At 66.2% G+C, this 113,463-nt stretch carries 101 protein-coding genes and 1 tRNA gene; 39 read left to right on the forward strand and 63 right to left on the reverse strand.

Features of this window, described 5'->3' with window-relative positions; translation table 11 throughout:
* Window positions 1-14 precede the first annotated feature (14 nt).
* From CT3_RS19075 to CT3_RS19095, 5 genes are all read right to left on the reverse strand, one after another.
* The gene (locus CT3_RS19075) at window positions 15-2,471 is read right to left on the reverse strand and encodes a TonB-dependent siderophore receptor (protein WP_227657836.1); all 2,457 of its coding nucleotides are present in this window, start codon (window positions 2,469-2,471) and stop codon (window positions 15-17) included.
* 225 nt (window positions 2,472-2,696) lie between these two features.
* Complete coding sequence (locus CT3_RS19080; RefSeq protein WP_305954863.1) at window positions 2,697-3,737, reverse strand: FecR domain-containing protein; 1,041 nt, start codon at window positions 3,735-3,737, stop codon at window positions 2,697-2,699.
* Between the two features lie 47 nt (window positions 3,738-3,784).
* On the reverse strand, window positions 3,785-4,294 hold the full coding sequence (locus CT3_RS19085; RefSeq protein ID WP_066541166.1) for a sigma-70 family RNA polymerase sigma factor: 510 nt from the start codon (window positions 4,292-4,294) through the stop codon (window positions 3,785-3,787).
* A gap of 261 nt (window positions 4,295-4,555) precedes the next feature.
* A complete protein-coding gene (locus CT3_RS21505; protein ID WP_083520614.1) occupies window positions 4,556-6,613 on the reverse strand; it encodes a pseudouridine synthase in 2,058 nt (685 codons plus the stop codon).
* A 7-nt stretch (window positions 6,614-6,620) separates the two neighbouring features.
* Complete coding sequence (locus CT3_RS19095) at window positions 6,621-7,415, reverse strand: Crp/Fnr family transcriptional regulator (RefSeq protein ID WP_172591762.1); 795 nt, start codon at window positions 7,413-7,415, stop codon at window positions 6,621-6,623.
* Between the two features lie 343 nt (window positions 7,416-7,758).
* On the opposite strand from CT3_RS19095, the gene CT3_RS19100 reads away from it, so the two are divergent.
* From CT3_RS19100 to CT3_RS19135, 8 genes are all read left to right on the forward strand, one after another.
* Complete coding sequence (locus CT3_RS19100; protein ID WP_066541170.1) at window positions 7,759-9,693, forward strand: AMP-dependent synthetase/ligase; 1,935 nt, start codon at window positions 7,759-7,761, stop codon at window positions 9,691-9,693.
* 21 nt (window positions 9,694-9,714) lie between these two features.
* On the forward strand, window positions 9,715-10,500 hold the full coding sequence (locus tag CT3_RS19105; RefSeq protein WP_066541171.1) for an ABC transporter ATP-binding protein: 786 nt from the start codon (window positions 9,715-9,717) through the stop codon (window positions 10,498-10,500).
* A gap of 25 nt (window positions 10,501-10,525) precedes the next feature.
* Complete coding sequence (locus CT3_RS19110) at window positions 10,526-11,455, forward strand: branched-chain amino acid ABC transporter permease (RefSeq protein WP_066541174.1); 930 nt, start codon at window positions 10,526-10,528, stop codon at window positions 11,453-11,455.
* A gap of 33 nt (window positions 11,456-11,488) precedes the next feature.
* The gene (locus CT3_RS19115) at window positions 11,489-12,565 is read left to right on the forward strand and encodes a branched-chain amino acid ABC transporter permease (protein ID WP_066541176.1); all 1,077 of its coding nucleotides are present in this window, start codon (window positions 11,489-11,491) and stop codon (window positions 12,563-12,565) included.
* Between the two features lie 83 nt (window positions 12,566-12,648).
* Window positions 12,649-13,971, forward strand: a complete 1,323-nt coding sequence (locus CT3_RS19120; protein ID WP_066541178.1) for an ABC transporter substrate-binding protein — start codon at window positions 12,649-12,651, stop codon at window positions 13,969-13,971.
* 164 nt (window positions 13,972-14,135) lie between these two features.
* Window positions 14,136-14,945, forward strand: a complete 810-nt coding sequence (locus tag CT3_RS19125; RefSeq protein WP_066541181.1) for an ABC transporter ATP-binding protein — start codon at window positions 14,136-14,138, stop codon at window positions 14,943-14,945.
* 111 nt (window positions 14,946-15,056) lie between these two features.
* Complete coding sequence (locus CT3_RS19130) at window positions 15,057-16,304, forward strand: phenylacetate--CoA ligase family protein (RefSeq protein ID WP_066541183.1); 1,248 nt, start codon at window positions 15,057-15,059, stop codon at window positions 16,302-16,304.
* A 389-nt stretch (window positions 16,305-16,693) separates the two neighbouring features.
* A complete protein-coding gene (locus CT3_RS19135) occupies window positions 16,694-17,683 on the forward strand; it encodes a tripartite tricarboxylate transporter substrate-binding protein (protein WP_066541185.1) in 990 nt (329 codons plus the stop codon).
* 113 nt (window positions 17,684-17,796) lie between these two features.
* On the opposite strand, the gene CT3_RS19140 is transcribed toward CT3_RS19135, so the two are convergent.
* From CT3_RS19140 to CT3_RS19150, 3 genes are all read right to left on the reverse strand, one after another.
* Window positions 17,797-18,144, reverse strand: a complete 348-nt coding sequence (locus CT3_RS19140) for a DUF1840 domain-containing protein (RefSeq protein WP_066541187.1) — start codon at window positions 18,142-18,144, stop codon at window positions 17,797-17,799.
* A gap of 14 nt (window positions 18,145-18,158) precedes the next feature.
* A complete protein-coding gene (locus CT3_RS19145; protein ID WP_083520615.1) occupies window positions 18,159-19,424 on the reverse strand; it encodes a class I SAM-dependent methyltransferase in 1,266 nt (421 codons plus the stop codon).
* Between the two features lie 135 nt (window positions 19,425-19,559).
* Entirely contained in the window at window positions 19,560-20,174 is a 615-nt protein-coding gene (locus CT3_RS19150) for a hypothetical protein (RefSeq protein ID WP_066541189.1), read from the reverse strand.
* Window positions 20,175-20,241: 67 nt separating this feature from the next.
* Between CT3_RS19150 and CT3_RS19155 the strand changes: the two genes are divergently transcribed.
* Window positions 20,242-21,423, forward strand: coding sequence for an aminopeptidase (locus CT3_RS19155; RefSeq protein ID WP_066541191.1), 1,182 nt, complete (start codon window positions 20,242-20,244; stop codon window positions 21,421-21,423).
* Window positions 21,404-21,697, forward strand: coding sequence for a polyhydroxyalkanoic acid system family protein (locus CT3_RS19160; protein ID WP_066541193.1), 294 nt, complete (start codon window positions 21,404-21,406; stop codon window positions 21,695-21,697). The genes CT3_RS19155 and CT3_RS19160 overlap by 20 nt, the downstream gene beginning before the upstream one ends.
* A 281-nt stretch (window positions 21,698-21,978) precedes the next feature.
* Here the strand turns inward: CT3_RS19160 and CT3_RS19165 are convergent, their stop codons facing one another.
* Together CT3_RS19165 and CT3_RS19170 are read right to left on the reverse strand one after the other, a co-directional pair.
* Window positions 21,979-22,233 (reverse strand): acyl-CoA-binding protein, encoded by a 255-nt coding sequence (locus CT3_RS19165; protein WP_066541566.1) that lies wholly within the window; start codon window positions 22,231-22,233, stop codon window positions 21,979-21,981.
* A 170-nt stretch (window positions 22,234-22,403) separates the two neighbouring features.
* Window positions 22,404-23,612, reverse strand: a complete 1,209-nt coding sequence (locus tag CT3_RS19170) for a M20 aminoacylase family protein (RefSeq protein WP_066541195.1) — start codon at window positions 23,610-23,612, stop codon at window positions 22,404-22,406.
* Between the two features lie 510 nt (window positions 23,613-24,122).
* Here CT3_RS19170 and CT3_RS19175 point away from each other — a divergent pair.
* A complete protein-coding gene (locus CT3_RS19175; protein WP_066541197.1) occupies window positions 24,123-26,189 on the forward strand; it encodes a molybdopterin-containing oxidoreductase family protein in 2,067 nt (688 codons plus the stop codon).
* Window positions 26,190-26,254: 65 nt separating this feature from the next.
* Here the strand turns inward: CT3_RS19175 and CT3_RS19180 are convergent, their stop codons facing one another.
* Window positions 26,255-27,166, reverse strand: coding sequence for a LysR family transcriptional regulator (locus CT3_RS19180; RefSeq protein WP_083520617.1), 912 nt, complete (start codon window positions 27,164-27,166; stop codon window positions 26,255-26,257).
* A gap of 134 nt (window positions 27,167-27,300) precedes the next feature.
* Between CT3_RS19180 and CT3_RS19185 the strand changes: the two genes are divergently transcribed.
* Together CT3_RS19185 and ycaC are read left to right on the forward strand one after the other, a co-directional pair.
* Window positions 27,301-28,203 carry a pirin family protein gene (locus tag CT3_RS19185; RefSeq protein ID WP_066541199.1) on the forward strand — a complete coding sequence of 301 codons (903 nt, stop codon included), beginning with the start codon at window positions 27,301-27,303 and terminating at the stop codon, window positions 28,201-28,203.
* A 65-nt stretch (window positions 28,204-28,268) separates the two neighbouring features.
* Window positions 28,269-28,898 (forward strand): isochorismate family cysteine hydrolase YcaC, encoded by a 630-nt coding sequence (ycaC, locus tag CT3_RS19190; RefSeq protein ID WP_066541200.1) that lies wholly within the window; start codon window positions 28,269-28,271, stop codon window positions 28,896-28,898.
* Window positions 28,899-28,994: 96 nt separating this feature from the next.
* Here ycaC and CT3_RS19195 read toward each other — a convergent pair whose 3' ends face one another.
* Window positions 28,995-29,390 carry a winged helix-turn-helix transcriptional regulator gene (locus CT3_RS19195; protein WP_066541201.1) on the reverse strand — a complete coding sequence of 132 codons (396 nt, stop codon included), beginning with the start codon at window positions 29,388-29,390 and terminating at the stop codon, window positions 28,995-28,997.
* Window positions 29,391-29,566: 176 nt separating this feature from the next.
* Between CT3_RS19195 and CT3_RS19200 the strand changes: the two genes are divergently transcribed.
* Both CT3_RS19200 and CT3_RS19205 read left to right on the forward strand, forming a co-directional pair.
* Window positions 29,567-30,574, forward strand: a complete 1,008-nt coding sequence (locus CT3_RS19200; protein WP_066541203.1) for a zinc-dependent alcohol dehydrogenase family protein — start codon at window positions 29,567-29,569, stop codon at window positions 30,572-30,574.
* A gap of 364 nt (window positions 30,575-30,938) precedes the next feature.
* Window positions 30,939-32,507 carry a sensor domain-containing diguanylate cyclase gene (locus tag CT3_RS19205; RefSeq protein WP_066541205.1) on the forward strand — a complete coding sequence of 523 codons (1,569 nt, stop codon included), beginning with the start codon at window positions 30,939-30,941 and terminating at the stop codon, window positions 32,505-32,507.
* A 212-nt stretch (window positions 32,508-32,719) separates the two neighbouring features.
* On the opposite strand, the gene CT3_RS19210 is transcribed toward CT3_RS19205, so the two are convergent.
* The 3 genes from CT3_RS19210 to CT3_RS19220 form a co-directional block, all read right to left on the reverse strand.
* A complete protein-coding gene (locus CT3_RS19210; RefSeq protein ID WP_066541207.1) occupies window positions 32,720-33,718 on the reverse strand; it encodes a Bug family tripartite tricarboxylate transporter substrate binding protein in 999 nt (332 codons plus the stop codon).
* 82 nt (window positions 33,719-33,800) lie between these two features.
* On the reverse strand, window positions 33,801-34,865 hold the full coding sequence (locus CT3_RS19215; RefSeq protein WP_083520618.1) for a TraB/GumN family protein: 1,065 nt from the start codon (window positions 34,863-34,865) through the stop codon (window positions 33,801-33,803).
* A 22-nt stretch (window positions 34,866-34,887) separates the two neighbouring features.
* Window positions 34,888-35,937 (reverse strand): fumarylacetoacetate hydrolase family protein, encoded by a 1,050-nt coding sequence (locus tag CT3_RS19220; protein ID WP_066541209.1) that lies wholly within the window; start codon window positions 35,935-35,937, stop codon window positions 34,888-34,890.
* A gap of 87 nt (window positions 35,938-36,024) precedes the next feature.
* Between CT3_RS19220 and CT3_RS19225 the strand changes: the two genes are divergently transcribed.
* From CT3_RS19225 to CT3_RS19245, 5 genes are all read left to right on the forward strand, one after another.
* Window positions 36,025-36,840, forward strand: a complete 816-nt coding sequence (locus tag CT3_RS19225; RefSeq protein WP_066541211.1) for an IclR family transcriptional regulator — start codon at window positions 36,025-36,027, stop codon at window positions 36,838-36,840.
* Between the two features lie 11 nt (window positions 36,841-36,851).
* Entirely contained in the window at window positions 36,852-37,994 is a 1,143-nt protein-coding gene (locus CT3_RS19230) for a DUF3108 domain-containing protein (protein WP_066541213.1), read from the forward strand.
* A 154-nt stretch (window positions 37,995-38,148) separates the two neighbouring features.
* On the forward strand, window positions 38,149-38,445 hold the full coding sequence (locus CT3_RS19235; RefSeq protein ID WP_066541219.1) for a BTH_I0359 family protein: 297 nt from the start codon (window positions 38,149-38,151) through the stop codon (window positions 38,443-38,445).
* Between the two features lie 206 nt (window positions 38,446-38,651).
* Window positions 38,652-40,805: a TonB-dependent receptor gene (locus tag CT3_RS19240; RefSeq protein ID WP_066541220.1), complete on the forward strand. Its 2,154-nt coding sequence runs from the start codon at window positions 38,652-38,654 to the stop codon at window positions 40,803-40,805.
* Window positions 40,806-41,328: 523 nt separating this feature from the next.
* Window positions 41,329-43,506, forward strand: a complete 2,178-nt coding sequence (locus tag CT3_RS19245; RefSeq protein ID WP_066541221.1) for a c-type cytochrome — start codon at window positions 41,329-41,331, stop codon at window positions 43,504-43,506.
* 148 nt (window positions 43,507-43,654) lie between these two features.
* Here the strand turns inward: CT3_RS19245 and CT3_RS19250 are convergent, their stop codons facing one another.
* From CT3_RS19250 to CT3_RS19265, 4 genes are all read right to left on the reverse strand, one after another.
* Complete coding sequence (locus CT3_RS19250) at window positions 43,655-44,722, reverse strand: AbrB family transcriptional regulator (protein WP_066541222.1); 1,068 nt, start codon at window positions 44,720-44,722, stop codon at window positions 43,655-43,657.
* A 236-nt stretch (window positions 44,723-44,958) separates the two neighbouring features.
* Complete coding sequence (locus CT3_RS19255; RefSeq protein WP_066541224.1) at window positions 44,959-45,504, reverse strand: hemerythrin domain-containing protein; 546 nt, start codon at window positions 45,502-45,504, stop codon at window positions 44,959-44,961.
* 135 nt (window positions 45,505-45,639) lie between these two features.
* Entirely contained in the window at window positions 45,640-48,120 is a 2,481-nt protein-coding gene (locus CT3_RS19260) for an adenosylcobalamin-dependent ribonucleoside-diphosphate reductase (protein WP_066541226.1), read from the reverse strand.
* Between the two features lie 391 nt (window positions 48,121-48,511).
* Window positions 48,512-51,205 (reverse strand): sensor domain-containing protein, encoded by a 2,694-nt coding sequence (locus CT3_RS19265; protein WP_098065957.1) that lies wholly within the window; start codon window positions 51,203-51,205, stop codon window positions 48,512-48,514.
* A gap of 97 nt (window positions 51,206-51,302) precedes the next feature.
* Here CT3_RS19265 and purU point away from each other — a divergent pair, with 97 nt between their 5' ends.
* From purU to CT3_RS19305, 8 genes are all read left to right on the forward strand, one after another.
* Entirely contained in the window at window positions 51,303-52,151 is an 849-nt protein-coding gene (gene purU / locus CT3_RS19270) for a formyltetrahydrofolate deformylase (RefSeq protein ID WP_066541228.1), read from the forward strand.
* A 10-nt stretch (window positions 52,152-52,161) separates the two neighbouring features.
* On the forward strand, window positions 52,162-53,100 hold the full coding sequence (locus CT3_RS19275; RefSeq protein ID WP_083520620.1) for a LysR substrate-binding domain-containing protein: 939 nt from the start codon (window positions 52,162-52,164) through the stop codon (window positions 53,098-53,100).
* 180 nt (window positions 53,101-53,280) lie between these two features.
* Window positions 53,281-54,783 (forward strand): FAD-linked oxidase C-terminal domain-containing protein, encoded by a 1,503-nt coding sequence (locus tag CT3_RS19280; RefSeq protein ID WP_066541230.1) that lies wholly within the window; start codon window positions 53,281-53,283, stop codon window positions 54,781-54,783.
* Window positions 54,784-55,045: 262 nt separating this feature from the next.
* A complete protein-coding gene (locus CT3_RS19285) occupies window positions 55,046-55,666 on the forward strand; it encodes a TetR/AcrR family transcriptional regulator (RefSeq protein WP_098066292.1) in 621 nt (206 codons plus the stop codon).
* Between the two features lie 186 nt (window positions 55,667-55,852).
* Window positions 55,853-57,298 (forward strand): efflux transporter outer membrane subunit, encoded by a 1,446-nt coding sequence (locus tag CT3_RS19290; protein WP_066541233.1) that lies wholly within the window; start codon window positions 55,853-55,855, stop codon window positions 57,296-57,298.
* Window positions 57,299-57,313: 15 nt separating this feature from the next.
* The gene (locus CT3_RS19295; protein ID WP_066541235.1) at window positions 57,314-58,393 is read left to right on the forward strand and encodes an HlyD family secretion protein; all 1,080 of its coding nucleotides are present in this window, start codon (window positions 57,314-57,316) and stop codon (window positions 58,391-58,393) included.
* A gap of 12 nt (window positions 58,394-58,405) precedes the next feature.
* Window positions 58,406-61,168, forward strand: a complete 2,763-nt coding sequence (rbbA, locus tag CT3_RS19300) for a ribosome-associated ATPase/putative transporter RbbA (protein WP_428042595.1) — start codon at window positions 58,406-58,408, stop codon at window positions 61,166-61,168.
* Window positions 61,169-61,378: 210 nt separating this feature from the next.
* The gene (locus tag CT3_RS19305) at window positions 61,379-62,506 is read left to right on the forward strand and encodes an ABC transporter permease (RefSeq protein ID WP_066541237.1); all 1,128 of its coding nucleotides are present in this window, start codon (window positions 61,379-61,381) and stop codon (window positions 62,504-62,506) included.
* 14 nt (window positions 62,507-62,520) lie between these two features.
* Here the strand turns inward: CT3_RS19305 and CT3_RS19310 are convergent, their stop codons facing one another.
* The 8 genes from CT3_RS19310 to CT3_RS19345 form a co-directional block, all read right to left on the reverse strand.
* A complete protein-coding gene (locus CT3_RS19310) occupies window positions 62,521-63,852 on the reverse strand; it encodes a serine hydrolase domain-containing protein (RefSeq protein ID WP_066541238.1) in 1,332 nt (443 codons plus the stop codon).
* A gap of 132 nt (window positions 63,853-63,984) precedes the next feature.
* Entirely contained in the window at window positions 63,985-64,890 is a 906-nt protein-coding gene (locus CT3_RS19315; RefSeq protein ID WP_066541240.1) for an ABC transporter permease, read from the reverse strand.
* 7 nt (window positions 64,891-64,897) lie between these two features.
* Window positions 64,898-65,890 carry an ABC transporter ATP-binding protein gene (locus tag CT3_RS19320; protein ID WP_083520644.1) on the reverse strand — a complete coding sequence of 331 codons (993 nt, stop codon included), beginning with the start codon at window positions 65,888-65,890 and terminating at the stop codon, window positions 64,898-64,900.
* Between the two features lie 169 nt (window positions 65,891-66,059).
* On the reverse strand, window positions 66,060-67,100 hold the full coding sequence (locus CT3_RS19325) for an ABC transporter substrate-binding protein (protein ID WP_066541571.1): 1,041 nt from the start codon (window positions 67,098-67,100) through the stop codon (window positions 66,060-66,062).
* 182 nt (window positions 67,101-67,282) lie between these two features.
* Window positions 67,283-68,218: a TauD/TfdA dioxygenase family protein gene (locus CT3_RS19330; protein ID WP_066541242.1), complete on the reverse strand. Its 936-nt coding sequence runs from the start codon at window positions 68,216-68,218 to the stop codon at window positions 67,283-67,285.
* Between the two features lie 148 nt (window positions 68,219-68,366).
* Window positions 68,367-68,912, reverse strand: coding sequence for a hypothetical protein (locus tag CT3_RS19335; protein WP_066541244.1), 546 nt, complete (start codon window positions 68,910-68,912; stop codon window positions 68,367-68,369).
* 150 nt (window positions 68,913-69,062) lie between these two features.
* On the reverse strand, window positions 69,063-71,213 hold the full coding sequence (locus tag CT3_RS19340) for a TonB-dependent copper receptor (protein WP_066541246.1): 2,151 nt from the start codon (window positions 71,211-71,213) through the stop codon (window positions 69,063-69,065).
* 124 nt (window positions 71,214-71,337) lie between these two features.
* Window positions 71,338-71,808, reverse strand: a complete 471-nt coding sequence (locus CT3_RS19345) for a hypothetical protein (RefSeq protein ID WP_066541248.1) — start codon at window positions 71,806-71,808, stop codon at window positions 71,338-71,340.
* 158 nt (window positions 71,809-71,966) lie between these two features.
* Between CT3_RS19345 and CT3_RS19350 the strand changes: the two genes are divergently transcribed.
* Complete coding sequence (locus tag CT3_RS19350; protein ID WP_066541250.1) at window positions 71,967-72,428, forward strand: hypothetical protein; 462 nt, start codon at window positions 71,967-71,969, stop codon at window positions 72,426-72,428.
* A 39-nt stretch (window positions 72,429-72,467) separates the two neighbouring features.
* Here CT3_RS19350 and CT3_RS19355 read toward each other — a convergent pair whose 3' ends face one another.
* Window positions 72,468-73,451, reverse strand: a complete 984-nt coding sequence (locus CT3_RS19355) for a siderophore ABC transporter substrate-binding protein (RefSeq protein WP_225608865.1) — start codon at window positions 73,449-73,451, stop codon at window positions 72,468-72,470.
* A 177-nt stretch (window positions 73,452-73,628) separates the two neighbouring features.
* Between CT3_RS19355 and CT3_RS19360 the strand changes: the two genes are divergently transcribed.
* Together CT3_RS19360 and CT3_RS19365 are read left to right on the forward strand one after the other, a co-directional pair.
* The gene (locus CT3_RS19360) at window positions 73,629-75,851 is read left to right on the forward strand and encodes a FepA family TonB-dependent siderophore receptor (RefSeq protein ID WP_066541254.1); all 2,223 of its coding nucleotides are present in this window, start codon (window positions 73,629-73,631) and stop codon (window positions 75,849-75,851) included.
* A gap of 188 nt (window positions 75,852-76,039) precedes the next feature.
* Window positions 76,040-77,425 (forward strand): class I SAM-dependent methyltransferase, encoded by a 1,386-nt coding sequence (locus CT3_RS19365; RefSeq protein WP_066541264.1) that lies wholly within the window; start codon window positions 76,040-76,042, stop codon window positions 77,423-77,425.
* 111 nt (window positions 77,426-77,536) lie between these two features.
* On the opposite strand, the gene CT3_RS19370 is transcribed toward CT3_RS19365, so the two are convergent.
* A complete protein-coding gene (locus tag CT3_RS19370; protein WP_227657837.1) occupies window positions 77,537-79,309 on the reverse strand; it encodes a phosphoethanolamine transferase in 1,773 nt (590 codons plus the stop codon).
* Between the two features lie 141 nt (window positions 79,310-79,450).
* On the opposite strand from CT3_RS19370, the gene CT3_RS19375 reads away from it, so the two are divergent.
* Together CT3_RS19375 and CT3_RS19380 are read left to right on the forward strand one after the other, a co-directional pair.
* Entirely contained in the window at window positions 79,451-80,110 is a 660-nt protein-coding gene (locus CT3_RS19375; protein WP_066541267.1) for a response regulator, read from the forward strand.
* Window positions 80,107-81,516 (forward strand): ATP-binding protein, encoded by a 1,410-nt coding sequence (locus tag CT3_RS19380; RefSeq protein ID WP_066541269.1) that lies wholly within the window; start codon window positions 80,107-80,109, stop codon window positions 81,514-81,516. The genes CT3_RS19375 and CT3_RS19380 overlap by 4 nt, the downstream gene beginning before the upstream one ends.
* 7 nt (window positions 81,517-81,523) lie before the next feature.
* Here the strand turns inward: CT3_RS19380 and CT3_RS19385 are convergent, their stop codons facing one another.
* Window positions 81,524-82,807: a DUF445 domain-containing protein gene (locus CT3_RS19385; protein WP_066541271.1), complete on the reverse strand. Its 1,284-nt coding sequence runs from the start codon at window positions 82,805-82,807 to the stop codon at window positions 81,524-81,526.
* A gap of 184 nt (window positions 82,808-82,991) precedes the next feature.
* On the opposite strand from CT3_RS19385, the gene CT3_RS19390 reads away from it, so the two are divergent.
* On the forward strand, window positions 82,992-83,234 hold the full coding sequence (locus CT3_RS19390; protein WP_066541273.1) for a DUF3297 family protein: 243 nt from the start codon (window positions 82,992-82,994) through the stop codon (window positions 83,232-83,234).
* 193 nt (window positions 83,235-83,427) lie between these two features.
* On the opposite strand, the gene CT3_RS19395 is transcribed toward CT3_RS19390, so the two are convergent.
* From CT3_RS19395 to CT3_RS19405, 3 genes are all read right to left on the reverse strand, one after another.
* Window positions 83,428-83,811: an FKBP-type peptidyl-prolyl cis-trans isomerase gene (locus tag CT3_RS19395; protein WP_225608885.1), complete on the reverse strand. Its 384-nt coding sequence runs from the start codon at window positions 83,809-83,811 to the stop codon at window positions 83,428-83,430.
* Between the two features lie 179 nt (window positions 83,812-83,990).
* Window positions 83,991-85,127 (reverse strand): aminotransferase class V-fold PLP-dependent enzyme, encoded by a 1,137-nt coding sequence (locus CT3_RS19400; protein ID WP_066541276.1) that lies wholly within the window; start codon window positions 85,125-85,127, stop codon window positions 83,991-83,993.
* Between the two features lie 140 nt (window positions 85,128-85,267).
* Complete coding sequence (locus CT3_RS19405; protein ID WP_066541277.1) at window positions 85,268-85,996, reverse strand: YggS family pyridoxal phosphate-dependent enzyme; 729 nt, start codon at window positions 85,994-85,996, stop codon at window positions 85,268-85,270.
* 205 nt (window positions 85,997-86,201) lie between these two features.
* On the opposite strand from CT3_RS19405, the gene CT3_RS19410 reads away from it, so the two are divergent.
* The gene (locus tag CT3_RS19410; RefSeq protein WP_066541279.1) at window positions 86,202-87,104 is read left to right on the forward strand and encodes an NAD(P)-dependent oxidoreductase; all 903 of its coding nucleotides are present in this window, start codon (window positions 86,202-86,204) and stop codon (window positions 87,102-87,104) included.
* A gap of 89 nt (window positions 87,105-87,193) precedes the next feature.
* Here the strand turns inward: CT3_RS19410 and CT3_RS19415 are convergent, their stop codons facing one another.
* The 3 genes from CT3_RS19415 to CT3_RS19425 all read right to left on the reverse strand — a co-directional run bounded on the left by CT3_RS19415 (window position 87,194) and on the right by CT3_RS19425 (window position 88,985).
* Window positions 87,194-87,853, reverse strand: a complete 660-nt coding sequence (locus CT3_RS19415; protein WP_172591761.1) for a BON domain-containing protein — start codon at window positions 87,851-87,853, stop codon at window positions 87,194-87,196.
* On the reverse strand, window positions 87,850-88,446 hold the full coding sequence (locus CT3_RS19420; RefSeq protein ID WP_066541284.1) for an SIS domain-containing protein: 597 nt from the start codon (window positions 88,444-88,446) through the stop codon (window positions 87,850-87,852). The genes CT3_RS19415 and CT3_RS19420 overlap by 4 nt, the downstream gene beginning before the upstream one ends.
* A 125-nt stretch (window positions 88,447-88,571) precedes the next feature.
* Window positions 88,572-88,985, reverse strand: a complete 414-nt coding sequence (locus tag CT3_RS19425; protein ID WP_066541286.1) for a YraN family protein — start codon at window positions 88,983-88,985, stop codon at window positions 88,572-88,574.
* Between CT3_RS19425 and rsmI the strand changes: the two genes are divergently transcribed.
* Window positions 88,985-89,920, forward strand: a complete 936-nt coding sequence (gene rsmI, locus CT3_RS19430) for a 16S rRNA (cytidine(1402)-2'-O)-methyltransferase (protein ID WP_066541292.1) — start codon at window positions 88,985-88,987, stop codon at window positions 89,918-89,920. The genes CT3_RS19425 and rsmI overlap by 1 nt on opposite strands.
* Window positions 89,921-89,944: 24 nt before the next feature.
* Here rsmI and CT3_RS19435 read toward each other — a convergent pair whose 3' ends face one another.
* The 26 genes from CT3_RS19435 to CT3_RS19560 form a co-directional block, all read right to left on the reverse strand.
* On the reverse strand, window positions 89,945-91,195 hold the full coding sequence (locus tag CT3_RS19435) for an Hsp70 family protein (RefSeq protein WP_066541294.1): 1,251 nt from the start codon (window positions 91,193-91,195) through the stop codon (window positions 89,945-89,947).
* Between the two features lie 346 nt (window positions 91,196-91,541).
* Window positions 91,542-91,618 (reverse strand) — tRNA-Met (locus CT3_RS19440).
* A 24-nt stretch (window positions 91,619-91,642) separates the two neighbouring features.
* Window positions 91,643-92,029 carry a 50S ribosomal protein L17 gene (rplQ, locus tag CT3_RS19445; protein WP_066541296.1) on the reverse strand — a complete coding sequence of 129 codons (387 nt, stop codon included), beginning with the start codon at window positions 92,027-92,029 and terminating at the stop codon, window positions 91,643-91,645.
* Window positions 92,030-92,165: 136 nt separating this feature from the next.
* Window positions 92,166-93,164, reverse strand: a complete 999-nt coding sequence (locus CT3_RS19450) for a DNA-directed RNA polymerase subunit alpha (protein WP_066541298.1) — start codon at window positions 93,162-93,164, stop codon at window positions 92,166-92,168.
* 107 nt (window positions 93,165-93,271) lie between these two features.
* Entirely contained in the window at window positions 93,272-93,895 is a 624-nt protein-coding gene (gene rpsD, locus CT3_RS19455; protein ID WP_066541300.1) for a 30S ribosomal protein S4, read from the reverse strand.
* Between the two features lie 90 nt (window positions 93,896-93,985).
* Window positions 93,986-94,390, reverse strand: coding sequence for a 30S ribosomal protein S11 (rpsK, locus tag CT3_RS19460; RefSeq protein ID WP_066541302.1), 405 nt, complete (start codon window positions 94,388-94,390; stop codon window positions 93,986-93,988).
* Window positions 94,391-94,402: 12 nt separating this feature from the next.
* Window positions 94,403-94,768, reverse strand: coding sequence for a 30S ribosomal protein S13 (rpsM, locus tag CT3_RS19465; protein WP_066541304.1), 366 nt, complete (start codon window positions 94,766-94,768; stop codon window positions 94,403-94,405).
* A 25-nt stretch (window positions 94,769-94,793) separates the two neighbouring features.
* The gene (rpmJ, locus tag CT3_RS19470) at window positions 94,794-94,907 is read right to left on the reverse strand and encodes a 50S ribosomal protein L36 (RefSeq protein WP_003050535.1); all 114 of its coding nucleotides are present in this window, start codon (window positions 94,905-94,907) and stop codon (window positions 94,794-94,796) included.
* A 134-nt stretch (window positions 94,908-95,041) separates the two neighbouring features.
* The gene (gene secY, locus CT3_RS19475) at window positions 95,042-96,358 is read right to left on the reverse strand and encodes a preprotein translocase subunit SecY (protein ID WP_066541306.1); all 1,317 of its coding nucleotides are present in this window, start codon (window positions 96,356-96,358) and stop codon (window positions 95,042-95,044) included.
* A gap of 19 nt (window positions 96,359-96,377) precedes the next feature.
* A complete protein-coding gene (gene rplO, locus CT3_RS19480; protein ID WP_066541308.1) occupies window positions 96,378-96,812 on the reverse strand; it encodes a 50S ribosomal protein L15 in 435 nt (144 codons plus the stop codon).
* A gap of 11 nt (window positions 96,813-96,823) precedes the next feature.
* Entirely contained in the window at window positions 96,824-97,006 is a 183-nt protein-coding gene (rpmD, locus tag CT3_RS19485) for a 50S ribosomal protein L30 (protein WP_066475638.1), read from the reverse strand.
* A 14-nt stretch (window positions 97,007-97,020) separates the two neighbouring features.
* Window positions 97,021-97,542, reverse strand: a complete 522-nt coding sequence (gene rpsE / locus CT3_RS19490; protein WP_066541309.1) for a 30S ribosomal protein S5 — start codon at window positions 97,540-97,542, stop codon at window positions 97,021-97,023.
* 16 nt (window positions 97,543-97,558) lie between these two features.
* Window positions 97,559-97,924 carry a 50S ribosomal protein L18 gene (gene rplR / locus CT3_RS19495; protein WP_066541313.1) on the reverse strand — a complete coding sequence of 122 codons (366 nt, stop codon included), beginning with the start codon at window positions 97,922-97,924 and terminating at the stop codon, window positions 97,559-97,561.
* An 11-nt stretch (window positions 97,925-97,935) separates the two neighbouring features.
* The gene (gene rplF, locus CT3_RS19500; RefSeq protein WP_066541315.1) at window positions 97,936-98,469 is read right to left on the reverse strand and encodes a 50S ribosomal protein L6; all 534 of its coding nucleotides are present in this window, start codon (window positions 98,467-98,469) and stop codon (window positions 97,936-97,938) included.
* A 24-nt stretch (window positions 98,470-98,493) separates the two neighbouring features.
* Entirely contained in the window at window positions 98,494-98,889 is a 396-nt protein-coding gene (rpsH, locus tag CT3_RS19505) for a 30S ribosomal protein S8 (protein WP_066541317.1), read from the reverse strand.
* A 20-nt stretch (window positions 98,890-98,909) separates the two neighbouring features.
* Window positions 98,910-99,215 (reverse strand): 30S ribosomal protein S14, encoded by a 306-nt coding sequence (rpsN, locus tag CT3_RS19510; protein ID WP_066541319.1) that lies wholly within the window; start codon window positions 99,213-99,215, stop codon window positions 98,910-98,912.
* Between the two features lie 8 nt (window positions 99,216-99,223).
* Entirely contained in the window at window positions 99,224-99,763 is a 540-nt protein-coding gene (gene rplE / locus CT3_RS19515; RefSeq protein WP_066541321.1) for a 50S ribosomal protein L5, read from the reverse strand.
* Window positions 99,764-99,773: 10 nt separating this feature from the next.
* Window positions 99,774-100,094: a 50S ribosomal protein L24 gene (rplX, locus tag CT3_RS19520; RefSeq protein ID WP_066541323.1), complete on the reverse strand. Its 321-nt coding sequence runs from the start codon at window positions 100,092-100,094 to the stop codon at window positions 99,774-99,776.
* Between the two features lie 12 nt (window positions 100,095-100,106).
* Window positions 100,107-100,475: a 50S ribosomal protein L14 gene (gene rplN / locus CT3_RS19525; RefSeq protein ID WP_016449173.1), complete on the reverse strand. Its 369-nt coding sequence runs from the start codon at window positions 100,473-100,475 to the stop codon at window positions 100,107-100,109.
* A gap of 448 nt (window positions 100,476-100,923) precedes the next feature.
* Complete coding sequence (locus CT3_RS19530; protein WP_066541325.1) at window positions 100,924-102,516, reverse strand: glycerol-3-phosphate dehydrogenase/oxidase; 1,593 nt, start codon at window positions 102,514-102,516, stop codon at window positions 100,924-100,926.
* A gap of 268 nt (window positions 102,517-102,784) precedes the next feature.
* Entirely contained in the window at window positions 102,785-104,518 is a 1,734-nt protein-coding gene (locus CT3_RS19535) for an ABC transporter substrate-binding protein (RefSeq protein WP_066541331.1), read from the reverse strand.
* Window positions 104,519-104,648: 130 nt separating this feature from the next.
* A complete protein-coding gene (locus tag CT3_RS19540; RefSeq protein ID WP_066541332.1) occupies window positions 104,649-104,957 on the reverse strand; it encodes a DUF2160 domain-containing protein in 309 nt (102 codons plus the stop codon).
* A gap of 17 nt (window positions 104,958-104,974) precedes the next feature.
* Entirely contained in the window at window positions 104,975-105,787 is an 813-nt protein-coding gene (locus CT3_RS19545) for a carbohydrate ABC transporter permease (protein WP_066541333.1), read from the reverse strand.
* The gene (locus tag CT3_RS19550) at window positions 105,780-106,673 is read right to left on the reverse strand and encodes a carbohydrate ABC transporter permease (RefSeq protein ID WP_066541334.1); all 894 of its coding nucleotides are present in this window, start codon (window positions 106,671-106,673) and stop codon (window positions 105,780-105,782) included. Before CT3_RS19550 ends, CT3_RS19545 begins: the two co-directional genes overlap by 8 nt.
* Window positions 106,670-107,755 (reverse strand): ABC transporter ATP-binding protein, encoded by a 1,086-nt coding sequence (locus CT3_RS19555; RefSeq protein WP_066541336.1) that lies wholly within the window; start codon window positions 107,753-107,755, stop codon window positions 106,670-106,672. The genes CT3_RS19550 and CT3_RS19555 overlap by 4 nt, the downstream gene beginning before the upstream one ends.
* A gap of 3 nt (window positions 107,756-107,758) precedes the next feature.
* Complete coding sequence (locus CT3_RS19560; protein WP_066541338.1) at window positions 107,759-108,859, reverse strand: ABC transporter ATP-binding protein; 1,101 nt, start codon at window positions 108,857-108,859, stop codon at window positions 107,759-107,761.
* 234 nt (window positions 108,860-109,093) lie between these two features.
* Here CT3_RS19560 and CT3_RS19565 point away from each other — a divergent pair, with 234 nt between their 5' ends.
* From CT3_RS19565 to proC, 3 genes are all read left to right on the forward strand, one after another.
* Window positions 109,094-109,864, forward strand: a complete 771-nt coding sequence (locus tag CT3_RS19565; RefSeq protein ID WP_066541339.1) for a DeoR/GlpR family DNA-binding transcription regulator — start codon at window positions 109,094-109,096, stop codon at window positions 109,862-109,864.
* Window positions 109,865-109,965: 101 nt separating this feature from the next.
* Window positions 109,966-111,471 carry a glycerol kinase GlpK gene (glpK, locus tag CT3_RS19570; protein ID WP_066541340.1) on the forward strand — a complete coding sequence of 502 codons (1,506 nt, stop codon included), beginning with the start codon at window positions 109,966-109,968 and terminating at the stop codon, window positions 111,469-111,471.
* Between the two features lie 180 nt (window positions 111,472-111,651).
* Entirely contained in the window at window positions 111,652-112,482 is an 831-nt protein-coding gene (gene proC, locus CT3_RS19575) for a pyrroline-5-carboxylate reductase (RefSeq protein WP_066541341.1), read from the forward strand.
* Window positions 112,483-112,544: 62 nt separating this feature from the next.
* On the opposite strand, the gene ygiD is transcribed toward proC, so the two are convergent.
* Window positions 112,545-113,417 (reverse strand): 4,5-DOPA-extradiol-dioxygenase, encoded by an 873-nt coding sequence (gene ygiD, locus CT3_RS19580; protein WP_066541342.1) that lies wholly within the window; start codon window positions 113,415-113,417, stop codon window positions 112,545-112,547.
* Window positions 113,418-113,463 lie beyond the last annotated feature (46 nt).

Genomic DNA, 113,463 nt, shown 5'->3' on the forward strand with positions numbered 1-113,463 from the left:
CAGTGCTGGTGCACTCAGAAGTTATAGCGTGCCGTCACCAGCACATTGCGGGGATCGCCATACACCCCCGTGCCATAGGATCCCAGGCCCGGCATATAGGTCTTGTCGAACAGGTTGTTGACGTTGACCGACATCGACCAGTGCTTGTCCAGCTCATAGCGCGCCATCAGGCCCACCACCGCATACGAAGGCTGGATGGCACGCCAGTACGGTGCGGCGGGCTGCTGGTAATAGGTTTCGCTCTGCCAGGTGACATTGCCGCCCACGGTCCAGCGCGACCAGTCGCCGCGCAGGCGGTAGGTGGTGCCCAGCTTCAGCAGGTGGCGCGGCTGGTTGGTGTTCACCGCCGGCGTCACCACATCCGGCTGTGTCGGCGCCTTGGAAGTGCGGTAGGTATAGCCCCCGAACACATTCCAGCCCGGCACGATGCTGCCGGACAGCTCGGCCTCCAGGCCCCGGCTGGTGATGCCGTCGATGGCGGTGTAGATCTCCTCGCCGGTGCTGCCGTTCAAGCCCTCGTACTGCGCCGCATTCTTTTGCTTTATGTGGAACAGTGCCAGGCTGGTGTTGAGCCTGCCGTCCAGCAGCTCGCCCTTCACACCCACCTCTTTGCTCAGCCCCGTCAGCGGCGACAGCGGATTGCCGCCCGCATCCTTGTAGTAGGTCTGCGGGTTGAAGATGTTGGTCACGCTGCCATAGACCGACCAGGTCGGGTTCAGGTCGTACACCAGGCCGGCATAGGGCGTGATCTTGCGGTTCACACGCAGGTCGTTGCCCACGGTGCGATTGCCGGTGGCCAGGACGGTGGTGGTGTCCAGCATGTCGTACCAGCTGGCGCGGGCGCCCAGAATGACCGACAGATCGTCCGTGGGCCGCAGCCGGGTGGCCGCCGACAGGCCTTTTTCCACCACCACGATCTCGCGGTCCGAGGTGCGGGTGAACGCGGGCTGGGCAATATTGCCATCCCAGGCAAAGTAGTTGGGGATGGTGGTCCAGACCGTGTTCGACAGCTGGGCGTCCCGGTGCTGGCGCGAAGTGCCCGCGCCCAGCATCACATCGTGCGTGCGGCCCAGCAGCTGGAACTTGCCGCTCAGCGCGGCATTGAAGGTGTTGGCATCGGTCTGCGTGGGAATGGTGCCTGCGATCATGCGCACGCCCGCGCCCGTAACCGGGTTCACGGTGCCGTTGTAGGCCGCGCCATAGACCACATCGCGCGACTGCGTGAGGTGGCTGGCCGAGGCATCCAGCACCCAGCCGCCACCGAAGTCATGCTTCAGGCTGGCAAACAGGTTGCGGCTGGTGTTGTCCCAGTAGGACCAGCGTGCCGCCGGGTTGCGCGAGCGGCTGAAATCGGTGCGCGAGCCATCGCTGTAGAACAGCGGCAAGTGACCGAAGGTGGAGCCATCGGCCTTGGACTGCATGTAGTCAAAACCCAGGCTCAGCAGGGTGTTGGGCGTGAGATCCGCCTCGACGATGGCATAGAAGTTGCGCGTATCCCGGCTGTAGTAGTCCACGTTGGACTCGGCATTCTGGCCAGCCACCACGACACGTCCGCGCACCGTCCCGGCCGCGTTGAGCGAGCCTGACACATCGGCGGTTGAACGGTAGCGGTTCCACGAACCGGCTCCCACCTCCACCGACGCGGCGAAATTCTTGGTGGGCTTTTTGCGCACCAGGTTGACCACGGCCGAGGGGTTGCCCGCCCCGGTCAGCAGGCCGGTGGCACCTTTGACGATCTCCACCCGCTCATAGATGGCGCTGTCGGCCAGCGAGGTGGTGTACTGGTTGGCCGAGTCCATGGTGTTGGGCACACCGTCGAACTGGAAGTTCTCGATGGTGAAGCCGCGCGAGTAGAAGGTGTAGCGCTCGCTGTCGTTGCGGCCCACGGTGATGCCCGGCGTTTTCTCCAGCACATCAGGCATGGCGGTCAACGCCATGTCGTCCATCAGCTGGCGTGTCACCACGCTCACCGACTGCGGCGTCTCGCGCAGCGTCAGGCCCATGCGCGTGGCGGTGGATACCGCCCCGGTAGGGGTATAGGCCTGTTCGGCCACCGGGCCGTTCAGCGCAGCCGCGGTGACGGTCACCGGGGCCAGTGCCTCGGCACCGGCGGCCGGACGGGCTTGTTCCACCCGGCGCAAGGCCCAGCCCCCGTTGCTCTGGCGCACCGCCTGCCAGTCGGTGCCTGCCAGCAGGGCACCCAGGGCGCCGTCCACCGTGTAGCGGCCACGCAGGCCGGGGCTGTTACGGCCTGCGGTCTGCTCAGGGGTGAAGGTGAGCGCCACACCCGCCTGGGCAGCGGCACTGCGCAAGGCCGTATCGAGCGGGCCGGCAGGAATGTCGTAGCTGCGCTGGTCCGCCACCTGGGCATGGACGGCCGTGGCGGCCAGCGGCAGCGCGGCAACGAAGCCTGCGCACAAGGCCCAGTGCACGGCACGGGCGATCACGGTCGGCGCGAGAGAATGGCGCACGGGGCGCGGGAAGGAATGAGGGTGCATGGCGTGAAACAGTCTGTGGAATCCGATGGCAATCAATGAAAGCTCTCAGAAACCAGGACGCCTGGAACGCGCAATCGGGTCACCCTGTGCCGCATTTTTTTCAAAAAAAGTCCACAGGGGTTGGTGATGGCGGCGACAGCGGCGAAAGTCCGCCCCCGGGATGCACCGGGAACAGTGACGCGCCCTCCGCAGGCCGCATCACCGCCCGGTCGCGGCCTCCACCACGACCCACCAGCGCGTACGCCAGCGCACCTGCACCGGCAGCGAATTGGGCAGCATGGACAAAATGGCGTCGGCATCGGCCTGCCCATCGACCGCGCCCACAGGGAACACCCCTGAAAAGCGCAGCCCCGCCACTGCGGGGTCAACGCGCAGCCAGCCGCTGCGGTAACGCCCCAGCTCGGCCAGAAAATCGTCCAGCCGCTGGTTGTCCACCCACAACTGTCCCCGGCTCCAGGCGACCTCGCGTTCCCCGGCTGCCGAAGGGGGCAAGGCCCGCATGCGTTCGAAAGACGTGGCCTGACCGGCATCCAGCCGCAGCGGGAGCGTGCCCGGGGGCGCATCGGCAGCATGGACTTCCACCGCCCCCTCCAGCACCGCCACCTGGGTCAAGCCGTCGTGCTGGTGCACGGTAAAGCGGGTGCCCAGCGCCCGGACATGGCCTTCAGCGGTCTCGACCACAAACGGCAGAGCGCCCAGCGCCCCTTGCGGATGCCCGGTGGTGAACAGGGCTTGGCCCTGCAGCAGCCGCACACGGCGCTCGGTGGCCGTGAAATGCAGGGCCACGGCGCTGCGGGTGCCCAGCAACAGGACCGTGCCATCGGGCAGCTGGAACTGCCGGCGCTCGCCCGGGCCGCTGCGGTAGTCGGCCGCGATCTGCTGCCACTGCGGCGTGCGCGCCGCCATCCAGCCGGCGCCGACCGCCGCCCCCACACCGGCAGCCACGCCCAGCAGGCGACGGCGGGCGGCCGACGCAGGCGCGCCGTGCAGCACCCGGTAGCCCAGCCCGCCGGCATTCAAGCCCGGCAGCGCACCGGTAATGGACTGCAGGTGCTGCCAGGCCCGAGCATGGTCAGCATGCGCATCGTGCCACCGGCGCCAGCGTGCCTGTTCGGCAGTGGTGAACCCGCCGGCATGCCAGCGCGTGAACCAGTCCGCAGCCGCTTCGGCCACGGCGGCATCGATGGCCACGCCGCCTGCACGCGGCAGTGCCTCGGTACCAGGCGCGGAGGTGCTCAAAGGAGCTGGTGTGCGGGATCGCATGGCAAGCGGGTGTGTGCAGCCGGTCAGGCCAGCGCCAGCAGAAAGCACTGGCGGTGCGCCTGCATCAGATAGCGCTTGACCGAAGTCATCGACACCCCCAGCCGTTCGGCGATGGCGGCGTAGCTCAGCCCCTCCAGGTGCGCCAGCAGAAAGGCCTCGCGGGCCTTGGGGGCCAGGGCGTCCAGCACCTGGTCCACCGCCTGCAGGGATTCGATGGCGATCACGCGTTCCTCCGGGGAAGGCGCCAGGTCTTCGGGCAGCAAGGCCAGCGCATCCAGGTAGGCGCGCTCCAGCACACGGCGGCGGTAATGACCGATGACCAGACGTTTGGCCACCGTGGCCAGGAAAGGCCGCGGCTGTTCGATGCGTGCGGCCATGCCCGAGCTGATGACATTGACAAAGGTGTCGTGCGCAATGTCCGCCGCTTCAAAGGTATTTCCCAGCTTGCCGCGCAGCCATGTCTGCAACCAGCTGTGGTGTTCAACGTACAGGGTGCGGACCGGATCGGCAGGGGGAGAGGGAGAAGCAGTCACGGACGAGAGACCGCAGCCAGGCGGTGGACATGTTGTATTTGAGAATAATTCGCATTCTATACACGACGACCTTCCCCTGCCAGCCACACCCCACACCGGCACACAGGGCATCCCTGCCGTCGGCCCCTGCGCACCGGTCAAGCCCGGTGCGCAGCAGACACGGCCATGAAAAAGGAGCGCACAAGGCGCTCCTTTTGGATATCGGGCCGGGGACTTCCCCAACCGGCTCTGCAAGCGCCCAGGGCGCTCATTTTTTATGGGTCAGAACTGCTCGTTGGCACCCAAGTAGCGCCACTGGCCCACCGGCAGATTGCCCAGCACCACCTTGCCGATGCGGATGCGCTTCAGGCCCACCACATGCAGGCCCACCTGTTCGCACATGCGGCGAATCTGTCGCTTCTTGCCTTCGGTCAGCACAAAACGCAGCTGTTCGGGGTTCTGCCAGTCCACTTGCGCAGGCTGCAGCGGCTCGCCGTCCAGTTCCAGTCCGTGGCGCAGACGCGCCAGCTGGTCGAGCGGGAAGACAGACTGGATGTCCACTTCCCGGTCGCCATAGGTCACGCGCACCAGGTACTCCTTGTCCATGGTCGAGTCCTCGCCAATGATCTGGCGGGCCACGCGGCCATCCTGGGTCAGCACCAGCAGGCCCACGGAATCGATGTCCAGACGGCCGCAAGGCGCCAGGCCCTTGAGCTGGCTGAAATTGAAGTGGGTCTTGCTGGTGTCGTGGTTCCAGCGTGTCTGGGGATTGATCAGCACCACGGCAGGCTCATGGCCGTCTTCGGCCTGGCCGCTGACATAGCCCATGGGCTTGTGCAGCAGGATGGTGACCTGCTGCTCCTGGCGGTCCTGGGCGGCACGGTCGATCTCGATGCGATCGCTGGGCACCACCAACTGGCCCATCACGGCCACCACGCCGTTGACCTTGACCCAGCCGTTTTCCACCCACTCATCGGCCTCGCGGCGCGAGCACATGCCCATCTCGGCCATGCGCTTGTTGATGCGGGCGTCGCCGGGACGCGCATCTTCGCGCGGCGCGACGGGCTCGGGACGGATGATCTTCACCGGAGCGGCCTTGCCACCCAGCGCTTCGGGTGCGCGGTAGGTGCGGATGCCACCGTAGGAACGCTCTTCGCCCGGCTGGGGGCCGGCACGGCGTTCGGCACGGAAATCGTCGCGGGTGCGATGGTCGGGGCGGGCAGCGCGGTCGTCACGCTGGGGGCGGCGCTCGCGGTCACCGCGCTCCGGGCGATCGCCGCGGGGGGCAAAGCCTTCACGGCCACCGCCCTGCCCGTCGCGCGGGGCGTAGGGACGGCTGGGGCGGTCCGAACGCTCGAAACGCTCGCCGCCACGCTCACCACGCGGGCCTTCGCCGCGGGGCTGGTAGGGACGGTCCGGACGGCCAAAGCCGCCTTCGCCACGGCTGTCACGGCCACCGCCTTGCCCGTCGCGCGGGGCGTAGGGGCGGCTGGGGCGGTCCGAACGCTCGAAACGCTCACCACCACGATCACCGCGGGGGGCATGGCCCTCGCGGTCGCCACGGAAACCTTCGCTGCGCTCGCCACGCGGCTGGTAGGGGCGGTCCGGGCGGCCAAAGCCGCCTTCGCCACGGCTGTCGCGGCCACCACCTTGCCCGTCACGCAGGGCATAAGGGCGGTTGGGACGGTCGTTGTGCTCGAAACGATCGCCACGGTCGGCGCGGGGCGCATGGCCCTCACGGTCGCCACGGAAGCCTTCGCTGCGCTCGCCGCGCGGCTGGTAGGGACGGTCCGGGCGGCCAAAACCGCCTTCACCACGGCTGTCGCGGCCACCACCCTGCCCGTCACGCGGGGCGTAGGGACGGCTGGGTCGGTCTGAACGTTCGAAACGGTCGCCACGCTCACCGCCGCGATCTCCCCGGTCAGCGCGGGGTGCGTAGCCCTCGCGGTCGCCACGGAAGCCTTCGCTGCGCTCGCCGCGCGGCTGGTAGGGACGGTCCGGGCGGCCAAAGCCGCCTTCGCCACGGCTGTCGCGGCCGCCGCCTTGGCCGTCACGCGGGGCGTAGGGACGGCTGGGACGGTCGTTGCGTTCAAAACGGTCGCCACGGTCTGCGCGGGGCGCATAGCCCTCGCGGTCGCCGCGGCTGTCATCCCGGCGGGGACGGTCGTCACGGCGGCCGGCACCGCCACGGGGCGCGCCGGAGTCTTTGCCGCCGGCACGGGGGCCGGGCTTGCGGGCAGCGGGCGCCGCGGCAGGCGCGGCGGCAGGGGCTTTCACGCGCAGCGTGGCCCGGGATGCGGAATTATCCGCATCGTTGGATTTGGGTGGTGTCGAGGACATGGGGGCGCTATTGTCGCGCCACTGCCGATTCCCCGCCGTTCGACTGGCTCTTGTGCACCTCGGCAGCACGGGGCTTTGCCGCGCTGCCGCCGGGCTCGAACACCCGCCCGCGCAGGCCCGCCAGGTCCAGCACCCGCAGCCCGCCGTACTCCACCTGGATCACGCCTTCGGCCTCCAGCGCCGCCAGGGCCTCGTTGACGCGCTGGCGCGACAGACCCACCAGATAGGCCAGCTCCTGCTGGGTGATGCGCAGCACCACCCCCACGCCCGGGTACAGCACGGGGTTGAACAGCGCGGCCAGACTGCGAGCCACCCGCACCTCGGGGTTGTTCAGGCGGTCGATCTCCCGCGCCGCGATGAACTGGCCCAGCCGCTCGTTGAGCTGGTTCATCACAAAGCGGTTGAAGCCAATGGAGTGGTCCAGCAGCCAATGGAAGGTGTCCACGGGCAGGCCCGCCACCACGCTTTTGCGCAGGGCCTGGATGTTGTAACGGTAGGGTTCGCGCTTGAGGGCCGTGCCTTCGCCGAACCAGCCACCGGGGGGCACGCCGGTGAAGGTCATGGTCATGCCCTGTGCGTTGTCGGCACTCATCTTCAGCAGGCCTTCGACCAGGCCGAACCAGTAGGTGACCGGGCGACCGACGGCACAGATCAGCTCGCCGGCCTCGGCCTCGCCCACCTGCAGATCGGCAATGGCCCGCTCGCGCTCGGGCGACTGGAGCAGGCGCAGCCAGGGGATCTCGTCCAGTTCATGGGGCAAAGGGGAGCGGCGGCGTTGGTGGAGGGACGGTGGCGAACTCATGGCTGCAAGCATCTCCCGATCTGGGGTTACAAAAATATTGGGTTTTCCCCAGGCTTGTAAGCAGGCTTTGCGCCATGGCAGACAAATGTGTAAAAGCGGCCTCCCGGGCGACAAATTTACGCCCCTGGCCCAGCGTCCGTGACGTGCCGCAAGGCGATATGCCTGCACTTCAGCGATCGTCCGACAGACGGCGCGTGTTTTCCCGATAAGGAGTTTCCCCCGGAAAGTCATCGCAAAGACAACCCGGCGTCAAACCGCTTCCTACCATCGCTGCAACACCACCACTCCATGGGGCTTGCGCCCGGTGGAACGGCCTGAAACCAGCATCCTGTGAGGACCCGGAATGAGCAACACATTCCCGCATCTGCTCCTGAAGCACGCCGCCGAGCGCCCCGACGCGCCCGCCCTGCGTGAGAAAGAGTACGGCATCTGGCAAACCTGGACCTGGGGCGAAGTCGCTCGCGATGTGCGCGCCCTGGCCTGCGGTCTGGCCGACCTGGGCCTGGCCAAGGGCCAGAACCTGGCGTTCATCAGCGACAACCGGCCCCACCTGTACATGGGCTTTGTGGCGGTGCAAAGCATAGGCGGCGTCCCCATTCCGCTCTACCAGGACGCCGTGGCCCAGGAAATGTCCTTCGTCATGCAGGATGCAGAGGTGGCCTTCGCCTTTGCCGAAAACCAGGAACAGGTGGACAAGCTGCTGGAAGTGCGCGAGACCGTGCCCGGCATCCGCCACATCATCTATGACGACCCCCGCGGTCTGCGCAAGTACGACCAGCCCGGCCTCATCAGCACCGCCCAGCTGATGGAACGGGGCCGCGCCTGGGACCAGGCCCATCCCGGGGTCTGGGACAGCATGGTGCAGCAGGTGAAGGCCTCCGACGTCTCGGTGATCCTCTACACCTCGGGCACAACCGGCAAACCCAAAGGCGTGTGCCAGACGCACAGCAGCTTCATCGGCTCGGCCCGCGGCGCGGTGGAGGTCGACGGCCTGAACCCTGCGGACAATGTGATGTCCTACCTGCCTCCGGCCTGGGTGGGCGACCACCTGTTCTCGCTGGCGCAGTGGATGGTGGCGGGCTTCACCATCAACTGCCCGGAATCCGGCAGCACGGTCACCATCGACCTGCGCGAGGTGGGCCCCACCTATTACTTCGCCCCGCCCCGGGTGTTTGAGGGCATGCTGACCTCGGTCTCCATCCGCATGGAAGATGCGGCCAAGGGCAAGCAGTGGCTGTATGAAAAATGCATGCAGCTGGCCAAGCGCGTGGGCGCCGACATCCTGGACGGCAAGCCCGTGAGCGCACTGGACCGCATCAAGTACAAGCTGGGCGATCTGCTGATCTACGGGCCGCTGCGCAATGTGATGGGCCTGTCGCGCATCCGCGTGGCCTACACGGCCGGCGCAGCCATCGGCCCGGACCTGTTCCGCTTCTTCCGCTCCATCGGCATCAACCTCAAGCAACTGTATGGCCAGACCGAAACCTGCGCCTATGTCTGCATCCAGAAGAACGGCCATGTCAAGCTGAACACCGTGGGCCAGGCCGCTCCCGGCATCGAGCTGAAGATCGCCGACAACGGCGAGGTGCTGGTCAAGGGCGTGTCGGTGCTCAAGGAGTACTACAAGCGCCCCGACGCCACCGCCGAGGTGATCGATGACAACGGCTACTTCCACACCGGCGACGCCGGCGTGCTGGATGCCGACGGCCACCTGCGCATCATCGACCGCGCCAAGGATGTGGGCAAGATGAACAGCGGTGCCATGTTTGCGCCCAACTACATCGAGAACAAGCTCAAGTTCTTCTCGCACATCAAGGAAGCCGTGTGCTTCGGCAATGCCCGCGACGAAGTCTGTGCCTTCATCAACATCGACTACGAAGCCGTGGGCAACTGGGCCGAGCGCCAGAACATCCCCTACGGCGGCTATGTGGACCTGGCCTCCAAGCCCAAGGTGCTGGAGCTGGTGGCCGAATGCCTGGGCCAGGTCAATGCCGACCTGGCCACCGAACCCGGCATGGCCGACACCCAGATCGCGCGCTTCCTGGTGCTGCACAAGGAGCTGGACCCGGACGATGACGAGCTGACCCGCACCCGCAAGGTCCGCCGCAACTTCATCGCCGACAAATACGGCGTGCTGGTGGATGCGCTGTATGGCGGCAAGAAGGAGCAGTTCATCGAGACCCTGGTCAAGTTCGAGGACGGACGCACCGGCAGCGTCAGCGCCACGCTCCAGATCCTGGATGTCAAGACCTACCCGGCCGCACGCGCCGCCGCCTGACCCGCAACGAGGCAAGCAGCCATGACAGACAAAAAAATCGGCGATGTCATCCTGGACATCCAAAACATCAGCCTGCGCTTCGGTGGCGTGAAGGCCCTGACGGACATCTCGTTCAATGTGCGCGAGCACGAGATCCGTTCCATCATCGGCCCCAACGGCGCAGGCAAGAGCTCCATGCTCAACTGCATCAACGGGGTCTACACCCCGTCGGAAGGCTCCATCACCTTCCGGGGCCACAAGTTCGACCACATGAACAGCCGCCAGGTCGCCGAAATGGGCGTGGCCCGCACCTTCCAGAACCTGGCGCTGTTCAAGGGCATGAGCGTGATCGACAACATCATGACCGGCCGCAACCTGAAGATCAAAAGCAATCTGCTGATGCAGGCGCTGCGCATCGGCCCGGCCGAGAAGGAAGAAATCGCCCACCGCGAATTCGTCGAACACATCATCGACTTCCTGGAAATCCAGGCCTACCGCAAGACGCCGGTGGGCCAGCTGCCCTATGGCCTGCAAAAGCGCGTGGACCTGGGCCGCGCCCTGGCCATGGAGCCTCAGGTGCTGCTGCTGGACGAGCCCATGGCCGGCATGAACGTGGAAGAGAAGCAGGACATGTGCCGCTTCATCCTGGACGTGAACGACGAGTTCGGCACCACCATCGTGCTGATCGAGCACGACATGGGCGTGGTGATGGACATTTCCGACCGCGTGGTGGTGCTGGACTACGGCAAGAAGATCGGTGACGGCGCCCCCGAAGAAGTGCGCAGCAACGAAGACGTGATCCGTGCCTATCTGGGCACCAGCCACTGACACCACGGAACACGGGAGACCCGCAATGGCATTCTTTCTGGAAACCCTGTTTGGCGGCCTGATGGCCGGCATGCTCTACGCCCTGGTGGCACTCGGCTTCGTGCTGATCTTCAAGGCCTCGGGCGTCTTCAACTTCGCCCAGGGCGCGATGGTGCTGTTCGCCGCGCTGGCGATGGCGCGCTTTGCGGAATGGATTCCGCAGTGGACCGGCATCGAGAACAAGATCGTCTCCAACGTCGCTGCCTTCATCATCGCCGCCGCGATCATGTTCGTCTGCGCCTGGGTGATCGAGCGCCTGGTGCTGCGCCACCTGGTGAACCAGGACGCCGCCACCCTGCTGATGGCGACGCTGGGCATCACCTACTTCATGGAAGGGGTGGGCCAGACGCTGTTCGGCAGCGAGATCTACAAGATCGACATCGGCATGCCCAAGGACCCGGTGTTCCTGCTGGACTCGGTGTTTGACGGCGGCGTGATGGTCAACCAGGAAGACGTGATCGCTGCGGTGATCGCCGCCTGCCTGGTGGCCGCCCTGTCCGTGTTCTTCCAGAAGACCAGCACCGGCCGGGCCCTGCGCGCCGTGGCCGACGACCACCAGGCCGCCCAGTCCATCGGCATTCCGCTGAACCGCATCTGGGTGATCGTGTGGTGCGTGGCCGGCATCGTGGCCCTGGTGGCCGGGATGATCTGGGGCTCCAAGCTGGGGGTGCAGTTCACGCTGACCACCGTGGCGCTGCGTGCGCTGCCGGTGGTCATCCTGGGCGGTCTGACCTCGGTCCCCGGCGCCATCATCGGCGGCCTGATCATCGGCGTCGGCGAAAAGCTGTCCGAGGTCTACCTGGGCCCCTATGTGGGCGGCGGTATCGAAATCTGGTTTGCCTATGTGCTGGCCCTGGTGTTCCTGCTGTTCCGTCCGCAGGGATTGTTCGGCGAGAAGATCATCGACCGCGTCTGACCGGTCCACCCCAAGAACAATTAGGAGACACACATGTTCTATCGTGAGAACGGCCAGTTCAAGACCAGCTACCGGGCGGACCAGCAGATCTTCACCATCCGCCAGGACAAGGTGGCGATCCTGCTGCTGATCGCCGCGGCCTTCCTGGTCGTGCCGATGTTTGCATCGGACTACTTCTACCGCGCCATCCTGATTCCGCTGGTCATCATGTCGCTGGCCGCACTGGGCGTGAACATCCTGGTGGGCTACTGCGGCCAGATCTCGCTGGGCTCGGGCGCCTTCATGGCCGTGGGTGCCTACGGGGCCTACAACTTCATCGTGCGCATCCCCGGCATGCCGCTGATTCCGGCGCTGATCCTGGGCGGCCTGTGCGCAACCTTCTTCGGCATCCTGTTCGGCCTGCCCAGCCTGCGGGTCAAGGGCCTGTACCTGGCCGTGGCCACGCTGGCGGCCCAGTTCTTCAGCGACTGGATGTTCCTGCGCATCAAGTGGTTCACCAACGATTCGCCTTCGGGCTCGGTGTCGGTGAGCAATCTGCAGGTGTTCGGCATGCCCATCGAATCGGCCACCTCCAAGTACATCTTCTGCCTGGCGGTGCTGGTGGTGATCGCGCTGCTGGCCAAGAACCTGGTGCGCGGCGCCATCGGCCGCGAATGGATGGCCATCCGCGACATGGACGTGGCCGCCAGCGTGATCGGCATCCGCCCCATGTACGCCAAGCTCAGCGCCTTTGCCGTCAGCTCCTTCATCATCGGCGTGGCCGGTGCGCTGTGGGCCTTTGTGCACCTGGGGGCCTGGGAGCCCGCCGCCTTCTCGGTGGACGTGTCCTTCAAGCTGCTGTTCATGGTGATCATCGGCGGCCTGGGCTCCATCATGGGCAGCTTCTTTGGTGCGGCCTTCATCGTGGTGCTGCCCATCTTCCTGAGCCTGCTGCTGCCTGCCGTGGCCGGTCTGTTCGGTTTCGAGATCTCCACGGCAGGTGTGTCGCACGCGGAATTCATCATCTTCGGCGGGCTGATCGTGTGGTTCCTGATCGTGGAGCCCCATGGTCTGGCCAAGCTGTGGTCGATTGGCAAGCAAAAGATGCGTGTCTGGCCTTTCCCGCATTGATGCGGATTGAGTTTGCAAGGTGTGTGTGCGCGCACAGCGCGCTTTCGGTGACGTTAGATCGATTCCATTCAAGGAGACAAACCATGAAGTTCACCCGTCTGGCCCTGGCGGCCACCCTGGTTGCAGCAGGCGCCGGTTTTGCCGGCAGCGCATCGGCCCAGGCCAATGAGCAGTTCATCCCCCTGCTGTCCTACCGCACCGGCGCCTACGCCCCCAACGGCATTCCATGGGCCAACGGCAAGCAGGACTACCTGAAGCTGATCAACGAGCGCGATGGCGGCATCAATGGCGTGAAGATCACCTACGAAGAATGCGAAACCGGCTACGCCACCGACCGCGGCGTGGAATGTTACGAACGCCTGAAGAGCAAGCCCAATGTGGCGGCCTTTGACCCCCAGGCCACCGGCATCACCTTTGCGCTGACCGAAAAAGCACCCGTGGACAAGATCCCGCTGATCACGCTGGGCTACGGTCTGTCCATCGCCAAGGACGGCAATGCCTTCCAGTGGAACTTCCCCTTCATGGGCAGCTACTGGACCGGCGCCGACATCCTGATCCAGCACATCGGCAAGAAGGCCGGCGGCCTGGACAAGCTCAAGGGCAAGAAGATCGCGCTGATCTACCACGACAGCCCCTTCGGCAAGGAACCCATCCCAGTGCTGCAGCAGCGCGCCAAGATGCATGGCTTCGAGCTGCAGCTGCTGCCCGTGACCGCCCCGGGCGTGGAGCAGAAGGCCACCTGGCTGCAACTGCGCCAGAGCCGTCCCGACTATGCCCTGCTGTGGGGCTGGGGCGTGATGAACTCCACCGCGCTGAAGGAAGCCCAGGCCACCGGCTTCCCGCGTGACAAGCTGTATGGCGTGTGGTGGGCCGGCGCCGAACCCGATGTCCGTGACGTGGGCGAAGGCGCCAAGGGCTACCAGACCCTGGCACTGAACGGTTACGGCCAGAGCACCAAGGTGGCCCAGGACGTGCTCAAGCACGTGCACGACAAGAAGGCCGGCACCGGCCCGCGCGACGAAGTCGGCTCCGTGCTCTACACCCGCGGCATGATCATCTCCATGCTGACGGTGGAAGCCATCCGCACGGCACAGGAGAAGTTCGGCAAGGGCAAGCCCATGACCGGCGAGCAGGTCCGCTGGGGTTATGAAAACCTGAACCTGACCGAAGCCCGCCTGAAGGAACTGGGTTTTGACCAGGTGATGCGCCCGCTGAAGACCAGCTGCGCCGACCACATGGGTTCCACCTCGGCCCGCATCCACACCTGGGACGGCAAGAAGTGGAACATGGGCACCGACTGGTACCAGTCCGACGACAAGGTGATCGAGCCGCTGATCAAGGAACAGGGCGACAAGTACCTGGCCGAGAAGAAGCACACCCGCCGCGTCGCGGCTGACTGCAAGTAAGGGCCTCCGGCCCGGCATGCGGCCCTCTGTGCTGCATGCCGCGGCCGCCCGCGCTTGCGCACCGGCACTGCCCGCCCCCGTGCGGCAGTGCCCAGCCGACAGTCCTGCTCGCTCCCCGCATTCCGGCGGCATGCAGGCCTGCCGATTGGTTGAAAGGCACGCACATGGAACCCAAGAACATCGTCCTCAATGTCAACGGCATTGAAGTCATCTACAACCACGTCATCCTGGTGCTCAAAGGCGTCTCGCTGCAACTGCCGGAAAAGGGCATCGTCGCCCTGCTCGGCGGCAACGGCGCAGGCAAGACCACCACGCTGCGGGCGATCTCCAACCTGCTCAAGGGGGAGCGTGGCGAGGTCACCAAGGGCTCCATCGAGCTGCGCGGCGAGCAGATCCAGAACCTGTCGCCCGCCGAGCTGGTCCAGCGCGGCGTGGTGCAGGTGATGGAAGGCCGCCACTGCTTTGCCCACCTGACCATCGAAGAAAACCTGATGACGGGCAGCTACACCCGCACCGACAAGGGCGAGATCGCGGCCAACCTGGAGAAGGTCTACAACTACTTCCCCCGCCTCAAGACGCGCCGCACCAGCCAGGCGGCCTACACCTCGGGGGGAGAGCAGCAAATGTGCGCCATTGGCCGCGCCATCATGAGCAACCCCAACATCGTGCTGCTGGACGAGCCCTCCATGGGCCTGGCGCCGCAGATCGTGGAAGAGGTGTTCAACATCGTCAAAGACCTGAACACCAAGGAAGGCACAACCTTCCTGCTGGCCGAGCAGAACACCAACATGGCGCTGAAGTACGCCGACTACGGCTACATCATGGAAAGCGGCCGCATCGTGATGGACGGCTCGGCCAGCGACCTGGCCAGCAACGAAGACGTCAAGGAGTTCTACCTGGGCGTGGGCGGCGACCAGCGCAAGAGCTTCAAGGACGCCAAGAGCTACAAGCGCCGCAAGCGCTGGCTGGCCTGATCCGCAGCGGTGCCGGGCACCGCGGCTGCATCCACCGCTGCTACCGCACCTGCTTTCGGCGGTAGAGCCTGTTTTTTCTGAAAACTTCTTCCCGCATGCAGGAGCCCTGAGATGAGTTCGTTCTACGACGCCCTGGAAACCCGCAGCCCCGCCGAGCGCGAGGCCGATCTGCTGGCCCGTCTGCCCACGCAGATTGCCCAGGCCCAGCAGCATTCCCCGGCCTTTGCGCAGATCCTGGCCGGCGTGGATGCCAGCCGCATCACCAGCCGCGCAGCGCTGGCCCAGCTGCCCGTGACCCGCAAGTACGAGCTGCTGCAGCGGCAACGCGACCACCTGGCCCACAGCCCTTTCGGCGGCTTTGCCACGCACGGCTTCGGTCGGCAGATGCCCCGCGTGTTCAGCAGCCCCGGCCCCATCTATGAGCCCGAAGGCACGCGTGGCGATTACTGGCGCATGGCCCGTGCGATCTACGCGGCGGGCTTTCGCCCCGGCGAGCTGATCCACAACTGCTTCTCCTACCACTTCGTGCCCGCCGGCTCGATGATGGAGACCGGTGCCCATGCCCTGGGCTGCACCGTCTTCCCCGGCGGCACCGGCCAGACCGAGCAGCAGGTGCAGGCCATGGCCGAGCTGCGTCCGGCCGGCTACATCGGCACGCCCAGCTTTCTGAAGATCATTCTGGAAAAAGCCGCCGAACAGGGGGTGCAACTGCCCACGCTGACCAAGGCCCTGGTCAGCGGCGAGGCCTTCCCGCCCTCGCTGCGCGACTGGCTGGCCGAGCGTGGCGTGGCCGCCTACCAGGCCTATGCCACAGCCGATCTGGGGCTGATCGCCTATGAAACCAGCGCCCGCGAAGGGCTGGTGCTGGACGAAGGGGTGATCGTGGAAATCGTGCGCCCCGGCACCGGCGACCCGGTGGCCGAAGGCGAAGTGGGCGAGCTGGTGATCACCACGCTGAACACCGATTACCCGCTGATCCGTTTCGGCACCGGCGACCTGTCGGCCGTGCTGCCCGGCCACTGCCCCACAGGCCGCACCGCCACCCGCATCAAGGGCTGGCTGGGCCGCGCCGACCAGACCACCAAGGTGCGTGGCATGTTTGTGCACCCCGCCCAGGTGGCCGAGGTGGCCAAGCGCTTCCCGCAGATTCTGAAAGCACGCCTGGTGGTCAGCGGCGAGATGGCCAACGACCAGATGGCGCTGCAGGTGGAGACCACCGAAACCGCCGAAGGCCTGGCCCGGCTGATTGGCGACGCCATCCGTGACGTAACCAAGCTGCGCGGCGATGTGCAGCTGCTGCCGCCCGGCAGCCTGCCCAATGACGGCAAAGTGATCGAGGACGCGCGCAGCTACCGCTGAGCCTCAGTCCGCCCGGCAGCATGGAAACCGCCCGCAGGCGGGCTCCATGCTGTTTTTTTTGCCTATCCCTGGCCCCCAAGGCCATACAGGCCGTGTTCTGCCCCCAATCCGTGCGCCGCGACGGCCACCGCGCAATGCCCCAGATCAACACCCGGCCACCGCTGACGCAAATGCGACAGTTGTTGACAACTTGCTGACGCACGGTGGTGCTCCCCCCTGGTTTCTTCCAATTTCTTGACTTCAAAAAAAGGAGCACTTGAGGCTTGCAGCGCAATGCGTAACGGCTTGTAGCTCTTAAAACCGTGCCCTCAACCGCTCGGGTTAGTACTAGGCCGATTACGGCAGATGTTAGACACCATGGCGCCCTTGTTTTCGTAGGAGTTGAGTCAATGAAAAGCACCATCCGTCTGGCCACTTTGGCCGTTGCCGCCGCTGCCGCTTGCGGTGCCCACGCCCAAGCCTTCCCTGCCGCTGGCAAGAACATCACCATCGTGGTGCCCTTCGCGGCCGGTGGCCCGACCGACCGTGTCGCCCGCGATCTGGCCGAAGCCCTGCGCAAGCCCCTGGGCGGTGCCACGGTGGTGATCGAAAACGCTGCCGGCGCCGGCAGCACCATCGGCGCCGCCAAAGTGGCCCGCGCCCAGCCCGATGGCTACACCCTGCTGCTGAACCACATCGGCATGGCCACCATCCCCTCGCTGTACCGCAAGCTGTCGTTCAACGTGCTCAATGACTTCGAGTTCCTGGGCATCATCAACGACGTGCCCATGACCGTGGTGGGCCGTCCAACGCTGGAAGCCTCCAACTACGCCGAGCTGAGCAAGTGGATCAATGCCAACAAGGAAAAGGTCAACCTGGGCCACTCCGGTCTGGGTTCGGCCGGCCACCTGTGCGGTCTGATGTTCCAGAGCGCCGTGAACGTGCAGATGACGACCGTGGCCTACAAGGGCGCCGCGCCGGCCATCACCGACCTGATGGGCGGCACCATCGACCTGATGTGCGACCAGACGACCAACACCAGCTCTCAGATCGAAGCCAAGAAGGTCAAGGGCTACGCCGTCACCACCAAGGAACGCCTGAAGACCCCGGCCCTGAAGCACCTGCCCACCCTGAACGAATCGGGTGTGAAGGGCTTCAACGTCACCGTCTGGCACGGCCTGTACGCCCCCAAGGGCACACCGGAAGCGGTTCTGGCCCAGATCAACACGGCGCTCAAGACCGCCCTGAAGGACCCTACCTTCATCCAGAAGCAAGAAGGCCTGGGCGCCATCGTGGCCACCGACAACCGCGTGGAACGTGCCGCACACAAGGAATTCGTGAAGTCGGAAATCGACGCCTGGGGCAAGGTCATCAAGGCCGCCGGCCAGTTCGCCGACTAAGCCAGGCATGGCAGCTCTGCTCTCGCAGAGCCTGCCACCATCAAAAAACGGTGCCTCTGGCACCGTTTTTTGATGGCCTGTGCTTCCGGGTGCACAGGCGGAGCAGACCCGGGTCAACGCTCCCAGGTCACGTCCTTGCCCTCCTGGGCACTGGCGCGGAACATGTCCACCAGCGGCTTGACGCGCTGGCGCAGGCTGACGGCCCCCAGCTCGTCACTGAGCTTGGCCAGGGCTTCACCGGCCTTGGGGTTGCCGTTCTTGACCTCTTCCTCCAGGGCCTTGCGGCGCTTTTCGTCCTCCACCACCGCAGTTTCCAGGGCGCTGATGGCGCCGGGGATCTGTTCCACGGTCACGATGCCGGGTTCGCCCGGGGTCTTGCCCAGGACCAGCAGAATCTGCTTGCCAGGGGCATCCAGCATGGTGAGGTCGGCGGTTGCGCGAGATTTGAATTTATAGGCCATGGTGCTTGCTCCTTTTATCGGTACATATAGTCACGCTGGAAAGGGTAAGCCGATTGTGCTCCACGCAGCTTGCCTTGACGCAAATCACCGTCCGGATGGATGACCAACATCTGGTACAGCGCCATCCAGCCGCGCTCGAATCCCATGGCGCAGCCTGCCAGATACAGGCGGTAGGCACGCAGGGCCTTGTCCGCACGCTCGGGCGCCACCTGCTGCTGCAGGATCTGGGCCGCCTGCGTCAGCTGCGCCTCGAGCGCGTCCGACCAGGACCACAGCGTGCGCGCATAGTGCGGCCGCAGGTTTTCGGTGTCCACCATCTCCAGGCCGCTGCCGGCCATGTCGTGCAGCACGGTGCTCACATGCAGCAGCTCCCCGCCGGGAAAGATGTAGCGGCCAATGAACTCGCCCATGCCGGCGCCCAGCTCGTGGTTGTCCACCCCGCCGGCCGTGATCCCGTGGATCAGGGCCATGCCACCGGGCCGCAGCAGTTTCTTGACGGTCTGGAAGTACTCCGGCATGTTGGCCCGACCCACATGCTCGAACATGCCCACCGACGCCACCTTGTCGAACGGGTCCGCAGCGGACTTCTGGCGGTAATCGCACAGCTCCACGTGCACCCGGCCCTGCAGGCCTTTCTGCGCAATCAGCTGCTGCACATGGTGGTACTGGTTGTGCGACAGCGTGATGCCATGCGCCTCCACCCCGTAATGCTCGGCCGCCCACAGCAGCAGCCCGCCCCAGCCCGCCCCGATGTCCAGAAAGCGCTCGCCCGGCTGCAGCTGCAGCTTGCGGCAGATATGGTCCAGCTTGGCCTCCTGGGCCCGGGCCAGGGTCATTCCGGGGTCACGGTAGTAGGCGCAGGAATAGACCCGGCGCGGATCCAGCCACAGCGCGTAGAAGTCATCCGACAGGTCGTAGTGGAACTCGATCTGCTGCGCATCCCGCACCAGCGTGTGCATGGCCATGGAGCGCATCTTGCCCACCGCACTGGTCCAGCGCCCGGGCTGCGGCTTGAGGGGGTCCTCCCCGTCCAGCAGGCCGGCGGCGGCATCCATCACGTCGCGCATGGTGCCCTCCACGTCGACCTGGCCTTCCACGATCGCCGTGCCCAGCGAACCGATCTGCCCATCGGTCAGGAACGGCAGGGCCAGGGCCGAACGCACCCGCAGGCGCACGGGGGCATCTTCCGGTCCGATCCACTGCCCGGCAGGCAGCTGTACAAGGACAGGGGTGGAGAGTGAGGCCAGACGCGCCTCCAGCTGGGAGAGCATGACTTTCATGGCGCTCCATTCTTCGCACGCCTTGCAGTGCGTCAATGGCAAATGTCCGACCCGGCCGTGCTGCGCAGGCGCACATTTCCGGGTGCGCAGCCTTGGCGGGTGCGGGTGCAGCACAGGCCGCACCCATTCTGCAGTTTATGCAGTTTTAAGCAACTTTTTGTAAGCGTACAAGGTTTGGGGTGCCACAGACTGCAACACCTGTTCGTAGCTGCTCTTGTGGCGGGCCATCAGCCGCACCGACGCCACGGTGCGCGACTTGCAGAACCAGTGGCAGGTGTGCTGCATCAGCATCAGCTCGGCCGTCATGGTGAAGGCGCGTTCCTTGCGCTGCTGCGGCGTCATGCTCTCGTCGCCACAGGCGGCGCGGATGGCCTGGGCGTGCAGCTGCAGCGCCTCGCGCATGTCAAAGGACGCCGCCGGCACAATCCGGTCGAAATAGGGCAAGGCCAGCGGCAGGGTGCTGACCCGGGCCCGGTTGTCCGGCACCTGGGCAAAATCGTCGGCAAAGCGCTGGAACTGGCCCACCAGCTTCTCTTCGTTCTGCGCCAGCACGGCCCAGACCTGGGCCTGGCGCTGCGGATCCTGCTCTCCGGCGGCACGCAGATAGCCGTCCATCAAGGTGCCCAGCAGCTTTTCAATCTGCGTGCCGCCCAGAAACGAGGCCAGCAGCAAAACCCGCTGCCTTTGCTCCTGCACCTTGAGCAGGTACAAAGCTACCGAAACCACCAAAAACAGCGTGAACCAATCCATCAGAGTGCGCCATACGCAAAGCAACAAAGCTGAGAGTGTAGTCAGCCCGGACCGACCCTGCCGCACGATGCCCTGGCGGCGCAGTGGCGCCAGCCTGGCTGCGGCATTGCTGCTGGCGGGCTGTGCCGCCCAGAGCCCGCTGGGCTACTACTGGCAGGCAGCGGCCGGCCAGGTACGGATGCTGGCTGCGGCCCGCCCGGTGGCCGAGGCCGCGCAAGACCCGCAGCGGCCCGACGCCCTGCGCCAGCGCCTGCTGCGCGCACAGCAGATCCGCAGCTTTGCCAGCCAGCAACTGGCCCTGCCCGACAACGCCAGCTACCGCCGCTACGCCGATCTGGGCCGCAGCAGCGCGGTGTGGAACGTGGTGGCCGCCCCCGACGATGCGCTGGAACTGCACCGCTGGTGCTACCCGGTGCTGGGCTGCGTGGGCTACCGCGGCTACTTTGCCGAAGCCGATGCCCAGCAACACGCCGCCAGGCTGCGCCAGCAGGGACTGGAAGTGCACGTCTATGGCGTGCCCGCCTATTCCACGCTGGGCTGGTTCAACTGGCTGGGCGGGGATCCGCTGCTGAACACCTTCATCCGCTGGAGCGAGCCCGAACTGGCCGGACTGGTCTTCCACGAGCTGGCCCACCAGCTGCTGTATGTGCAGGACGACACGGCCTTCAACGAATCCTTCGCCACCGCTGTGCAGCGCCTGGGCACGCAGCAGTGGCTGACCACGCAGGCCTCCCCCGCGCTGCAGGCCGCCTTTGCGGCGGCCGAACTGCGCCGCCAGGAGTGGCGCGAACTGACACGCAGCACCCGCGCCACCCTGGCGGAGCTCTATGCCGAACACGCCCGCTCTCCGTGGACGACCGAATCCCTGGCGGCACGCAAGCGGACGGTGCTGGCGGACTTTCACCAGCGCTACGCCCGGCTGCGGGCCGGCTGGCAACAGGAATGGCAGGCCGTGCTGGCCCAGCGCGCCGCTGCGGCACCAGCCGTGGCCACGCCCACCGATCCCTGGGCACTGACCGATGCCTGGGTGGCCCAGGCCAACAATGCCAGCTTTGCCGCACTGGGCGCCTACGAGGACTGGGTGCCGGCCTTCGTATCCATGCACCAGCAGGCCGGCGGGGATTGGCCGCGCTTTTATGATGCCGTGCGCGCGCTGGCCCGGCTGCCGGCGGCGCAACGCCAGGCGGCGCTGTGCGCCGCGCTTCCCCCCACTTCACCGCATCCCGACTGTGTCCGACATCCAGATTGACCGCCCCCACACCCTGGGCCTGCCCACCGCCCGCCAGCACGCCCGTCTGTGGGCCGACAAGGCCCAGGCCAAGTTCGGCGTGGAATGCCGCTACGAGGAAGGGGGCGAGCACGATGTGCTGCACTTCAGCGGTAATGGCATCGACGGCCAGCTGCAGGTGAGCGCCGACGCGCTGCAGTTGCGCGCCTCGCTGGGCTTGCTGGCCGCCATGTTCAAGGACCAGATCGAAGCCAAGCTCCGCGCCCAGTTCGACGACATGGCCGCGGCGGCCTGAGCGATGCCGGGGCCAGGGCCGCTGCCGCCGTGCCACGCAGTGGCTGGCCGGATGCCCACGCCATGGCAAGCACCGCAGGCCCTTTCAACGCCGCAGGGGCTCTGGGGTCATCCAGGCTTGCCGGTCCTCGCTGCCCGCATGCGGTGAGGCCTGGGTCACCGATGCCGGTGCAGCCACCCGCACACCAACCCGCCGCCGCTCCCTTGCGGCAGCCATAAAAAAAGCGGCCCGGGCGGGCCGCCTACCTTGAAGCTGTGTGTGCGATGCAGAAACGCAGAGGCTCAGCGCAGCGATTCGATCAGATCGATGTACTGCTGCTTGGCATCGTCCAGCGAAGTGTCCTTGAGCTTTTCCCAGGCATCCCACTTGGCGCGGCCCACCATGTCGGAGAAGCTGGGCTTCTTGGCCTCGTTGTCGCCTTCGGTGGCCTGCTTGTACAGCGCGTAGATCTTCAGCAGCGTGGCGTTGTCGGGACGCTCGCTCAGGGTCTTGGAATTGGCAACGGCGGCTTCGAACGTGGCGTTCAGATCGGACATGGAAGGCATCTCCTCGCGGGTCATGGAATACCTGCAGTGTAGCGACAAACCGGCTTAAAAAGCACGATCGTTCGCATTCGCCATATCCGGCTTTACCCTAGGGTGCCCCGGCCACCTCCGCCCCGCAAGACCGCCCACCGCCAGGGCAGATGGTCAGCCTGCGCCAGCGCTCAGCGTGTGGGCTGCTCCAGCCACTGCTGGGCCAGCAGCACCCAGAACGCCGCACCGCGCGGGATCAGCGCATCGTTGAAGTCGTAGCTGGGGTTGTGCAAGGTGCACGGGCCGCCGCCGTGGCCCATGGCGCGGTGGTCGCCGTCGCCATTGGCAATGAAGCAGTAGGCACCGGGCTTTTCCAGCAGCATGAAGGCAAAGTCCTCCGCGCCCATCGAAGGTTCCTGGGGCAGTGCATTGGCCTCGCCCACCACCTGGGCCATCACGCGGCGGGCAAAGTCCGCCTCGGGCGCGGTGTTGATGGTCGGCGGGTAGTTGCGCACAAACTCGAACGTGCACTGCACGCCATGGGCGGCGCAGGTGCCGCGCACCACCTCTTCCATGCGGCGCTCGATCAGGTCCAGCACCTCCAGCGTGAAGGTGCGCACAGTGCCCTGCAGCTCCACGCTGTCGGGCACCACATTGGTGGCCTCGCCGGCGTGCACCATGGTGACCGACACCACGCCCGCCTCGATGGGCTTGACGTTGCGGCTGACGATGGTCTGCAGCGCGGTGATGATCTGTGCCGCCACCGGCACCGGGTCCAGCACCATGTGCGGCATGGCGGCATGCCCGCCCTTGCCGCGCACCACGATCTTGAATTCATTGCTGGACGCCATGGCCGGGCCGGGGCCCACCGCCATCGTGCCTTCGCGCATGCCGGGCCAGTTGTGCATGCCGAACACGGCCTGCATCGGGAACTGGGTGAACAGCCCGTCCTTGACCATCTCGCGCGCGCCGCCACCGCCCTCTTCGGCCGGCTGGAAGATCAGGTACACCGTGCCGTCCAGGCTGTCGCGGTGGGCTGCCAGGTACTGGGCCGCCGCCAGCAGCATGGCGGTGTGGCCGTCATGGCCGCAGGCGTGCATCTTGCCGGCATGCTGGCTGGCGTGGGAAAAGGTGTTGAACTCCTGCATGGGCAGGGCATCCATGTCGGCGCGCAGGCCAATCGCCTTGCCGTTGGTGCCACCGTCCCGGCCGTGCAGAATGCCGACCACCCCGGTCGTGCCCAGGCCACGGTGCACGGGAATGCCCCACCCGGTCAGCGTGGCCGCCACCAGGTCGGCGGTACGCACTTCTTCGAAGCACAGCTCGGGGTGGGCGTGGAGGTCACGGCGGATGGCGGTGATCTGGGGGGCCTGGTCGGCCAGGAATGCGGTCAGGGACATACAGCGGTCTTTCCAAAAATCCAGGGCGGGCAGCGCTGGCACACAGCCAGGGCCTGCCACCCTCACAGCGGGCAGGCCCTGCGACAAAAAGCATAGCAGCACCCATTCACCCTGCGCGCGCTGCGTGCATATTTCATGCCATCGTGCACCGTGCAACCGTCAGCGCACGCCGTAGCGGTACGCGAAATAGGCCGCCGCCAGCACGCCCAGCAGCGCCAGAATACGCATGGCTTTGCCCATCTCTCCACTCCCCTGCGGAGGAACCGCCTCCGTTGCCGCACAGTATCGCCCCTTCCGCCGCCGCCCGGGCCGCAGCCCAAGCCCGGGAGCTGCGCGGCAGGCGGCCGGCCACGGCGGGAACGGCTGCGCACCGCGCCAGCCTGCTGCACTGCAGCAGATATGCATATGCACGGCGCACGGCACAGGACGTGGTGAAATGCGCAAAAAACCTGTGCAGGGCCAAACCGCCCCGGTCTGCCCCGCCTCCTCCCCACGACCGCCCCCACCGCCATGTCTGCTCTCCCCGACTCCGCTGTCACCACCGTCACCGGCGCCTGCCCCCACGACTGTCCGGACACCTGCTCGCTGCGCACCACCGTGATCAACGGCGTGGCCACGCGCGTGCAGGGCAACGCGGACCATCCGCACACCGGCGGCGTGCTCTGCGCCAAGGTCAGCAAGTACACGGAGCGCACCTACCACGCGGACCGGGTGCTCCAGCCGCTCAAGCGCAGCGGCCCCAAAGGCAGCGGCCAGTTCACCCCGGTCAGTTGGGACGAGGCCCTGGGCGACATCGCCCGGCGCCTGCACACGATTGCCCAGCGCAACCCCGAAGCCATCCTGCCGTACAGCTACGCCGGTACCATGGGCCAGGTACAGGGCGAAAGCATGGACCGGCGCTTTTTCCACCAGCTGGGCGCCAGTCTGCTGGACCGCACCATCTGCGCCAGTGCCGGCAGCGAGGCCCTGACCGCCACCTACGGCGGCAAGCTGGGCATGCGGGTGGAGTTCTTTGCCGAGAGCCAGCTGATCCTGATCTGGGGCAGCAACGCCATCACCAGCAGCCTGCATTTCTGGCGCTATGCCCAGGAGGCCAAGCGCAACGGCGCCCGGCTGGTCTGCATCGACCCGCGCAAGAGCGAGACCGCCGACAAATGCCATGAGCACCTCCAGCTGCTGCCCGGCACCGATGCCGCGCTGGCCCTGGCGCTGATGCACGAGCTGATCCGCAACGACTGGCTGGACCACGACTACATCGCCCGGCACACCCTGGGCTGGGATGCGCTGAAGGCCCGGGCGCTGGAATGGCCGCCTGCACGTGCCGCCGCCGTCTGCGGGCTGCAGGAAGCACAGATCACGGCGCTGGCCCGCGCCTACGGCACCACCCGGCCCGCCGCCATCCGCCTGAACTACGGCATGCAGCGTGCGCGCGGGGGCGGCAATGCCGTGCGCGCCATCGCCTGCCTGCCGGCCCTGGTCGGTGCCTGGCGCCACCGTGCCGGCGGCCTGCTGCTGTCCAGCTCGGGCGTGTCCCCCTTCAACAAGGCGGCGCTGCAGCTGCCGCAGCTGCTGGGTGACCGCCGTCCGCGCACGCTGAACATGAGCACCATCGGCGATGTGCTGCTGCATCCCGGGGACGCACACTGGGGCCCCCAGGTCGAGGCCGTGGTGGTCTACAACAGCAACCCCGTGGCCGTGGCCCCGGAGTCGGCCAAGGTGGCCGCCGGTTTTGCCCGCGAAGACCTGTTCACCGTGGTGCTGGAGCATTTCCTGACCGACACCGCCGACCATGCCGACTATGTGCTGCCCGCCACCACCCAGCTGGAACACTGGGACATCCACGGCAGCTACGGCCACACCGATGTGCTGCTGAACCGCCCGGCCATTGCCCCCGAAGGCCAGGCGCGCAGCAATGCGCAGATCTTCAGCGCCCTTGCCGCGCACATGGCCCGGCTCGACCCGGCCTTTGCCGCCCCGCACTTTCAGGCCTCCGACGAGGCGCTGTGCCGCACGGCCGTCGCACAGACGGCGGTGGATTTCGACGCCCTGCTGCAGCACGGCTTTGCCCGCATTCCGGTGGCCGATGCGCCGTTTGCCGAAGGCGGCTTTGCCACGCCATCTGGCAAGTGCGAATTCGACAACCCGCTGCTCGCCCAGCGGGGCATCAACACCCTGCCGGACTACCTGCCCAACTACGAGACCCCGACCGCCGCCTACCCGCTGGCCATGATCTCGCCACCGGCGCGCAACTTCCTGAACAGCAGCTTTGCGAATGTGGCCAGCCTGCAGCGCATGGAAGAGCGCCCGCTGCTGGAGCTGCACCCTGACGATGCCGCCACGCGCGGCATTGCCGACGGTGATGCCCTGCGCGTCTTCAATGCCCGGGGCGAGCATGTCTGCCACGCCAGCCTGAACGGCCGCGCCCGTGCCGGCGTGGTGGTGGGGCTGGGCCTGTGGTGGCGCAAGCACGGCGCCAACGGCACGAATGTGAACGAGCTGACGCACCAGCAGCTGACCGACATCGGCCGTGCGCCCTGCTTCTACGACTGTGCTGTGCAGGTCGAACGGCTGGCGTAACGCACCACGCCCGGCTCCGGCGCTTCGGCCTTGGCCCTCGCGCCACTGGGCGTGCGCCGCCGGCCTCAGTCCTCTTCCAGCGCCTGGAACTGCTGCACCAGAAAGTCCAGCAGCGCCCGCACCGCCGGCAGCTGGCCCCGGCGCGAGGCATAGACAGCGTGGATGATTTCCACACGCGGTGCCCACCCCGGCAGCACCTGCACCAGGGCGCCGCTGTCCAGCTCGGCCTGGATGAACATGCGGGGCAGCTGCACCACGCCCGCCCCCTGCAGGGCGGCATCGCGCAACGCCAGCATGGATTGGGTCACCAGCCGGGGCTGGTGGCGCACCTCGGCGCGCTCTCCCCCCGGCCCCAGCAGCACCCAGCGGTGGGTCTCCTGGGGCAGCCCCATCTCCAGGCTGGGCCAGTGCGATAAATCCATGGGGCCCGCCGCCTGACCGCACTGCGCCAGCAGCGCCGGACTGGCCACCAGGCACTGGCCCCGCTCGGCCAGGGTGCGCAGCACCAGATCGCTGTCCTGCAGCGGGGGCGGGCGCACGCGGATGGCCAGGTCCAGCCCTTCGGCCACCACATCCACGCGGCGGTTGGTTTCATCCACCTGCAACTGCACGCGTGGATGCAGCACCATGAACGCGCCCAGCATCTTGCCCACCTGGGCCGCCAGCAGGGCCACCGGGCAGCTCATGCGCACCACACCGCAGGGCTCGGCATGGGTGATGGCCACGGATTCCTCGGCCGCCTCGGCCTCGGTCAGCATGGCGCGGCAGTGCTCGTGGTAGCGCTTGCCCACCTCGGTCACGGCAAAGCTGCGTGTGGAACGCAGCAGCAACTGGGCCCCCAGGCGCTCTTCCAGCTGGGCAATGCGGCGGCTGAGCTTGGATTTGGGGATGCCCAGGGCGCGGCTGGCAGGCGCAAAGCCGCCGTGCTCCACCACCAGGGCGAAGTAGTACAGGTCGTTGAGGTCGGGCAGTTTCATTGTTTCAAAAATAGAACGCTGCGGTGATTTTTTGCAGTCTACCGCGAACATCGTTCTGATTCCATACTTCATCCATGTTCAACGCACCACTGACAGCCCCACACTGCAGCGGTACCGACCAAGGAGAGAGCGCCATGCTGAAGAAGATTCTGGGTGTATACGACGGCCCCCGTCCCCACTGGGTGGGCAATGGCTTCCCGGTGCGCTCGCTGTTCAGCTACGGCGACCATGGCCGCGCCCTCAGCCCGTTTCTGCTGCTGGACCATGCCGGCCCGCACCAGTTCGCGCCCACCACCGGCCGCCGCGGCGTCGGCACCCACCCGCACCGGGGCTTCGAGACCGTGACCATCGTCTACGACGGTGAAGTCGCCCACCGCGACTCCACCGGCGCAGGCGGCACCATCGGCCCCGGGGATGTGCAGTGGATGACAGCGGCCTCGGGCATCCTGCACGAGGAGTACCACTCCGAAGCCTATGCCGCACAGGGCGGCGCCTTCGAGATGGTGCAGCTGTGGGTCAATCTGCCGGCCAAGGACAAGCTGTCCGCCCCCGGCTACCAGACCCTGCTGAACGCCGACATTCCCCGCGTGGCGCTGCCCGACGGCACCGGCTCGGTGCGTGTGATTGCCGGTGACTTTGCCGCCGCCCATGGCCCGGCCCGTACGTTCACTCCCATCAATGTGTGGGATGTGCGCCTGAATGCCGGTGCCAGCACGCAGCTGCATGCCAAGCCCGGCCACACGCTGGCTCTGGTGGTACTGCACGGCACGGTGATGGTCAACGGCCAGGACGTGGTGCGTGCCGGCCAGCTGGTTCACATGGACCGTGCCGGTGATGTGGTGGAGCTGGAGGCCAACAACGAAGTCACGCTGCTGTGGCTGTCGGGCGAGCCCATTGACGAGCCCGTGGTTGGCCATGGCCCGTTCGTGATGAACACCGAGGCCGAGATTGACCAGGCCCTGGACGACTTCCGCAGCGGCCGCTTCGGGCGCATGCCGGCAGCCGCACGCAGCCCCGGCGCCACCCTGGCCCATTGACCATCCATTTTTCCTCCGGCGGGCCCGCCCGCCGGATTCTTCCCCCCGTTCCCAAGGAGACTCCCATGAGCAAGAAGCCTTACGTTCGCCTCGACAAAGACAATGCCGCCGTGCTGCTGGTGGACCACCAGACCGGCCTGCTGTCCCTGGTGCGCGACATCGACCCGGACAAGTTCAAGAACAATGTCTTGGCCCTGGCCGACATGGCGGAATACTTCAAGCTGCCCACCATCCTGACCACCAGCTTTGAAACCGGCCCCAACGGCCCGCTGGTGCCCGAGCTGAAGGAAAAATTCCCCACCGCCCCCTACATTGCCCGCCCTGGCCAGATCAACGCCTGGGACAACGAAGACTTCGTCAAGGCAGTCAAGGCCACCGGCAAGAAGCAGCTGATCATCGCCGGCGTGGTGACCGAAGTCTGTGTGGCCTTCCCGGTGCTGTCGGCCCTGGAAGAAGGTTTCGAGGTGTTCGTCATCGCCGATGCTTCGGGCACGTTCAACAGCATGACCCAGCAGGCCGCCTGGAGCCGCATGGAGCAGGCCGGAGCCCAGCTGATGACCTGGTTCGGCGCGGCCTGCGAACTGCACCGCGACTGGCGCAATGACATCGAGGGTCTGGGCCAGCTGTTCAGCAACCACATCCCCGACTACCGCAACCTGATCCACAGCTACACCACGCTGACCGCGGGCAAGTAAGCCATGCCGCCGCCCCGGTGGCGGCCCAGCCAGCGCGCAGGAGCCAGCATTCCTGCGCGCTGGGCCCTGTTCCGCTGGCCGCTGGCCCTCTGGTGCCTATGCCGCGCGCTGCAGCGGCACGGCGGCCTCAGTGTCCATGGTGCAGTGCGCAGGGGCGGCATCTTCCTGCAGGTGCTCGCGCGCATAGGTCTCTCCCCAGTGGCGCATGGCCAGCAGCACCGGTTGCAGCGTCTGGCCCAGCGCGGTCAGCGCGTAGTCCACGCGGGGCGGCACTTCGGCGTGCACCGTGCGCTCCACAATCCCGGCCTCTTCCAGCTCGCGCAGCTGCAGCGTCAGCATGCGCTGGGTGATGCCGCCGATCTGGCGGTCCAGCTCGCTGAAACGCTTTTTGCCATGCAGCAGATGGAACAGGATGATGGGCTTCCAGGTGCCGCCCATCACGGACAGCGTCACCTCCACGGCGCAGCCGCTCTTGCGATTCAAACGTTTCATCACGGTCCTCCTGGGTGGTGCGGGGCAGGCATGCCGCAGCCCGGCAGCGTAGCGCAAAGCCTTTGCTGGCGCATTACTTACATTTTTAATACTACCCCACAAATATGTCGGTTCTGGCGCTGCCAGCCGCTGCATTGCACCATACACCCCATCGTATTTCTCACCCAAGGATTGCCATGAAAGCCATGCACATTGCCGCCCCCGGCGGCCTCGACCACCTGGTCCCCGTGGAACTGCCCGCCGCCGCTGCACCAGCCGCCGGCGAGATCCAGGTGCGCGTGCACGCCAGCTCGCTCAACTACCACGACCTGCTGGTCGCCAGCCGCCCCGGCGCCACGGCCGAAGGTCGCATCCCCATGGCCGACGGCGCGGGCATGGTCACCGCCGTGGGCACGGGCGTGACGGAGTTCGCCGTGGGCGATGCCGTGGTCTCCACCTTCTTCCCCCAATGGCTGGCCGGCCGCCATGTCCCGTCCGACTTCAAGCTGGTGCCCGGCGACGGCGTGGATGGCTTTGCACGCGAATCCGTCACCCTGCCGGCCACCGCCTTCACCCATGCCCCCCGCGGCTGGAGCCATGAAGAAGCGGCCACGCTGACCACGGCCGGCCTGACGGCCTGGCGCGCCCTGGTGGTGGACGGCGGCCTGCAAGCCGGTCAGACCGTGCTGGTGCTGGGCACCGGCGGTGTCTCCATTTTTGCGCTGCAAATGGCCAAGAGCATGGGGGCGCGCGTGATTGCCACCACTTCCAGCCACGCCAAGGCCGAACAGCTCACGGCCCTGGGCGCCGACGTGGTCATCAACTACAAGGACCAGCCCGAATGGGGCAATGCCGTGCTGGCCGCCACCGGCGGGCGCGGTGCGGACATCGTGGTGGAAGTGGGCGGCCCCGGCACGCTGCCGCAGTCCATCCGCGCCTGTGCGCCCGGCGGCCACATCGCACTGATCGGTGTGCTCACCGGCTTTGCCGGCGCCGTGCCCACGGCGGAGATGATGGGCAAGCAGCAAACGCTCAAAGGCCTGATCGTGGGCAGCCGCGAACACCAGCAGGACATGGTGCGTGCGCTGGAGCAGTTTGCCTGGAAGCCGGTCATCGACAGCCGCTACCCGCTGGAGCAACTGCCCGCCGCCTTTGCCCACCAGCAGACCGGCCAACACTTCGGCAAGATCGTGGTGCACTACTGATCGGCAGCCCCTCCGGCATCTGCGGCGCGGGCGGCGGGTGCCGGGGTTCAGCCTGCGCTTTCTTTCACGACCTCAGACAGGGGTGCCCCTCGGCGGCAGGGCACATCCTGGCACGCTGGCCTGCGTGCGTACCTGCACGCATCGGCGCAGCACACCCGGCCGCGGCGCAATTCCGCACCGCCGTGGCGGCCAGCCTACAACGCTGGTCGCCGGTCCCACGCATAATCCGTTCATCGGCGGGGACTGCGTTCCGCAGACACGGCCCAGGTCGCTCCGCCCCCGCACACGCTGCATGCCGCAGCCTCCGTCTGGCTACCGGTTAGCCGCTTTTTGACGGGCAGGACCTCCGCCCTGTCCCTGCGCCATGGACTTACGCCGCCTCATCCTGGGCCTGACACTGTGCAGCGCCCTCCTGCCGTTTGCCAACACCTTCTACGCGGGCTACACGGTGCAGCGCCAGCAGCTGATCGACACCACCCAGGACAGCAACGCCGCCTACGCCCGCAAGCTGGCCAAAAGCACCGACGATTTCCTGCAGTCGGCACTGCAGCAGCTGGCGTACACCGCCAAGCTGCTGGCCGAGCACATGGAGGATGAGCACCAGTTGATGGAGGAAGCCACGCGCCTGCGCCTGCAGACCCAAAGCTTCAATTCCGTCACCATCTACAACCCGCTGGGCACGGTGCTGGCCACCTCGCCGGAGACCCTGCAGATCAAGGGCAGGACATTGACCAGCACCGCTGTGCAGGATTCGCTGCGCACGCAGGGCCCGGTGATCAGCCAGGCTTTTATGTCCACGGCAGGCAATCTGATCATCTTTCTGTCCCAGCCCATTTTTTCCGCCCAGGGCGATTACCTGGGTGCCGTGGGTGGCAGCATCTACCTGAAGCAGGAAAGCATGCTGGACAAGCTGCTGGGCGAACATTTCTACGAGGACGGCTCCTACTTGTACGTGGTGGACAAGGCCAAGCGCATCATCTACCACCCACAGAGCCAGCGCGTGGGGGATACGGTCACCGGCAACCAAGCCATCGACCAGGCGGTCAGCGGCCACTCGGGGCGCATCGCCATCACCAACAGCCAGGGCGTGCCCATGCTGGCCGGTTACGCCTTCGTGCCATCCGCGGGCTGGGGCATCGTGGCCCAGCGCCCGCAGAGCGCCACCCTGGCACCGCTGGATGCGCTGATGCGCACCATGCTCTACAAGACGCTGCCGCTGACCGTGCTGCTGCTGCTGCTGATCTGGTGGGGCGCACGCCGCATCGCCCAGCCGCTGCGCCAGCTGGCCAATGGCGCCCACACCATGGACCGCCCGGAGACGGCGCAGACCATCCAGTCCGTCCAGTCCTGGTACTACGAAGCGCAGGAGCTGAAGAAGGCCATGCTGGTCGGCCTGGGCCTGCTGCACAAGAACATCACCAAGCTGCGCCAGGATGTGCACACCGACCCGCTGACCGGCCTGGGCAACCGCCGCCACCTGGATACCGCCCTGGCCAGCTTTGCCGCCAACCGCACGCCGTTTGCGGTGCTGGCCATCGACATTGACCACTTCAAGCGGGTGAACGACAGCTTCGGCCACGACGTGGGCGACACCGTGCTCAAGCACCTGGCCCTGCAGATGCGCGATGTCTCCCGCATCGACGATCTGCCCTGCCGCGTGGGCGGTGAAGAGTTCGTGATCCTGCTGCCCGGTGCGCCCCGCCACATTGCCGCCCAGGTGGCCGAACGCCTGCGCCTGCTGGTGGAGAGCACCGAGCTGCCCAACGTGGGCCACATCACCATCTCGCAGGGCGTCTCCAGCTGGCCCGATGGCAGCAGCGACATGCCCACGGTCTTCAAGCAGGCCGACAACATGCTCTACGCCGCCAAGCGCGCCGGCCGCAACCGGGTGAAAGTCTTCACGCCGGGCAGGAAAGTGGCGGAGACCGTTTAGCTCGCGCGTCCAGGGTGCTGCGGGCTCCCGTACGCAGCGCCTGCGCCCTGCGGCGGTGTACCTATTGAAAAACGCTTTGCAGCCCTGCCAGATCGGAGCATGCCCTCCCTGGCGCCACCGCCCATCTCTGGCCCGTGGCTGCAAAGAATTTTTCAACCATGGCCCAGCGCACGGCTGCACACTCCAGTGCCCATGGCGGCAGGCCTTACCCCTCAATCCAGCTGCACACCCGCCCGCTGGATGATCTCGCCCCAGCGCCGCGCCTCTTCGCGCGCCTGGGTGTAGAACTGGGTGGGGCTGCCGGCCAGCGCATCCATGCCCAGTTCCTTGAGGCGCAGCGCCACGGCGGGGCTGGCCAGGGCGCGGTTCAGCTCGGCATTGAGCCGCTCGACCACCGCCGTGGGAATGCCGGCCGGGCCCAGCACGCCCTGAAAGGCATAGACCTCGGCACCGCTTACTCCCGCTTCGGCCAGCGTGGGCACCTGGGGCAGCGCGGCCAGGCGCTGGGCCGAGCCGCTGGCCAGCGGCCGCACCTTGCCGGTCTGCATCAGCGGCAGGCCGGCGGCCAGGTCCAGAAACATGCATGGCACCTGCCCGCCCATCACATCGGCCACGGCCGGTGCCGCGCCCTTGTAGGGCACATGGGTCAGCTGTGCCCCGGTGCGCTGCTTGAACAGCTCCATGGCCAGGTGGTGGGGAGACCCATTGCCCGGTGAGGCGTAATGGATGCCGCCCGGCTGGGCCTGGGCCCGCTCCAGCAACTGGGCCACCGTCTGCACCGGAAAGGCCGGGTTCACCACCAACACCAGCGGAAAGCGGCTGATGCCGCCGATGTAGCTGAAGTCCCGGGCCGGCTCAAACGGCAGCTTGCGAAACAGGTGTTCGTTGAAGGCCAGCACGGCGTTGTCGGCGGACATCAGGGTGTAGCCGTCCGCCCGCGCCGTGGCCACCTGGTGGGCCGCGATATTGGTGGAGGCGCCAGGCTTGTTCTCGATCACGATGGGCTGGCCCAGTGCTGGGCGCATGGCCTCGGCCACGGTGCGGGCCAGCACATCGGTGCCACCGCCCGGCGGATAGGGCACCAGCCACCGGATGCTCTGGCGCGGCCAGCCGGCGAGGCCGGGGGCAGCGGTCTGCGCCAGCGCCCGTGTCCCCCAAAGTCCGCCGGCCGCCACCGCTGCGGTGCCGGCCAGCCACTGTCTGCGATCCATGCTCTGCCTCCTGTGGGCGGCGGAAGCCGCTCTGGCCTCCATGCTGCCGCAATCCGCGCGGGTCCGTCGCCCGCGCTTGCCGCTATTGCGCGGGCGCCTTTTTTACGCCAGAAGTGCCCGCAGCGCCGCCCGGCGTCCTGCTGCCCCATGCCACCGGCTGCACGTCAAAGCCCTGCGCCGCCAGCAGCGCAGGCAGGCCTTGGGGACCGACCAGGTGCATGGCGCCCACGGCCACAAACAGGGTGTGGCCGGCACGCAGCTGCTCGGCAACGGCGCGGGCCATGCCCGGGTTGCGGCCGTCGATCAGGCGGGCGTAATCGGCGCGCTCCTCCGCCGTGTTCAGGCAGTTGCACCACTGCGGATAGCGTTCGAGCTGGCGCACATCGCCATCGGCCCAGGCCTGTACCAGGCGCGCCAGTTGCTGTGGCGCATCCGCGCGCTCCAGCTGGCGCAAGCCGCTGTCCACGCTGCGCTGCACCTCGGCCGGGTCGTCGGACACCAGCTCACGCAGCTGTGTTTCCGGGGTTTCCAGCCCGATCACCGGCTTGCCCTGGGCATGGGCCGCACCGGCCAGCACCAGGTCCACCCCCAGCTGCGGATCCAGCCCCTGATGGCGCCCCACCATGGTCAGCAGCGTCACCAGCTGGGCCTCAGGCCGCAGCGGGGCCAGGGCCTCGGGCATGCAGGCGGCCTGCAACTGGCGGTCCAGGCGTTGCTGCAGCGCCGGCGGCAGCGGCGGTGCCCCCTTGCGAGCGCGCAGGCCTTCGGTCAAGGCCTGGAGCACGGCCGGGTCCAGCAGATTCAGTTCCAGCGCCAGGCGGTCCACGCCCATCAGCGCCCGGATGGTGCGGGGTCCGGGCATCATCCATTCGAGCTTGTTGACGTGGATGGTGCCGTACAGCCAGCTGGTGCGGCCGCCATGCTCCAGCTTCCAGAGCATGCCGCGGTCGCGCGCATGGCGCTGCAACAGCACCAGCTCCTGCTGGCTGGGCGCCACCAGCGTGGGCGGGCAGCCCTGCGCCGCAGGGGCCGGTTTGCCGGACGGGGGCGCTGCAGCCTGTGCCAGCCCCCAGCCTGCGCCCCATGCCAGCAGCGCGGCCGCCATGCGGCGCTTCCAGGGAGACCGCATCGGGTTGCCGTGCTGCATGCGCTGTTGGTTCCTTTCTGGCTTATTCGTCATCGGCACCATCACCCCGATCGGCACCGGGCGGCACCACGTTCTGGTCGATGGCACCAAACAGGCTGGCCCCGTCCTTGCCCTTCATCTCGATGCGGATGGTGTCGCCAAACTTCATGAATTCGGTCTGCGGCGCCCCGTCCTGGATGGTTTCGATGCAGCGCTTCTCGGCAATGCAGCTATAGCCCTTGGGCCATTCCATGCGCTTGGCCTTGCCCTTGCCGGTTTCCACCCCGGGGTTGCTGACCGTGCCGCTGCCGATGATGGAGCCGGCCCGCACATTGCGCGTCTTGCAGATGTGGGCAATCAGCTGGCCGAAGTGGAAGGTCATGTCCTCACCGGCATCGCACATGCCCACCTTGCGGCCGTTCCAGGTGGATTGCAGCGTCAGGTGCAGGCGGCCGTTCTTCCAGCTGTCGCCCAGCTCGTCCAGCGTCACCGCCACCGGGCTGAAGGCCGTGGCCGGCTTGGCCTGGAAGAAACCGAAACCCTTGGCCAGCTCGTTGGGAATGAGGTTGCGCAAGCTGACATCGTTGGCCAGCATCACCAGGCGGATACCGTCCAGCGCCTGGGCCGGCGTGCTGCCCATGGGCACATCGGTGGTGACCACGGCGATTTCGGCTTCGAAGTCGATGCCCATGGCCTCGCTGGGCACCACGATGTCGTCGCACGGGCCGATGAAATCATCGCTGCCGCCCTGGTACATCAGCGGGTCGGTGTAGAAGTTGGCCGGCACCTCCGCATTGCGCGCCTTGCGCACCAGCTCCACATGGTTGATGTAGGCCGAGCCGTCGGCCCACTGGTAGGCGCGCGGCAGCGGCGCCATGCACTGCTGCGGGTCGAAAGGGAAGGCATGCGGGGCCTTGCCGTGGTTGAGCTGGTGGTAGAGGTCCTGCAGCTGCGGGGCCAGAAAAGCCCAGTCATCGAGCACCTGCTGCATCCGGCTGGCGATGCCAGTCGCATAATGGGCCAGCCGCAGATCGCGCGAGACGACGACCAGTTGGCCGTCACGGGAACCATCTTTGTAGGTGGCGAGTTTCATTGGCCTGTGCCTCCATGCCGCAGACCGCTGCGGTCTGCCAGAATTACATTCAGTGAAATGGATTTAACTAAACAAAATTCTAGTGCAATGGACAAGGAACGCGCGGGCATCCAATCGGTGGAAGTGGGCTTCACCCTGCTGCAGGCACTGGCCGGCGCAGGGCGCGCGCTGATGCTCAAGGACCTGGCAGGCACCGCTGGCATGAGTGCCGCCAAGGCCCACCGCTACCTGGTGAGCTTTTTGCGCCTGGACCTGGTGGTGCAGGACGCACGCGGCCGCTACGACCTGGGCCCGGCCGCCCTGCACCTGGGCCTGGCTACGCTGCAGCGCCAGGACCCGGTGCGCCTGGCCCGCGAACGCCTGCCGGCACTGCAGGCGCAGATTCCGCACACGCTGGCCCTGGCCGTCTGGGGCAACCGCGGCCCCACCCTGGTGCACTGGGAACCCAGCCCCCAGGCTGTGGTGGCCCATCTGCGCCTGGGCGATGTGATGCCCTTGCTCAGCTCTGCCACCGGCCGCTGCTTTGCCGCCTGGATGCCGCCGGCACTCACCGCGCCGCTGCTGGCCGCTGAACTGCTGCAGGCCGGCAGCAGCGCACGCAGCGACCTCCCCCGCACCGATGCCGCACTGCAGCAGTTGCTGGCTGGCATACGCCAGCAGGGCTGCGCCCGCGTGATCGACACCCTGCTGCCGGGCACTGCGGCGTTCTGCGCCCCGGTGTTCAACGCCAGCGGCCACCTGGCACTGGGCATTCTCAGCCTGGGAGCGACGGCCGGTTTCGACACCGCCTGGGGCGGCAGCGTGCACACCCCGCTGCAGTCCATGGCGCAGCAGCTGTCGCACGACCTCGGCCACCGCGCCATGGTGTCGCCCGTGCAGCCCACGCCCACGGCGGCCGGTTGAAAGGTCCGAGCATGCGCCGCCGCATCCTGGTGATTCTGCTGCTGACCGTGGTGGTGGGCGCCGCCCACTGGTGGCTGCTAAACGATCTGCCCTGGGGACAGACCACCGCCAAAGCCCCTACAACCGACACTGCGCCGGTGTTTGACACCCGCAGCATTGCGCCGCCCCCGCCTCCACCACCTCCGCCGCCCCCCAAGCCCGCCCCGGCACCCAAGCCACGCCCTCCGGCGCCAGCCCCCCAGCCCGCTCCACCGCCTGCGCCGGAACCCGTACCGGAGCCTGTGGCAGCGCCCGAACCGACGCCGGACGCCATGCCGGAGCCTGCGGGGAACAATGCCGCCGCCGGAGCCGCGCCGGTGCCTGCCGAAGCCGCACCGTCCACCACGCCCGCGCCAGCGGACGACGAAGACGACGAGGACAGCGCAAGCTCCCCGCCGGGCAATGCCAATGCCCCGCCCCAGGGCATCAGCCTGCGCGCCGCCCCCGGCCAGCCACGGCAGACCGATCTGGCCTACCAGGCGCCACCGGCCCAACAGCTGGTGTTCCAGGTACAGGGCCAGGTCAAGGGCTTCAGCTACAGCGCCAGCGCCAGGCTGCGGTGGCAGCCCCAAGGCCCGTCCTACCAGGCCAGCCAGGAGATCAGTGCCTTCCTGCTGGGCACACGCTCCCAGGCCAGCCGCGGGCAGATCACCGCCAGCGGCCTGCAACCCGACCGCTTCGAAGACCGGGCGCGCAAAAAGCTGCGTGCAGCCAGCATGGACTGGGTCGCCGGCCTGGCACGTTTCGAGCCCGAGGCCCCGCTGGCCCGCATCGCCCCCGGCACGCAGGACCGGCTCAGCGTGTTCCTGCAGCTGGCCGGCCTGCTGGCCGCCGCACCACAGCGCTACCCCGCCGGCGCTGAAATCACCCTGCCCACGGCCAGTACCAAGGCCGTGGAGCCCTGGACCTTCCAGATGCACGGCGCCGAGCCACTGGAGCTGCCGGGCGGCGCGCTGGACACGCTGCGCCTTGAACGCCTGCCGCGCAACGGCCGCGACCAGAAAGCCGAGCTCTGGTTGGCCCCGGCACTGGGCTATCTGCCGGTGCGCATCCGGTTGAGCGAAAGCAACGGCGACTACGCGGACCTGCGGCTGCAATCCCACAGCAGCCCTTGAATACCGCCCACAAGGGTGTTGTGCAAGCATCCTGCGCACCAGGGCATTTCCATGGAATACTGGGACTGTGACGACCGGACCAAGGGACTCCCCCTTGAAACCGCCGCCACGGCGGCCATCTAGAGCCTGCAACAGGCAACAGGAGGTGCTATTTATGCAAATGCTTTACGACTCGGATTCCTTTGTGGTCCTGCACATGCAGCCCGAGCTGGAGACACCCTCCGCCATCACCCTCGCCGACGGCAAGACCCCGGCACCTCCCATGCCCCGCCACGGCTTCGAGATCGTGGACAAACGCTCGGGCAAAGAGGTCTACCTGGACGGCTCCTGGGCCGAGATGTTTCAGAAAGTCATCCTGGAGTGGCAGCGTGAATCGCCCACCCAGGAAGAAGTCGAGGACACGCTGGAGCTGTATTCCGGCCTGGCCCAGAACCCGGTGCTGGTGCACTGACCCCTGATTCCACCTCCCCCAAGGCCGCACCAGCGGCCTTTTTTATGCCCGGCACCCGGCCTGCTGCCAAGGCACCGACCCTGTCCGCAACGCGTTTATCGCGGGCAACGTCTGCACACAAGACCAAGGGTTACTACCATGAAGGGAGCGGCAAGCGGCCCGCCTGGGGTTCGCAGGCATGGCGCGGTGCCCACCCTGACTCCCCCATGCATCTCACCACGTCCCCCTCCCTGATTGCGGCAGCCTGCGCCCTGTGCTGTGCCGCTGCCTCCGCACAGACCCCGACCGCAGACGCGGTCATGGCCACCACCGAAGTGCGCTCTGCGGCCGGCAGCCCCAGCCTGCAGGCCCTGCCAACCTCCGCCACCGTGCTCGACGGCGAAGCCCTGCGCGACCGCCAGCTGCAGGTCAACCTGTCCGAAAGCCTGGCCAGTGTGCCCGGCCTGCAGATCAAGAACCGCCAGAACTACGCCCAGGATCTGCAGCTGTCCGTGCGCGGCTACGGTGCGCGCTCCACCTTCGGCCTGCGCGGCGTGCGCCTGTATGTGGACGGCATTCCCGCCACCATGCCAGACGGCCAGGGTTCGCTCTCGCACATCGACATTGCCAGCCTGGAGCGCGTGGAAGTGCTGCGCGGCCCGTACTCGGCGCTGTATGGCAACTCGGCCGGCGGCGTGGTCAGCATGTACACCGAAACCCCGACCGGCGCCCCCAGCGTGGAAGGCGGCTTCGCCGTGGGCAGCAACGGCCAGAAGCGCCTGTCGGCCAAGGCCAGCGGCCAGACGGCCCAGGGCCTGAGCTATGTGCTCAGCGCCAGCCGCTTTCTCACCGACGGCTACCGCGACCACAGCGCTGCCGACCGCAACATCGCCAATGCCAAGCTGAGCACCGCCATCGGTGACGATGCACAGCTGACCATCGTCGCCAACACCATGGAATCTGATGCGCAGGACCCGCAGGGCCTGACCTGGAAGCAATATCAAGCCAACCCGCGCCGGGCCTCTATGGACTCAGACAACGGCAATGCCCCTGTCGCCGAGAGCTTCGACACCCGCAAGTCGCTCAAGCAGACCCAAATGGGCGCCACTTATGAGCGCAAATTCAATGGCACCCACAGTGTGGCCTTGACTGCATACGCCGGGCACCGGTCTATGGAGCAGTACCAATCTATACCCTTGAAAAATAGCTCTGGCTATGCCATTCAAGAGAATGCAAAGCACGCGGGTGGTGTGATCGATATGTCCCGTGACTACGCCGGTGTCGATGCGCGTTGGACAGGAAAATTTAGCGATGCACCTATCCCCGTCACAGTGACAGCGGGCTTGGCCATGGACTACGTGCAAGAAGATCGCAAGGGCTATAAGAATTACACGGGCAATGTCAATGCGCCAACAGCCATTGGCGTAAAAGGCAATCTGAGCCGCGACGAAAAAAATACCATCACCAACATCGACCCCTATGTGCAAGCCACCTGGCAACTGGCTCCACGCTGGAGCTTGGACACCGGATTGCGCTACAGCCGAGTCAAGTTTGAGATTGATGACCGCTTCATCCGCCCCGGCAACCCCGATGACTCCGACAGCACCAGCCAGCACAAAGCCCTGCCGGTGGTGTCGCTGGCCCACCAACTGAGCACCAACCAGACGCTGTACGCCAGCGCGGGCCGAGGCTTTGAGACGCCAACCCTCGCCGAGATGTCCTACCGCAACGACGGCAGCGGCATGAATACCGCACTGCAGCCCAGCGTGAGCTCCCAGTACGAAGTGGGCTACCGCCAGCGCCTGACCGGAGACGTGCGAGGCAGTTGGAGCGCCGCCATCTTTCGCTCCAATACCAGCGACGAGATTGTGAGCGACCTGAGCGCGGGAGGCCGCACCACCTACCGCAATGCCGGCGATACCCGCCGCCAGGGCGTGGAACTGCAGGGCGACCTGCGCCTGACGCCACAGCTGCAGCTGCAGGCCGCCTACACTTACCTGGACGCCACGTTCCGCCAGGCATCGGGCACTGCCGCGGCCGGCAATTTCCTGCCCGGCCTGGCCAAGCAGCACCTGTGGCTGGGGCTGGATTACCGCATTACCCCCGAGTGGACGGTGGGCGTGTCCGCCGAGCACATGGGCAAGGTGTTCGTGAACGACGCCAACAGCGAAGCCGCCCCCAGCTACACCGTGGCCGCCGCCAGCGTGGGCTACCGCAAGGTCATGGGCCCCTGGACCCTGCGTGCCTTTGCCCGCGTGGACAACCTGTTTGACCGCCAGTACGTGGGCTCGGTTATCGTCAACGACGGCAACAGCCGCTACTACGAAGGCGCCCCCGGCCGCAACTGGAGCACCGGCATGAACCTGGCCTACAGCTTCTGAGCCTGGGCCACCGCCCAACCACAGCACATGGCCACAGTCCCGATCCCGGGGCTGTGGCTTTTTTCATGGCGCCCGTATTTACCGAGATGCCGGTCGGCACACCCGTTCCCAATAATCATTGGGATATTCAAGCAGGCATTATTTATTTTCTTAAACCAGAATAATTAACCACCCATTAAGCATGCAATTTTTCTGAGAATATCGCTGTGCCAATCGATTTATTCTCGCGCCGACTGCCGATAATCGGGTGCAATACACCTTCACTCTTCATAGCACGCCAAGCACAACCCTGTTGCATCCGCACTGAATCCGGCGCCTCCAGCGCGCCCTCCGCAGCCACCCACAGCACACCCTGCCACTAGCACGGCGAGGTGTTCATGCCCTGGGTGGCTGATTTTCATGGCACGTGGAAAATGCATTATTTGGCTGATGCACATCAACGCAGCAGCGCATGATTTTATTTTTATGACATGCAGTGAAGGCAATATCACCCCACCACCTTATCCCGTGTGGAGAAAATGGCATGAAAATCATCTACAAATATGGCCTTGTCCCCCTGGCCGCCGTGCTGGGCGTGTGCTGGCACCTGGCCACCGCCGCCGTGCAGGAGCACGCCCCGGCCCCTGCACCCCAGGTCATTGACGACCTGCCCGCCGATTACGCCGCCGACCTGACGGCCGAGCAGCGCACCCTGGTGGAGCGTGGCCGCTATGTGGCCCGTCTGGGCGACTGCGTGGCCTGCCACACCGGCAGCAAGACCGCCCCCATGGCCGGCGGCCTGGCGCTGGAGACGCCTTTCGGCAAGCTCTACTCCACCAACATCACGCCCGACAAGGCCACCGGCATGGGCGGCTACAGCTTTGCGCAGTTCGATCGTGCCATGCGCAAGGGCGTGGCGGCCGACGGCCGCAACCTCTACCCGGCCATGCCCTACCCCTCCTACGCCAAGATGACGGAGGACGACATGCAGGCCCTGTATGCCTACCTGATGCAGGGCGTGACGCCGGTGCAGGCGGTCAACCAGCCATCGGAGATGGGCTTCCCCTTCAACCAGCGCTGGGGCCTGTCACTGTGGAACTGGCTGTTCCTGGACGACACCCCCTTCCAGCCCCAGGCCGGCCAGAGCGCCGAATGGAACCGCGGCGCCTACCTGGTGCAGGGCCTGGGCCACTGCGGCGCCTGCCACACCCCGCGCGGCATCGCCTTCCAGGAAAAGACCATGACAAGCGAAGGCCCGAACGGCCCGCTGTTCCTGGCCGGTGAAACCGTGGAAGGCTGGCGCGCACTGAGCCTGCGCGACCTGTGGACGCCCCAGGAAACGGCCGAGCTGCTGAAGACCGGGCGCAACCGCCATGGCTCGGTCTCCGGCAACATGGTGGACGTGGTGCAGCACAGCACCCAGTACATGAGCGACGGCGATCTGCTGGCCATCGGCACCTACCTCAAGGCCCTGCCGGCCGGCAAGAACGACCTGCCCATGCAGGTGACCCAGGGCCCGGCGCCGGTGATCGCCATTCCCGCACGCAGCGTGGGCAGCACCGAGGCGCTGGCCACCACGGCCGCCGCGCACTACAACGTGCCGGCCGACCTGTACCGCACCCGCGGTGGCCTGGGCTATCTGCAGTTCTGCGCGGACTGCCACCGCTCGGACGGAGCAGGTGTGGACGGCATCTTCCCGCCGCTGGCCGGCAACCGCTCGCTGCAGTCAGACAACGCCAGCACGCTGATCCACATCATGCTGACCGGCTGGACCACCCCCGTGACCCAGGCCCACAGCCGCCCGCTGACCATGCCGGCCTTCGCCCAGCTGGGCAACCAGGAGATTGCCGACATCCTGAACTTCACCCGCCGCAACTGGGGCCGCAAGGATGCGCCCGAGGTCCAGGCCCGGGATGTGCAATCGCTGCGCAAGACGCTGGACGCCAAGGGCGAAAACAGCCGCCCCTTCGAAACCCCGCGCCTGGCCCGCATGCTGGACGAGAAGAATGCCGACCAGCTGGTCTATGGCGCGCGCCTGAACATCGAAACGCGGGACCTGCTGCCCAAGAACGTGGGCAATGCGCTGAACTGCGCCAGCTGCCACCTGAACGCAGGCACCGTGGCCGACGGCTCGCCCTACATCGGCATCTCGGCCTTCTTCCCCAGCTACGCGCCGCGCGCCGGCCGGGTGATCACGCTGGAAGACCGCATCAACGGCTGTTTCCTGCGTTCCATGAACGGCAAGCCGCTGCCGCTGGATTCGGACGAGATGAAGGCCATGGTCGCGCTGTTCGACTGGATGCGCAACGAGACCAAGCCCGAAGACAAGGTCGAAGGCCGGGGCGTGGGCAAGATCAGCCAGCAGATCATTCCGAATGCGGAAAACGGCAAGCAGATCTACACCCAGCAGTGCGCGCTGTGCCATGGCGCTGACGGCGAAGGCATCAAGAACGCCAAGGGCCAGTGGGTCTATCCGCCGCTGTGGGGCGATGAGTCCTTCAACATCGGCGCCGGTCTGGCCCGCACCTATACCGCCGCCGCCTTTGTGAAGCGCAACATGCCTATCGCCTTCCACGGTAACTTCCCGCTGGGCCAGGGCGGCCTCTCCGACCAGGACGCCGTGGACGTGGCCGAGTACTTCAGCCACCAGCCGCGCCCGGACTTTGCACCCAAGCTCAAGGACTGGCCCAACGGCAAGAAACCTGCCGATGCACGGTACTGATTAGCACATCGGACCCATCCGGTACCGCCCATGTCCGCATGGGCTTCCCGCCGCACAGCCTTCGGGCTGCTGCGGCTTTTTTGCGCCGCGGGCGACGCCATGTCTCACCGTGCAGCGTGGTATTCAGCCCCGCGGAGCTGACAACGCCTCAATGCTGCGGATACAGACGCCGGTACATCGGCGCCACCAGCAGCAGCACGGCAATCAGGCGGCACACCTGGAAGGCGGTCACCACCGGCACCCCCAGCTGCAGCACCTTGGCGGTGATGGCCATCTCGGCAATGCCGCCGGGGGAGGTGCCCAGCACCAGCGTGACCCAGGGCAGGCCCGTGGCCCAGTGCAGCAGCCAGGCAAAGCCGGCACACACCACCATCAGGCCCACCGTGCCCACGGCCACCGACCCCAGCCACTGTGGTGCCGCACGCAGGAATTCCCGCCGAAAGCGCACGCCCAGACTGACCCCGATCACCAACTGCGCCGCATTCACCCAACTGACCGGCAGCGCCGACAGCTGCACATCGGCCACCGTCAGCCCCACGGATACGCCCAGCGCCCCCAGGAACCAGGGGTTGGGCCGGCCGGTGCGCTGCATCAGCGCCACCCCGCACAGCGTCAATCCCGCCAGCAGCGCCAGTCCCAGGGGTTGCACGGTGCGGATGGCGGCCGGCATCAAGTCGGGCAGTGGCTGCGCCCCCAGCCACTGCAAGGCAAACGGAATGCTGACCGTGACGATCACCAGCCGCAGACTGTGGCTGGCGGCCACCAGGTCGGTGCGGGCATGTTCGCGTTCGGCCAGCAAGGTCATCTCGGACGCCGCGCCAATGGCCCCGGCAAAGTAGGCCGTGGCGCGCAGCTGCGGCGCCGGCACCTGGGGCATGCGGGCGGCATTGTGCCGGTACAGCCAGGCGCTGAAAGCCCAGCCCAGCAGCAGCGCCCAGACAATGCCCAGGCCGATGGCCCACCACAGGCTGCCCACCATGCGCGCCACCTGGGGCGTGAAGTACAGACCCAGCGCCGTGCCCATGGTCCACTGGCCCAGGTTGCGCAGCACGTTCCAGCTGACCGTGGGGGCGCCGGTCATGGAGCACAGGGCCGTGGCCAGCAGCGGCCCGATCATCCAGGGCAACGGGGTGTGCAGCGCCGTACACAGCAGTGCGGCGGCCCAGGCCAGGGCCAGGGTCAGCGCCGCGCGGGTCGCAAAATTCAGTCGGGGCATGGAAGGTAGGCGGGGCGAAAAGCAGCCCCGGCGCAGGGCGTGCATGCCCAGGCATGCAGCGCGCGGGGTGGCGAAAGCAACAAAGCGCCCAGTATCACCGGCTTGTGCGCTGCAGCAAATTTTCCGCCGGATTGCTCTCTAGCGCCTGCACCCTGGTTACAAACCGCTCTCAAAACCAAAGTACGCGGTCCCTGCCCTGTCGCATGTGCATCAGGGCGGACCCTGCATGGCGGGGCTCAGCCCCCGCGCCGCGCCGCCATTTCACGGCCCATGGCCTGCTGGCCCGCCGCGTCCACCAGCTGCCGGGCCGCGGGGTAGACCTGCCCTTCCTCGTGCCGGATGTGGTCGGCATACAGACCCGCAAAGCGCTGCAGCAGCGCCTGGTCCGCCGCCGAAAAAGCCTGTTGCCCCCCACCGGCCAGGGCCTGCAGCGGCACGCGGGCCTGGGCCCAGCAGGCGGCCATGGCCACATGGTCGCGCTGCAGCTGGCGCACCACGGCCTGGGTGCCGGCGTCGGTACCGGGCTGCAGCAAGGGCGGGAAGATGTGCAGCTCCTCGTCCTCATGGTGCAGGGGCGCGGCCACATCGAAATAGCGCAGTACGTCGCGCGCGGCCTGGCGGGCGCTGTCGTCCACGCCCTGTTCGGCCAGGTAGGTCTGCAGGCGCTGCAGCAGATCCAGGGTGCGCTGCACCCGCTCATGGCAGGCGCCCAGCATCTCGAACGGCTGGTCAAAGCCCGCACCGGGGGAGCGCAGGCCGGGCAGGGCCACACGGCTGGTCATGGTTTCATCCTTCGGGGCGGTTGCAATCCGCCGCTGTCCGCCATGGTGCACAAAAAAACGGCGGCTGCATTGATGCAAGCCGCCGTTCGTGTCGACAAGCCCACTGCATGCAGGGGCTTCACCGCGGGTCTGGGCTTAGCCGCAGCTGCCCAGGTGACCGCAGGAGGTGCAGTACTCGCAGCCATCCTTGCGGATCATGGCATGGGCACCGCATTCGGGGCACTTCTTGCCGGCCATCAGCTGGGCGCCGGCCTTGTCACTGTGCTGCTCGTGCACGCTGGGGGTCACGGCTTCCTGCGCATCGGTCAGCGCCAGTTGCAGCTGCTCGGGCGAGCGGGCGCGCTCGGCCAGGATCTGCTGGATGGCGTAGGCGATGGCCGCCACTTCCGAGTCGTGCCACATGGGCACGCGGGCACCGTCGGGGCGCTCGAACGTGCCCAGACGCACCGGGCCGCGATCCCAGACCACCTTGCGCATGTCTTCCAGCGCACGCTCCAGGAAACCGCCGCGTGCAGCCAGCGACAGCAGGCGCATGCTGGAGGTGATCCACTGCTGCGATTCGCCGTTCTGGCCCACGGGCATGAAGAACTCGATGGCACGGTCCACAGTACCGCCTTCGGGGCGTTCCACGGGCAGGAAAGAGACGATCAGGTACAGGCGCTTCTGGCCTTCCTGGGTCCAGTACTCGATCTTGTCAGTCACGGCCGACAGCGAACCCTTGGGACGGCTTTCGATCACCGTGCGCATGGGGTCGACCACGGCCTGCACTTCTTCCTTGGCGGGAGCGGCAGCCGGCTTGGCTTCCTCCTTGGGCTTGGTGGTTTCCAGCACCGCACCCAGGATGGAGTTGGGACGGTAGGTGGCACAGCCCTTGAGGCCGGCTTTCCAGGCGCCCAGGTACAGGTTCTTGAAGTCCTCGAAGGGGTAGTCTTCGGGGATGTTCACGGTCTTGGAGATCGAGGTGTCGATGAAGGGCTGCACCACCTGCATCATGGCGATGTGGTCGGCCGCGCTCATCTCCAGGGCCGAGACGAAGTACTCGGGCAGCTGGTTCACGTCACCGCCCATGGCCTTGTACAGGCGCCAGGCGTGGTCTTCCACCGTGTACTCGCTGGTGGAGCCGTCGGCCTCGCGCTTGCGGCGGGTGTAGGTCCAGGAGAACGGCGGCTCGATACCGTTGGAGGCATTGTCGGCAAAGGCCAGCGACACCGTGCCCGTGGGCGCGATGGACAGCAGGTGGCTGTTGCGGATGCCGTGCTTCTTGATGGCATCCTGCAGGGCCTTGGGCAGGCGGCTGGCGAACGTGCCGGCCTTCAGATAGCCCTTGGCGTCGAACTTGGGGAACGCGCCCTTTTCCTTGGCCAGCTCCACCGAAGCGGCGTAGGCGGCGTTGCGCATCACTTCGGTGATGCGGGCGCCCATGTCGCGGCCTTCGGGGCTGTCATAGCGCAGCTTCAGCATGCACAGGGTGTTGCCCATGCCGGTGAAGCCCACGCCGATGCGGCGCTTGGCCATGGCTTCGTCGCGCTGCTGGGGCAGCGGCCAGAAGGTGGCATCCAGCACGTTGTCCAGCATGCGCACTTCCGTCGCCACCACTTCTTCAAAGGCGGCGAAGTCGAACTCGGCCGTGCCGTGGATGCCGAAGGGGTTCTTGACGAAGCGCGTCAGGATGATGGGGCCCAGATCGCAGCAGCCGTAGGACGGCAGGGGCTGCTCGCCACAGGGATTGGTGGCATTGATGGTTTCGCAATACGACAGGTTGTTGTCGGTATTGATGTTGTCGATGAACAGGATGCCGGGTTCGGCGAAGTCGTAGGCCGACTTCATGATGCTGTCCCACATGGCGCGGGCCTTGACGGTCTTGTAGACCCACTGGCCGTCGGCACGCTGGTGGGCGCCCTTGGCGATCAGGCCGGCACCGGGCTTGGCGCCATGCACCAGTTCCCAGTCGGCGTCCTGTTCGACGGCCTGCATGAAGCCGCCGGTCACGCCCACGGACACGTTGAAGTTGTTCCAGCGGCCCGGGGTGCGCTTGGCCGTGATGAATTCCTGCACATCGGGGTGGTCGATGCGCAGCACGCCCATCTGGGCTCCACGGCGGGCACCGGCCGACTCCACGGTGGAGCAGGACTGGTCGAACACATTGATGTAGCTGCAGGGGCCGGAAGCCATGGAGGCCGTGCCCTTCACCTCGGCACCACGGGGGCGGATGCGCGAGAAGTCATAGCCCACACCACCGCCGCGGCGCATGGTTTCGGCCGCTTCGCGCAGCGCTTCGTAGATGCCGGGGAAGCCTTCGTCGTCCACACCCTGGATGCAATCGCCCACGGGCTGCACGAAGCAGTTGATCAGCGTGGCCTGGATGTTGGTGCCCGCGGCACTCATGATGCGGCCGGCGCCGATGCCGCCGGCACGCAGGTTCTGCAGGAAACGGGCTTCCTGCGCGGCGCGCTGGTCTTCGTTCTCGACCGAGGCCAGCGAACGGGCCACACGGCGGAACAGGTCTTCCATGCCGGATTCACCGGCCTTGAGGTACTTTTCCTTCAGCACGTCCAGGCTGATGGGTTGTTCCGTCAAACCGTTTTGTGCAGCCACGTTCATGTCTTCGCGCTTCATTGTTTTCCACACCCTTTAGGGGATCTGCAAGCCGGGGGGCCGCAGCCATTGCCAATCCAAAATAACCGTCAAATTCTGTCCATCATGCCCCAAGTTTTGGGCTCCTACATCTGCGAATCCATACAGGGCGCAGGGGCCGTTTCCGGTCGCCACGTACCATTTTTGCAACGCAGCGGCGCAGCCTGCTCACAGCGGAGCACGCGGGGCAAACAAGGGGGAATGAACGAGAAAAAGCCCTGCATCCGGCCTGCTGAAGGCAGCAGGGGGCAAGGCTTGAAATGAAGACGCTATTGTGCCGCTGTTTGACCTGCCGCGGGCCAGTGCCCCGGCATGTCCCGTGGAATGCGCGCGCATGTCGGCCGTCACATACGCGCGCCTCTTTTTCTGGTATTTACAGGCTGTCGGTGCCGGGATCATCGGCCGTCAGCGCCACCGGCTGGACGGCATGGCCGACCATCCGCGCCGTGCCCCCGCTGCCCGCCAGCAGCGCCGCAAACTCGGCCGCAGGCAAGGGTTTGCTGCACAGATAGCCCTGGAAGGCATCGCAGCCGTTGCTGCGCAGAAAGTCCAGCTGCTGCACGGTTTCCACCCCTTCGGCCAGCACCTGCAGGTCCAGGCTGCGGCCCATGGCGATGATGGCCCGGCTGATGGCCATGTCGTCGCCGTTGTGCGGGATGTCACGGATGAAACCCTGGTCGATCTTGAGCACATCGATGGGAAAGCGCTTGAGGTGGGCCAGCGACGAGTAACCGGTGCCGAAGTCATCGATCGCCAGGCGCACGCCCAGCTCGCGCAGCTTGCGCAGCACGGCCAGGGCTTCGTCCGGCCGCTCGGCCAGCGCGCTTTCGGTGATCTCCAGCTCCAGCGCCTGGGCGCTGTAGCCCGAGCTTTGCAGGGCCCGGGCGGTGCAGCCGGCCACATCGGTCAGCAGGAACTGGTGCGGCGACACGTTCACCGCCACCGACACCTCCGGCAGGCCCTGCATGCGCCAGGCCTGCGCCTGGCGGCAGGCTTCGTGGATCACCCACTCGCCCAGCGGACCGATCAGGCCCGAGCTTTCCGCCACCGGAATGAAGCGCGCCGGGGAGATGAAGCCTTCCTGCGGATCGTTCCAGCGCAGCAGGGCTTCGGCGCCCACGATGCGGCCGCTGGCAATGTCCACCTGCGGCTGGTAGTACAGCTGCATCTGCCCCAGGCCCATGGCAAGGCGCAGCTTGGCTTCCAGCGCAATACGCTCGCGCGCGGAAGCGGTCATGCCTTCGTCGTAGAAGCACCAGGCACTGCTTTCGCCCCGCCCTTCCTTGGCGCCGTACACGGCGGCATGCGCCCCCTGAAGCAGGGAGGCCGTGGTGTCGGCATGTTCGGGGAACATGCAGATGCCGGCGCTGACGCTGACCACCACCGCAAAGCCGTCCGGGGAATGCCAGGGCTGAGCGGCGGCCCGGATCAGGCGCTCGGCAATTTCCTCCGCGTCGCCATGGCCATGCAGCTCGCGGGCCAGCACGATGATTTCATCGCCCGCCATGCGGCCGATCATGTCGCCGGGGCGCAGTGCGCCCTGCACCTGGCGGGCAATGTGCTTGAGCACTTCGTCCCCCACCAGATGGCCGTAGCTGTCATTCACATCCTTGAAACGATCCAGGTTCAGCAGCAGCACCGCCATCTGCTCGCTGCCCTGGCGGGCCTGCTGCACTGCACGCTCCAGTTCCTGGCCGAACCAGGAGCGGTTGGACAGGCCGGTCAGCGGGTCCTTGTGGGCCAGGAACTCCAGCCGCTGCTGCTGTGCCTTCTCCTCGGAGATGTCGGTGAACATGCAGACATAGTGGGTGACGGCGCCCTGGGCATCGTATACGGCGCTCAGCGACATGCGCTCCGGGAAGATGTCGCCGTTCTTGCGGCGGTTCCAGATCTCGCCCCGCCAGTGGCCCGTCTGGTTGAGCGCCTGCCACATGCCCTGGTAGAACGCCTGGCCGTGGCGCCCGGACTTGAACGCGCGCGGCGTCCGTCCCAGCAGCTCTTGCTCCGTATAGCCCAGCAGGCGGGTGAACGCGGGGTTCACCGACAGGATGAGGCTTTGCGAGTCCGTCACCACCACGCCTTCCATGGTGTTGTCCACCACGGTGGCGGCCAGGCGCAGCCGATCCTGCTCCCGGCGGTGTTCGGTCTGGTCGGTGAAGATGCCGGAGAACCGCAGCACCCGGCCCTGGGCATCCAGGTGGCGTGTGCCGCGCGCCTGGAACCAGCGGTATTCGCCATCGAAGCAGCGCACCCGCGCCGTCACTTCGAACAGGGCGCCGGTCTGCAGCGCCTGGGCCACGGCACGGTGCACCTGTTCGCGGTCCTCCGGGTGCAGCAGTTCCTTGAAGCGCACGTCATGCGCCAGGTCCTTGCCGGTGTAGCGCAGCATGGCCGCGACCCCGTCGGAGAAGGTGTAGCGGCGGCGTTCCATGTCCCAGTCCCACATGCCGCTGCCGCTGCCGTCCAGCGCCAGCCGCAACTGCTGGGTGCTGTAGTCCATGGCCTGGCGGGCGGCCTCGATCTCGCTCAGGTCCTGCAGCACATGCACCAGCATGGGCGTACCGTGGTTGTTGCGCACCACGGCCACCGTGCACAGCACCGTGGCACTGCGGCCGTTTTCGGCGTTGCGCACCGTGCGCTGGTTCTGGTAGTGGTCGATCTCGCCGTTCAGCAGGCGGCGCATCTGTTCCTGCGCTTCACCTTCATCGCGGGACGGCGCCAGCGCACGGAAGTCCCGCAGTGCCAGCTCCTGCAGTGTCAGGCCCAGCATGCGGCACAGCCGGCCGTTGGCCCACTGCACATGGCCGGTTCCAGGCTCCACGCGGGCAATGCCGACCGGCGCATGGCGCACGATGTGGAAAAACTCCTGCATGGTGGCCACGCGAGCGGCTTCGGCGCGCATCATGCGCCGCACCTGCCAGGCGGCCAGCAAACCGGTGATGAAGACAAAGATATAGGTCTTCCAGCGCAGCAGCCCCGGCAAAGCCACCGGGTCGTCCACCCAATGCGGAGCCAGCACCTCGGCAGCCCCAAACCAGAGCAGGCCGAATGCCACATAAAAAGCCATGGCCCGCCACGGGGCCAATTGCGGGACAGAGCCCTCTTGCTGCATGTATTACCTCAATCCCTGGCTTGCCCCAGCTTGCTGCGACAATTGCAGGGCTATGACCCAAGCCTATATTCTTACTCTCTCGTGCCCTGACCGCCGCGGCCTGGTGCATGCTGTCTCCGGCTTTCTGCTGGAACAGGGCGCCAACATCGAAGAGGCTGCCCAGTACAACGACAACGCCACCGGGCTGTTTTTCATGCGCGTGCAATTCGCATGCGACAGCCAGGACATGCAGACGCTGAAGGCCGCCACCGCCGAAATGGCCGAGCCCTTCCAGATGCAATGGAGCCTGCACGCCCGCTCTGAAGCCATGAAAACCGTGATCATGGTCAGCAAGGAAGGCCACTGCCTGAACGACCTGCTGTTCCGCTGGAAGTCCGGCCTGCTGCCCGTGGACATCCGCGCCATCATCAGCAACCACCGCGAGTTCTACCAACTTGCAGCCAGTTACAACATTCCCTTCCACTACATCCCCGTGACCGCGGCCACCAAAGCCCAGGCCGAAGCACGCCAGATGGAAATTATCGAGGCGGAAGGCGCAGAACTGGTGGTGCTGGCACGATACATGCAAGTCCTGTCGGATAATTTGTGTCAAAAGTTGTCTGGCCGTGCTATCAACATCCACCACAGCTTCCTGCCCAGCTTCAAGGGAGCCAAGCCCTACTACCAGGCCCATGACCGGGGCGTGAAGCTGATCGGAGCCACCGCTCACTACGTGACGGCGCACCTGGATGAAGGCCCCATCATCGAGCAGGACGTGGCCCGTGCCGACCACACCGACACCGTGGAAGACCTGACCGCCCGCGGCCGCGACACCGAAAGCCAGGTGCTGGCCCGTGCCGTGAAGTGGCACAGCGAACACCGCGTGATCCTCAACGGCACCAAGACCGTCGTTTTCCGCTGACACCCGGCCCATGGTCTCGCCCGCCTCGAAACCGCCGCAGCTGCCGGTGACCACGCCGCCGCAGGCCTTCTTCAACAGCAGTGCGGCGCGGCGGATTCCGCCCATCCAGTGCCTGCTGACCTTCGAGGCCCTGGCGCGCCTGCGCAGCGTGACCCAGACGGCCGAGGAGCTGTGCGTCACGCCCAGTGCCGTCAGCCACCGCGTCAAGCAGCTGGAGCAGACCCTGGGCACCCGCCTGTTCGGGCGGGCCGACTTTTCCCTGACCACCGATGGCAGCGCCTACCTGGCCCAGGTGCGCGAAGGCCTGGGCGCGCTGCAGCGCTTTCCCGGCGCCAGCATGCCCACGGGGCGGCGGCGGCTCAAGCTGGCTGTCACGCCCACGTTTGCACGCTGCATCCTGATTCCCCGGCTGAGCCAGTTCACCGCGGCCTACCCCGAGATCGACCTGACCTTGCAGGTGGCCATCCCGCTGCTGGACGTGGTGGCCGAAGACGCCGATCTGATGGTGCGCTACGGTCCCGGCCACTACGCTGACGTGGAGCACATGGAAATCGCCCGCGATGTGCTGACCCCGCTGGCCTCGCCCGCCTTCGTGCGCGATTACGGCCCCTTCGACACCCCGGCCGACCTGGAAAACGTGCCCCTGCTCCGCAGCCCGCTGGAGCCCTGGCGCACCTGGCTGGACGCCGCTGGCCTGGCCTGGCCCGAACCCTCCGAAGGCTCTCAGTTCAACGACATCGGCCTGCTGTGCGACGCTGCGGCGGCCGGCATGGGCGTGGCACCGGTACGGCTCAAGCTGGGCGCCCCCTGGCTGGACAACGGCGCGCTGGTGCGCCTCTTCGATCTGGAAGTGCCCAGTCCCCATGCCCACTACCTGTGCTGGCGCACCGGCACCATGGACCGCTGGGAATGTGCGGCCTTTGCCGAATGGGTCAGCAAGGCCATCTGAAAAGCTGCGCCACGCGGTGAAGCCGGCCTGCGGCCAGGCAGGCGCGGGGCACCGCCCTAGCGTGCTGCCGGCACGGACGCCCCCGCAAAAACAGTCGTCCTTGCCGCTCCGCACCATTTCACACGGGGCTGCAAGAAAACTCACGCACGGGCGGGCCGCCTTCCTCTACAGTGGCAGGCTATGAGCTTAGCCAGCCCCACCCACACCCCGAGCGCGTCCGAGCGCGCCGCCCGCCAGGCCGAAGTGGTCGCCGCCCTGCGCGCCCATGTGCCCGAGCATGCCCTGCTCTACCAGAGCGAAGACACCACTCCCTACGAGTGCGACGGCCTGACCGCCTACCGCCAGCGTCCGCTGGTGGTCTGCCTGCCCGAGACCTATGCCCAGGTCCAGGCCGTGCTCAAGGCCTGCCACGCCGTGCAGGTGCCCGTGGTGGCACGCGGTGCGGGCACGGGACTGTCCGGCGGCGCCATGCCTCATGCCATGGGCGTGACCCTGTCGCTGGCCAAGTTCAACAAGATTCTGAAGGTGGACGCTTTCAGCCGTACGGCCCTGGTGCAGTGCGGCGTGCGCAACCTGGCCATCAGCGAGGCGGCCGCGCCCTTCAACCTGTACTACGCCCCCGATCCCAGCAGCCAGATCGCCTGCACCATCGGCGGCAATGTGGCCGAGAACTCCGGCGGCGTGCACTGCCTGAAATACGGACTGACCGTGCACAACGTGCTGAAGGTCAAGGGCTTCACCATCGAAGGCGAGCCGGTCGAGTTCGGCTCCGACGCGCTGGACGCCCCCGGCTACGACCTGCTGGCCGCCATGATCGGCAGCGAAGGCATGCTGGCCGTGGTGACGGAAGTGACCGTCAAGCTGGTGCCCAAGCCACAGCTGGCGCGCTGCATCATGGCCAGCTTCGACGATGTGCGCAAAGCCGGCGACGCCGTGGCCGCCGTGATTGCGGCGGGCATCATCCCGGCCGGTCTGGAGATGATGGACAAGCCCATGACGGCCGCCGTGGAAGACTTCGTCAAGGCCGGCTACGACCTGACGGCCGAAGCCATTCTGCTGTGCGAATCCGACGGCACGCCCGAAGAGGTGGAAGAGGAAATCGGCCGCATGAGCGCCGTGCTGCGCAATGCCGGCGCCACCGCCATCACCGTGAGCAACAGCGAAGAGGAGCGCATGCGCTTCTGGAGCGGCCGCAAGAACGCCTTCCCGGCATCGGGCCGCATCAGCCCCGACTACATGTGCATGGACTCCACCATTCCGCGCAAGCGCCTGGCCGACATCCTGCTGTCGATCCAGGAGATGGAGAAGAAGTACCAGCTGCGTTGCGCCAACGTGTTCCACGCCGGCGACGGCAATCTGCACCCGCTGATTCTGTTCGATGCGAACGATCCGGACGAGCTGCACCGCTGCGAGCTGTTTGGTGCCGACATTCTGGAAACCAGCGTGGCCATGGGCGGCACGGTGACGGGCGAGCATGGCGTGGGCCTGGAAAAGCTCAACAGCATGTGCACCCAGTTCACCACCGAGGAGAACCTGCAGATGTTTGCGCTGAAAGCCGCGTTCGATCCGGCCGGTCTGCTGAATCCCGGCAAGGTGATTCCCACCCACAACCGCTGCGCCGAATACGGCAAGATGCTGGTGCGTGGCGGGCAGATCAGCCACCCCGATCTGCCCCGATTCTGACGGCTGCCAGCCGCCTTGGGGCGCCCATGGCCTCATGGCCGCAGCGGGGGCCTTGGCGCAGCAGCCAGCCGCCCGCCCGGCCTGACATCCGGGTACAAAGCGTGGCCCGCGCCCCTGCGCCGAAGGCATCACCGCCAGGCACACCTGGCATAGGTTGCGCCAGCGCAGGCAAACTCTTTCGGGCCTGGTGCAAGATGGCGCTCAACCGCCTGCCGCCACCGGTGTGATCACCGGCTGCGGCGATTCCACCTGCGCACGCACCATGCCCACCGCACCACGCCGCCAACGCCTGCCGACCGCTGTCCGCATTCAGCAGATCCTGGACGCCGCCCTTGCCGAGTTCTCGCGCCAGGGCTACACCGCGGCCCGCATGGAGGACATCGCCCAGGCGGCCCAGCTGTCCAAGGGCGGGCTGTACGCCCATTTCCCCAGCAAGGAGGCCCTGCTGCAGACCCTGCTGGAACGGCTGCTGGAACGCCCCCTGGTGGAACAGCAGGACTGGTGGCCCGATCATGTGCAGACCCTGGAGCAGCTGGTGAATGCCTTCGTGGACCACACGCTGCAACGCCTGGCCGAGCCCACCACCCTGCCCGTGCTGCGCCTGCTGCTGGCCGAAAGCCCGCGCCTGCCACCTGCCATGCGGGACTGGCACCAGCGCATGCTGCAGCTGCATGCCCAGACCCACACACGCCTGATGCAGCGCGCCATCGACCAGGGCCTGCTGCCCGCCCACCCGGCACCGCTGGACTGCAGCCTGCTGCTGGTACCGTTGCTGCACAGCGTGTTCATGATTTTGGCCAGCGGCCAGCCGCTGACGCCCTCCCAGCTGGACGCGCTGCGCCCCCAGCACCAGGCCCTGCTGCTGCGCCTGCTGCGTCCCTGACCGCACTGCACACGAACCCTCCATGCAGCACGCGATCGATGTGTCGCTAAAAACCGACCAGTCGGTAGCGCGCTTGACTTAACTCAAGGCAGGCCCGAGGCTTGGCAATGACACTGTCAAGTAACAAGGGCCATGGTCCCGTGGCCCATGTGCCGGTCTTGAACTGGCCATACCGAGTGCCTTGCCATGCAACCACCTGTATTTACGCCCCTCTTGGGTCGCCCCACCTGGGTCGCTGCCGTGCTGTGCACCGCCTTGCTCAGTGGCTGTGCCCCGGGTGCCCGGCCACTGGCCCAGCCCGACACGGCCCTGCCCGGCCAGTGGCCCACAGACAGTCCTGTCGGCAGCACCGCCGCTGCAGATGCCGTCCTGCCGGACTGGCGCGCCATGGTGCAGGATCCCACGCTGGCCCAGCTGCTGGAACAGAGCCTGGCCCACAACCACGATCTGCGTCTGGCCTTGCTGCGCGTGGAAGAGGCCCGTGCCGCCCATGGCATCCAGCGGGCCGACCGTTTTCCCACGCTGGCGGTGGGCAGCAGCCACGCCCGCGCCCGCGTGCCGGGTGACCTGAATGTCAGCGGCCGCCCGGTCACCGGCAGCGACCACGAGGTGTTCGTGGGCCTCAACAGTTGGGAGCTGGACCTGTGGGGCCGCGTGCGCAGCCTGGACGAAGCCGCCCTGCAGCAGTACCTGGCCACTGCCGCAGGCGCCCGGGCCACCCAGCTCAGCCTGCTGGGCCAGGTGGCGCGCAGCTACCTGGCGCTGCGCGAGCTGGACGAACGCCTGCGCCTGGCGCGCAGCACCGTCGAGAGCCGGGCAGAAACGCTGCGCATCTTCACCCGCCGCTATGAAGTGGGCAGCATCTCCAAGTACGCGCTGACCCAGGTGCAAAGCCTGCACAACCAGGCGCTGTCGCTGGCCGTCTCGCTGGAACAGGAACGTGCCCAGATCGCCCACAGCCTCGCGCAGCTGACGGGCCAGCCCACGGCCCAGCTGGCCGAACTGCCGGCCTTGCCTGCAGGGGCCTCCGTGTTCCGCGCCGTGCCGGTGGGCCTGCCCTCGGCCCTGCTGCAGGCCCGGCCGGACATCGTCGCGGCCGAGTACCAGCTGCAAGCAGCCCACGCCCAGGTGGCCGCCGCACGCGCCGCGTTCTTTCCGCGCATTGCACTGACCGGCAGCTTTGGTACGGCCAGCGCCCAGCTCGACGGGCTGTTCGGCTCCGGCAGCCAGGCCTGGACCTTTGCCCCCAGCATCTCGCTGCCGATCTTCGATGGCGGCCGCCGCAGCGCCAACCTGGACCTGGCGGCCGTGCGCCAGCACAGTGCCGTGGCCAGCTACGAGCGCAGCGTGCAGACCGCTTTCCGCGAAGTCTCCGATGCACTGTCCGCCCGCCACCACCTGGCCCGCCAGACCCAGGTGCAGCGCGACAACCTGCAGGTGCTGCAGGAACGCGCCCGCCTGGCCCAGCTGCGCTACGACAACGGCGCCTCGCCCTATCTGGATGTGCTGGATGCCCAGCGCGACCTGCTCACCGCCGCCCAGCAGGCGGTGCAGGCCCATTACGCGCTGCAGACCGCCCAGGTCAGCCTGTACACGGCCCTGGGTGGCGCACCGGCCCCCGTGAACCCCTAACCAAAGTCCACCGCCATGTCCCTGTCCCCCCGTACCCAGAAATCCCTGACCCTGGTGGCCGTGGCCGCCGCACTGGTGCTGGCCGGCGGCTACGCCTGGAAGCAATGGCAGGCCAGCCATGCCGATGCCGGCCTGGCCAGCGGTAACGGCCGCATCGAGGCCACCGAGATCGACGTGGCCACCAAGCTCGGCGGCCGGGTCGAAGAGATCCTGGTCACCGAAGGTGCGTTCGTGAAGGCCGGCGAACTGCTGGCACGCATGCAGATCCACACCCTGCAGGCCCAGCGCGCCGAAGCCGTGGCCGGCAAGGACCGTGCCGTGCACACCGTGGCCGCCGCCAAGGCCCAGGTGGCGCTGCGCGAAAGCGACCACGCCGCTGCACTGGCCATGGTGAGCCAGCGTGAAGCCGAGCTGGACGCGGCCCGCCGCCGCCTGGCCCGGTCCGAAACCCTGGCCACGGAAGGCGCCAGCGCCGTGCAGGAGCTGGACGATGACCGTGCCCGCGTGCGCGGCGCCGAAGCCGCACTCAAGGCCACCCAGGCCCAGGCCGCCGCCGCCAAGGCCGCCATCGAGGCGGCCCGTGCCGACGTCACCGGCTCGGACTCTGCCGTCAAGGCCGCGGCCGCCACCGTGCAGCGCGTCGATGCCGAACTGGACGACAGCCAGCTCACCGCACCGCGCGATGCACGCGTGCAGTTCCGTCTGGCCCAGCCCGGCGAGGTGCTGGGTGCCGGCGGCAAGGTGCTGAACCTGGTGGACCTGTCGGACGTCTACATGGGCTTTTTCCTGCCCGAAACCGTGGCCGGCCGCGTGGCGCTGGGCTCGGAGGTGCGCATCGTGCTGGACGCCGCGCCGCAATGGGTAATTCCTGCCACCGTGAGCTTTGTGGCCAGCACGGCCCAGTTCACCCCCAAGACCGTGGAAACCGCCAGCGAGCGCCAGAAACTGATGTTCCGCGTCAGGGCCCAGATCGACCCCGAGCTGCTGCAGAAACACCTCAAGCAGGTCAAGACCGGCCTGCCCGGCCAGGCCTGGGTGCTGGCTGAACCCGGCGCCCAGTGGCCCGCCCACCTGCAGGTGAAGCTGCCGGAGTAAGCGCGCATGGCCATCTCCCTCTCCGCCCCGCCTGCGGCCCGGCTGCAGGATGTGCACCTGCGCTATGGCGCCACCGAGGCGCTGCGCGGCATCACGCTGGACATTCCCGCGGGCGGCATGGTGGGCCTGATCGGCCCGGACGGCGTGGGCAAGTCCAGTCTGCTGTCGTTGCTGTCCGGCGCCCGCGCGGTGCAGCAGGGCGAAGTCTGGGCGCTGGGCGGCGACATGCGCAGCAAGGCGCACCGCGACCGCGTCTGCCCCCGCATCGCCTACATGCCCCAGGGCCTGGGCAAGAACCTGTACCCCACGCTGTCGGTGGAAGAGAACCTGCAGTTCTTCGGTCGCCTGTTCGGCCACGATGCGGCCGAGCGCCGCGCCCGCATCGACGATCTGACGCAGAGCACCGGCCTGAAGAAATTCCTGCAGCGTCCGGCCGGCAAGCTCTCGGGCGGCATGAAGCAGAAGCTGGGGCTGTGCTGTGCACTGATCCACGATCCGGACCTGCTGATCCTGGACGAGCCCACCACCGGCGTCGACCCGCTGGCCCGCGCCCAGTTCTGGGATCTGATCCAGCGCATCCGCACCACCCGCCCGCAGATGAGCGTGCTGGTGGCCACGGCCTATATGGACGAGGCCCAGCGCTTTGACTGGCTGGTGGCCATGGACGACGGCCTGGTGCTGGACACCGGCACACCGGCCGAGCTGCTGGCACGCACCGCCACGCAGTCGCTGGAGGCGGCATTCATTGCCCTGCTGCCCGAAGCCAAGAAGCGCGGCCACGCCGAAGTGGTGATTCCCCCGCTGCCCGCCGGCACCGGCGGCGCGGAAGACATCGCCATCGAGGCCCAGGACCTGACCATGCGCTTCGGCGATTTTGTCGCCGTGGACCATGTGAACTTCCGCATCCGCCGGGGCGAGATCTTTGGTTTTCTCGGCTCCAACGGCTGCGGCAAGTCCACCACCATGAAGATGCTGACCGGCCTGATGCCGGCCAGCGAAGGCCAGGCCTGGCTGTTCGGCAAGGCCGTGAATCCCAACGACATCGCCACGCGCAAGCGCGTGGGCTACATGTCGCAGGCGTTTTCGCTCTACGGCGAGCTGACGGTGGAACAGAACCTGGTGCTGCACGCCCGGCTGTTCCACGTACCCGAAGCCGATGTGCCGGCACGCGTGCAGGAGATGCTGGAGCGTTTCGGCCTGACCGGAGAGCGCCAGGACCTGCCCGACAAGCTGCCCCTGGGCCTGCGCCAGCGCCTGTCGCTGGCCGTGGCCATGGTGCACCGGCCCGAACTGCTGATCCTGGACGAGCCCACCTCGGGCGTGGACCCGGTGGCGCGCGACCAGTTCTGGCGCCTGCTGGTGGAGCTGTCGCGCCGCGACCGCGTGACCATCTTCATCTCCACCCACTTCATGAACGAGGCCGCACGCTGCGACCGCATGTCGATGATGCACGCCGGCAAGGTGCTGGACAGCGACACGCCCGCCGCGCTCACCGCCAAGCGCGGCGCAGCCACCCTGGAAGAGGCCTTCATCGGCTATCTGGTCGAAGCCTCGGGCGAGGCGGCGCCGCAGCTCGATGCCCCCAAGGACGCCGCCCCCTCGACGGCCGCCCCTGCCGCCACGGCGCCGGATGCCGGCAAGGCCCCTGCCCGCTTCAGCCTGCAGCGCCTGTGGAGCTATCTGTGGCGCGAATCGCTGGAGCTGCAGCGCGACCCGGTGCGCGCCACGCTGGCCCTGGTCGGGTCGCTGGTGCTGATGGTGGTGATCGGCTTTGGCATCAGCATGGATGTGGAGGACCTGAAATTCGCCGTGCTGGACCGCGACCAGAGCACGCTGAGCCAGAGCTACACGCAAAGCCTGTCGGGTTCGCGCTACTTCATCGAACAGCCTCCGCTGACCTCCTACGAGGACCTGGACCAGCGCATGCGCAGCGGGGCGATCGCGCTGGCCATCGAGATCCCGCCGGGCTTTGGCCGCGACGTGCTGCGCGGCAGCCCGGTGGCCGTGGGCGCCTGGTTCGACGGCGCCATGCCCCAGCGTGGCGAGACCGTCAAAGGCTATGTGCAGGGCATGCACCAGCACTGGCTGGTCCAGCAGGTGCGCGAGCGCACGGGGGTCAGCATAGGCAGCCAGGTTTCCATCGAAACGCGCTTTCGCTACAACCCGGACGTGAAGAGCCTGCCGGCCATGGTGCCGGCCGTGATTCCCATGCTGCTGCTGATGTTCCCCGCCATGCTCACGGCCCTGGCCGTGGTGCGTGAAAAAGAGCTGGGCTCCATCGTCAACCTGTACGTGACGCCCGTGACCCGCACGGAATTCCTGCTGGGCAAACAGCTGCCCTATGTGGCCCTGGCGCTGCTGAACTACCTGCTGATGTGCGCCATGGCCGTGTTCGCCTTTGGCGTGCCCATGACCGGCAGCTTTGTGGCGCTGACGCTGGCCGCCGTGCTGTTTGCCATCATCGCCACCGGCATGGGGCTGCTGGCCTCGGCCGTCACGCGCAGCCAGATCGCCGCCCTGTTCTTCGCCATGCTGGGCACCCTGATTCCGGCCACACAGTTTTCGGGCCTGACCGACCCGGTCAGCTCGCTGGAAGGCGCGGGCCGCTGGATTGGCGAGATCTACCCCGCCACCCACATGTTCGCCATCAGCCGGGGCGTGTTCAGCAAGGCCCTGGGCCTGCACGACCTGGGCAGCGCCTATGTGCCGCTGCTGCTGGCCATCCCCGTGATCATGGGCATTGCCATCTGGGCACTGCCCAAGCAGGAAAAATGATGGAACACCGCCCTGCGTCGCTGCCCGCCTTCTCCCCACGCGCTCGCTGCGCGATGGCGGGGCGACGGCCACCTCGCGGCGGAGCGGCGCCGGCGCGCTGCCGTTGGTACAAGGGTGCCGGGCATGCGACCAGGGCCACCATCCCAGGCATCCCGCCTGCGGGCCCGCCGCCCCGCACGAACCACCCAACCATGCAGGGGGAGCCATGCCATGCTGCATAGCCTGAAGAACATCTGGCGCCTGGGCGTCAAGGAACTGTGGAGCCTGTGGCGCGACCCGGTGATGCTGGTGCTCATCGTCTACACCTTCACCGCCTCGGTCTACACCTCCGCCTCGGCCATGCCCGAGACCTTGCACCACGCGCCCATCGCCATCGTGGACCAGGACCAGTCGCCGCTGTCGGCCCGCATCAGTTCGGCCTTCTATCCGCCGCAGTTCATGCCGCCGCAGATGCTGGAATGGCAGCAGGTCGACCCCGGCATGGATGCCGGCCGCTTCACCTTTGCCCTGACCATTCCCCCCGGGTTCCAGCGCGACGTGCTGGCCGGCAAGAAGGCCGAGCTGCAGCTGAATGTGGACGCCACCCGCATGAGCCAGGCGTTTTCGGGCAGCGGCTACATCCAGCAGATCGTCACAGCCGAAATCACTGAATTCACCCAGCGCCACCGCTCGGCCAGCGCGCTGCCGGTGGACCTGGAGCTGCGTGCGCGCTTCAACCCATCGCTGAACAAGGTCTGGTTCGGCGGGCTGATGCAGATCATCAACAACGTGACCATGCTGTCCATCATCCTGACCGGCGCGGCCCTGATCCGCGAGCGCGAGCACGGCACCATCGAACACCTGCTGGTGATGCCCGTCACCCCCACCGAGATCATGCTGGCCAAGGTCTGGTCCATGGGGGCGGTGGTGCTGGTGGCGGCCGGGGTGTCGCTCAATCTGGTGGTGCGCGGCTTTTTGCAGGTGCCGATCGAAGGCAGCATTCCGCTGTTCATGGCCGGCGCGGCGCTGTGCCTGTTTGCCACCACGGCCATGGGCATCTTCATGGCCACGGTGGCGCGTTCCATGCCCCAGTTCGGCCTGCTGATGGTGCTGACCCTGCTGCCGCTGCAGCTGCTGTCCGGCGGCATGACCCCACGTGAATCCATGCCCCAGCTGGTGCAGGACATCATGCTGCTGGCGCCCACCACGCACTTTGTGGAGCTGGGCCAGGCCATCCTCTACCGCGGCGCGGGCCTGGACGTGGTGTGGAAGCCGTTTGCCGCACTGGCCGTGATCGGCGCTGCCCTGTTCGCCCTGTCCCTCGCGCGTTTTCGAAAGACCATCAGCCAGATGGCCTGACCCGCTAGGCCGCCTTAGGGCGCCTTGCCGGAGCGCATCAGGTGCAGCGCCAGCGCATGGTAGGCCGGCAGCGAGGTGGCGTCGTTGGCCGCATTGCCGGCCACCGGGTGTGATGCAAACCGCGCAATCACCATCTCGGCCTGGGGATCGATGTAGAGGGTCTGGCCGTGCACGCCGCGCGCGGCAAAGGCACCGTGGGCGTTGTGCGTCACCCACCACATGTTCCGGTACGACCAGCCGGGCAGCTGGCGGTAGCCGGCCTGCGCAAAATCGGCCGGATTGCCGCCGCGGCGGATGTCGGCCACCGCAGCGGCCGGCAGAATGCGCCGGCCCTGGAACACCCCGCCATTGCGCAGCATCTCTCCGAACCGTGCCATGTCGCGCAGGCCCAGGTTCAGGCCGCCGCCGGCAAAAGGCGTACCGGTGGCATCCACCGTCATATAGGCATCCTGCTCGGTGCCCAGCCGGCTCCATATGCGGTCGGACAGCAGCTCGGCCACCGACTGCCCGGACACCCGCGCCAGCACCCAGCCCAGGGCATCGGTATTGGCCGTGCGGTAGCCAAAGGCCGCGCCATGCGTGCCCAGCGGCTGCACCGTCTGCAGAAACTCGTAATAGCTGCGCGGGCCGTTGTAGTCCGCCGGCTTGGGCAGCGGGTTGCCTGCGGCCGCATGGGCCCAGACTTCGGCCTTGGGATCGGCATAGTCTTCGCTGAAGCGGATGCCGGTGGTCATGTCCATCACCTGGCGCACGGTGGCGCTGCCGAAGGCGGAAGCCGCCAGCTCCGGCACATAGTCGGCCACGCGGCGTGCCGGGTCCAGCCGGCCTTCGGCCACCAGCATGGCGGCCAGCGTGCCCACGAACGACTTGGTCACCGACATGGCCGCATGCTGGCCCTGGGGCTGCAGCGCGCCGAAGTAGCGCTCGTACACCACGCGGCCGCGGTGCAGCACCACGATCCCGTCGGTGTAATTGGCGGCCAGCGACTGCTCCCAGCTCATGGGCTGGTCGGACCTCAGGGGCAGGAACTGCAGCGCATCAATATCACGGCGCAACGCACGCGGCAGCGCCACAGGGGCTCCCAGCCCGCGCGACACACTCACCGTGGGCATCAGCTGGCGAAAATGGGCCACGCTCCAGCGCAGTGCCGGAAAGCGGAAGTACGAACCATCGTCAAAACGCAGCACGCGGTCGGCAGGCGGCGGCGACCCCACCATCCACCCCATGCGGACCGGGTCACTGGCCGCGGCATCGGGGTAGGCGGTCTGGACCTGGGCCTGCACCCCGGCCGATGCCAGAAGCAGCCATGCACAGGCGACGGAGGAAACACGGTGTGGCAATGTCATGGCAGCAGGCTTTCAGAATACGGTGCCCCACAGCACCTCCCTGCATGCTGCCAGAACCTGCCGTCTACCGCCCCGGCAACACCCTTCGGCTCCGCACCCAGGCGAACCGCGAGACCGGCGCCCAGGCAGTGCTCAGCGCTGCACGCCCCATTTGCGCACCGTCAGGCGCTCCAGCGTGTGAAAGCCCAGGGTCTCCACCAGCAGGCCGATGGCGATCACGGTGAGCAGGCCGGCAAACACCTTGTCGGTGTAGAGCTCGTTGCGGTTCTGGAAGATGTACCAGCCCAGCCCGCCTTTGCCGGAGGAGGCACCGAACACCAGCTCGGCAGCAATCAGCGTGCGCCAGGCAAAGGCCCAGGCGATCTTCAGGCCCGACAGAATCGACGGCAGCGCGGCCGGAATCAGGATCTGCAGCACATAGCGCACACCGGACAGACCGTAGTTGCGCCCCGCCATGCGCAGCGTCTCGGGCACGGCCTGGAAGCCGGCATAGGTGTTCAGCGCCAGCGGCCACAGCACCGAATGCACCAGCACGAACAGCAGGCTGCCCTGGCCCAGACCGAACCACAGCAGCGCCAGCGGCAGCAACGCAATCGCAGGCAGCGGGTTGAACATGCTGGTCAGCGTGGTCAGCAGATCGCGCCCCAGCTGGGTGGACACCGCCAGCGTGGTCAGCACCAGCGCACCGACAATGCCCAGGGCATAGCCCTGCACCAGCACCACCAGCGAAGCCACGGCCTTGCCCAGCAGTTCGCCGCTGGCCCAGCCTTCCACCAGAGCGCGCACCGTGGCGGTGAACGTGGGCAGCAGCAGATCGTTGTCCTGCCACAGCGCCAGCGCCTGCCACAGCGCTGCCAGCACGGCCAGGATCAGCCCCCGGCGCACGGCGGCCAGTCCCCACAGCCGGGCAAACCAGGACAGGGGCTGGGTGGGTGCGACCGTGCCCAGAGGCTCCAGCGCGCGTTCGTATTCCGGGCGCACCGGCGGCTGGGTGGCCGCCTGGGGGTTGAGGTCCGGGATGGCGGTGATCGTGCTCATGGCGTGCTCACAGGCTGACGGGCATGGTGGCCCAGGTGGGTTGCAGGCCGTCCGCCAGATCGCGCGCCTCCCGCACGGGCGGGGCCGCCGACGGCGGCTGCGCACCGGGGGCAGCGGGCGAAGCGGCCACGGGCGGCGCCTCGAACAGCAGGCGGTGGATGCGCTGGGCCGTGGCCTGGAAGGCTTCGCTGCCCTGGCTGGCCAGATCGAAGGCATGGCTGTTGACCTCGGCCCGCACCCGACCCGGATGGGGCGAGAGGATGGCAATCCGGTTGCCCACCACCAGCGCCTCTTCGATCGAGTGGGTGACAAACACCAGCGTGAATCGGAACTCCTCCCACAGCGCCAGCAGCTCCTCCTGCATGCGGCGGCGGGTCAGCGCATCCAGCGCGGCAAACGGCTCGTCCATCAGCAGCACGCGCGGCTGCATGGCCAGCGCACGGGCAATGGCCACGCGCTGCTTCATGCCTCCGGACAGCTGGTGCGGGTGCGCGTCGGCAAACTGCGTCAGGCCCACCTTGGCGATCACGGCATCGGCGCGCTCGCGTGCCGCTGCGCGTGGCAGCTGACCGGAGGCCAGCAGCGGGAACATCACGTTCTCGCGCACCGTCTTCCAGGGCGGCAGCTGGTCAAACTCCTGGAACACCACCACCCGGTCCGGGCCAGGTCCGTGCACCGGCTGGCCGTCCAGCAGGATCTGCCCTTCGGCCGGGGTGATGAAGCCGCCCAGCGCCTTGAGCAGGCTGCTCTTGCCGCAGCCCGAAGCGCCCAGCAGCACAAAGCGGTCGCCTTCGAACACGTCCAGGCTGACCCGGTGCGTGGCCCGCACCTGCTGCCGCGCCGTGGCGTAGACCAGGCTCACATCCTGCACCTGCAGCAGCGGCTGGGTGCCGTGCTCTGCGTGCGCCGACGCTTCGCCTGCGGCAGCGGCGGCAGGTGCAGCCGTCTCCTGCCCCACCGCCGTTCTGTGCACCGGCGCCGCGTGGGTCGGCCACGGCATGACGGCGGCGGGTACCGCTGCGGCTTCGGCCAGATCGGTGTGCCAATGGCCCCCGGCCATCAGCCCGGCGGGGCCTTCCCATTCGGCTGCCAGTTGCTGCCAGAAGCGCTGGCGCACCGCTGCAAAGCGTGTCATCGTCATTTCTCCCAAGCGGAAAACCGGCGCCGCGTCAGTTGCCGCCCGCCACGCGGGGATCGTCAAAGAAGTAATCCGACAGCTGTGCCGGCGTGGCCTTGATGGCCCCCACACGCTGCAGGAACTGGCCCAGCGCCAGCGTGCGCTGCGGCTGCACGGTGAACTGCACCTGCGGGCTGCGGATGACGTCCAGCACCAGCTTGCGGTCCTGCTTGCCGCCAGTGACCTTCAGGTAGATGTCGGCCGCCTGCTCCGGGTTCTTCTGCACGAACTGCGCCGCCTCGTGCAGTGCATCCAGGAAGGCACGGTAGGTCTTGGGGCTGTCGTTGCGGAACTTCTCGGTGGCGTAGAGCACGGTGGATGAGGCCGGTCCGCCCTGCACGTCGTACGAGTTCAGCACCACGCGCGCCTGTGGGTTGGCGGCCAGCTCCTGCTCCTGGAACGGCGGGTTGCCGAAGTGGGCGGTGATTTCCGTGCCGCCCTTGATGATGGCCGCGGCTGCCTCGGGGTGGGGAATGGCTACCTGCAACCGGTCCAGCCTGTTGTACTGTGCGTCGCCCCATTGCTTGGCCGATGCCAGTTGCAGAATGCGCGACTGCACCGACACGCCCACCGCCGGCAGCGCAATGCGGTCCTTGTCGCTGAAATCGGCAATGGTCTTGACGGCCGGGTTGTTGCTCACCAGCAGGTAGGGGAAGTTGCCCAGCGAGGCCACGCCCTTGACGTTCTGCTTGCCCTTGGTGCGGTCCCACAGCGTGAACAGCGGGCCCACGCCGGCGCCGGCGATGTCCACATTGCCGGACAGCAGGGCATCGTTGATGGCTGCGCCGCCGGAAAGCTGCAGAAAGTCCACCTTGATGTCCACGCCCCGGCTCTTGCCGTGCTTTTCGATCAGCTTCTGCTCCTGCGCCACGTTCAGCAGCAGGTAGACGATGCCGAACTGCTGGGCAATGCGCAGCTGGCCTTCCTTGGCATGGGCGGCAGGTGCGGCCATGGCGGCGGCCAGCACCGCAGTGGCGGCCAGGGTGCCGGTCACGGAACGGCGCAGCGCGGGGAGGTGAAAGAATTTTTTCATGGTGAAAGTGAAGTCCAGACGGAGGCTGCGGAGCAGTGTTAGCAGCAGCAACACCTGCTCCTGCAGCGTCAAAGCAACCCGTTCACGCCACGCAATGGCGCAGCATGGGCGGTGGAATCAAGAGTGCTCCCCGGCGGTGCGGCATCTGCAGCGTTGCGGGGCAGCACAGGCAGTGCGCGGCATCAGGCCACGGGCGTATCGCCTTCCACCGTGGTGCGGTAGAGCTTGCGGCGCAGGTGTTCCGGTGTGCCGCTGGCCAGGTGCAGCACCGAACGGTTGTCCCAGAACACCAGGTCGTGCGGCTGCCACTGGTGGCGGTAGACAAACTGCGGCTGCACGCTGTGGGCAAACAGCTGGTCCAGCAGATCGCGGCTTTCGTCATCCGTCAGGCCCAGCACGCGGCTGGTGAAATGCTCGCTGACGAACAGTGCCTTGCGGCCATTGCCGGGATGGGTGTGGACCACGGGGTGGACGGCCGGCTTGACCTCATCGACCTGCGCCTGCGTCAGCGCCGGGCGCCAGGGGCTCTTGGCGCGCAGCGTTTCGTAGTGCAGCAGGTAGCTGTGTTCGGCCTGCAGCCCCTCCAGGCGCTGCTTGACGGCCTGCGGCAGCGCGTCATAGGCGGCATGCTGGTCCGCAAACAGGGTGTCCCCCCCTTCGCTGGGCAGTTCCTGCGCGTGCAGCAGGCTACCCAGAGAAGGCTTTTCCTTGTACGACAGATCGGAATGCCACAGCTGCCCGGCATCGCCCAGCCCCTCCGGCTGGCCCTGGGCATCACGGATGTTGGAGACCTGCAGGATTTCGGGGTGGCCCGCCAGCTGGAACTGGCGCAGCACATGGATCTGCAGCGGGCCCCAGCGGCGGCTGAAATCCACCTGCTGGGCCGGGGTGATGCGCTGGTCGCGGAACACCAGCACATGGTGCTGCCAGTGCGCCTGCTGCAGGCGTTCGAAGTCGGCATCCGACAGCGGACGGGACAGGTCCAGCCCGACCACTTCCGCCCCCAGATTGCCTGCGGCACCCGGGGCCGGCCGGATCACAAAATCCTGCGGCGGCACAGCCGCCTCCTGCAGGCGGGAGGGACGGGAGAAATCGTAGGTGGCGAGGACGGCAGACATGGCGGGCTTCCTTTTTCTGGCGGTCGGATGACGTTGGAAGCCAGTCTAGAAAGCCGCCTTCATTCTGAAAACGAATAAATTTCGACTTACTTATGAACAAATCATCTTTATATGCCACAGCGCCCGCCGCCCGCAGACCCGGGCGGCCTCAGCCCAGCGCGACCTGGGTCGCCCCGGCATCGGACAGCCGCCACAGCAGCTCTTCCAGCGCCTCGGCCGGGGCAGAGCCCAGGTCGACCGCACTGCGCCAGCCTTCGCCGGCCGGCTGCAGGTCCGACAGAAAGTGCAGCACGCCATACAGGCCATCGGCCGCCAGGGCGTTCTGGTCTTCGGCGTCGAACCCCTGCCAGAACCAGTCCTGGAGCGTATGCGCCACCCGGTCCCGGCCCAGGCCCTGCACCTCCAACTGCAGCCAGTCCCAGGTGAACGGCACCATGGTCACGGCTGTGCCAGCCAGTTGCAGCTGCACCGGATCGAACTGCAGACGGCTGCGCGCATCCACGGTCAGGCTGTTGCCGTCCTGCTGCACGATGGCATCCAAGCGGCAAGGCAGGCCCAGTTCCCCTTCGGTGGCCAGCGCACCGTCCGCCGTGCGCAAGGCCGGCTCCACATGGCAGGCCTGCTGCTGCACGGCCTGGGACAGGGTGTCGGTATAGGCGCCGCGCACGGCCTCCAGAAGTTCGCTGAATGTCATGGTGAAGTTTGCACACAGCCCCGCCCCATGGGCGGGAGCTGTCAGAGAGAAGGACGGCCGATCGTAACCCCGTGCAGCACGGCCACCGTGGGTCACCGCGGGCCACCGCGCGCACGCGGGGACCGCCTGGTGCCGTCCCTGCAGGCTGCGTCAGAACTTCATGTCGGCGCGCAACCACCAGGTGCGACCGGTCTCGTTGATGCGCGTGTTGCCGGGCAGACCGAAGCCGGCATTGCCCGCCAGGTTCAGGTGCTCGGCATAGGCCTTGTCGAACAGGTTGTCCACGCCCAGCAGCAGCTTGAGCTGGGGGTTCACGCGGTAGCTGGTGTTGAGCGACAGCACGCCGAAGCCGGCACTGGCCCCCAGATCCTGCCCCACCACATTACCCTGCCCCTGTGCCACGCGGTGCTGGGCCGCCACCAGGCGCCACAGCGCCCCGGCGGTCCAGGGACCCTGGGCATAGTCCAGCCCCAGGCGCAGCTCCACCGGCGGCGTCTGCGGCAGTGGCCGGCCATCGCTGCGGTTCTGCGCCCAGGTGCCGGCCAGCGTGGCCTGCGCCGCCCAGGCGGTGCTCAGCTGGCGGCTGCCCCCCAGCTCCAGACCGGCACGGCGTGCGTCGACGTTGCGCACATTGGAGGCCATGCCCACATAGTCGAACAGGATGTAGTCCTGCACCACGGCGGCATAGCCCGATGCCCAGGCCTGCCAGCCCTCGCCCTTCCACTGCCCGCCCACATCCAGCTGGGTGGTTCTTTCCGGCTTCAGGCTGGCAAAGGCATTGCCTGCCGTGGCGGCGCTGTTGCTGGGCGAGATCAGTTCCCAGTAATCCGGAAAGCGCTGCACATGGCCCAGGCCGGCATAGACCGTGGCGCCGGACGCCAGTTGCTGCTCCCAGCGCACAAACCCGCTGGGCATGGCGCTGCGGTCGCGGTCGTTGTCGGCCGTGGCAGCGGCCATACCGCCCATGCCCCCCATTCCACCCATGCCGCTGCTGCTGGTGGGATAGCGCCAGGCCTCGGACTGGTCCAGGCGCAGCCCGCCCACCCAGCGCGTGCGCTCGCTGGCCTGCCAGCCCAGCTCGGCAAACCAGCCCCAGTTGGCGAACTTGGCATCCCGCGTCCATGCCTGGGTGTCGTAGGACAGGCTGGGCGTGCCGCTGCGCTTGTCGTGCGGGCTGCGCTGGGCGTCAAAACCGGTGACCAGCTGCCAACCGTCAGCCGGCAGCAGCGTCGCCGCCACCCGGCCTCCGGTGGTGGTGCGGCGCACATTGCTGGCCATGCCGCCCGCCATCATGCCGGTGGTGGGGGCCGTGCGCAGCGTGTAGTTGTCCATCACGTGGTCGGCCTGGTTGCGGTAGACCTGGGCCTCCAGCTTGGCCAGCCAGGGCGTGAGGTGCTGCTTTTCAAAGCGCAGGCCCCAGCTGTCGCGGCGGAACTGTGTGCCGTCCATGCTGCGGCCGCCGTAGCGTGCTTCACCATCGCCCGCGCCGGCGCTCAGCTCCAGCAGGGTGTGGGCGTCGGGGGTGAAACCCACGGCCACATCGGTATTCCATTTGTCCCAGCCGGAAGGCACGCGGCGGCCGTTGCCGTCCTTGTAATCCTGCCCATGGGAATGGTTGGCGGTGGCACGCAGATAGACCTGGGCGTTGCCGGCCTCCAGGTCCACGGTCTGGTCGTTCCGGCCACCGCTTGCACCCAGCAGGCTGGCAGACAGGCGGGCGCCGGGTTCGGTGAATTCGGGCGGCAGCCGGTCAAAGCGCACCACCCCGGCCGAGGCACCCGGTCCCCACACCACCGTCTGCGGGCCCTTGACCACCGTCAGCTGGTCATAGGTCTCCGGCGAAATATAGGAGCTGGGTGCATCCATGCGCGCCGGGCAGGCACCGATCAGGTTGGTGCCGTTGGTCAGCAGCGGCAGGCGCGATCCGAACTGGCCGCGGAACACCGGGTCGCTGTTCGACCCGCCGCTGCGCACGGCCGAAAAACCGGGAATGGTCTTGAGGTAGTCGGCCGCATCGCTGGCCGGAATCGGCTGGCGCGGCTGCTTGGGGTCGGCCACCACCTGCACGGGGGAATGGTCGTGCACCGCAGTGACCACCACCTCGCCCAGTGCGCGGCCGGGGGCGTCTGGTGTCGCTTGCGCCGTGTCGCTGGCGTTGGCGTTGGCCGCCACGGCGGCACTGGAGATGCCGATGGCTGGCAACCCGGCCAGCACACAGACCAGGGCGCAGGGCGACCAGCGGAAACGGAACTGCGGGGCACGCGCAGCGGCGGCCCGGGGAAAAACGGAATAAGTTGGCATGCGAAATCCACGCCGCCGCCCACCGGCGCAGGCAGGCACAGGCCATGCGGCCTGCACCCTCCGCACGCGGTCGGCGGGGCTTCAAAACGGGGAAGTTCGCGGCATGCGCTACGGCATGCCGCACTCAGGCGTGGAAGGCTGCGGGCGGACCGCGTGCCGGCAGCGGCGCAGCGGCCAGGCGCGAAAGCGGCGGCTGCGCCGGGGCGTGCCATCCCAGTCCCTGGCGTGGCACAGGCGGACGGTAGACGAGCACGGCCACCGCGGCCGGCGGGCTGAGGGCGATGCACAGCACGCAATCCGGACCATGGTGACCGCCGTGCTCATGCGCAGGTTCGGATGCACTGCCTGCGTCCGGCTCCGCCGCACTGTGCCTATCGTGGCTGTCGTGGGTTTGCTGGGCACTATGGGAGCCGTGGGAGCCGCCGGTATGGCCAGTGCCATGGGCTTCGGCAAGGCTGGCAGGCGCCATGGCCGCCACCGGCCCTGGCATGGCGCGCACGCGCACCCCGGCCCACAGCGCCACCAGCCAGAGTGCAACGCACAGCAGGAGCACCGTGGTGCCCAGGCGTCGGTTGCGTCGAATCTGCTCCAGCATGCGGGCGATTATCTGGTTCCCTGCCTGCAGTGGTGAACGTTTGCGTGCACATGCTGCCTATCGGCCACAGCGGGGTGTCGCCTACATGCCAGATATCTGCGCTGCATCAAGTACGAACCAAGTCCCACGGCATGCCAAGGCAGGCGACAATGCCCCCCATGTCTCAAGACAGTTACCGCCCCCATATGGAAGCAGGCAACGCGCTGGTGCGCGAGGCCCAGCACATTGCCACCGCCGATTTCACCCAGGCACGTGCCCTGTGGCAGGCCGCCGGCAAGGAGTTTTACCGCGCCCACCAGGCCGACCCCGAGCAGGCTGAGGCGGCTTTCCGCCTGGCCCAGGCCTGGATGGCCGAGGCCCATGCCCTGCAAAAGGACGAATCGCCCAACGCGCCCGTGATGTGGGCCAATGCCGCCGCCCAGTGCGAAAAGGCCTTCGACCTGGAGCCCAGCAACGGCCGCATCGCCATGACGGCCGCCAGCTGCCACCACTTTGCTGGCCAGCACGACGCCGCCAAGGCCTGGCGCCAGATCGGCGAACACCTGCTGCATGGCGATGAAGCCGATGCCGGCCAGAGCCAGCACGGCAGCGGTGGCCCTGCAGAAGGCCGCGGCGGCTGACACTCCGGGCCGCCCCTTCCCGCCCCAGGTGACCTCCGCTTACCGGACGGCTGCCTGGTAGACCTGCTTGAGCTGGGCCACATTGCCCAGCAAGGCCGTGGGGCCGGTGCTGCCCATCAGATACCAGCCCTTGGGGTCCAGAAACACCACCTGCCCTTTCTGGCCGGCCGCCGTGCCCTTGACCTGGGCGTTGTCGAACACCTGCTGCGACGGAATGATGGCGCCGCCGCCGGCCGCCTGCCCGGTGGCGGTGTTGCGGTCGATCACATACAGCCACTGCGGGTTGAGCCTGGCCACATCGTCAAAGGTATAGGCCGTGCCGCGCGCCGGCAACTGCTGTGCGGTGAGGGCCGACTGTGCGCCCAGCACATCGAACAGAAAGCCGAAACGTGAACCCGGCGCCTGGGGCATGATCTTGTCGTTCACCGCCATCAGCAGCAGCCCGGGCGCCGCCTGGCTGGAGAGCTGGCGCAACCCCGCCACCGCCTGCTGCATCCGGTCGACCAGCGCCTGGCCCTGGGCCTGCTTGCCATACAGGCTGGCGAGGGCCGTCACATTGCGCCCCATGTCCTGCAGCATCTGCTGGCCGTTGACCGAGAAGTCCACCGTGGGCGCGATCTTGCGCAGCAGCTCGTACTTGGCGGCGGAGCGGCCGCCCACAATGATCAGATCCGGCCGGATCCGGCTCAGCGCCTCGTAATCCGGCTCGAACAGGCTGCCTGCCACGGGATAGCGGGCAGCGGCATAGCCTTGCAGATAGTCCGGAAACTGCGCCTTGGGCACCCCGGCCACCGGCAGGCCCAGGGTGTGCATGGTGTCCAGCGCCCCCAGATCAAACACCACCACGCGCTGCGGTGCAGCAGGCACCCGGGTCACGCCCTTGGCATGCGCGATGGCAATGGGCGCCTGGGCCGCAGCGGGGCTGGCCGCCCAGGCTCCGGCAGCCATTCCCCAGCCGCAGGCCCCTGCCAGGGCAGCAGCCAACCAGTGGCGGCGCGACGGAGTCAGAGGGGTTCCAAGCATGGCATTCCTTTCAATGAAGTTGACTATTCACAACTTCTTGCAGCATCCATCGCTATTTAACACGCTTTTTTGAGCAAAAAACAACAATATGCAAACAAGAACAATTCGCAATCGTACAGCATGTAACTACAATGTAATGAGAACGATTCCTGTTAACGAATTCTTTACTGCAGCTTCATGTCCCGCTCACTGAATTTCCGCCTTTTTGCCCTCTCCGCCATTGCGATGGCCGCCCATCTGACCGCTGCCCAGGCCGCCACCGACACCGTGCTGGGTGAAACCACGGTCCGCGCCACCGCCGAAGAAGAACTCAAACAGGCCCTGGGCGTGTCCGTCATCACCCAGGAAGAGCTGACCGAACGCGCTCCCGCCAATGACATTTCCGAGCTGGTGCGCACCATGCCGGGCGTCAACCTGACCGGCAACTCCGCTTCCGGCCAGTACGGCAACAACCGCCAGATCGACCTGCGCGGCATGGGCCCGGAAAACACGCTGATCCTGATCGACGGCAAGCCCGTGCAATCGCGCAATGGCGCCAAGATGGGCCGCAGCGGCGAGCGCGACACCCGTGGCGACTCCAACTGGGTCCCGGTGGAAGCCATCGAGCGCATCGAAGTCATCCGTGGCCCTGCGGCCGCACGCTACGGTTCGGGCGCCGCCGGTGGTGTGGTGAACATCATCACCAAGAAGCCCACCGACAAGCTGCAAGGCTCGGTCACCGTCTACGGCAAGTTCCAGGAAGACTCCAAGGAAGGCGATACCAAGCGCAGCAGCTTCAACCTGTCCGGCCCGCTGGCAGAAAACCTGTCCTTCCGCCTGTTCGGCAACATGGCCCACAGCGATGCCGACAGCCCCGACCTGAACCGCACTGCCGCCACCACCACCGCCATGGCCCCCGCCGGCCGCGAAGGTGTGAAGAACAAGGACATCAACGCCCTGCTGCGTTGGGACCTGACGCCCCAGCAGGTGCTGGAGTTCGAGATGGGCGCCAGCCGCCAGACCAACGAATACGCCGGTGAAACCGCCGTCAGCATCGACGCCAATGCACCCATCCGCGAATCGCTGCTGGGCCAGGAAACCAACCGCACCAACCGCAACACCCTGGGTGTGACCCACCGCGGCAAATGGGACTGGGGCACCTCGCGCCTGATCTTCCAGTACGAAAACACCCGCCGCTGGCAAAACCCCGTGGCGCTGGCCGGTGGCCCCGAAGGCTCCATCAGCAGCACCACGGACAAAATCACTTCCAAGCTGGGCAACTACTTCCTGTCCGGGGAAGTGAACACCCCGCTGAAGCTGGGCGGCACCACGCACATGCTGACCACGGGCTTCGAGTACCGCAACGAGAAGCTGGACGATGCCGCAGCCATGAGCCTGACGACGGGCACGGGCGCCAACAACGTCGGTGGCCTGGTGGGCAGCGCAGGCACCCGCAGCGGCAAGTCCGATGCACAGAACTTCGCGCTGTTCGTGGAAGACAACTTCGAGCCCATCCAGAACCTGATCCTGACCCCGGGTGTGCGCTTTGACCACCACAGCCAGTCGGGCAACAACTGGAGCCCCAGCCTGAATGCCACCTACCAGCTGAACGACAGCTGGCAGGTCAAGGGCGGTATTGCCCGTGCCTTCAAGGCGCCCAATCTGTACCAGACCAACAACAACTACCTGTACTTCACCATGGGCAATGGCTGCCCGGTGAGTTCGCCCAGCCTGGGCGGTGGTTGCTACGTCGTGGGTAACCCCGATCTGCAGGCCGAAACCAGCATCAACAAGGAACTGGGGGTTGCGTACACCAACCACAACGGTCTGGACGCCAGCCTGAGCTACTTCCAGAACGACTACAAGGACAAGATCTATGCCGAAATGAACGACGGCACGCCGGTCGTGGTCGGCACCTCCCAGGTCTACCAGTGGATGAATGCCAGCAAGGCCATCGTCAAGGGCTTCGAAGGCAATCTGACCGTGCCGCTGGATGGCAAGAACGGCAACACGCTGAAGCTGGTGAACAACTTCACCTACATGCTGAAGAACCACAACAAGGACAGCAACCAACCGCTGTCCGTGATTCCCAAGTACACCGTGAACTCCACACTGGACTGGACCATCAACGCCAACTGGTCGACCCAGCTGAACGCCACGTTCTACGGCCGCCAGGAACCCCGCACCATCCAGACCGGCGGTGCGGCCTCCACCGGTGCACAGCTGCAGGAAGTGAGCTCCTACGCCCTGTACGGCATTGGCGCACAGTACAAGATCAACAAGTCTTATGCGCTGAACTTCGGCATCACCAACCTGGCGGACAAGCGCCTGTACCGCGAGTCCAACAACTCCGCCGCAGGCGCCTCCACCTACAACGAACTGGGACGCGCCTACTACGTGTCGCTGACCGGCCGCTTCTAAGCCGCGCGCCCCTGTGCCCGGTGCAGCCCCGGCGCTGTACCCGGCAGGGGCAACTTCCAGCGCTTGTCGCAGACTGCAGCACACGCGGACCTGCCCACCCGGGCAGTCCGCGCACCCGCAGCTGTGACACCATCAAGCCTGCAGCTCTGGCTGCAGGCTTTTGCATTGTTTCTTCCCCCTGCCGCCCCATGACATCCCCTGCCGCGCACCTGGATGGCTACGTCACCGACGTGGCCTACCCCGACTACTTCCACCGCGAGCTCATGCCCGTCTGGCTGTGCAGCACCCTGCAGGCATTGGGGCGCCGCACACCCGATCTGCAGCAGCCCTACACCTGGCTGGAACTGGGCTGCGGCACAGGCATCAGCACGGTCATTGCGGCGGCCACCAACCCACGGGGACATTTCATCGGTCTGGACCTCAATCCGGATGCCATCGCCCAGGCACAGGCCCTGGCACAGGCGGTGGGCGTGGCCAATGTGCGCTTCGTGTGCCAGAGCTTTGAGGCCGCGCTGCACTCGACCGATGCCGCATTGCCCCCCTGTGATTTCATCGTCAGCCACGGGGTGTACTCCTGGATCAGCGCCAGCAACCGCGCCGCCCTGCGCCAGCTGCTGGAACGCCACCTGCAGCCCGGCGGTGTGCTGTACCTGGCCTATATGAGCCAGCCCGGCTCCGCCTCCATGGCCGCCGCGCAAAAACTGGCACACCTGACCACGCAGGGCATGGCCGGCGGCTCCACGGACAAGGCCGATGCCGGCCTGGCCCTGCTGCAGCAGATGACCGAAGCCGGCACCGGCTACTGCAGCGAACATCCGCGCATTGCGGCGGAACTGGGCCAGTTGCGCGGCATGGACCGCCGCTACATCGCCCATGAATTTCTGAACGCGCACTGGGAGTCCCTGCACGTGGCCGATGTCATGGCCGATCTCGCACGGGCCGGCTGTGATTACGCCGGCAGTGCCACGCTGCTGGAAAACATCGACGGTGCGTCGCTGCCCGAACAGTCCCTGCCGCTGCTGAACCGCCTGCGCCAGCAAGGCTGCAGCGTGGCCGCCCAGGAAACCTTCAAGGACATTGCCCGCAACCAGAACCAGCGCCGCGACCTCTACCAGTGCCAGCACCCCCAGGGCAATATGCTGTCCGCCGACGCACACCGCCACGCCTTGCTGTCGCAGCGCATCGCCCTGCTGCCTGCCGCACCCTCGCTGCAGGCGTCCTTGCCGGCCGCCTTCACGCTCGACACCCGCATCGGTCCGGTGCAGATGCCCATGGCCCATGTGGCCCCGCTGCTGGCGGCGCTGCAGAAGGGCCCGCAAAGCTATGCCCAGCTGGTGCAGCTGCCGCTGTATGCCCAGCAGCCCGGCGCGGTCAGCCAGTTGCTGCAGCTGCTGGCCTGGGTGGGCTGGGTGCAATTCGTGCGGCCGGACTGGCAGGCCGACGCATCCCTGGCCCCAGCCACATCAGCCATGCTGGAACGCTTGAATGCGGCGCTGGCCCTGCGCCCCTGCGGCCAGCCGGCCGTGCATTACCAGGCCCATGCGGCCGCGGGCAGCGCCATTCCGATGCCTTAAGCGTGTGCCCCGCACCGCGCACCGCGTCGCGGGCTGGGGGCCGAAAACGGGAACAAAAAAGGGACGATAGTGCCCCTTTTTTTTACGCTGCACTGCAGTGCGGCAGCGGCGTCACGAACGGCACGTGGCCAGCATGTCCAGCTCCGGCTTGTAGAGCGGGCTGCGCACATCCAGCATGCCCAGCACGGTGTGGAAGTAGTTGTCGTGGGTGATGCGCTGGTCCACCCCGGAACGGGCGCAGGCCTCTTTCATGCCGGTGCGCGCCTGCAGGCTGCCCGGCCACAGCACCCAGGGCACATGCTTTTGCGTGTCGGGGGCAATCGCATAGGGCAGGCCATGCAGATACAGGCCGTTCTCGCCCAGGGATTCTCCGTGGTCGGACACGTACATCAGTGCCGTCGCGTACTGGTCCTGCTTCTTCTGCAGCCAGTCGATGGTCCTGGCCAGAAACAGGTCGGTTTCGCGCATGCTGTTGTCATACACATTGACCAGTTCGGCATGGCTGCAGTCCGAGGTCACGTGCGTGGTGCACTCCGGCTTGAACTGCTTGGTCTGCGCACTGGAGCGGCGGTAGTAGGCCGGTCCGTGGCTGCCCATCTGGTGCAGCACCAGCACCGCGCCCTTGCTGCGTGCGGCTTCGGGCAGCGCCTGCAGGCGCTGGTCCAGCAGGCCCACCATCAGCTGGTCCAGGCACTCCCCGTCCTTGCACCATTGCTTGACCTCGGCCGGCGTGGCCACCTGGTCGGCCTGGGCGTGGGGAATGCGGTCGCACACGCCTTTGCAGCCGGCCTGGTTGTCCAGCCAGTCCACACCCAGACCGGCGGCCTGCAGCACGTCCATCAGACTGCCGTATTCGAACTTGCGGCCTTCATAGCCCGACTTACCCAGGTGCGAGAACATGCAGGGCACCGACGCCAGCGTGTTGGTTCCGCAGGACCAGGCCTGGCGCCAGTTGATGACCTGGCGCGCCGCCAGTTCGGGCGTGGTGTCACGCGGGTAGCCGTTCAGGCCGAAGTGGTCGGCGCGCGTGGTCTCTCCCACCACCAGCACCAGCAGCGGCGGCTTGTGCGTGGCGGCAGCAACGGCCGACGCAGCACCATAGCTGCTGCCCAGGGCAGCGCCCTCCGTGATGGCGCGGAACGGCCGGTTCGGCTTGAAAATGGGTTTGAGCGTGACCTGTGCGAACGACACCACCGTGGCCAGGGGGTTGATCAGAAAGCGGATCTCCGTGTGGTTGCGGATCAGCGGCGCCAGCTGGCGGTACATGGCCACGCTGCCCCCCAGCAGGGTGCCCAGCGCCAGCAGCACCGCCAGGGCCGACAGGCCCCAGGCACGCCGCCCCCGGCTTTCCTGCCAGCGCACACCACGGTACAGCCACAGCACCGGCAGTCCGGCAAACACTGCCACATGCACCAGCATGAGCGGACTGAACAGCGCCATGCCCTCGGTGAAGTTGGTCTGCATCACATTGCGCACCATGCTGCTGTCCATCACCATGCCGTAGTGCAGCATGTAGTACTGCACCACCGCGGACAGCACCAGGATGGCACTCCAGGCACCCCGGCGCAGGCGGGGCCAGGACCACAGCATGAACCACAGGTAGGTGGCACAGCCCACCAGCACCGCCATCACCGCCCGGCGCAGCATCCAGGGGTCCGAGAAATCGGCCAGCCCTGCCAGCTTGTGCCACAGGGCCTGGTTCAGCAGCAAGGTACACCACAGCACCAGCACCCCGGCCACGGTGCGGGGCGAGAGCTGCAGCACGGGCCAGCGCCAGCGGCGGCCGGCATGCGGCGGCGCAGCATCGGCGGCAGAAACGGAATCGGACATGGGGAGTGCCACCGCAGCGATGGCATCGCCGCGGCCGGGAAACATATTGTGCATGGGCCCGTACAGTAGGGCCCCAAGCTGAACCTGCAGTGAACCCTCTGTTCAGACTCCATTCAGCTCTCGTGCAAAGCCGCCTTTTTCAACACGGACTGCCAGCGTCTCTACACTGGTGTTTTCCGTTCATGATCCTGCACCATGCGAATACTGTTGGTGGAAGACGATGCAGCCCTGGCCCAGGCGGTGCTGGGCTATCTGCACAGCAAGCAATTCAAGGTGGATCTGGCACCCGACCTGACGACTGCACGCGCCCTGGTGGCCGTGACCCACTACGCCACCATCCTGCTGGACCTGAACCTGCCTGACGGCGATGGACTGGAATTGCTGCAGCACCTGCCCCGGCGGGACGATGCCCCCACCGTGGTGGTGGTGACCGCTCGCGACCAGGTCAGCGACCGCATCCGCGGCCTGGACACCGGCGCGGACGACTACCTGGTCAAACCCTATGACCCCGAGGAGCTGTTGGCCCGGTTGCGCGCCATCGAACGCCGTCGCAGTGCCCAGGCCAGCCCGGTGCTGCAGCGGGGCCCCGTCAGCATCGACCTGGCGCGCGAGGTGGTCAAGGTCGACAGCCTGCCGGTGGTGCTCACGCCCAAGGAATGGGCCCTGCTGCGGGTGCTGGCCAGCCGGCCGGAGCAGACCTTCACCCGCGAGCGGCTGCTGGAGGCGCTCTACCAATGGGACAGCACCTCGGACAGCAACACCCTGGAGGTGTTCATCAGCCGGCTGCGCCGCAAACTGGGCAGCCCCCTGATACAGACCGTGCGCGGCACAGGCTACCGGCTGGCGGTGGCATGAAGTCCGCCCCCGTCAGCCTGGCCCGCCGCCTGACCCGCCCGCTGGTGGTGGCGGTGATCACCGTCTGGGCACTGGGCACGGCCCTGGTCGCCTGGTATGTCGATGCCCAGATCCAGCACAACTTCGACACCGAACTGGTGGAGAGTGCCCACCGCCAGCTCTACCCGGCCCTGCTGGACGTGCGCCAGTCGCGCATCGACGCGGACACCCCGGACCAGGAGATACTGACCATGGGGGAGGTGCCCGGTGACGACCATCCGGAACCCTTGCTGCTGCAAGTGCGCACCCCCGACGGCAAGGTGCTGCTGCGCTCGCGCGGCGCCCCCATCACACCGTTCGACGCCCCCTTGAAGCCGGGGTTTCACAACTCCATCGAACACCGCATCTACACGCTGTACACGCCGCAGGACGACCTGTGGCTGCAGCTGGCCGACCCGCTGGGCGAACGTGCCGAAATCCGCAGCGGCACACTGACTGGCCTGATCACCGTGTTGCTGCTGATGCTGCCGGTGCTGACCGGCCTGATCCGCCACATTGCCCGCAAGGAACTGCGCAGCGTGCAATGGCTGCAGCAGCAAATCACTGAGCGCAGCAGCAGCAATCTGCAGCCCCTGGTACTGCAGGACCTGCCGCTGGAGCTGCGCCAGGTGGGCGAAGGCGTGAACCAGCTGATGGACCGCCTGCACCAGGCCCTGGATGTGGAACGTGCTCTGGCCGCCAATGCCGCGCACGAGCTGCGCACCCCGCTGGCCTCCGTGCGGCTGCGGCTGCACACGGCGGTGGAGCAGGCCCAGCTGCAAGGCAGCACACAGATTGCCGTGGGCGAGGCGCAAACCGCCCTCACCGCCCTGGAAACCCTGAGCCACCGGACCGAGCGGCTGCTGCAGCTGTCACGTGCCGAAGCGGGGAACACCGCGCGCTTTCACACCATCGATCTGCTGCAGCTGGCCACCACCATGGCCCAGGAGTTCTGGCAGCACCCCCGCGCCCAGCGGCGACTGGACTGGGAGCCACCCGAGGATGCGGCACCGGTCTGGGTGCAGGGCGATATGGACACACTGGCCATTGCGCTGCGCAACCTGATCGACAACGCCCTCACCTATTCCGGCGGCGAGGTGGTGCTGACCGTGCTGCGCCAGCCACCGGCCCTGGTCGTACGCGACGACGGTCCTGGCCTGGATGCGACACAGCGCCTGCAGATCCAGGAGCGCCATGTGCGCGGTGACACCCGCCACATCGGCTACGGGCTGGGCATGTCGATTGTGCGCAGCATTGCCGACCGGCACAGCGCCCAGCTGGAGCTGCTGTCGCCTCCGCCCGGCAAGGCACAGGGGCTGGAAGTGCGGCTGGTGTTTGCCACCATCACCGAAGAGGATCTGGCATCAGCCCCCCAGCCGCTGACGTGATGACCGTTCAGCGCGGTACGCTGCGCAGCAGCTCGGGCAGGTGGCTGAAGGCAAACAGCAGCAGACCGATGGCACCGCCCACCAGGGTGCCGTTGATGCGGATGAACTGCAGGTCCTTTCCGATGTGCTGCTCCACCAGGGCCGACAGCTCGCGCGCGTCCCAGCGCTGCACGGTTTCGCGGATGTGGCGGGCAATGAACTCCGACACCTCGGGCGCCAGCGCCTGCGCCCAGCGCTCCAGCCGTTCGTTCATGGAGCGGCGCAGCGCCGCATCCTGCGCCAGCGACAGGCCCAGCCAGCGCCCCAGACCGCCCAGCTTGCGCGCGATATGGGATTTCGGGTTGTCCAGATCCGCCTCCAGGCGCTGGCGCATGCCGCTCCACAGGTCGCGCAGATAGGCGGCCAGCTTCTCGTCGTGCAGCAGATAGTGGCGCGCCTGCTCGGCGCGCGCGGCGTAGTCCGGGTCGTTCTGCAGCCGTACGATCAGCCGCTGCACGGCCGCATCGAAGGCCTCGCGCATGCGGTGCTGGGGGTTGTGGGCAATGTCGTCCAGCAGGCTTTCCAGCGCCTGGGCCACCAATTCGGCGCCCTTGTCGCCCAGCCAGTCGGTGGGCAGCATTTTTTCCTTCAACGGGTGCTCGCGCTTGAGCCACTGCACGATGGCCTCGGCAATGAAATGGTGCGTATCGGCCTGCTGCAGCACGCCGCCGATGCGGCGCAGCACATCGTCCAGCACCGCCTGGTGGCGCCCGCCTTGCGTCAATGCCCCCAGCACCGTGGCCAGCGAGCGTGACAGGTCCACCTGTGCCAGCACGCCACGCAGCGTCTGGGTCAGCAACCGCTCCACCTGGCGGTCCTGCACCATCTCCAGCCCGGCCTGGGCCAGGCGGGCCAGCTGGCGGCCCAGCAGCTGGCTGTTGCCGGGCGCGCCCAGCCAGTCGGCCAGCGACTGGGCGGCATCGTGGCGGCGCAGCAGTGCCACCAGCGAGGGCGCATCCAGGAATTTGTCGCGCACGAACACGGCCAGGTTCTCACCGATACGGTCCTTGTTGCGCGGGATGATCGCCGTGTGCCGCTGCACCCAGGGAATGGGGATGTGGCGAAACAGGGCCGACACCGCAAACCAGTCGGCCAGCGCGCCCACCATGGCGGCTTCGGCCACGGATTGCAGGCAGCGCACCAGCAGCGTCTGGTGCAGAAAATGCGTGGCCACAAACACGGCCGTCACCAGAAGCAGCAAACCCAGCGCCAGGCGCTTGGCGCGTTGCAGTGCGGATGCAGTCGAAGTCATAGGCGTGCGGTTCACTCCGGCGCGCTGCAGCAGCCCATCTGCTCCAGCGGCGGTTTCAGCCTAGCACGCGTTGGTGGCTGCCCGGTGTAGGGCGCTCCCGCAGCCGCAGCACGGCAGCGGGCGCCAGGGCCAAGGCAAATCCCGGACAATCCGGGCATTCACAACTTTCTGACCGACCTGCACCATGAGCGACACCCGCCCCGAACTGCCCGACCACCTGTCCATCGACCCGCGCAGCCCCCACTATGTGGCCGCGATTTTTGAGCACGACATCGGCATCCGCTTCAACGGCAAGGAGCGTTTCGATGTGGAGGAATACTGCATCAGCGAAGGCTGGGTGCGTGTGCCTGCCGGCAAGACCGTGGACCGCAAGGGCTACCCGCTGCTGATCAAGCTCAAGGGCCCGGTCGAGGTGTTCTACAAGTAAGCCCACGGGCGGGGCCTGCCGCAAGGCTGTCCCCGCCCCAGGCAGATGGACCGCGTGGGCGTGGGCGGGCCCGCGCATGCCCACTCCTCGCCAGCCTGTGCCACCGTGCCGCAGGCCATACCCCTGCACCCGATGCGCCCCGCAGCGCGGCATCGGGCGGAAGCGGCCGCCGACCGGCGGCACGCCGCGGCGCTTACTTACCGTTGATGCCCAGCAGCTCGACTTCAAACATCAGCGTGGCATTGGGCGGAATCACCCGGCCCGCACCACGGCTGCCATAGGCAATGCCCGGTGGGCAGGTCAGGCGCGCCTTGCCCCCCACCTTCATCTTCTGCACGCCTTCGGTCCAGCAGGGAATCACGCCGTTGAGCGGGAACTCGATCGGCTCGCCCCGGGTGATGGAGCTGTCGAAATCCGCGCCGGTCTGCGGAAAGTAGCCGCGGTAATGCACCTTCACCTTGTCCGTGGCCTTGGGGCTCGCGCCCGTGCCTTCCTTCAGGCTTTCATAGACCAGGCCGCTGGCCGAGGTCACCGGTTGCGACTGTGCCAGTGCGTGGCCGGCCAGCATCGCGCCCATCAGGCAGGCAGCGCCTGCAATGCGTACAAACATGGGAATTTCCTTTCACTGGGGCCGTGCCCGCGCATGCGCTGCACCGGAACGGCCCTTTCAACCATACAACAGGCCGGTGCACCGCGCTGGGGCTGCCCCTGCGGCGCCGCCGGAGCAGGGAAAGGCACACACCGACTCAGAGGGCATCACACCCCGATGCGGTCCAGCGCATCGCGCAGATGGCCCACGGTGCGGTCCACGTTGTGCCACTTCTCCAGGCCAAACAGGCCGATCCGGAAAGTCTTGAAATCCGGACCTTCGTCGCACATCAGCGGCACACCCGAAGCGGTCTGCAGGCCCACATTCAGGAAGGCCTTGCCGCTCTGGATGTCGGGGTGGGTGGTGTAGCTCACCACCACACCCGGGGCCTTGAATCCGCCGGCCGCCACGCTGGGGAAACCGCGCGACTCCAGCAGCTTGCGCACCTGGTCGCCCAGGGCGATCTGTTCCTCGCGCACCTTCTCGAAGCCGTAGGCACGGGTTTCCAGCATCACGTCGCGCAGGCGCACCAGGGCGTCGGTGGGCATGGTGGTGTGGTAGGCGTGCTGGCCTTTTTCGTAGCCTTCGGCAATCTGCATCCACTTCTTCAGATCGCAGGAGAAGCTGGAGCTTTGCGTGTGTTCGATGGCTTCGCGTGCACGGGCCGAGAGCATCACCATGGCGCAGCAGGGCGAGCTGCTCCAGCCCTTTTGCGGCGCACTGATCAGCACGTCCACGCCCGTCTTTTCCATGTTGATCCACATGGCGCCGGAGGCCACGCAGTCCAGCACCATCAGCGCGCCCACATCATGGGCCGCATCGGCGATGGTGCGGATGTAGTCGTCGGGCAGCATGATGCCGCTGGCCGTTTCGACATGGGGGGCAAACACCACCTTGGGGCGCTCGGCGCGGATGGTGTCGGCCACGTCCTGTGCGGGGCAGGGTGTCCACGGATCCTGGCTGCCTTCGCCCTGCTTGCGCGCCTTGCAGACCACGGCACCGCCGCCCAGGCCAAAGTTGCCGGTGTCGAAGATCTGCGTCCAGCGGTAGCTGAACCAGCCGTTGCGCACGATCAGCACCTTCTCGCCATTGGCGAACTGGCGCGCCACGGCTTCCATGCCAAAGGTGCCGCTGCCAGGCACCAGCACGGCGGTGTGGGCGTGGTAGACCTCTTTGAGCGTCCCCAGAATGTCCTGCATCACGCCGGCAAAGCGCTTGGACATGTGGTTCAGGGCGCGGTCGGTGTAGACCACCGAGAATTCCAGCAGTCCATCGGGATCGATATCGGGCAACAGTCCGGGCATGAAGGGGTATCTCCTTGAGCTATGGATCAGGTCCGGCGGATGGCTCTGTGACCACCGGGTCGGACAGGTATGTCCCCATCTTAATATGCCGTCTGTCCCCCTTCGGCTGATCTGGCGCAGGCCATCACGGTGGCGCGCACTCAGGCGACAGGCGCCGCCGGGTAGCTGCGGCGGCCAAAGATGCCGCTGCCCACGCGCACCAGGGTGCTGCCGGCCTGCACGGCCAGTTCCAGATCGTCGGTCATGCCCAGGCTCAGGGTGTCGAAGGCCTCCAGCCCCGGCAGGCCGCTGCCGCGGATCTGCGCAAACACGGCTGCCACGCGCTGGTGCACGGCCAGCATGGCCTCGGGGGTCGGCTGGGGGTCGGGAATGCTCATCACCCCTCGCAGCTGCAGCTGCGGCAAGGCGGCAATGGCCTGGGCCAGTGCCAGCGCCTCCTCCGGGCTGCAGCCGGATTTGGTCTCGCCTCCGTCCACATTCACCTGCAGACAGATCTGCAGCGGCGGCAGGCCGGCAGGCCGCTGGTCAGACAGTCGCTGGGCAATCTTCAGCCGGTCCACCGTGTGCACCCAGTCAAAGTGTTCGGCCACCAGCCGGGTCTTGTTGCTCTGGATCGGGCCTATGCAGTGCCAGGTGAGCGGGGGCACATCGGCCATGGCACGCACCTGGGCGATCTTGTCCACCGCCTCCTGGATGTAGTTCTCGCCAAAGGCGCGCTGGCCGGCCAGCGCCGCCTCGCGTACGGCATCGGCACCAAAGGTTTTGGACACGGCCAGCAGACCCACGCTGGCGTGGGGGCGCTGTGCCTCATCGCAGGCGCGCGCCATGCGGCTGTGTATGCGCTGAAGGTTCTCGGCTATGGTCGTCATAAGCCGTGGAGCGTACCAAACCCTTGTGCCACCTGGAGACAGCCCGCACAACCCGCCCCCGGGACCGGAGCAGGGCCCCGCCGGCGTCCACTTCACCAGTGTCTGATCTGTCGCAAGAAGGGGCGACAAGCGGGGCCGCCTGTGTCACCATGGGGGCTTCGCCGCAGCGTCTGTGCGCTGCTTTCTGCCTTTCTGATCCACCGACATGTCGAGCATCACCCCCCGCGATTACGCTGCCACTCCTTCCCGCAAAGTTGCCTTCCTGGGCCTGGGCGTCATGGGCTACCCCATGGCCGGACACCTGGCCAAGGCAGGCCACCAGGTCACCGTGTACAACCGCAGTGCCGCCAAGCGCCAGGCCTGGGTGGCCGAATTCGGCGGCGCCGAAGCCGCCACGCCGTGTGCGGCGGCCCAGGGCGCCGACATCGTGTTCTGCTGCGTGGGCAATGACGACGATCTGCGTTCCGTGGTGCTGGGCGCCGACGGCGCCCTGGCCGGCATGCAGGCGGGCGCCATTTTTGTCGACCACACCACCGCTTCGGCCGAAGTGGCCCGCGAGCTGTATGCCGCGGCACAGGCCCAGGGGCAGCATTTCATCGACGCCCCGGTCTCCGGCGGTCAGGCCGGTGCCCAGAATGGTGCGCTGACGGTGATGTGCGGCGGCGACCAGAGCGTGTTCGACACCGTGGCACCGGTGGCCCAGTGCTTCTCGCGCGCCTTCACGCTGATGGGCGCCAGCGGCGCGGGCCAGCTGACCAAGATGGTCAACCAGATCTGCATTGCCGGCGTGGTGCAAGGCCTGTCCGAAGCCATTGCCTTCGGTGAAAAGGCTGGACTGGATGTGAACAAGGTGCTGGACGTGGTCAGCAAGGGCGCCGCCCAGAGCTGGCAGATGGAAAACCGCGGCAAGACCATGGTGGAAGGAAAGTTCGACTTCGGCTTTGCCGTGGACTGGATGCGCAAGGACCTGGGTCTGGTGCTGGACGAGGCCAAGCGCAATGGCGCCCGCCTGCCGCTGACCGCTCTGGTGGACCAGTTCTACGCCGATGTGCAGGCCATGGACGGCGGTCGCAACGACACCTCCAGCCTGATCCGCCGCCTGCGCTGATCCGCGCAGCTTCGGCGGCCCACCAAAACAAACGGCAGCCTCACGGCTGCCGTTCTGCATTTGGCGTTTGGCGTAGCAACGCCTGGCGGTCAATTCTCTGCCGCAGGGTCGCGCGTCACCGGCGCACTGCCGGGCATGTAGTTGGCCAGTGCATCTTCGGTGGTCAGCTCGAACACCCGCACCACCTTGCGCACATCGTTCACACCGCGGGCAATTTCTGCGGCGCGCCGGGACTCACGCTCGGTCACGATGCCCAGCAGGTAGACCACGTTCATCTCGGTCACCACCTTGATGGCCGAGGCCTGCAGATCCCGCGCATTGATCAGGCTGCCCTTGACCTGGCTGGTGATCATGGTGTCCTTGCTGCGCTGGCCCAGCGAAGAGGAAAACGGCGTCACTTCCAGCTCGTTGTGGATGCCGTCCACATTGTTCACATCGCGCACGATGCGAGCCACTTCCTGCTTGTCCTGCTCGTTGCGCACTTCGCCGGTGATCAGCACCTTGCGGTTGAAACTGGTGATGTTGACGCGGCTGCGCTCGTTCAGCGGGGACTGGCGGATGCGGTCCTGCGCCCGCAGCTCGATACCCTGGTCTTCCACCTGCGTACCGGTCGTGCGTCGATCGGCCGCCGACAGTGCGGCGGTGGCCATGCCGCCACCGACCACCAGGGGGACGCAACCCGACAGGCCTGCAGTGATGGCTGCCGCAGCCAAGACTGCGCGTACCAGAGGGGAACCCATTCGCTTCATAACATCTCCTGTTCGCCAAGCAACTGTGTGTCCACGCCGTCGCACAGGCAATGGACCACCAACTCATGGGCTTCGCGCACGCGCGCAGCCCGCTCATGCGGTACGCAGATCAGCACATCGGTCTCGCGCACCCGGGAAGCCAGGGCACCGCCAGTATGGCCGCTGAGCACCACCACCATCATTTCTCGCTCGTGCGCCGCATCCACGGCTTCCAGCAGGCTGTGGTCGTTGCCGCTGACCGAGATCACCAGCAGCAGATCGCCCGCCTGACCCAGCGCACGCACCTGGCGCGCCAGATACTGCGAGCCCGGCGCCGTACCGGCCGAGCCGCCCAGTAGCCCGCCATCACTGCCCAGGGCCATGGCGGCCAGCTCGGGGCGTTCGCGCTCGAAGCCGGTCACGCACAGCGTGGCAAAGGTCTGGGCCTGGCTGGCGGACACGCCGCTGCCGCAGGCCAGCACCTTGCCGCCACTGGTCACGCTGGCCAGAATGGCCTGCACGGCCAAGGCAATGGGTTGGCTCAGCGCCTGGGCGGCCTGGTATTTCAGGTCGGCGCTGTCGATGAAATGCTGTTGGATACGTAGCTCTAGCATGGGCTGCGATGATACCTGTGCTGCGTTATACCTTTGGTAGCAGAAAGTTTGTGCTGGCACTGTGTGCAACGCCCCTGGGGCAACGAAGCCCGGCAGCGGCGGGCCGCAGGCGCTGCCGCCCGGCCTCATTCTGCGTCGAAGGCCGCCTCCAGCCACTGCAGCTGGTCCTGCTGCACCAGGGCCGCATCAAAGCGGCAGGCCGGCACCGACGGCTGGCGCGCCAGCCAGTGGCGGGCGGCCAGCACGATGCGCTGGCGCTTGGCCGCATGGATGCTGCCATCGGCCCCTCCGAACTGGCTGCTGGTGCGGCTGCGCACCTCCACGAACACCACCATGCCATCCGCGGCACGCAAGATAAGGTCTATCTCGCCCCCACCGCGCCCAGGCGTCCGATAATTGCGTTCTATCAGCCGCCAGCCGCGCGCCAGCGCATGGCGCAACGCCCGGTCTTCGGCCTGCTGCCCCGGCGTGCGACCTGTGGCCGCCTCCGGCGGCGGCTTTTCTGCCTCCAGCGGCGGCTTTTTTCCAAGGAAACCCATTGAGCACCTCTTTCGCTCCGGCCCTGCATGCTGCCCGCGAGGCAGCGGCTGCCCAGAATTATCCGCAGGGCACGCTGTATGTGGTGGCCACGCCCATCGGCAACCTGGCCGACATCTCGCTGCGCGCCCTGCATGTGCTGCAGCTGGTCGACGCCGTGGCCTGTGAAGACACGCGCCACACCCAGGGCATGCTGCGCAGCTATGGCCTGGAGCGCCCCGGCAGCCAGTTGCTGGCCGTGCACCAGCACAACGAGGCCGAAGCCGCCGCCGGCGTGATCGCACGCCTGCAGCAGGGCCAGCGCATCGCCTATGTCAGCGATGCCGGCACCCCCGGCGTCAGCGACCCCGGCGCGCGCCTGTGCGCCGCCGTGCAGGCGGCCGGGCTGCGCTGCATGCCGCTGCCGGGTGCCAGCAGCATCACCAGCGCCATCAGCGTGGCCGGCTGCGTGCCGCCGGGCCAGACCGATGGCGGCTTTGTGTTTGCCGGGTTCCTGCCCACCAAGAATGCCGAGCGCCAGACCGCCGTGCAGCGGCTGTCGGCCGAGCCGCGCTGCACCGTGCTGCTGGAAGCCCCGCACCGCATCCACGAGCTGGCCAAGGCCCTGGCCGTGCTGGGTGAGCGCCCGGTGACGCTGGCGCGCGAAATCACCAAGCAGTTTGAGCAGATCAGCACCCATGCCGCCCAGGACCTGCCCGCCTGGCTGAATGGCGACGCCACCCGCGCCAAGGGCGAGTTTGTGGTGGTGCTGCACCCGGTGGCCGTGCACCAGGACGACGGCGACGCCGAACGGGTGCTGCGCCTGCTGCTGGCCGAGCTGCCGACCAAGACCGCCGTCAAGCTGGCGGCCGACATCACCGGCGGCAACCGCAACCAGCTGTATGACCTGGCGCTGCAGCTCAAGCGTGCGGACCAGGACGGCGACGAAGCCGCATAAGCAGGCGCAGCGCCTAGACAGGCCTCAGGCGTAAGCCAGGCCGGTGGCCACCCCGCCAAACAGATCGCCTTCCACCTGAGGCACGGCCGGGAAGGCCTGGGCCAGCGCATCGCGCAGCGTACGCAGTGCAGACGAACCGCCGGTCAGGTAGATGGCATCCACGCCCCCGGCCGGCAAACCCGCCAGCTGCACGCAGTGCTGGGCACACTCCACCACCTGCACCAGCGGTGCCTGCAGCGAGCGGTGCAGCCCGTCCTGGGTGATGCCGGTCTGCAGACCCGTTTCCAGCCAGCCCAGGTCCAGCAGGGCATCGCCGCCGGTGCTGGAAGCCTGGATCTTGCCCTGCTCCACCGCATCGGCCAGGCGGTGGCCCAGGCGTTCTTCCAGCACCGCCATCAGGCGCTGGTGCAGCTGCGGGTCCCGGTAGTCGGTGCGCAGGGCCTGCGCATCGCGCAGCGCCTTGGGGCTGTACTGCCACTGGATCAGGTGCCAGGTGGCCAGGTCGTAGAACACCCGGCTGGGCACTTCGCGGCCGCTGGGCCCGGTGTGGCGCAGGCCCAGCAGCGGCATCGCCGTGTCCACACTCAGGCGGTGGTCAAAATCGGTACCGCCGATGTGCACGCCGCTGGTGGCCAGGATGTCGGCCGTGCGGTCGGGCTTGCCCGCATGCTGCGGCCCCAGGCGCACCACGGTGAAGTCGGAGGTGCCGCCGCCGATGTCCACCACCAGCACCACGGTCTCGCGCTCCAGGCGCTGTTCGTAGTCCAGCGCGGCGGCAATGGGCTCCAGCTGGAACTCCACCTGCGCAAAACCGGCGGCCTGCGCGGCTTGCTCCAGCGCATGCTGCGCCTGGCGATCGCGCTCGGGGTGGGCGTCGACAAAATGCACCGGGCGGCCCAGCACCACGCGCTCGGGCAAGCCGCCCAGCTCCCGCTGGGCTCGCTGGGCGAGTTGCTTCAGGAACAGCGCAATGATGTCCTGGTAGCTGACCATCTGGCCATGCACGGCCGTCTTGTCCTGCAGCAGGCTGCTGCCCAGCAGGCTTTTGAGCGAGCGCATCAGCCGACCGTCTTCCCCCGCCAGGTACTGGCGCATGGCGTCACGGCCAAAGTGCGTGCCCTGGGTTTCCGTATTGAAGAACAGCGCCGTGGGCATGCCGGTGGCGCCGCCTTCCAGCGCAAGCAGCTGTGCCGTACGCGCGCCCTGGCGCCAGGCCATGGCGGAGTTGGATGTGCCAAAGTCGATGCCAAGGGTGGTGCCAGTGAGGGTCTGCATAGCGAATTCCGGGGGCAGCCGCTGCCGAAAGCGGGCTGCATTTCTTCCAAAGAGGCGCGGTCGCTGCCGCAACCGCTTCAGATTCAAGACAAAGGCATGCGCCTGGTAGCAAGGCGCATGCGGCGCATAGGTGCAAAGCCAGCAGATACAGGCCGCTGCGTGGGTCCTGCACTGCCCCGCAGCACCGGTGCACGGCGAATGCCTGGGCGCCCGCTCTCCAGCGCTGCACAGATCGTGCCGGCTGTGCCTCCAGACCCATGCGACGCCGGCGGAGCCGATGCTCCGATGGGGCATGGGAGATGCAAAAACAAAAACGCCTGCTGTTTCCAGCAGGCGTTGATGAATTTGGTTGCGAGGGCTGGATTTGAACCAACGACCTTTGGGTTATGAGCCCAACGAGCTACCAGACTGCTCCACCTCGCGATATGTCCAAATTATAGCACAGAATTATTCTGCAGCTTGGGTTTGAGCCACTTCTTCTTGCTCAACCAGTTCCACATAGGCCATGGGAGCGTTGTCGCCCACGCGGAAGCCCATCTTCAGGATACGGGTGTAGCCGCCAGGACGCTTGGCGTTGCGGGGACCCAGCACGTTGAACAGCTTGGTCACGCTGTCACGGTCGCGCAGACGGTCGAAAGCCAGACGGCGGTTGGCAACGGAGTCAACCTTGGCCAGGGTGATCATGGGCTCGATCACGCGGCGCAGTTCCTTGGCCTTGGGGACGGTGGTCTTGATGGCTTCGTGCTCGATGAGCGAATTCATCATGTTTTGCAGCATCGCCTTGCGGTGAGACGAAGTGCGGTTCAGTTTGCGGAGGCCGTGACCGTGACGCATGGTGCTTTCCTTTGATTTGATGTTTGCGGGCAAGCCGTATCAGGTACTGCCCGGTGCACTGTATAAATGTTGCGGCCCACCACCCTCTCGGGTGGGGAGCCGCAGATTATAGCGTGATGCTGAAAAAAGCGTCTGATTAACGCTTTTCCAGGCCAGCGGGTGGCCAGTTTTCCAGCTTCATGCCCAAGGTCAGGCCACGCGAAGCGAGGACTTCCTTGATTTCGTTGAGCGACTTGCGACCCAGGTTAGGCGTCTTGAGCAGCTCGTTTTCGGTGCGCTGAATCAGATCACCGATGTAGTAGATGTTTTCTGCCTTCAGGCAGTTGGCCGAGCGAACGGTCAGTTCCAGCTCATCCACAGGGCGCAGCAGGATCGGATCGAACGTTGCGTTGGCACGTTGGTTGCCGCCGGCTTGCAGGATGCCGCCTTCACCGAACTCGCCTTCCAGCTGTGCAAACACAGCCAGTTGTTCCACCAGGATCTTGGCGGATGCGCGCACGGCGTCTTCGGCATTGATGGCGCCGTTGGTTTCGATTTCAACGACCAGCTTGTCCAGATCGGTACGCTGTTCCACGCGAGCGGATTCCACGTTGTAGCTCACGCGGCGCACGGGCGAGAACGATGCGTCCAGCACGATACGGCCGATCGACTTGGTCGACTCGTCACCATAGCGGCGCACGTTACCGGGCACATAGCCACGGCCCTTTTCCACCTTGATCTGCATATCCAGCTTGCCGCCTTGCGACAGGGTGGCGATGACGTGATCAGGGTTGATGATTTCCACATCGTGCGGAGTCTGGATGTCACCAGCGGTGACCACACCTTCGCCGTCTTTGCGCAGGCTCAGGGTGACTTCATCACGGTTGTGCAGCTTGAACACCACGCCCTTGAGGTTCAGGAGGATGCTCACCACATCTTCTTGCACACCGTCGATGGACGAGTACTCGTGCAACACGCCAGCAATCGTGACTTCCGTCGCTGCATAACCCACCATGGACGACAGCAACACGCGACGCAGGGCGTTGCCCAGCGTATGGCCGTAGCCGCGCTCGAAAGGCTCCAGGGTCACTTTGGCACGGTTGTGGCCCAGCTGCTCTACATTGATCGTCTTGGGTTTCAGCAGATTTGTTTGCATGCAGACTTCCTCTCAATACCCCCGGCTCGTTACACCGGTAAGGCTGGTGAAGCACCTACGGCGCGATGCCTCGCGCCGTAGGGACGGGTTGCTAAAAACCGGGAAAATTAACGCGAGTACAGTTCAACGATCAGAGATTCGTTGATGTCGGCGCCGAATTCGTCGCGGTCAGGAGCCTTCTTGAAGGTACCTTCAGCCTTGTCCAGGCTCACTTCCACCCAAGCGGGGAAGCCAACTTGCGAAGCCAGTTGCAGGGCTTCGACCACGCGGGCTTGCTTCTTGGACTTTTCGCGCAGAGCGACCACATCGCCTTCCTTGACCATGAAGGAAGGAATGTTCACGGACTTGCCGTTCACGGTGATGGCCTTGTGCGACACCAGTTGGCGTGCTTCAGCGCGGGTGGAGCCGAAGCCCATGCGGTACACCACGTTGTCCAGGCGGCTTTCCAGCAGGGTCAGCAGCATGGCGCCGGTGTTGCCACGGCGGCGGTCGGCTTCAGCGAAGTAGCGGCGGAATTGCTTTTCCAGCACGCCGTACATGCGCTTGACCTTCTGCTTTTCACGCAGTTGCAGACCGAAGTCAGACGTACGCTGACCCGAGGTGCGACCGTGTTGGCCGGGCTTGGAGTCGAACTTGGCCTTGTCCGCGATGGAGCGGCGAGCGCTCTTCAGGAACAGGTCGGTGCCTTCACGGCGGGCGAGTTTGGCCTTGGGGCCGGTATAACGTGCCACTTGATTTCCTTTGTTTCATCTACCGTGCCAATAACGCACGGGAGCCGCCCAGGGTGAAACACCCAGGGCGGCGGTGGTCTTCAGTACAGATTAGATACGACGACGCTTTTGAGGGCGGCAGCCGTTGTGGGGAACCGGGGTCACGTCCGAGATGGAAGTGATGCGGATACCCAGAGCACCCAGGGCGCGAACCGAAGATTCGCGGCCAGGACCGGGGCCCTTGATTTCCACGTCCACGTTCTTGATGCCTTGTTCGATAGCAGCACGGCCGGCCACTTCCGAAGCGACCTGAGCAGCGAAGGGAGTCGACTTGCGCGAACCCTTGAAGCCCTGGCCACCCGACGAGGCCCACGACAGAGCGTTGCCTTGGCGGTCGGTGATGGTGATGATCGTGTTGTTGAACGAAGCGTGAACGTGAGCGATACCGTCAGAAATGTTCTTGCGAACTTTCTTGCGCACGCGTTGAGCTGCGTTGTTAGAAGGAGACTTTGCCATAGTGATCTATCCTTACTTCTTCAGAGCCGCTGCGCCCTTGCGCGGACCCTTGCGGGTGCGAGCGTTGGTGCGGGTACGTTGACCACGCATGGGCAGGCCACGACGATGACGGAAACCACGGTAGCAACCGATGTCCATCAAACGCTTGATGTTCATCGTGGTCTCGCGACGCAGGTCACCTTCCAGGGTCATGGGAGTCAGCTGGTCGCGGATCTTTTCCAGATCAGCGTCAGTCAGGTCCTTGACCTTCTTGGAGTAATCGATGCCGCATGCTTCGCAGATCTTGCGTGCAGTGGTACGACCAATGCCAAAGATGGCGGTCAGGCCGATTTCAGCATGCTTGTGCGGCGGGATGTTAATGCCGGCGATACGTGCCATATTAGTAGTCCTCTAATACTTTCAATCAACCTTGGCGCTGCTTGTGGCGCTGGTCGGTACAGATCACGCGCACCACACCCTTGCGGCGGATGATCTTGCAGTTGCGGCAGATTTTCTTGACCGAAGCCGAAACTCTCATTTCATTCTCCTAAAACTTTTCATCCGAGCTCTTTCTTGTCCTGGACACTGCCTGTGACCGACAAGAATGCGCAGGGCTCTTCACGAGGTTGGGGCACCTTACGGGCGAACCCGCAAGGATAGACCATTTCTTGCTTAATTGCCAGATGTCTTGAAGTTGGCCTTCTTCAGCAGTGACTCGTACTGCTGAGACATCATGTAGTTCTGCACCTGTGCCATGAAGTCCATGGTCACCACCACAATAATCAGCAGCGATGTACCACCGAAGTAGAACGGAACGTTGTACTTCAGGATCAGGAATTCGGGCAGCAAGCACACAAAGGTGATGTAGACAGCACCAGCCAGTGTCAAACGCACCAGGATCTTGTCAATGTAGCGAGCCGTCTGGTCACCAGGACGAATCCCGGGGATGAAGGCGCCGCTCTTCTTCAGGTTGTCCGCAGTTTCCCGGCTGTTGAAAACCAGGGCGGTGTAGAAGAAGCAGAAGAAGATGATGGCGGCTGCGTAGAGCATCACATAGATGGGCTGACCGGGGGTCAGAGCACCTGCGATGTCCTTCAGCCAGCGCATGGACTCCCCTGCACTGAACCAGTTCACCACCGTTGCGGGCAGCAGGATGATGGACGAAGCGAAGATGGGAGGAATCACACCTGCCATGTTCAGCTTCAGCGGCAAGTGCGAAGACTGGCCACCATACACCTTGTTGCCGACTTGACGGCGTGCGTAATTCACCAGGATCTTTCGTTGGCCTCGCTCGACAAACACGACGAAATACGTCACGCCAGCCACCACGAGAACAATGATGATCGCGGCCAGAATGCTCATGGCACCGGTGCGCACCAGCTCCAGCAATCCACCGATCGAGCTGGGCAGGCCTGCGGCGATACCAGCAAAGATCAGAATGGAGATGCCGTTGCCCAGACCACGTTCCGTGATCTGCTCACCCAACCACATCAGGAACATGGTGCCGGCTGTCAGGCTGGCCACCGCCGTGAGGCGGAAACCGATGCCTGGAGCAAACACCAGACCTGCTTGGCTTTCCAGAGCGACTGCAATACCCAGGGATTGAAAGATTGCCAGGCCCAAAGTGCCATAGCGGGTGTATTGGGTAATCTTGCGACGACCCGCCTCACCTTCCTTCTTCATCTGTTCGAATGTCGGGATGACATAAGACATCAGCTGCATGATGATCGATGCCGAGATGTACGGCATGATCCCCAGAGCGAACACCGAGAAGCGCGACAAGGCGCCGCCCGAGAACATGTTGAACAGATTGAGGATACCGCCTTGCTGGCCATTGAACAGCTGTTGCAGCTGCGCAGGGTCGATTCCCGGCACCGGGATGTGAGTCCCGATGCGGTACACGACCAACGCGAGCAGCAGAAAAACCAGTCGGCGACGCAAGTCACCGAACTTGCCAGTTTTTGCAATTTGCGCTGCGCTAGTAGCCACGGATGTCTTCTTTCAGATCTTATTCAGCGAAGCTGCCGCCGGCAGCTTCAACGGCAGCCTTGGCTCCAGCAGTAGCGCCGATACCGCTCAGCTTCACAGCCTTGCTGATTTCGCCGCTCTTGATGACCTTCACCACCTGAGCGATAGCGGGCACCAGGCCAGCTTGCTTCAGTGCGGCGAGATCAACTTCAGCCAGACCCAGTTGCTCCAGAGCGGACAGGGTCACTTCTGCATTGAACTTCAGCAGATGCGACTTGAAGCCACGCTTTGGCAGGCGACGCTGCAGAGGCATTTGACCGCCTTCGAAGCCCACCTTGTGGTAGCCACCCGAACGCGATTTCTGACCCTTGTGACCACGGCCGGCGGTCTTACCCAGACCAGAACCGATACCGCGACCCACGCGACGCTTGGCGTGCTTGGCGCCGTCTGCAGGCTTGATGCTATTGAGTTCCATCATCAATCCTTTCAGAGAACCTTCACCAAGTAGGCGATCTTGTTAATCATGCCGCGCACTTCAGGGGTGTCCTTCAGTTCGCTGATGCTATTCAGCTTGCGCAGACCCAGACCGCGCACGGTAGCGCGGTGATCTTGCTTGGTGCCAATGGGGCTGCGCACCAATTGCACCTTCACGGTTTGTTGCGTTGTCATGTGCTGAACTCCGATCAGGCGGTGAAGATGTCTTCAACCGACTTGCCGCGCTTTGCAGCCACTTCCGCAGGGGTCGTAGCGTTTTGCAGAGCGTCGAACGTGGCGCGAACCATGTTGTAGGGGTTCGAAGAGCCGTGGCTCTTGGCCACGATGTCGGTGATACCGACCACTTCGAAAACAGCGCGCATCGGGCCGCCAGCGATGATGCCGGTACCCTTGGGGGCGGGGTGCAGCTCAACGCGAGCAGCACCGTGGTGACCCATCACAGAGTGGTGGATGGTGCCGCTCTTGAGCGAAACCTTCACCAGATTGCGACGGCATTCTTCCATTGCCTTTTGCACGGCTGCGGGCACTTCCTTGGACTTGCCCTTACCCATACCCACGCGGCCATCACCGTCGCCAACCACGGTCAGTGCAGCGAAGCCGAGGATACGGCCACCCTTCACAACCTTGGTGACGCGGTTCACCGCGATCATTTTTTCGCGCAGACCGTCGTCACGACCTTCGTCTTGCACCTTGGGGGAAAACTTTGCCATTTTCTATCCGCTCCGCTTAGAACTGCAGGCCCGCTTCGCGAGCGGCTTCAGCCAAGGCCTTCACGCGGCCGTGGTATGCGAAACCAGCGCGATCGAAAGCCACCTTCTCCACGCCAGCAGCCTTTGCCTTTTCAGCAATGCGCTTGCCGATCAGCGTGGCGGCGGCCACGTTGCCACCCTTGCCTGCAGCGCCGATTTGCGAACGCACTTCGACTTCTGCAGTGGAGGCCGAAGCCAGCACCTTGGTGCCATCTTCCGACACCACGGAGGCGTAGATGTGGAGGTTGGTGCGGTTCACGCTCAGACGCGCCACGCCTTGCTGTGCAATGCGAATGCGGGTTTGACGTGCACGACGCAGACGCTGCTCTTTCTTGGTCAACATAATGCAGCTCCTTACTTCTTCTTGGTCTCTTTGATCACGACCTTCTCACCCACATAGCGGATGCCCTTGCCCTTGTAAGGCTCGGGAGGACGAACGGCGCGGATCTCAGCAGCCAGCTGACCCACCACTTGGCGGTCAGCACCCTTGATCACGATTTCGGTCGGAGTGGGGGTAGCAACGGTGATGCCGGCAGGCATCTCGAAGTTGACGGGGTGCGAGAAGCCCACAGCCAGGTTCAGCTTGGAACCTTGTGCAGCGGCCTTGTAGCCCACGCCGATCAGCGACAGCTTCTTTTCGAAGCCTTCGGTCACGCCCTTGACCATGTTGTTGACCAACTGGCGGAAAGTACCGGCCAGAGCGTCAGCTTCACGGGAGTCATTAGCGGGTGCGAACGACAGCTTGCCGTCGTTATTGCTGATAGCCACCAGAGCGTTCATAGCCAGGGACAGATCACCGCCCTTGCCCTTGACCTTGATGGAGTCAGCATTCAAAGACACATCCACGCCAGCGGGGATGGTCACAATAGCTTTTGCTACGCGAGACATTTCAGTATTTCTCCTTAATGTCCGTTAGGCCACATAGCACAGCACTTCGCCGCCGACACCGGTAGCACGTGCTTTGCGATCGGTCATCACGCCCTTGGGAGTGGTGACAATGGCCACGCCCAGACCGTTCTGGACCTGGGGGATTGCGTTGCTGCCCTTGTACACGCGCAGGCCAGGACGGCTCACACGTTCGATACGCTCGATCACAGGGCGACCGGCGTAGTACTTCAGGGTAATAACGAGTTCAGACTTGCCGTCTTCGGTCTTGACTTCGAAACCGTCAACGTAGCCCTCGTCCTTCAGCACTTGTGCAATGGCAACCTTCACTTTGGAGGAAGGAGCCGACACGGTGGCCTTGGACACCATTTGGGCGTTGCGGATGCGGGTCAGCAAGTCGGCGATAGGATCACTCATGCTCATCTTGTATCTCTCCTGCTTGCTTACCAGCTGGCCTTGGTCACGCCGGGGATATCACCAGCAAAGGCCATTTCACGCACCTTGGCGCGGCCCAGACCGAATTGACGGAATGTGCCACGGGGACGGCCCGTGATTTCGCAACGGTTACGTTGGCGAGTGGGGTTCGAGTTACGGGGCAGCTTTTGCAGACCCAGACGGGCTGCGTCACGCTCTTCGTCGGAACGCTTGGCGTCGCCGGCGATGGCCTTCAATTCTGCGTACTTGGCAGCATACTTAGCGGCCAGTTTTTCGCGCTTCAGTTCGCGCTCGATCAAAGCTTTCTTAGCCATGCGCTGCCTCAGTTCTTGAAGGGGAATTTGAACGCAGCGAGCAGTGCCTTGCACTCTTCGTCGTTCTTCGCCGAAGTCGTGATGCTGATGTTCAGACCACGCAGAGCATCCACTTTGTCGTATTCGATTTCAGGGAAGATGATCTGTTCTTTGACGCCAACGTTGTAGTTGCCGCGACCGTCGAACGAACGGCCCGAAATACCGCGGAAGTCACGCACGCGGGGCAGAGCCACGGTGACGAAACGGTCCAGGAATTCGTACATTTGGACGCCACGCAGGGTCACCATGCAGCCGATAGCTTGGCCTTCGCGGATCTTGAAACCAGCGATAGCCTTCTTGGCCTTGGTCACCACAGGCTTCTGACCAGCGATCTTGGTCAGGTCAGCCACGGCGTTGTCCATCACCTTCTTGTCGGCCACGGCTTCGCTCACACCCATGTTCAGGGTGATTTTGGTCAGACGGGGCACTTCCATAGCGGAGGTGTAGCCGAACTTTTCTTTCAGTTCAGCCGCGATCTTTTCGCGATAGAGTTTTTGCAGTCGTGCCATGTGTTACTCCTCAGGCAGCCTTGATTTCGGCGCCGCTGGACTTGAACACGCGAGCACGCGTGCCGTCGGCGTTCACCTTGATGCCCACGCGATCGGCCTTGCCGGTCGCAGCATTGAAGATAGCCACGTTGGACTGGTGGATAGGCATGGCCTTTTCCACGATGCCGCCAGTGGTGCCCTTCATGGGGTTCGGCTTGACATGCTTCTTCACCAGGTTGATGCCATCGATCACCAGGTGGGAGTCATCCTTGCGCAGCGAAACGACGCCACGCTTGCCCTTGTCACGGCCAGCCAACACGATGACTTCGTCGCCCTTGCGAATCTTGTTCATGGTGCTTTTCCTTTAGAGAACTTCAGGGGCCAGGGACACGATCTTCATGAACTTCTCATTGCGCAGTTCACGGGTCACGGGGCCAAAGATGCGGGTGCCGATAGGCTCCAGCTTGGCGTTCAGCAGCACGGCGGCATTGCCGTCGAACTTCACGAGCGAACCGTCAGCACGACGGATGCCCTTGGCAGTGCGCACCACCACAGCGCTGTAGACCTCGCCTTTTTTGACGCGGCCACGCGGAGCGGCTTCTTTGATGCTCACCTTGATGATGTCGCCAACACTTGCGTAGCGACGATGAGAACCGCCCAGCACCTTGATGCACTGGACAGACTTCGCGCCGGTGTTGTCGGCAACCTCTAAACGAGATTCTGTTTGGATCATTTCAATATTCCCAACTTGCTCCAGCAATCTCGACAGCCCCAGAGAACTTCTCAAGGGCTGAACAAAACAGCCGGTCAGTCTTGGGCCCGTCGTCCACCTCTCGGACCATTCCGAAAGGCTTCCCGCTGGGCAGAAAGCTCACACTTTTACATGTGAAGCCTGGGATTGTCGCAGAAATTCCTTTATGCGTCAAGCGTTTAGCCAAGCATTCCCCTGTTGCGCAAATGCCTCCCGCACCGGCGTCGACACACCCCCAAAACCATAGCTGCCGCGGCCCTTGCAACAATGCGTTCTGCGCAAAGAAGGCGCAACACGCAATAGCCTGCCAGAAACCAGAAACGCACAAGCCGCTCCATTCCGAAGCGGCTTGTGGGGTGCGTGGTGCGGCCCGGACGGAGAACGCCGCAGCAACAGCCACCCGGGACCGCGGCCGAAGGGCGCCCTGCCCTCAGGCGCCGGCAGGCAGGTACTGCTGCGCCAGTGCCAGGAAATCTTCCAGGCGGGGGTCCTGGCCCAGCTCTTCCTGCAGGATCTCGGCCACCCGCGGCGCCACGGCAGCGGCCTGGCGGGCGTCCAGGAACAGCAGGCGGCTGCGGCGCGCCAGCATGTCTTCCACCGTGCGCGCATACTCAAATCGCACGGCAAAGCGCACCATGGCCTCGGTCAGGCCAGGCACCAGCTCCACACCGGCACCGGGCAGCGCCTGCACGGCCTCCCCCTCGGAGCCATAGCTGTGCAGCCCCTGGGCGGCATTCATGCCGTGGCGCACGGTGCCTGCGGCGGGGGCCCCCACCAGCGGCAGGTGCACGGTCACGCCGCCAGCACGCGGATCCAGCAGGCGCTGGCTGAAGCATTCGGACAGCACATCCTCGGCCATGGCCCGGTAGGTGGTCCACTTGCCGCCGGTCACGGTCACCAGACCGGACTTGCTGGTCAGCACCGTGTGTTCGCGGCTGATCTTCTTGGTGTTCTCGCCGTCATCGTCCTGCGGTTTGACCAGTGGGCGCAGGCCCACCCAGATGCTGCGGATGTCGGCCAGCGTGGGTCGGCGGCTCAGGTAGTTGCCGGCTTCCCGCAGGATGAATTCGATCTCTTCGGCAAAGGCCTGCGGCTCGCGCGCCAGGTCGTTGCGGGGCGTATCGGTGGTCCCCAGGATGACCTTGCCCAGCCAGGGCACGGCAAACAGTACCCGGCCGTCGGCCGTCTTGGGCACCAGCAGCGCGTGGTCCGAGGGCAGGAAATCGCGGTCCACCACCACGTGCACGCCCTGGCTGGGCGCCACCATGGGCTTGACCGGCTTGCCCAGCAGCTCGGCATCCTGCTGGCGGAACAGATCCACCCAGGGGCCGGTGGCATTGACCACGCAACGCGCCTTCACGGTAAAGCGGCGGCCAGTTTCTGCGTCTTCGCAGACCACCCCGGCCACCTTGCCGGCTTCGTGCACCAGCTCCTTGGCCGGGCAGTAGTTCACCAGCAGCGCCCCCTTGGCGACAGCCGTGCGTGCCAGCGCCAGCGCCAGGCGGGCATCGTCAAACTGGCCATCCCAGTACTTCACGCCGCCCTTGAGGCTTTCGCCGCGCACCGTGGGCAGAAAGCGCAAGGTCTTGTCACGGCTGAGGAATTCGGTGCGGCCCAGGCCGTCCTTGCCGGCCAGAGCGTCGTACATCTTCAGGCCGGCACCATAGAACGGCGTGTCCAGCAGGCGGTAGGACGGCATCACGAACGCCAGCGGCTGCGCCAGATGGGGGGCGTTGTGCAGCAGCGTGGTGCGCTCGTGCAGCGCCTCGCGCACCAGGGCAATATTGCCCTGGGCCAGATAGCGCACACCGCCGTGCACCAGCTTGGTGGCGCGCGAGGACGTGCCCTTGGCAAAGTCATGGGACTCCAGCAGCACCACCTTGAAGCCGCGTGCAGCGGCATCCAGCGCCGTGCCCAGGCCGGTGGCACCGCCGCCGATGATGGCCAGATCATAGGTTTCGGGCTGCGCCAGCCGCTCCAGCAGGGCGGCGCGGTCGGTAGACTGGGGGGCGGTGGTGTTCATGGGCAAAAATCTGGTGAAGGCCTTCCCGCAGGGTCACAACAGCTGCGCCACGGAAAAACCCAAAGGGGCAGACAGAATTTTCGCTCTTTTTCGTTTTTAGTGCGCGTTTTTGCGCGAAATTTTGTTTCGCTTCTGCTCGTTACACGGCAAAAATTCACAATACGAAAAAGAAACGGCGTCGCCACGCCGTACTGCGGGCAGGGCTGCCCCTGGCACACGCCCTGCTTGGCGCTGCTGCCTGCCCAGGGTGCGCAGGCAGCAGACCCACTCAACGCACCTTGCCGTTCTTCCAGGCGTTCAGCAGGCTGTCGTAGGCAATGGTTTCGCCCTTGGGCTTTTCATTGGCCAGCTTCTTCCACGGCGCATGCTGGTCGCTGAGCCACTTGGCCGGGTCCCCCTTGGGGTTAAGCTTGGGCGCGCACTGGGCCATGCCGGCGCGCTGCAGGCGGGCCATCACCTGGTCCATTTCCTCCGCCAGCGTGTCCATGGCCGCCTGGGGCGTCTTTTCCCCCGTCACGGCCTGGGCCACATTCTTCCACCACAGCTGGGCCAGCTTGGGGTAGTCGGGCACGTTGTTGCCGGTGGGCGTCCAGGCCACGCGGGCCGGGCTGCGGTAGAACTCCACCAGCCCGCCCAGCTTGGGCGCCATGTCGGTCATGGCCTTGGAGCGGATGTCGGATTCCCGGATCGGTGTTAGCCCCACGATGGTCTTCTTCAGGCTCGTGGTCTTGGCCGTCACAAACTGTGCATACAGCCAGGCAGCGGCCGTGCGGTTGGCGTCATGGTTCTTGAAGAAGGTCCAGCTGCCCACGTCCTGGTAGCCGTTCTGCATGCCCTGCTTCCAGTACGGGCCGTTGGGGCCGGGCGCCATGCGCCACTTGGGCGAGCCATCGGCGTTCACCACCGGCAGGCCCGGCTTGGTCATGTCGGCGGTGAAGCCGGTGTACCAGAAGATCTGCTGCGCAATATGGCCCTGGGCCGGCACGGGGCCGGATTCGCCAAAGGTCATGCCCATGGCCTCCTTGGGCGCGTACTTCTTCATCCAGTCCACGTACTTGGTCAGCGCATAGACCGCGGCCGGCGAATTGGTGGCCCCGCCACGCGAGACCGAGGCACCCACCGGCGTGCACTTGTCATCCGCCACGCGGATGCCCCACTCGTCCACCGGCATGCCGTTGGGAATGCCCTTGTCGGCCGAGCCGGCCATGGACAGCCAGGCATCGGTGAAGCGCCAGCCCAGCGACGGGTCCTTCTTGCCGTAGTCCATGTGGCCATAGATGGGCTTGCCATCGATGGTCTTCACATCGTTGGTGAAGAATTCGGCAATGTCTTCATAGGCACTCCAGTTCAGCGGCACGCCCAAGTCGTAGCCGTACTTGGCCTTGAACTTGTCCTTCAGGTCCTTGCGCTCGAACAGATCGGCGCGGAACCAGTACAGATTGGCGAACTGCTGGTCGGGCAGCTGGTAGACCTTGCCGTCCGGGGCGGTGGTGAAGCTGATGCCGATGAAGTCCTTCAGGTCCAGGCCGGGATTGGTCCACTCCTTGCCGGCCCCGCCCATGTAGTCGGTCAGGTTCATGATCTTGCCGTAGCGGTAGTGCGTACCGATCAGGTCGGAATCCGAGATCCAGCCGTCGTAGATGCTCTTGCCCGACTGCATGGAGGTCTGCAGCTTCTCCACCACATCGCCTTCCTGGATCAGGTCGTGCGTCACCTTGATGCCGGTGATTTCGGTGAAGGCCTTGGCCAGCGTCTTGCTTTCGTATTCGTGCGTGGTGATGGTTTCGGACACCACGGCGATCTCTTTCACCCCCTTGGCCTGCAGCTTCTTGGCCGCCTCGATGAACCACTTCATCTCGGCCATCTGCTGGTCCTTGCTCAAGGTGCTGGGCTGGAATTCGTTGTCCACCCATTTCTTGGCCTCGGCTTCACCGGCCCAGGCGGAATGGCCTGCTACCAGTGCCGCAGCGGCAAAGGCAATGGCCCGAAATTGCACGTTCATAGCTGTCTCCTGTTGGTGTGTTTGCAAGCGCTCCCCGCCGTCACATGGATCCCGGCCACGGGGGAGGATCGGGCCAGACCTGTTCGCTGGGCAGCGGCGCCGCACCCGCAGCGCCTCTGCCACCATCCCGTCAGCCTTTGCGCATCACCAGCGCCAGCACCAGCATGGACAGCACAAAGCTGATCCACACCGAAGGCTCCTGCTCCAGCCCGAACCACTGCACCATCTTCTCGCCCAGCCCCACCCATGCCAGGTTGATGTAGGCCGCCAGCAGCAGGCCGATGAAGAGGCGGTCCCCGCGCGTGGTTTCGATCGGCAGCCAGCCTTTGCGCTGCACCGTGGGGCTGCGGATTTCCCACACCGTCATGCCCACCAGCATCAGCGCGATGCAGCTAAAAAATACGGCCACCGGGGTGGTCCAGACCATCCAACTGAACATAGGGGTCTCCCACCGCGTTACACGCGGCCCATGGCAAAGCCTTTGGCGATGTAGTGGCGCACGAACCAGATCACCACCGCCCCCGGCAGGATGGTGAGCACTCCCGCCGCCGCCAGCGTGGCCCAGTCCATGCCCGAGGCGCTCACGGTGCGCGTCATCGTGGCCACGATGGGCTTGGCATTCACGCTGGTCAGCGTGCGCGCCAGCAGCAGCTCCACCCAGCTGAACATGAAGCAGAAGAACGCCGCCACCCCCACCCCGGCCTTGATCAGCGGCAGAAAGATGGTGAGGAAAAAGCGCGGGAAGCTGTAGCCGTCGATATAGGCCGTCTCGTCGATCTCGCGCGGAATGCCGCTCATGAAACCTTCCAGAATCCACACCGCCAGCGGCACGTTGAACAGCAGGTGCGCCAGCGCCACCGCGATGTGCGTGTCCATCAGCCCCATGGTGGTGTAGAGCTGGAAGAACGGCAGCAGGAACACGGCCGGCGGCGTCATGCGGTTGGTCAGCAGCCAGAAGAATACATGCTTGTCGCCCAGGAAGCGGTAGCGCGAGAAGGCGTAGGCCGCCGGCAGTGCCACCGTCAGCGCGATCACCGTGTTGATGGCCACGTAGATCATGCTGTTGATGTAGCCCGAATACCAGGACGGGTCGGTGAAGATGGTGCGGTAATTGCCCCAGGTGAAGTGCTGCGGCCACAGCGTGAAGCTGGCCACGATCTCTTCATTGGTCTTGAAGCTCATGTTGACCATCCAGTAGATGGGCAGCACGGCAAACACCAGGTACAGGACCAGAAAGATGCTGCGCTTGTGGAAACGGCGTTCATTCATGGCCCACCTCCGCATTGCCGGTGCCCACGCGCTGCATCCAGTTGTAGAGGACGAAGCACAGCAGCAGGATGATCAGAAAGTAAATCAGCGAGAACGCAGCCGCCGGCCCCAGGTCGAACTGGCCCACGGCCTTCTGCGTCAGGTACTGGCTCAGGAACGTGGTGGCATTGCCCGGCCCGCCGCCGGTCAGCACAAAGGGCTCGGTGTAGATCATGAAGCTGTCCATGAAGCGCAGCAGCACGGCAATCATCAGTACCCCGCGCATCTTGGGCAGCTGGATGAAGCGGAACACCGCCCATTTGCTGGCCCCGTCGATGCGCGCCGCCTGGTAGTAGGCATCGGGAATGGAGCGCAGGCCGGCATAGCACAGCAGCGCCACCAGCGGCGTCCAGTGCCACACATCCATCACCAGCACGGTCAGCCAGGCGTCCAGCGCATTGCCGGTGTAGCTGTAATCGATGCCCAGGCCGTTGAGTGTGGCGCCCAGCAGTCCGATGTCGGCACGGCCATAGATCTGCCAGATGGTGCCCACCACGTTCCACGGAATCAGCAGCGACAGCGCCACCACCACCAGCACCGCCGAAGCCTTCCAGCCCTGGGCCGGCATGGACAGCGCCAGCGCAATGCCCAGCGGAATCTCCACCAGCAGCACGGCCAGCGAGAAGGTGATCTGCCGCCACAGCGCAGCGTGCAGCTCTTCGTCACGCAGCACAGCGGCAAACCACTCCGTACCCACGAACACGCGGCGCTCGGGATCGATGATGTCCTGCACCGAATAGTTCACCACCGTCATCAGCGGCAGCACGGCCGAAAACGCCACGCAGAGGATCACCGGCAGGATCAGCAACCAGGCCCGCTGGTTGACCGGTTTGTTGGATGCGCTCATGCCAGCAGCTCCTCATTGCGGTAGTAGCATGTGTGCGGCCCCACCAGCTGCAGCCAGACTCCCTGCCCCACGGCCGGCAGCGGCGTGCCGATGGCAAAACGGGCTTTCAGCGTGTGGCCGTCGATGCCGGCGGTCAGCATCAAATGGGTGCCCACGTCCTGCACCCGCTGGACCTGTGCCGGTACCGCACCGGCCGCGTCCGGCAGGGCCAGGCGCAGGTATTCCGGCCGCACGCCCAGCTGCAGCGGCGCACCGTCGGCCAGCTGCGCCTGCAGCGCAGGCGCCACCGGCATGCGGCGCGCTCCCACCCACAGTGCACCATCCCGGCACTGCACGGGCAGAAAATTCATGCCCGGCGAACCGATGAAGTGCCCCACAAAGGCATGGCGCGGGTGTTCGAACAGCGCGTCGGGAGCCCCCACCTGCATCACCCGGCCGCGCGACATCACCACCACCTGCTCGGCAAAGGTCAACGCCTCGACCTGGTCGTGGGTCACATAGATCAGCGTGAGCCTGAGCTCCTGGTGGATCTGCTTGAGCTTGCGGCGCAGCTGCCATTTGAGGTGCGGATCGATCACCGTCAGCGGCTCGTCAAACAGCACGGCGGCCACATCGGCGCGCACCAGACCCCGTCCCAGCGAAATCTTCTGCTTGGCATCGGCCGACAGATTGGCGGCACGCTGGTTCAGCTGGCCGCTCATCTCCAGCATCTCCGCGATGACGCCCACGCGCTGGCGGATCTCGACCTCGGGCACCTTGCGGTTGCGCAGCGGGAACGCCAGGTTCTCGGCCACCGTCATGGTGTCGTAGATCACCGGAAACTGGAACACCTGGGCGATGTTGCGCTGCTGCGGGCTGTCCTGCGTGACGTCGCGACCATCGAACAGCACCTTGCCATGCGACGGCGTCAGCAAGCCCGACATGATGTTCAGCAACGTGGTCTTGCCGCAGCCCGACGGGCCCAGCAACGCGTAGGCCCCGCCATCGGCGAACTCCATCTGCAGCGGCAGCAGGGCGTAGTCGCTGTCCTGCTGCGGACGGGGCCGGTAGGCATGGGCCAGATCCAGGGTAATGCGTGCCATGGTTCAGCCTCCCGCCTCGGACACCGGCAGCTGCAGCAGGGCACCGCCTTGGCCGCCTGGCAATTCACGCTCGAAGATATAGCAGTCCAGCGGCGACAGATAGACGCTGACAGGCTGATTGAGTCCGACCTTGTGCACCCCGGTCAGCTGCGCCACCCAGTCCCCCCAGGGCAGCTGCACGTGCACAAAGGTGTCGGAGCCCGAAATCTCCGCCAGGTGCACCAGCCCCTGCAGCGCCACATCGCCGGGCCTCGCCTGCAGTGCCAGGGCACTGGCACGCACTCCCAGCATGGCCGACCCTGCGGGCTGGCGCAGCGGCTGGGGCAGCGCCAGCCGGGTACCGTCCGGCAAGGCGATCTGTTGCCCGCCGCCCTCCACCTCCACGGCCACCAGATTCATCGGCGGATCGCTGAAGGCCCGCGCCACCCGCAGCGACAGCGGGGCATGGAAGACCTGGGCCGTGGGCCCGTACTGCAGCAGCTCGCCGGCATCCAGCACCGCGGTATAGCCCCCCAGCAGCAGGGCTTCTCCCGGTTCGGTGGTGGCATAGACCACGGTAGACCGGCCCGCGTCAAACAGCTGGGTCAGCTCGTCGCGCAGGCCTTCGCGCAGCTTGTAGTCCAGGTTCACCAGGGGCTCGTCCAGCAGCATCAGCGGCGCATCCTTGGCCAGGGCACGGGCCAGCGCCACACGCTGCTGCTGGCCGCCCGACAATTCGGCCGGCAGCCGGTCCAGGAACATGTCGATGTGCAGGCGCTGGGCCAGCGCGCGCACCTTGCGGTCAATATCCTGGTCTCCGCGCAGCTTCAGTGGAGAGGCGATGTTGTCCGCCACCGTCATCGACGGGTAGTTGATGAACTGCTGGTAGACCATGGCCACATTGCGCTGGCGCACCGGCATGCCGGTCACATCCCGGCCATCCACCCGCACGCGACCGCTGGTCGGCGCATCCAGCCCGGCCATGATGCGCATCAGGCTGGTCTTGCCGGCCTGGGTGGCGCCCAGCAGCACGGTCACGGCAGCGCTTTGCAATGCCAGGTTCAGCGGGTAGAGCCACGTCTGCCCCCCGACACGTTGCGCCACGTTCTCCAGCTCCAGCTGCATCGCCACCTCTCTGCTCCGGCTGCGGAGCAAATGTGTACTTCCGTGTGATTGAAAGCCCTTGCTTGCTTTCGGATGGATGCATTTTAGTTCTTTTGTCTGCCGAACCCATAGAAAAATACCCTAGGCATGGTTCGTTTGACTTCGATGACCATAACGAAACAAGCCGCAACACCCTGCTGTCTGCGCTATAAAGTGCTGCATCTGCCCGTTTCCCAACCTTTGCCCTTTTGCGCCGTGAACTCCAACCCCCGCCAACTGCAGCTGCTCGAAGAAGTCCGACAACGCCAATCCGCCACGGTGGAGCAACTGGCCGACATCCTGGGGGTCACGCTGCAGACCGTGCGCCGGGATGTGCAGAAGATGGCCGACATGGGCCTGCTGGTGCGCTTTCACGGCGGCGTGCGCATGCCCAGCGCCACGGTGGAGAACATTGCCCACCCGCAGCGCCAGACCATGCATGCCGAAGGCAAAGCCCGCATCGCCCAGGCCATTGCCCAGGCCATTCCCAATGGCTGCTCGCTGATCCTGAACATCGGCACCACGACGGAGGCCGTGGCCAAGGCCCTGCTGCGCCACCAGGGCCTGCGCGTCATCACCAACAACCTGAACGTGGCGGCCATCCTCAGCAGCAATGCGGACTGTGAAGTCATCGTCGCCGGCGGCGTGGTGCGCACGCGAGACCGCGGCATCGTGGGCGAGGCGGCGGTGGATTTCATCCGCCAGTTCAAGGTGGACATTGCGGTGATCGGCATCTCCGCCATCGAGGCCGACGGCTCGCTGCGCGACTTCGACCTGCGCGAGGTGAAGGTGGCGCAGACCATCATCCAGCAATCGCGCGAACTGTGGCTGGCGGCCGACCACAGCAAGTTCGACCGCCAGGCCATGGTGCAGATGGCCACGCTGCAGCAGGTGGACCGCCTGTTCACAGACGCACCGCCGCCCCCGCACTTCATTCCGCTGCTGGAGCAGGCCGAGGTGGAATACACCGTCGCCGACCAGGCCTGAGCACGTTCTGCCCCCCGCCCTGGCAGCGCCTTGCGCGCCAGCGGCATTCCTGCGGGCGGCACCTATCCGCCGGCCGTAGTTTCTGACCTATCCTTCCCCCCATGACGACCTATCTGCTTGCCTTGGACCAGGGCACATCCAGTTCCCGCTCCATCGTGTTCGATGCGCAAGGCCGCATCGTGGCTTCGGCCCAGCTGGAGCTGCCCCAGATCTACCCGCGTCCGGGCTGGGTGGAGCACGACCCGCGCGAAATCTGGCGCACCCAGCTTTCCACCGCCCGGGAAGCACTGGCCAAGGCCGGCCTCACGGCCCGTGACATCCGCGCCGTGGGCATCACCAACCAGCGTGAAACCACCGTGGTGTGGAACCGCAAGACCGGCGCCCCCATCCACCATGCCATCGTCTGGCAGGACCGCCGTGCCGAGCCCATCTGTGCCGCGCTGCGCGAAGCCGGCATGGCCGACACCATCCAGCAAAAGACCGGTCTGCTGATCGACGCCTACTTCTCCGGCAGCAAGCTGCAATGGCTGCTGGACCACGTGCCCGGCGCCCGCGCCGCGGCCGACGCCGGCGACCTGGCCTTCGGCACCGTGGACAGCTGGCTGATCTGGCAGCTCACCGGCGGCCGGCGCCATGTGACCGATGTCAGCAACGCCAGCCGCACCATGCTGTTCAACGTCCACACCAACCAGTGGGACACCGATCTGCTGGCCGCGCTGCGCATTCCCCGCAGCCTGCTGCCCGAAGTGCTGCCCTCCGCAGCCGACTTCGGCCACACGGCCTCCGACATCCTGGGCGGCGAGATTGCCATCGGCGGCGTGGCCGGCGACCAGCAAAGCGCCCTCTTCGGCCAGGCCTGCTTCACGGCCGGCATGGCCAAGAACACCTATGGCACCGGCTGCTTCATGCTGATGCACACCGGCAGCCAGTTCCAGACCTCGGCCAACGGCCTGCTGACCACCTCTGCCGCACAGGCCAGCACCCAGCCCCAGTTTGCGCTGGAAGGCAGCGTGTTCGTGGGCGGCGCGGTGGTGCAGTGGCTGCGCGACGGCCTGCGCGCCATCGAACACAGCGGCCAGGTGCAGCAGCTGGCCGAAAGCGTGCCCGACAGCGGCGGCGTGATGATGGTGCCCGCCTTCACCGGCCTGGGTGCCCCGTACTGGAAGCCCGACGCCCGCGGCACCATCACCGGCCTGACGCGCGGCAGCACCATCGCCCACATCGCCCGCGCGGCGCTGGAATCCATTGCCTACCAGAGCGCGGCCCTGCTGCAGGCCATGAGCCGCGACGCGGTGGCCAATGGCGGTGCGGCAGTGAGCGAGCTGCGCGTGGACGGCGGGGCCTGTGTGAACAACCTGCTGATGCAGTTCCAGGCCGACCTGCTGGGCATTCCCGTGGTGCGCCCCGCCTGCGTGGAAACCACCGCGCTGGGAGCGGCCTACCTGGCCGGTCTGTCCACCGGCGTGTACCAGAGCACCGAAGAGCTGTCGGCCCTGTGGAAGGCGGAGCGCCGCTTTGTGCCCACCCTGGAGCATGACCGCGCCCAGGAGCTGATGGCACGCTGGGAGCACGCGGTGGCACAGACGGCACTGCCCCACCCGGCCTGATTCACGCCTCCACCAGGCGCTGCCTGCCGCCTGTAACAGGCGTCCGCAAGGGATGGCACGACCAAGCCATTAAAGCCATTGCGTGAATAGCGCCTGTTTTTGCCACACGCACCGCGCGACAATAGCGGATTAGGGCAAGCCCTTGGTCGGGGCGCTGCCCCTCGCTTTCCGGAGCCTTTCATGACATCCCCCGCAACCCATCCCTCTTCCATCGCCTTCATCGGCGGCGGCAACATGGCCAGTGCCTTCATCGGCGGCCTGCTTGCCCAGGGCCTGCCCGCTGCCAGCATCACCGTGGTCGAGCCGTTCGAGGCGGCCCGCGATGCGCTGAAGGCCAAATTCGGTATCGACGCGCTGCCGGCCGCGACTGCCGCGCTGCAAGCCGCCGAACTGGTGGTCTGGGCCGTCAAGCCCCAGACCTTCAAGGACGCGGCCGCCGCCGCCAGCCCCTACACCCGCCACGCCCTGCACCTGAGCGTGGCCGCCGGCATCACCACCGACAGCATCGCCCAATGGCTGGGCACCGGCCGCATCGTGCGCGCCATGCCCAACACGCCCGCCCTGGTGGGCAAGGGCATGACCGGCCTGTTCGCCCGCGCCGATGTGGACGGCGCCGGCTGCGCGCAGGTGGAAGCTGTGATCGGCACCACCGGCCAGTTCATGTGGGTGGAGCAGGAAAGCCACCTGGACGCCGTGACCGCACTGTCCGGCTCCGGCCCGGCCTATGTGTTCTTCTTCCTGGAAGCCATGACCCGTGCCGGCCAGGACATGGGTCTGAGCGAAGCCCAGGCCTACCAGATGGCCGTGGCCACCTTCCAGGGCGCCTCCGAGCTGGCCGCCCGCTCCGACGAACCCGCTGCCGTGCTGCGCGAGCGTGTGACCAGCAAGGGCGGCACCACCTTCGCGGCCATCACCCACATGCAGGACACGCAGGTGGCTGCGCACTTTGTGCAGGCCATGCGCAAGGCCGAAGCCCGCGCCCAGGAACTGGCGGCCGAATTCGGCCGTTGAGCCGGTGGTGTGCGTTGTGCGGTGGCCGCGGTCACCGTGCAGCGCCGCTGGCGTGAACGGCGCTATGCGCCCCAGACCATGGAGCGCATGGAGATGGCTGCCATCTGGTAGTCGGTGTTGAAGCTGCGCACCGCCTCTCCGCCCTCCACCGCACCGGCCGCATACAGCAGCGGCAGGTAATGGTCATGGCTGGGGTGGGCCATCTGCGCCACCGGCCCCAATTGCTGGAAGTCCACCAGACCCGCCAGATCCCCCTGGTCCACATGGCGGGCCACCATCTGGTCAAAGTCCACCGCCCAATCATAGGCCTGCTGGGGTGACGAGGTGCGCTGCAGCGCGCGCAGGTTGTGGACCACGTTGCCGCTGCCAACAATGAGCACGCCCCGCTCGCGCAAGGCCCGCAGCTGCTGGCCCAGCGCGTAATGCTCGGCCGGCGGGCGGCTGTAGTCCATGCTCAGCTGCACCACCGGAATGGAGGCATCGGGAAACATGGGTTGGAGCACGCTCCAGGCCCCGTGGTCCAGCCCCCATGCCTGCGGGTCCACGCCCAGGGGCTGCCGGGTGTGCGGCATGTGCAGCTGGGCCGCCAGCTGGGTGGCCACCTGGGGGGCTCCCGGTGCCGGGTACTGCTGGGCAAACAGCTCCGGCGGAAATCCGCCGAAGTCATGGATGGTCCTGGGCTGGGCCATGCCGGTCAGAAACGATCCGCCCTGCGTGAGCCAGTGCGCCGAGATGCACAGCACCAGCTGTGGCCGCTCCACCTGCGCCAGCAGCTCCTGCCCCAACTGCTGCCAGCTGCGGCGGTAGGCGTTGTCTTCGATGGCGTTCATCGGGCTGCCATGCCCCAGGAACAGCACCGGCATGCGGGGCGACGGCTTGAGCTCGGCAATGCCCGCCTGCACGGCGGCCTGCGCGACATCATTGGCACTGGTCATGCGCACTCCTGCTGCAGCCAGCGCCGCCGCACCCGCGGCAGCTCCC

It is taken from the genome of Comamonas terrigena NBRC 13299 (assembly GCF_006740045.1).
Taxonomy (GTDB): Bacteria; Pseudomonadota; Gammaproteobacteria; order Burkholderiales; family Burkholderiaceae_C; genus Comamonas; species Comamonas terrigena.

What these genes read in the sequence shown, in the direction of transcription:
- CT3_RS19220 (WP_066541209.1), bottom strand. Translation starts at nt 35,937, where the DNA reads ATGAAACTCGCCACCTACAAAGATGGTTCCCGTGACGGCCAACTGGTC.
- purU (WP_066541228.1), top strand. Translation starts at nt 51,303, where the DNA reads ATGACCCAAGCCTATATTCTTACTCTCTCGTGCCCTGACCGCCGCGGC.
- CT3_RS19150 (WP_066541189.1), bottom strand. Translation starts at nt 20,174, where the DNA reads ATGGATTGGTTCACGCTGTTTTTGGTGGTTTCGGTAGCTTTGTACCTG.
- CT3_RS19550 (WP_066541334.1), bottom strand. Translation starts at nt 106,673, where the DNA reads ATGAGCGCATCCAACAAACCGGTCAACCAGCGGGCCTGGTTGCTGATC.
- CT3_RS19285 (WP_098066292.1), top strand. Translation starts at nt 55,046, where the DNA reads ATGCCCACCGCACCACGCCGCCAACGCCTGCCGACCGCTGTCCGCATT.
- CT3_RS19205 (WP_066541205.1), top strand. Translation starts at nt 30,939, where the DNA reads ATGGACTTACGCCGCCTCATCCTGGGCCTGACACTGTGCAGCGCCCTC.
- CT3_RS19165 (WP_066541566.1), bottom strand. Translation starts at nt 22,233, where the DNA reads ATGTCCGATCTGAACGCCACGTTCGAAGCCGCCGTTGCCAATTCCAAG.
- CT3_RS19540 (WP_066541332.1), bottom strand. Translation starts at nt 104,957, where the DNA reads ATGTTCAGTTGGATGGTCTGGACCACCCCGGTGGCCGTATTTTTTAGC.
- CT3_RS19530 (WP_066541325.1), bottom strand. Translation starts at nt 102,516, where the DNA reads ATGAACACCACCGCCCCCCAGTCTACCGACCGCGCCGCCCTGCTGGAG.
- CT3_RS19400 (WP_066541276.1), bottom strand. Translation starts at nt 85,127, where the DNA reads ATGCCCGGACTGTTGCCCGATATCGATCCCGATGGACTGCTGGAATTC.
- rpmD (WP_066475638.1), bottom strand. Translation starts at nt 97,006, where the DNA reads ATGACAACGCAACAAACCGTGAAGGTGCAATTGGTGCGCAGCCCCATT.
- CT3_RS19310 (WP_066541238.1), bottom strand. Translation starts at nt 63,852, where the DNA reads ATGACATTGCCACACCGTGTTTCCTCCGTCGCCTGTGCATGGCTGCTT.
- CT3_RS21505 (WP_083520614.1), bottom strand. Translation starts at nt 6,613, where the DNA reads ATGTCCTCGACACCACCCAAATCCAACGATGCGGATAATTCCGCATCC.
- CT3_RS19265 (WP_098065957.1), bottom strand. Translation starts at nt 51,205, where the DNA reads ATGGCTTTTTATGTGGCATTCGGCCTGCTCTGGTTTGGGGCTGCCGAG.
- rplO (WP_066541308.1), bottom strand. Translation starts at nt 96,812, where the DNA reads ATGGAACTCAATAGCATCAAGCCTGCAGACGGCGCCAAGCACGCCAAG.
- CT3_RS19105 (WP_066541171.1), top strand. Translation starts at nt 9,715, where the DNA reads ATGACAGACAAAAAAATCGGCGATGTCATCCTGGACATCCAAAACATC.
- rpsK (WP_066541302.1), bottom strand. Translation starts at nt 94,390, where the DNA reads ATGGCAAAGTCTCCTTCTAACAACGCAGCTCAACGCGTGCGCAAGAAA.
- CT3_RS19200 (WP_066541203.1), top strand. Translation starts at nt 29,567, where the DNA reads ATGAAAGCCATGCACATTGCCGCCCCCGGCGGCCTCGACCACCTGGTC.
- proC (WP_066541341.1), top strand. Translation starts at nt 111,652, where the DNA reads ATGACATCCCCCGCAACCCATCCCTCTTCCATCGCCTTCATCGGCGGC.
- CT3_RS19180 (WP_083520617.1), bottom strand. Translation starts at nt 27,166, where the DNA reads ATGAAACTGCCCGACCTCAACGACCTGTACTACTTCGCCCTGGTGGTG.
- rplX (WP_066541323.1), bottom strand. Translation starts at nt 100,094, where the DNA reads ATGAACAAGATTCGCAAGGGCGACGAAGTCATCGTGTTGGCTGGCCGT.
- rplE (WP_066541321.1), bottom strand. Translation starts at nt 99,763, where the DNA reads ATGGCACGACTGCAAAAACTCTATCGCGAAAAGATCGCGGCTGAACTG.
- CT3_RS19370 (WP_227657837.1), bottom strand. Translation starts at nt 79,309, where the DNA reads ATGCACAATATGTTTCCCGGCCGCGGCGATGCCATCGCTGCGGTGGCA.
- CT3_RS19380 (WP_066541269.1), top strand. Translation starts at nt 80,107, where the DNA reads ATGAAGTCCGCCCCCGTCAGCCTGGCCCGCCGCCTGACCCGCCCGCTG.
- CT3_RS19135 (WP_066541185.1), top strand. Translation starts at nt 16,694, where the DNA reads ATGAAAAGCACCATCCGTCTGGCCACTTTGGCCGTTGCCGCCGCTGCC.
- rpsM (WP_066541304.1), bottom strand. Translation starts at nt 94,768, where the DNA reads ATGGCACGTATCGCCGGCATTAACATCCCGCCGCACAAGCATGCTGAA.
- CT3_RS19175 (WP_066541197.1), top strand. Translation starts at nt 24,123, where the DNA reads ATGTCTGCTCTCCCCGACTCCGCTGTCACCACCGTCACCGGCGCCTGC.
- rplN (WP_016449173.1), bottom strand. Translation starts at nt 100,475, where the DNA reads ATGATCCAAACAGAATCTCGTTTAGAGGTTGCCGACAACACCGGCGCG.
- CT3_RS19320 (WP_083520644.1), bottom strand. Translation starts at nt 65,890, where the DNA reads ATGCCGTGGCCGACCCACGCGGCGCCGGTGCACAGAACGGCGGTGGGG.
- CT3_RS19185 (WP_066541199.1), top strand. Translation starts at nt 27,301, where the DNA reads ATGCTGAAGAAGATTCTGGGTGTATACGACGGCCCCCGTCCCCACTGG.
- rpsH (WP_066541317.1), bottom strand. Translation starts at nt 98,889, where the DNA reads ATGAGCATGAGTGATCCTATCGCCGACTTGCTGACCCGCATCCGCAAC.
- rpsN (WP_066541319.1), bottom strand. Translation starts at nt 99,215, where the DNA reads ATGGCTAAGAAAGCTTTGATCGAGCGCGAACTGAAGCGCGAAAAACTG.
- CT3_RS19345 (WP_066541248.1), bottom strand. Translation starts at nt 71,808, where the DNA reads ATGCTGGAGCAGATTCGACGCAACCGACGCCTGGGCACCACGGTGCTC.
- CT3_RS19365 (WP_066541264.1), top strand. Translation starts at nt 76,040, where the DNA reads ATGACATCCCCTGCCGCGCACCTGGATGGCTACGTCACCGACGTGGCC.
- CT3_RS19100 (WP_066541170.1), top strand. Translation starts at nt 7,759, where the DNA reads ATGAGCAACACATTCCCGCATCTGCTCCTGAAGCACGCCGCCGAGCGC.
- CT3_RS19115 (WP_066541176.1), top strand. Translation starts at nt 11,489, where the DNA reads ATGTTCTATCGTGAGAACGGCCAGTTCAAGACCAGCTACCGGGCGGAC.
- CT3_RS19415 (WP_172591761.1), bottom strand. Translation starts at nt 87,853, where the DNA reads ATGAAGCGAATGGGTTCCCCTCTGGTACGCGCAGTCTTGGCTGCGGCA.
- CT3_RS19335 (WP_066541244.1), bottom strand. Translation starts at nt 68,912, where the DNA reads ATGACATTCAGCGAACTTCTGGAGGCCGTGCGCGGCGCCTATACCGAC.
- CT3_RS19355 (WP_225608865.1), bottom strand. Translation starts at nt 73,451, where the DNA reads ATGCTTGGAACCCCTCTGACTCCGTCGCGCCGCCACTGGTTGGCTGCT.
- CT3_RS19275 (WP_083520620.1), top strand. Translation starts at nt 52,162, where the DNA reads ATGGTCTCGCCCGCCTCGAAACCGCCGCAGCTGCCGGTGACCACGCCG.
- rplR (WP_066541313.1), bottom strand. Translation starts at nt 97,924, where the DNA reads ATGTTGACCAAGAAAGAGCAGCGTCTGCGTCGTGCACGTCAAACCCGC.
- CT3_RS19225 (WP_066541211.1), top strand. Translation starts at nt 36,025, where the DNA reads ATGGACAAGGAACGCGCGGGCATCCAATCGGTGGAAGTGGGCTTCACC.
- CT3_RS19375 (WP_066541267.1), top strand. Translation starts at nt 79,451, where the DNA reads ATGCGAATACTGTTGGTGGAAGACGATGCAGCCCTGGCCCAGGCGGTG.
- rplQ (WP_066541296.1), bottom strand. Translation starts at nt 92,029, where the DNA reads ATGCGTCACGGTCACGGCCTCCGCAAACTGAACCGCACTTCGTCTCAC.
- CT3_RS19340 (WP_066541246.1), bottom strand. Translation starts at nt 71,213, where the DNA reads ATGCCAACTTATTCCGTTTTTCCCCGGGCCGCCGCTGCGCGTGCCCCG.
- CT3_RS19395 (WP_225608885.1), bottom strand. Translation starts at nt 83,811, where the DNA reads ATGGGCGCGATGCTGGCCGGCCACGCACTGGCACAGTCGCAACCGGTG.
- CT3_RS19290 (WP_066541233.1), top strand. Translation starts at nt 55,853, where the DNA reads ATGCAACCACCTGTATTTACGCCCCTCTTGGGTCGCCCCACCTGGGTC.
- ycaC (WP_066541200.1), top strand. Translation starts at nt 28,269, where the DNA reads ATGAGCAAGAAGCCTTACGTTCGCCTCGACAAAGACAATGCCGCCGTG.
- CT3_RS19235 (WP_066541219.1), top strand. Translation starts at nt 38,149, where the DNA reads ATGCAAATGCTTTACGACTCGGATTCCTTTGTGGTCCTGCACATGCAG.
- CT3_RS19315 (WP_066541240.1), bottom strand. Translation starts at nt 64,890, where the DNA reads ATGAGCACGATCACCGCCATCCCGGACCTCAACCCCCAGGCGGCCACC.
- CT3_RS19140 (WP_066541187.1), bottom strand. Translation starts at nt 18,144, where the DNA reads ATGGCCTATAAATTCAAATCTCGCGCAACCGCCGACCTCACCATGCTG.
- CT3_RS19195 (WP_066541201.1), bottom strand. Translation starts at nt 29,390, where the DNA reads ATGAAACGTTTGAATCGCAAGAGCGGCTGCGCCGTGGAGGTGACGCTG.
- CT3_RS19385 (WP_066541271.1), bottom strand. Translation starts at nt 82,807, where the DNA reads ATGACTTCGACTGCATCCGCACTGCAACGCGCCAAGCGCCTGGCGCTG.
- CT3_RS19435 (WP_066541294.1), bottom strand. Translation starts at nt 91,195, where the DNA reads ATGCAGACCCTCACTGGCACCACCCTTGGCATCGACTTTGGCACATCC.
- CT3_RS19420 (WP_066541284.1), bottom strand. Translation starts at nt 88,446, where the DNA reads ATGCTAGAGCTACGTATCCAACAGCATTTCATCGACAGCGCCGACCTG.
- rpsE (WP_066541309.1), bottom strand. Translation starts at nt 97,542, where the DNA reads ATGGCAAAGTTTTCCCCCAAGGTGCAAGACGAAGGTCGTGACGACGGT.
- ygiD (WP_066541342.1), bottom strand. Translation starts at nt 113,417, where the DNA reads ATGACCAGTGCCAATGATGTCGCGCAGGCCGCCGTGCAGGCGGGCATT.
- CT3_RS19125 (WP_066541181.1), top strand. Translation starts at nt 14,136, where the DNA reads ATGGAACCCAAGAACATCGTCCTCAATGTCAACGGCATTGAAGTCATC.
- CT3_RS19240 (WP_066541220.1), top strand. Translation starts at nt 38,652, where the DNA reads ATGCATCTCACCACGTCCCCCTCCCTGATTGCGGCAGCCTGCGCCCTG.
- CT3_RS19245 (WP_066541221.1), top strand. Translation starts at nt 41,329, where the DNA reads ATGAAAATCATCTACAAATATGGCCTTGTCCCCCTGGCCGCCGTGCTG.
- CT3_RS19170 (WP_066541195.1), bottom strand. Translation starts at nt 23,612, where the DNA reads ATGTCCCTGACCGCATTCCTGGCCGACCAGGCCCCCCAGATCACCGCC.
- CT3_RS19295 (WP_066541235.1), top strand. Translation starts at nt 57,314, where the DNA reads ATGTCCCTGTCCCCCCGTACCCAGAAATCCCTGACCCTGGTGGCCGTG.
- CT3_RS19410 (WP_066541279.1), top strand. Translation starts at nt 86,202, where the DNA reads ATGTCGAGCATCACCCCCCGCGATTACGCTGCCACTCCTTCCCGCAAA.
- CT3_RS19210 (WP_066541207.1), bottom strand. Translation starts at nt 33,718, where the DNA reads ATGGATCGCAGACAGTGGCTGGCCGGCACCGCAGCGGTGGCGGCCGGC.
- CT3_RS19450 (WP_066541298.1), bottom strand. Translation starts at nt 93,164, where the DNA reads ATGCAAACAAATCTGCTGAAACCCAAGACGATCAATGTAGAGCAGCTG.
- CT3_RS19360 (WP_066541254.1), top strand. Translation starts at nt 73,629, where the DNA reads ATGTCCCGCTCACTGAATTTCCGCCTTTTTGCCCTCTCCGCCATTGCG.
- CT3_RS19545 (WP_066541333.1), bottom strand. Translation starts at nt 105,787, where the DNA reads ATGAATGAACGCCGTTTCCACAAGCGCAGCATCTTTCTGGTCCTGTAC.
- CT3_RS19390 (WP_066541273.1), top strand. Translation starts at nt 82,992, where the DNA reads ATGAGCGACACCCGCCCCGAACTGCCCGACCACCTGTCCATCGACCCG.
- CT3_RS19325 (WP_066541571.1), bottom strand. Translation starts at nt 67,100, where the DNA reads ATGAAAAAATTCTTTCACCTCCCCGCGCTGCGCCGTTCCGTGACCGGC.
- CT3_RS19255 (WP_066541224.1), bottom strand. Translation starts at nt 45,504, where the DNA reads ATGACCAGCCGTGTGGCCCTGCCCGGCCTGCGCTCCCCCGGTGCGGGC.
- CT3_RS19110 (WP_066541174.1), top strand. Translation starts at nt 10,526, where the DNA reads ATGGCATTCTTTCTGGAAACCCTGTTTGGCGGCCTGATGGCCGGCATG.
- CT3_RS19405 (WP_066541277.1), bottom strand. Translation starts at nt 85,996, where the DNA reads ATGACGACCATAGCCGAGAACCTTCAGCGCATACACAGCCGCATGGCG.
- rpmJ (WP_003050535.1), bottom strand. Translation starts at nt 94,907, where the DNA reads ATGAGAGTTTCGGCTTCGGTCAAGAAAATCTGCCGCAACTGCAAGATC.
- CT3_RS19250 (WP_066541222.1), bottom strand. Translation starts at nt 44,722, where the DNA reads ATGCCCCGACTGAATTTTGCGACCCGCGCGGCGCTGACCCTGGCCCTG.
- CT3_RS19330 (WP_066541242.1), bottom strand. Translation starts at nt 68,218, where the DNA reads ATGTCTGCCGTCCTCGCCACCTACGATTTCTCCCGTCCCTCCCGCCTG.
- CT3_RS19120 (WP_066541178.1), top strand. Translation starts at nt 12,649, where the DNA reads ATGAAGTTCACCCGTCTGGCCCTGGCGGCCACCCTGGTTGCAGCAGGC.
- rplF (WP_066541315.1), bottom strand. Translation starts at nt 98,469, where the DNA reads ATGTCTCGCGTAGCAAAAGCTATTGTGACCATCCCCGCTGGCGTGGAT.
- CT3_RS19130 (WP_066541183.1), top strand. Translation starts at nt 15,057, where the DNA reads ATGAGTTCGTTCTACGACGCCCTGGAAACCCGCAGCCCCGCCGAGCGC.
- CT3_RS19555 (WP_066541336.1), bottom strand. Translation starts at nt 107,755, where the DNA reads ATGGCACGCATTACCCTGGATCTGGCCCATGCCTACCGGCCCCGTCCG.
- CT3_RS19280 (WP_066541230.1), top strand. Translation starts at nt 53,281, where the DNA reads ATGAGCTTAGCCAGCCCCACCCACACCCCGAGCGCGTCCGAGCGCGCC.
- CT3_RS19535 (WP_066541331.1), bottom strand. Translation starts at nt 104,518, where the DNA reads ATGAACGTGCAATTTCGGGCCATTGCCTTTGCCGCTGCGGCACTGGTA.
- CT3_RS19145 (WP_083520615.1), bottom strand. Translation starts at nt 19,424, where the DNA reads ATGAAAGTCATGCTCTCCCAGCTGGAGGCGCGTCTGGCCTCACTCTCC.
- CT3_RS19230 (WP_066541213.1), top strand. Translation starts at nt 36,852, where the DNA reads ATGCGCCGCCGCATCCTGGTGATTCTGCTGCTGACCGTGGTGGTGGGC.
- CT3_RS19260 (WP_066541226.1), bottom strand. Translation starts at nt 48,120, where the DNA reads ATGAAGCGCGAAGACATGAACGTGGCTGCACAAAACGGTTTGACGGAA.
- CT3_RS19560 (WP_066541338.1), bottom strand. Translation starts at nt 108,859, where the DNA reads ATGCAGCTGGAGCTGGAGAACGTGGCGCAACGTGTCGGGGGGCAGACG.
- CT3_RS19305 (WP_066541237.1), top strand. Translation starts at nt 61,379, where the DNA reads ATGCTGCATAGCCTGAAGAACATCTGGCGCCTGGGCGTCAAGGAACTG.
- CT3_RS19095 (WP_172591762.1), bottom strand. Translation starts at nt 7,415, where the DNA reads ATGAGTTCGCCACCGTCCCTCCACCAACGCCGCCGCTCCCCTTTGCCC.
- CT3_RS19155 (WP_066541191.1), top strand. Translation starts at nt 20,242, where the DNA reads ATGCCCTGGCGGCGCAGTGGCGCCAGCCTGGCTGCGGCATTGCTGCTG.
- CT3_RS19215 (WP_083520618.1), bottom strand. Translation starts at nt 34,865, where the DNA reads ATGCAGCACGGCAACCCGATGCGGTCTCCCTGGAAGCGCCGCATGGCG.
- glpK (WP_066541340.1), top strand. Translation starts at nt 109,966, where the DNA reads ATGACGACCTATCTGCTTGCCTTGGACCAGGGCACATCCAGTTCCCGC.
- CT3_RS19350 (WP_066541250.1), top strand. Translation starts at nt 71,967, where the DNA reads ATGTCTCAAGACAGTTACCGCCCCCATATGGAAGCAGGCAACGCGCTG.
- CT3_RS19425 (WP_066541286.1), bottom strand. Translation starts at nt 88,985, where the DNA reads ATGGGTTTCCTTGGAAAAAAGCCGCCGCTGGAGGCAGAAAAGCCGCCG.